Below are 115,343 nucleotides of genomic sequence, written 5' to 3' on the forward strand. Positions count from 1 at the left end.
TTAATTAATTATTTGTTTTTACTGGGTTTTTAATAAGACAAAGTGTTTTTGTCGTAAAATAGATACAAACCTATCTGCTGCTGTCTCTAAAAGGAGACATGTTACTCTATGATTTATAAAGATAATTAGATTACTAATATTTGCTGTCTCTGAATTGAGACAATTAAGGCTTATTAAATCGTTAAGGTGAGAACGTTTGCGGTGTAGATAAAATCGATAGTTTAAGAAAAAGAAGTCATGTTGGCGAAAATCCAGTAAATCAGGAAGGTATGAGGTGTCGTAATAATAATTATGCGTTTTTAAAAAAGTTGGCACGCATCCTGCAATATTTATTCTGTAGATGCTCATCCCACTTCTTATGACAGCAATGCTTCATAAACCCAGGGATGACGCAAGCCGATTATCGGTGCCTATTGTCCAATTTAGATGAATAAGAGGTCATTCTCTTCTCATCAACCCATGGACGAAACGTTGAGTGAGGCACCATCCGTCTGTAGACCTGATTGTATATTTACACCTGTCAAAATTGACAGGTGTTTTTTTTTGCAAAAATTATATTTTGGCTATTTTTTCGACGTTGTAGCAAATAAATCAAATATGAAGTTTTGCCGGTAAACCATTTTCGGCAAAACTCCGTTGCGAACAATGAAAAATATCTTTTATCTTAATCTACAAATCGATTCTTATTCGATATTCATATTTTAAGCTAATATACATATCCATTGTTAGCTATTTTTACTTAGTCTATGACTGAAATATACATGTTCAAAATATCAGCAGAATACTAAATCTTTTTCTTGCAGAACCATTTACTGAACCAACGAGTTATGTAGGTATAGCAAAGAATAAAGAATGTAATGATGAAAATATCTTTATTTAGATCTTCCGTATTGAAACCAATGAAAGTGATAAAAATAAAAGGGGACACAGCTAAAAGTAGGAGATCAAAAAATACCTGTAATCGATTCGGTGTAGAAATGATCCAGCGCCAGATAGTTTTGATGACATTCATAGAGATATCCTGAATTTTGTTAAGCCATAGTTATATTATTCTTTATACACTATGTGAATGTCTTATTACATAGCAAGGGCGACTTTGTTTGACTTTATACATAAACTGTTTGTTTTATCTTTACTATCCCATAATTTAAAAATAAGCACATAGGAATAGATTCTCTAGATAAATAATAGCGACAATCATTTTCTGACTAATCTAATAAAATCGAGGTTTTTTATTTATATTGTTAAGAGCTTCTTAGTGTAAGAAAAAAGTTGATGAATAATAATTCTAAATTAGTGGATGTTACTCCCAAAAAAAAGCTCCACCGTTAGGTAGAGCTTTCAATATTCATTTTTGTTTGAAAGTAACTATTTTACCGTACGCCCATCATTCCATCAAAGTAGCAGTGAGAAATTCACATTACGAGCGAGCTTTATTCAGTGAGTGTAATAATGCTTCTTGACGGATTTTTGCAGCTTCTTCTGCTTTATGTAATTTATCTAACGCATCAGCTAGCCAAGCTGCATCATGAGCATCAAAGCGTTGAGCCAGAGCAGCTTTGAAATATGATTCAGCTTGCTCCCATTGTGCATGTCGTAGCGCAATTTGCCCCATAGTGCTGTTGAGTAACGGTGTTGCACCTGATTGTTTAAAGAGTTGCTTCAATACTTTTTCAAGTAGCTCGGGCTTATCACTTTGCAGCCTTGGAGCCAGTAATAGTAAGCGTTCGTCATACTGGTGTTTCAAGCCATCGATGATGATTTTTTCTGCGTTAGCCATATCGTCACATTCAATTAAGTGCTCTGCTAAGAAAGACTGTAATGCTGTTTCTTGGCGGATTTTACGTGGTTGCGCTTTCCACCATTTGATTAGGCCTTCACTGCCATCTTCAGCCATGCATTGGTTCATTAGTCCTTTATAGGCTTTCAATTTCAATGCTTCTAGTTCATCTTCACTGTGTAATTGTACCTTGGCCATAATCGGCAGTAATTCAATCAGAGCCTGATAAGCGCCAGAACGCATATAAGCTTGCTCAGCAAGACGTAAAATTTCTGGGTGTCTTGGCGCTTGGTCAATGAGTTTATCAACGCCATTGCGTGCGGCATAAACTTCGTCTGCTGCTAATTGAATACGTACACGAGTGATATCTACAGGGAGTTGATCGTTGCCAGCTACTTCGGCAGCTTTGTTGAGATATTGATTAGTACGATACTCATCTCCGCGTTGTTGTGCAGCTTCGGCAGCAAGTAAGTAGTTGATGACAGGCTGTTGAGAGAAGTCAGCATGTTTACTCATCAATTTCTCAACTTGATCAAAATCGCCTTCAGCCAGTTTAAGTAACGCTTTTTGTGTTTGAGAATGTGCTTTGTGATATTTACGCCCACTGACCCAACCTTTAGTGCGTGAGGTAGTACTGATAAAGCGGCGGTAACACCAACCAAAAAACAGTAAAATAAACTGTAGTAAAATAAAGCATAGAATTAAACTAGTGACACTGGTTGTAATATCATAATCATCAGTACGAATGAAGACATAACCTTGATGACCAGCTAAGAGCGGTCCCAAGATAACGCCAGCGATAAGAACAATAAAGAATATTAATATCTTAATCATAATTATACCTTCTGCTCGCTAGTCTTTGCCTCTGCAGGATGAACATCAGATTCAGCAGGTTTTGGTTGAGCTTCTGCCGGTTGCTTATCTTGCTCTTGCACTACAGGTGGAGCTTCAGATTCACCTGATTGTGAAAGAAGGTTGCGAACCCGTGTCTGCATGACTTTTTCAAGTTTAGGTTGACTTTCCAAGGTATCCGGCATTTCAGTGGCAATAGGCTGATTAATTAATTCATCAACTTCTGTAAGAAAAGCCTTAGTGGCTGGAGCATCGACATCAAAATAAGCACGAACCCAAGTCGATACTTGTTCTAGTGACTGTTTATAGGTTTCTTCTTGATAGCGTGGCACGGCTTGTGCGGCAATTAACAATTGTGAACGGATGTTTTCACGCAGATAGATATCTTGATTCGGTGCTAGTAACGGAGCTTCTGAGCCATCGCGTGCGCGTACTGTAATAAAGTCATTGGTGAAATTTTGCCAGCTGCGAGATAGATTTTGTTTCCAATCTGCAATATCACCAGAAAGTTCACTTTCATCATCAGCTTTTGCATCACCACTATTGAGATCCGCAATACGTAAGTTATCGACCTCGTTGCTCAATTGATTCAACCGTAGAATAATGCCATCGTAATCAATTTGGTTAATTGCTGATAGGTTCGCAATATCGTTATTTATCGATTTGCGGATGTCGAGTAGGCTTGGATCGTTCATTTCAGCGAGGCTTGAATCTGCACTTTTTAATAAAACAGCTGCGGTAACAGGATCATGGTCATTCCATAATTTTCTACCAGCCATTTTCACCATAAAATCTGCTTGCGCTAATAGCCAACTCTTTACATCTGTACTCGACAGAGAATTGACATGCGCTTGTAGTTCTTGCATACGGCGGTTTAGCTGCTCTTCATATTCGCTAGCGTGTGATTTGATCTCTGTATGTGAGGCAAGTAATGAATCTAGACGTTGTCTATCCGCTTTTTGTTGTTCGATTAATTCACTCATTTGTTGCTTAAGTTCGTTGTTTTCATTAACTAATTTAGCGTTGTTATGTTGAGTAAAATAATAGATACCACCACCAATAGCGATGATAATAGCGATAGCGATTGCACTACCGATGAGACCCGAACGTTTTTGCTCCGAAGACGACTTAGCTTGGTGGTTTTTTGGGGTATCAGCTACCGTTTCATTATTTATCGCTTCAGTAGGTTTATCTTGTTCCGTCATAAATTAGCATCCCATGTCGGTTGAAAATAATGCTTCTAATAAAGCATTGTTATCTGCGCTATTTGCTACACAGACCTTTTGCCATCCATCTTGGCGGGCTTGGTCTGCAATTCGTTCACTGACAACCAGCAGGCGACGATTAAACCACCACTCTTTTGTGTTTTCAGCAATTAATTCATTTAGTAAGGCTAGCATTTGACCACTACTAATAACAATGTCTGTAATGTCAGTATTAACCCATTTTTGATTAAACTCTGTTTTATCATAACTAATAGGGTGCCTTGCATAACACTCACAATACTCAACCTGCGCACCTCTAGACCTTAAAGTTGAAGCAAGAAGCTCTCTTCCACCATTGCCTCGTAATAAAAGGGCACGTTTATCTGTGAGAGCGTGAAGTTCAGGAAGAGAAAGGAGCGCTTCACTAGTTTCACCATGTTCAGCCCAGTGAATTGTGCGGCCAGTTAACATTGTAAAATACTGACTGGTTGACTGGCCAATACCATAATAGGATAGCTTATCTGACCAGTTGAGTCCTGCTTGTTTTAGGGCAGAGTCTGCATACCAGACTGCATTTTTAGATAAAAGAAATATTAGATCATTTTTATCTAGAAGGTTAATTCGTGCATCTAGAGACTCTAATTCAGCACCCGGCTCAATGCTAATAAGGGGCAAGGAATACGCTTCACCACCTCTTTGATTGATAGCAGCGATCAGCTCAGAGGCTGCTGGTTCTGGCCGAGTGACGAGAATTTTCATACTGGTGAATTTCCTGCGTAGACCTTTGCAAGAATTTCACGGGCGCCCTTATCAAGTAACTCTTCAGCTAGGGAAATACCCGCTTGGGTTGCTTGTTCTGGAGTGGATAGACATTCGCCTCGTATTACTTGACTGCCATCAGGGGCACCAACTAATGCACGTAACCAAATTTGACCTTCTTGCCAAATTGCATAGCTACCAATTGGCACTTGGCAGCCACCTTCAAGGCGCATATTCATGGCGCGTTCCGCGAGGACACATATAGAAGTGTCATTATCATTAAGTTTAGCAAGTAATTCACGGGTTCGTTCATCGTCTAAACGACACTCAATGCCAACAGCACCTTGGCCTACCGCGGGTAAAGATTGTTCAGGTGCTAGAGCAGCTCGAACTCTGTCTTCCAGACCTAAACGTTTTAGCCCAGCGACAGCTAAAATAATCGCATCGTATTCGCCATTATCAAGTTTTGAAAGACGAGTGCCAACATTTCCACGGAGGTCTCGTATCACGAGGTCTGGGCGTAGCTCTTTTAATTGGCATTGGCGGCGTAAGCTCGATGTACCAACAATACTACCTTTAGGTAATGCATCAATATTATCAAAATGATTCGAGACAAATGCATCTCGGGGATCTTCGCGTTCGCAGATAGTAACTAATCCGAGGCCTTCAGGAAAATCGACAGGAACGTCTTTCATTGAATGAACTGCAATGTCGGCTCGTTTTTCAAGTAAAGCTAACTCAAGCTCTTTTACAAATAAACCTTTACCACCGACTTTTGCCAACGGGGTATCTAAAATAATATCCCCTTTGGTCACCATTGGTACTAGCTCAACCAGTAAATCAGGGTGAAGCTGCTCCAGTTTTTCTTTTACGAAGTGTGCTTGCCACATGGCTAAAGGGCTTTTACGTGTGGCAATACGGATGATATTTGTTGATGTCATTTTGCTGTTTTCTCAGGCATAAATCGCCATAGACTCACTGTACAATTACCCCTAGTTTTAACATTTTAGCGATGTATTTTCCAGCTAGAGCGACTAAACCCTGATATTTAGTGTTGATATTATTGCCAGATGCATCCTCGTTATGACGAAATGAGCAGCAATAAAAGGGTAAAAAATAAAAATAAATAGGAAATATTTTTAGCTAATTGTGCTATGAAATGGGCAGGAATTTTTAATTTAAGCAAATTTTGTGGTGAAGCGTTCAAGCATAGGCCCAATGCGAATTTGATTTGAGATGCCTTTGAAAAGTTATTTTTTTTAGCGACTAATGAATTTGTTATTATTCCATTGATAAACAAAGGATATTCTGAGGCCATAAAAAATAAAAAGTCTTTTTATACAATATGTTGAAAATTAATTTGTATCAAAAACAAACAGAGAAAATTATGTGATCTACTTTACCCTTTTGCTCCAAGGTGTTAGATTGATCACGTTTCCAGCAATTCATTTGAAAAAAAAACTAAATATATACACAGAATCATTTGAATTGTATCAAGTTGTGTCAAGTTGACGGTAACTGATAACTTAAAGGTACCTCGAAGAACCTGTTTCAATTGTGGTTTAAGTTGCGTAAGTGCCATCAACATAGATTCAATTTGAAGTATGAAGAATATCTCTCTATCTATTGGGTACTGGGTTAATCCCAGATTTGTCGTTATGTTCATTCATTCAGGCGTATCCCTTGTATCTCTATATTGAAACTTTAAAGCAAAGGCTTGATGCGATAAACCAACTTAGGTTGGATCGCGCAACAGAGTCAATGAATGAAACCTTTTGTAAGGTTTATAGTTTATTGCCCGTATTGTTTCATTATCATCACCCAATGATGCCTGGTTATATTGAAGGGAATGTCCCTCATGGTGTTTGCTTCTTTGCTCCAGATAATGACCAACAAGCTTGGTTAGTTCAGTTCGAAAAGTACCTTCCTTCTAAAATTAAAGCCAATGGTGAGTTACCGATTACAGGTATTTACTCAATGGGAAGTACATCTTCGATTGGTCAAAGCCAGTGTTCTGATATTGATATTTGGGTCTGTCATCCTTCTTGGCTTGATAGCGATGAAAAACGCCTGCTACAAAAAAAATGCACGTTAATAGAACAATGGGCAGTATCTCTCGGAATTGATGTCACCGTATTTCTTATTGATGAAAATCGTTTTCGTCACCATGCTAGTGGGCATATTGGCGGGGAAGATTGCGGTTCAACACAACATATTTTACTGTTAGATGAATTCTATCGCACTGCCGTACGTATGGCGGGTAAAAGATTATTATGGACCATGGTGCCGGTTGAAGAAGAACCTCATTATGATGAATATGTTATGGGGCTTTATTCACAAGGAGTGTTAACCCCGAATGAGTGGCTGGATCTTGGTGGTTTAGGTGAATTGTCAGCTGCTGAATACTTTGGTGCTAGTTTGTGGCAACTCTATAAAAGCGTTGATTCGCCCTATAAAGCAGTATTAAAAAGTATTTTACTTGAATCCTACTCATGGGACTATCCAAACGGTAAATTATTAGCATTAGAATTTAAACGTCACCTCCATGCTGGGGAGATTGTTTGTTTTGGTCTCGATTCATATTGTTTAATGCTAGAACGCGTTACGCGTTATCTAATTGAAATTAATGACATCACCCGCCTCGATTTAATCCGTCGCTGTTTCTATCTTAAAGTCTGTGAAAAACTATCGGAAGGTGAAGAAAACCAATGCTCAGGTTGGCGCCGAGACGTGCTTTCTCAACTAGTTGAATCATGGGGCTGGGGAGCAGAACGTTTAGCTATGCTAGATTCGCGTAATCAGTGGAAAATTGAACGTGTGCGCGAAGCACATAATGAATTACTCGATACAATGATGCAAAGCTATCGCAATTTAATTCGTTTTGCTCGTCGTAATAATTTAAGTGTCAGTGCTAGCCCACAAGATATTGGGGTGCTGACGCGTAAATTATATGCTGCATTTGAAGCCTTACCGGGTAAAGTCACCTTAGTGAATCCGCAAATTTCACCAGATCTTAGTGAACAGCATCTAACATTTATTTATGTTCCTCCAGGACGTGCTAATCGCAGTGGTTGGTACCTTTATAATCAAGCCCCGAGCATTGATACCATCATTGGTCATCAGCCGCTAGAATTTAACCGCTATTTGAATAAATTAGTCGCTTGGGCTTATTTTAATGGGCTACTAACTGAGAATACGCATATTTATATGCACAATGGTCAATCTCAGTGCGATGAAAAAAAATTACTTGAGCTAATGCAAGATATTTCGGGGCATTTCCCGACTAGATTGCCAGCACCGACACCAAAAGCGTTATATAGCCCTTGTGAAATCCGTCATTTAGCTATTATTGTCAATTTAGAAAAAGATCCAACACAGGTTTATTCTGACCAAGTTGTGCATTTTGATTTCAGAAAACTAGATGTATTTAGTTTTGGTGAGGATCAGCGTTGCCTTATCGGTAGTATCGATTTGCTGTATCGCAACTCATGGAATGAAGTGAGAACGCTGCACTTCAGTGGTGAGCAATGTATGCTAGAAGCACTAAAAACTATTTTAGGCAAAATGCATCAAGATGCCGCACCACCTGATGCAGTTGATGTTTTCTGTTATAGCGAACATTTACGTGGCTTAATCCGGACGCGAGTACAGCAATTGGTTTCAGAATGTATTGAACTGCGTTTATCCAGTAACCGCCATGACCCAGGTCGTTTCAAAGCATTACGTATTGCTGGGCAAACATGGGGGCTTTTCTTTGAACGTTTAAACGTCTCAGTACAGAAGCTTGAAAATGCAGTTGAATTTTATGGTGCTATTTCACATAACAAGCTACACGGTTGGCCAGTTAAATTGAATGCGAAAGGGGATAACCATTTACCTGCTGCCGTTGATGGCTATGCCAGCGAAGGTATTGTGCAATTTTTCTTTGAAAATATGCCTGATAATATCGGTTTTAATATTTATGTATTAGATGAAGCAAATCGAGTCGAAATCTACTCACACTGTGAAGGGTCTAAAGAGGATCTGGTACGTGATGTTAGCCGTTTTTACTCATCATCCCACGACCGCTTTACTTATGGTGCTAATTTTATCAACTTTAACTTACCGCAGTTTTATCAAATTGTGAGTCAGCAAGGTAAAAGCCAAGTTATACCTTTTTCAGGGGGAACATGGCCTTTTAATATAGACGACGATGAAGATGAAGACGACGATGAGCTCACGGGGAAAGGTCATTTCAAGCAATCGAATCAACCTCAGGCTCAATACTATTAAGGCATCTTTATCAAGCTGTAATGGGTTAGAAAGTAAAAGCTCCGCCACTTTGGAAGGCGATTGCTTCTGCGAGCATATCCGTAAATAATTGGCCTGAGCGGACACATACCCAATTATCATTTTTATAATCGTAGTGGTAGCCGCCTCGTTTAGTGGCTAACCAAATTTGATGGAAAGGCTCTTGTCGATTGATAATGATTTTGCTTCCATCTTCAAAGCTAAGTGTCATCACGTTACCATTCGATTCACAATCAATATCAGTATCACCATCATAGTTATCTAGATACTCTTCGATAGATGACATCATTTTATCGGCAATTTGGTGAAATTCACTATCATTCATAGTTAAATTCCTATCTATTCAAATTATGTTCTATAAGAAATTATAGGTGTGAATATGGATAGGGGTCAATCTAGTAAGCTGCATGAATGTTACATGGGCTCAAATACTCTATGAATTGTTGACCTGTTGATCTTTGAAGGTTAATAAAGCAGTGAAAATAAGCAGTGAAAAGCAGATGTCTCTAGTCACATAATTTTGTGAGTTGATTAGATTTTGTTTATCAAAAGGATTTTTTAGTACTTGTGAGTCGCTCAAATTCGTTGGAGTATTAGGTCGCAAAATGTTACTCATGTTAAAACACTTCTTGGTGAGCCCTCTTTAAAGCATTATGCTATTGCGGGTAGGGAATAAAATCACGGCACAATTGATGAACAGTAGTGATTTGCGAAGATAGCCCTGTTATTCTGTTAACCATATTTATACCCGTCATATTATAAATTACATGGGTGTTATTTATGCTCAGCAACTTGGGGCGTATAGTTTTATGTCCACTGAACTATCTCCACTTGTGCCAACATGCAACTCGAATTATTTTGGGTATAGAACTAACAGGCTGTTGGTATTTGCTGGTTGTTTTTGGACCTGCTAATGATATGAAAAATATTCAATGTAATTATGTAATGGACGAATTTAAGTTAGTGATCATGATTTCAAATGAAAATTGACCACCCAAGATCAACAGCCCCTAGTATTACAGGCGAAATATAATGAAAAAAAGTTTAGTTGGATTCTCTGCGCTTATTATTTTGTTTTCCCTTTCTGGTTGTGGTTTAAAAGGCCCTCTTTATTTTCCACCAGAAGATCAGGCTACATCACCCAAGTCATCGGATGTAACCTCTAAAGCGCAAAGCAGCACGGTGAGTGATACCCGTACTCCAGCCTCAAACGAACGGTAAGCGACTTCGATGGAGCGGAATATGCAATTTTCTAAAATGCATGGCTTAGGCAATGATTTCATGGTGGTGGATGGCGTCACTCAGAATGTCTATTTTTCCCCTGAATTGATTAGCCGTCTTGCTGACCGACATACAGGCGTTGGGTTTGACCAGCTATTGCTTGTTGAAGCACCTTATGACCCCGACTTAGATTTTCATTATCGTATTTTTAATGCTGATGGTAGTGAAGTATCACAGTGTGGTAATGGCGCTCGCTGTTTTGCTCGCTTTGTCCGTTTAAAAGGTCTGACAAATAAACAAAAAATTAAAGTCAGTACTCAAGCTGGACGTATGGTATTAACCGTTAATGAAAATGATGATGTATGTGTGAATATGGGAGAACCTGAATTTGAACCTCAGAAAGTACCATTTCGTGCCATCAAAGCGGAAAAAACCTATATTATTCGCGCACTAGAACGCACAGTGTTGTGCGGTGTTGTCTCAATGGGCAATCCTCATTGCGTTATTCAAGTTGAAAGCGTACACACAGCAGAAGTAGAAATTTTAGGCCCAGTACTTGAAAGCCATGAACGATTTCCTGAACGCGCAAATATCGGTTTTATGGAAGTCGTGAGCGCTGATCACATCCGTTTACGGGTATTTGAACGCGGCGCAGGTGAAACACAAGCTTGTGGTAGTGGGGCCTGTGCAGCAGTTGCCATTGGTATCCAGCAAGGGTTATTAGCTCGCCGAGTGAAAGTTGAGTTACCTGGCGGTTCACTCGACATTAGTTGGGATGGACCAGGTACTCCGCTATATATGACAGGGCCAACCAGTCATGTTTATGATGGAGTACTCCAGCTCTAATCTTTGTTCAGTTCTCAAGAGGTAAGAATGGATAAACCGGAAATAGCACCAGATAGTATTTATCAACTTGATGAGCATCAAGTGGTGCGGTATTTACAGGGGCAGCCTGATTTCTTTATCCGCAATGCATCACTAGTTGAGCAAATATCAGTCCCCCACGCGATACAGGGAGCTATCTCACTCCCGGAAGTGGTTATGAATCGTCAACGTTTGAAAATAAGGCAACTTGAACAAGATATCCGCTTTATGGTTGAACAAGCGCGCGAAAATGGCCAGCTATTTGATGAGTTACTGTATTTAGTGATAGAGATGTCAGCGGCTGAAAGCTTACAAGATATGCTGCTTTGCCTTAATCGTTGGGCAAAAAAAATAGGTTTATCCAATGCATCAATTCGTTTGTTTAGTGATTGCTGGCGGCTGTCTGCTCCTCTTGATGCTCAAGAGCTTATCATTTCACGTAGTCGTTTCGAACCGGTTCGAATTCAGCGATTTGGTGATAATCCAAACTATTTAGGACGTCTTAATGGCCCAGAGTTACAACTTCTGATCCCCACAGCAATGAACGTTGGTTCGGTTGCAATTTCATTGTTTGGTCATCATGGTGAGTCCGGTATGGTTATTTTTACCAGCCGTGACCGAGACCATTACCAACAAGGGATGGGGACTGTCATGCTAGATAAGATAGCTCACATTCTGCCGAGGTTATTATGCCGATGGATAGAACGCTTATAACGGATCAGCCACAAGGGCTGATGATCCAAGTCGAGGCATTTCTACGTTATTTACAGGTTGAACGTAGACTCAGTCCTGTCACTATTACAAATTATCGTCGCCAACTTACAACCGTCACTGACATGCTCAATGAGATGAAAGTCAGTGAATGGCAACAGCTCGATATCGTTAAAGCACGTAATGTGGCAGCGAAAAGTCGCCGTACAGGCTTGCAGGCGGCCAGTATGGCTTTGCGTTTATCGTCATTAAGAAGTTTCTGTGATTGGATGGTTCAACAAGGTGAGCTGCCAGCAAACCCAGTCAAATCAGTACATGCACCTAAAGCTAAGAAGCGACTCCCCAAAAATATGGATGTCGATGAGGTGACTCAGCTACTCAACATCGAAAGTGGTGACCCACTGGTAGTACGTGATAGAACCATGTTGGAAGTGATGTATGGTGCTGGCTTACGTCTATCTGAATTAGTTGGCTTGGATGTTCGTCATCTAGACCTTGCTATGGGTGAGGTTCGGGTGATGGGGAAAGGCAGCAAAGAGCGTAAAATTCCGCTAGGTAAAACCGCAGTGAGTTGTCTGAATCGCTGGCTTGAAATGCGTGAATTATATGAACCCGAAGACGGCGCTGTATTTATTTCAACCCAAACTGGCAAGCGAATTTCGAACCGTAATGTGCAAAAGCGGTTTGAGCAGTGGGGAATTAAGCAGGGAATCAACAGCCACATTAATCCCCATAAATTGCGTCACTCATTTGCAACGCATATTCTTGAATCAAGTGGTAATTTACGGGGTGTACAAGAACTTCTTGGTCATGCGAATTTATCGACAACGCAGATCTATACACACCTTGATTTCCAACATCTAGCAAGTGTCTATGATGTGGCTCATCCACGAGCTAAAAGGGAGAAACCTTAATGCATTTTTACCGTCCGTTATCACCTATTCAAGCTATTACGTTTGATTTAGATGATACGCTATATGACAATCATCCCGTGATTGATAAAACGGAAGAAGAAGTATTACGTTTTGTCCGTGAATATGATCTGCAATTTAATCATTTTACTAATAGCGACTTATACACGTTCCGTAAGATTGTGGCGGAACAAGAACCCGATATATGCCATGACATTACTCGCTGGCGCTGGTTATCCTCAAAAATGATGTTCTGCCATTATGGATACAACCGCGAAAATGCACAAAAAGGGGCTGATGAAGTTATGGCCCATTTTACTTATTGGCGAAATCAAATCGATATCCCAGAGTCGACTCACGAAATACTGACTGCACTTGCACAAAAAATGCCACTAGTGGCGATCACTAATGGTAATGCTGAGCCTGAAGCCTGCGGCCTGGGGCAATATTTTCAGTTTGTACTGAAAGCGGGGCCTGATGGGCGTTCCAAACCTTATTGTGATATGTACCGATTGGCAGCTAAAAAGCTCGATCTTGAACCTCAAGCCATTTTACACGTGGGTGATAACTTAATCACTGATGTGGCTGGAGCAATCCGTAGCGGCATGCAAGCTTGCTGGATTAATGTTGGTAATAAAACGTTGATGGAAGAAAAAGATGTCCGTTTATTGCCACATGTTGAAATTTCGCAGTTGGCTTCTTTATTGTCACTGGTATAATCATTTTTCTGTATAAAAATACAGTGGTCATCGCTATAGCAGCGACCACTGCTCTGCTTTGATGGTAATTATGGACGTCTCTTATCTGCTCGAAGGCCTTAATGATAAACAGCGCGAAGCGGTTGCCGCGCCACGCACCAACCTATTAGTATTAGCGGGTGCGGGAAGTGGAAAGACCCGCGTGCTGGTGCATAGAATTGCTTGGCTGATGTCAGTGGAGCACGCTTCGCCGTTTTCAATTATGGCGGTGACCTTTACCAACAAAGCAGCGGCAGAAATGCGCCATCGTATCAACCAACTGATTGGTTCCAGCGAAGGCGGTATGTGGATTGGCACCTTCCATGGTTTAGCACATCGTTTATTGCGCCAGCATTATATGGATGCAGGCTTGCCCCAAGATTTTCAAATCCTTGATAGCGATGATCAATATCGGTTAATACGTCGCTTACTGAAAGCGATGAATCTTGATGAAAAACAGTGGCCACCACGTCAAGGTATGTGGTACATCAACGGTAAAAAAGATGAGGGTTTGCGTCCTCAACATATAGAGTGCTATGGCAATCCTGTTGAAAGTACATGGTTGAAAGTGTATCAGGCCTATCAAGAGGCGTGTGATCGAGCAGGGTTAGTGGATTTTGCCGAGCTATTATTACGAGCCCATGAGTTGTGGTTGAATAAGCCTCATGTATTGCAACATTACCGCGAACGTTTTACCAATATTTTAGTCGATGAATTTCAAGATACCAACAGCATTCAGTATGCGTGGATACGAGTATTGGCAGGTGAAACAGGTAAAGTAATGATTGTCGGCGATGATGACCAATCAATCTATGGCTGGCGTGGTGCCCAAGTTGAAAATATTCAGCGTTTCTTGAATGACTTTCCCGGTGCTGAAACTGTTCGCCTCGAGCAAAATTACCGCTCAACTAATAACATATTAAAAGCTGCCAACGCATTAATTGCCCATAACAGCGATAGACTAGGTAAAAATTTATGGACGGAAGATGGTGATGGTGAGCCGATTTCGCTTTATTGTGCTTTTAATGAATTAGATGAAGCACGTTATATTGTTAATCGCATCAGGCAGTGGCAAGAGAACGGCGGCGCATTACAAGATTGTGCCATGTTATACCGCAGTAATGCCCAATCACGTGTTCTCGAAGAAGCTTTGATTCAAAGTGCGATGCCATACCGTATTTATGGTGGTCAGCGCTTCTTTGAACGCCAAGAAATTAAAGATGCTCTCTCTTATTTAAGATTGATTGCGAATCGTAATGATGATGCCTCCTTTGAGCGAGTGGTGAATACACCAACGCGGGGTATTGGCGATCGCACACTCGATACTGTTCGTCAAACCGCCCGTGATCAACAGCTAACGTTATGGGAAAGCTGTGAGTACTTACTTCGTGAACAAGCGCTTGGCGGGCGGGCAGGGGCAGCAATTGAACGTTTCTTAGAGCTCATTGATGCGCTAGCTAAAGAAACTCGAGAAATGCCACTGCATGTGCAGGCTGACCGAGTTATTAATGACTCTGGCCTACGCGCCATGTATGAACAGGAAAAAGGCGAGAAAGCACAGGCTCGTATTGAAAACTTAGAAGAGCTGGTCAACGCGACTCGCGACTTTAGTTATCAAGATGAAGACCAAGATTTAATGCCATTACAGGCATTTTTATCCCATGCAGCCTTAGAGTCTGGCGATGGTCAAGCTGATGTCAACCAAGATGCTGTTCAATTGATGACGTTGCACTCAGCGAAAGGACTTGAATTTCCTATTGTCTTTATCGTCGGTATGGAAGAGGGTATGTTCCCAAGCCAAATGTCGATGGATGAGAGTGGCCGTTTGGAAGAAGAGCGGCGTCTGGCTTATGTAGGGATCACTCGCGCTATGGTAAAACTGACAATTACTTATGCGGAAAGCCGCCGGTTATATGGCAAAGAGGTTTATCATCGTCCATCGCGCTTTATTGCTGAGCTACCAAATGAATGTGTTGAAGAGGTTCGTTTACGTGCGTCAGTTTCACGGCCTGTTAACCATCAACGTCTTGGTACACCAATAAGCCAAAATGATTCGGGATATGCGTTGGGTCAACGTGTTCGTCATCCTAAATTTGGTGAAGGTACGATTATTAATTTAGAAGGAAGTGGCGAGCACAGCCGTTTACAAATTGCTTTCCAAGGGCAAGGCATTAAATGGCTGGTGGCCTCCTATGCACGATTAGAGGATCTTTAATATTCGCCTAAAGAGTGAGCATGTAACTTGCCATACTGACCATTGATGAATCAAGGGAGCTTAGCTCCCTTTTTTGATCTTCGCATTTGAAAATAAATAGGAATAATAGGTAATTATTTTCTAATAAAATCAATCAGGTGAAATAGTGTCTTTTGGTTTTTTTTATTGATATGAGACATTAATCATAAAAATTTAAGTTTTTAGTTTTCTCTTTTCTGAATTTCAGCGTATAAAATTATACCGAACAACCTTTCTAGTATTTATCATGTCATTGAATAATCTAATTGATTCACTTTCTACACAAGGTTGGTATGTGTGGGATGATTTTCTGAACTTGTCACAAATACAAGCGATTAAAACTTGTATTCCTGATACGTTGCACGATGCGCAAATTGGTAACCGTGATTCGTTACAAGGCAATAAAGCGATTCGTGGTGATCAGACTATTTGGTTAGAACCTGAAATGGGAACTCCCGTTGCTGATTACATGGCAAAAATGGAATCTATACGCCAAGAGCTAAATTGTCAGTGTTATATGGGATTGCGTGATTTTGAAACGCATTTCTGCCGTTACCCAAATGGTGCTTTTTATAAAAAGCATATTGATAATTTTCAAGGGCAAGGGCGGCGCAAAGTGACTACAGTGCTGTATATGAATGAGGCATGGCAGCCTGGTGATGGTGGTGAGTTAGTGGTGTATAATCCGCAAGATGAGCCATTATTTCAACTTGACCCGTTAGCTGGGCGGATGATTGTGTTTATGTCTGAAGAGTTTCCTCATGAAGTTCTCCCTACGCAACAAAAGCGTGAAAGTATTGCTGGTTGGTTTCTAACCGAAAAAATACTTTGACCCTTATCCTGTAAGCCGCCCCTGAAAGGGGGTGGGCTGAACCTGAATGATCCTCGCAATAGCAATATGTAAATCCCTTAACCTTATCTGAATTAAAACTTAATTCTTAAGCAGATCAACCGAATAAATGAAGGCATAACCAGTTACACCTTCATTGCATGCACATTCACTATCTGAATAAAAGTTAGCTATTAATACCTTTATTGATATAGCTTTTACTAAGGGTAATGAAACTAGCTAATCCGCTTAAATTCCTTTCCTGAAAAAACAATCGCCGCATTGCCTCGTTCAATCTGATAATGCGAAGTGTGCCGTTGTTTATCTAATACAGAAACTTGCTGTGCTTGATGCTCACTTAAACGCCAAAATATAAGCTGCTTGGCTAATTTTTTATTAGCATGTTGGCTACGCTCCGATTGGACTTTGACACTGATGCCAGTCGCAATGTGCTTTGCCCTAACCGCAGAGCAGGTTTTATTAACATGTTGCCCACCAGGGCCTTGGGATTTAATGAACTCGAATTCGATTTCACTATCTTCAATTATTTGAAGAGGAGAAAAACGAATAACACTTAAAAACCAATTTTTACGTTTATGTCGTGGTCTCAATGGACTTTGACACTGCCATTGCACGGTGCCAGACCACGCCTGTGAAAGTGCTTCAGCCTGTTTCCCGTCAAGAGATATTAATACGGATTTTAAACCGTGTTTAGAGGAGACTGATTCAAGTATATCGGTCGCCACATTCTGCTGTTTGGCATCCACTAAAAAACAAGCAAGAGCTTTTTCGACAGCTATACAGCACTCTTCAGGACCTTGTGCAGAAGAAAATTGTAATAACATTATGCACATGCCCCACTGGTTTTGTAGGTAAGTACCGGCTTTAAACGAGCAATAACATTAATGAGTCCGGCCTCCACCATGCTATCAATGACAGTATCAATTGATTTGTAAGATTGTGGAGCCTCTTCATAGATCAATTGTTTGTTAGCGCAGATAACACGGCTACCCAAGTCAGTACGCGATAACTGCAAGGGGGTGTAACGATGAGATAGGCGGCCTTTACATTCCGTACGCATCCACTTACGGCCTGCGCCATGTGCAAGTGAATTTAAGCTTACTTCACTTGCCTGAGGAACGACTAAATAGCTGTAATCACCGCGTGAGCCGGGGATCACTACCATGCCACGATCAGATGGTGTCGCGCCTTTACGGTGTAGCCAGCCATCAATTCCATTGAATGTATAAGGCTCGACAAGGTTATGATTGATATCAATAGCCATATCACCTGTTGCTTTTACTTGCTGCAACATACGACGACCAATTAACTGGCGGTTTAGCTCAGCAAAGCGTAATGCCTCTTGATGTGCTTGCAAATAAGCTTCTGCTTCTTTTGAAGCGGCTTCAAGACCATCATGGTTATGCACTTCAATATGTTTACGTAATATAGATTGCCCTAAGCCACGAGAACCACTATGAACGAGCAGCAGTAACTGTTTTTTATTTAAGCCACTTTGCTCGAAACGCTCGTTATCTAACACTTTGTCGACGGCCTGAAATTCAGCAAAGTGGTTACCACCACCAATCGAGCTCAATGAAGCCACAAAGTTATGTGTTTTCATGCTATTAGGAACATGTTCATCAAGCCATTCCTGAGAAGCAACATCTGAAAGAGTTAATAGTTGCTTTTCAAATTTGTCTAAATTGAGTTTGGCGATTTTGATATTGCTTTGAAACAAACTCATACCGCAACCAATATCATTTCCTACGAGAGCAGGATAAAAACGTTGTGCAGAGAAAAATGCTGCGCCAATTGGATAGCCTCTGCCGGGATGGAGATCGGGCATACCGACCACCGAAACCATGTTAGGTAAATTTGCTGTTATTTGTAATTGTTGGATTGCTTTACTTTCAATCCATGTATTTTCTGTTGCGATATAACTAACGTGTTCGCTAACAGAATGAATAGCATTGCCCATAAGTCATTAACTCATTTTTAAGGAAAAAATAAGGTGATTTAGCGGGCAGTAACGAGATAGATAGAGTGACTATTTCTGGATGAGCCCGCAAAGAGTTTGATTTGTTATTGTCATGATGAACCTCCTTGCAGTGTATGAATGAATAGAAAACGGGCGGATGATAGCGACGTAGATTTATATTTGCAAGCGATTTCTCGATAAGGGCCATATTTAGCAGACGTAAGATATAAAAAAAGCGGCTAAAAGCCGCTTTTGAAATGAAGTTAGTATTCTATTAATGAGTAATATGTACCGTTTTACCACCGATAATCGTACGTAGTACTTTCACGTTTTCGATGTCGTCAGCTGGAATTTCAAACACATTGCGATCGAGTACGATCATGTCAGCAAATTTACCCGCTTCCAGTGAGCCAATAACATCTTCCCGATGTTGAGCGAAAGCTGAATCAATTGTGGCAGAGCGCAGGACTTCAATTACGGTTAGGTCACGGTCGTTATCTAAACGTGGTGCAGGCTTACCGTCGATATCACGACCACGGCGAGTTGCAGCCACTTTTAAATCATACCATTCGTCAAAATCATCGATTGGCCAGTCACTACCAAAGGCAACGACAGCACCTGCGTCGATAAATTTCGCGATCGGTTCTAATTGTTCAAAACGCTCTTCACCCAACATGTTACGCTCGAAAGCAGCCAATTCAGGCGTTGGTGCAGCCCATTGGAATGATAAACATGCGATGGTTTTTAAGCGTGCAAAGCGTGCATAGTCTTTTGGATGGACTAACTCGTTGTGCGCCAGACCCGGACGAATATCTTTTTCTGGGTGTGCTGCACGCATTTTTTCAATTGCATCTAATACGATAGAAACAGCACCTTCACCGACGGTATGCAAATGCGGGTCATAACCTGCCGCTGCGATTTTTTCCATCAACTCATCAAGAATTTCTGCGGTAAAGTACAGGTCGCCATAGTTATCCGTCTCGACCCAATTTGGCGCGTCATCAGTACCTTTATTAATACGATAAGGCTGTAATAGTGAAGCCGTCATTGTTGGGTATTGCATCACGCCATCAACAAACATTTTAATGTTACGCAGCCCGATGCCCGGTGCTGGCGTCCAATCTGCTTGGTGCCATTTTTTCGCGAATGCAACGGCATTATCGACAGCAGTGGCAACGGCAGCGACATTTGGCGTTAGGTCAGGCGTAATTTCACGCGCGGCTTGGAAGCGGATGGTTAATTCATCGCGCTGTTGTAACTCAGCAAAAGCTTCTAACTGCTGCTCTGATACACGAGCATCCATCACGGTGGTGACACCTTGTTGGTTTAATACTTTTTGTACCAGTTCTGCAACTTCAATGGCTTGGTCATCACGGATAGAGGCAATGCTATCTGCGGCACGCATGGCTGGTGCATCTTCTAAGATGCCGTTCAACTCACCATTGTCATACTTACCGATTTTACCATCAGGTGGCTCAGGCGTATCTTTAGTGATACCAAAGAGTTCTAATGCGCGGCTATTAGCTAATAAAGTATGACAATCATTAGAAAACAGAACGACAGGGCGATCCGTTTTCAGTTTGTCCATATCTTCACGGTACATATCAATGCCAGCAGGCAGCATACCTTGACGTAACCATGCCGTCACTTTCAACCAATCATTTTCACCCGTGCGTGGATCTTTATCTAAATGATCTTGGACACGTTGGAGAATTTGCTCAATAGTGAGGGATTCGTAATTAAGATGGCAACCAAATAACTGAATGCCACCCCAGAATGGATGCATGTGGCCATCAATGATGCCGGGCATCATCATTCTGCCTTCTAAGTCGATACTTTCGGTTTCTGGCCCAACATATTGGTGCAACTCACCTGAAGTACCACTTGCGATAATGTAACCATCTTGTACGGCAATGGCATCTACAACGCTATTTTGTTTGTCTGCGGTATAGATATAACCGTTGAAATAAATGACATCAGCAACTTTATTATTCATTTCTAATCAGTCTTTATCAGGGGCTCTGCACATACTCGCCATACTTCATTTCGCCAGTCGACTACGTTTAATTATCTCGGTGGCATCGTTCACAATACTCTCCGAGATAGCGTCACTTTTTACCAACATGGCCTTCGAATTATTTTGGGTACAGATGGAGCCAGAATAAAAAAATAACAGGGGAAGCTCAGCTCCCCCATGTATATCCGTTACGCCTCAAGCGTTATCCTTATTGACTTCACTTGTCAGCCAGATATCGCTCGAGTTACTTAGGGTATATTTAATTAATAATCATATTGGTTTCATCGTCTGAAATTGCCGGTGGGCGACGAGTAAAACCATGGGTCAGTAAGGTGAGATAAATTGCACCTGCTGCCAGCCAGCATAGGCCAACGGTAAAGGCTTCTCTATCTAAACTTGTCCATAACCATAATGTCAGGATCACACCAATGGACGGCATAATCAGACAAGTGATGAGCTTTTTACCATCCAACGCTTCTTTGCGATCAATATAAAAATGTTTAATCACGGATAAATTAACAAAAGTGAACGCAATTAAGGCACCAAAGCTGATCATAGATGCCACCATGCTTAATGACAGCACTAATGATAGCAGTGAGGCAACTGCAACGAAAATGATTGAGTACACGGGGGTATTCAGTTTTGGATGCAGATAAGCAAATAGAGAGCGCGGTAATACACCATCACGACCCATTGCATAGAAAATGCGGACGATACTCGCCTGTGAAGTCATTGCGGAAGCAAACACACCAATGACATAGGCAGTAATAAAGCTCGAAGCCATCATAGCACCGCCCACTTGTTTCATTACCGCTAGGCTCGCTGTATCCGTATTTGGAATAAAGTCTTGCCACATTGGATAAATCAAATGTGCGCTATAAGAGATGACAACAAACAGTGTTCCCGCAATAAATACGGTGTAGATAATCGCTTTAGGCAGTGCACTACGGGCGTCTTTAGTCTCTTCAGCCATGGTAGATATCGCATCGAAACCTAAGAAAGCCAAACATAATACAGCGGCACCCGCAAACAGTCCGGGTACTTGGTCGGCGGCGAGTGTCAGTGGTGCCAATAAGGCCTCTGTATCTAACACAAAATTGGTTTTGAAGCTTAGATACAAGAACACGGCGATAAACACAATCTGCATGGAAATGATCAGCATATTCATTGAGGATACGAGTTTGATACCCAGAATATTCATGATACTGACAATGGCGATTGTGCTACAGATAATCACAGGTATCGGAATATTAGGGAAAGCTTCATGGACGAAGATCCCAATCGCGATATAGTTAATAATCGGTAGGAATAGGTAGTCGAGTAATTGTGCCCAACCCACTAAGAAACCAAGTGTGCCACCAAAGGTTTTTTGCACATAAGAGTAGGCAGAACCCGCGAGAGGGAGTGCGCTTGTCATGCGGCAATAGCTAAAGGCGGTAAATAGAACAGCAGCCAGTGTAATGAGGTAAGCAATAGGCAAATGGCCTTCACTTAATACAGTCACTTGACCATAGGTGGTGAAAATTCCGAGTGGTACCATATAAGCCAGCCCGAAAAATACTAACGCAGGTGTGGTCAGTACACGTTTCATTTGAACGGTATTCTGTTGCATTTTGAAGCCCTTCCCAAAAGCCCTTAACAACCATCAACTCTTTCTGAATATACAGGCGGAGTGAACCTAAAATGCAGCCATATAGCGCTACACTTTTTTATGCCCGAAATGCCTCAAGTTGCGTCATCAATAACGATTAGCCGTTTTCCAAATTAAATACAATTGTATACTTATTGGAATAGCCTTATTGGTCGCCTAAATGCAACTAAAATTATTTTGGGTATATTTCATTACAGTTTTAAAATCCACTTGCATTCAATTTCAGAAAACCTCGCACCAGGACATTTAATAACATGTCATCGTGCGCACTTTAATGAAACGTCAGTGATGAATCGGACCATCACCATCCGCTGGGGTGAGTACAAGCGGCGTACAATATAGTTATGATGCTTCATTTACGCAATCATTTATTTGTATATCCATCATATATCCGTCATATTTCGCACTGTAGCGTTGTTGGTTGCACTTAGTCACCCAAGTCACATACTTATGTATGCTCCTTGGGATGTCTTCGTTTACCGCCTAGCTACAGCACGAACTATTTAGAATATACCCGTTATCTTATTGATATATTTCACATTTCGCACTGTGTTGTTGTTGGTTGCACTTAGTCACCCAAGTCACATACTTATGTATGCTCCTTGGGATGTCTTCGTTTACCGCCTAGCTACAGCACGAACTATTTAGAATATGCTCATTATCTTATTGATATCCATCATATATCCGTCATATTTCGCACTGTAGCGTTGTTGGTTGCACTTAGCCACCCAAGTCACATACTTATGTATGCTCCTTGGAATGTCTTCGTTTACCGCCTAGCTACAGCACGAACTATTTAGGATATGCTCATTATGTTATTAATATTATTAACATTTCGCGTATATTCTTTTAATTCAATGAGTTGATTATTACTTGGATTTTAATTAGAAGAAAATTGAAGATTAAATTAATCATAACCGATTTTTTGATTAAATCAACTTTCCTTAATGTGAGGTAATCCTTTGATTTAATTAATTAATTATTTATCTCATTGTTATTCGATAGTGCTAAAGTCGATGTTTAATAGCGGAAAATTATTTATAACTAGCGGGAGCTAAAAAGTATTAATAATAAAAATTTTTTTAATAAATTTTATTTAAATATATATTTAAATAAATGAAATTAATCTATCGATATTCTTAATATGGTTAAAATAAATTAACAATTAAAGTTCCATTAAATGAAACACTGACCTATCCCCGTCATACTTCAAGTTGCAATTCAAAATATTAAGGGTGTAGATCATGCCATTATGATTTAAGGTCAGTGTTTTTATCTTATAATTAACCGAGATTAATTAGTTTACCTTCTCAACCTTCGTTGTGTGTACAAGGCATCCAAAGTAAATAAAATTAATGCAACCCAAATAAAGCCAAAAGTCACTAACAACTCAGATGTCATTTGTTCCCCGTAGATAAATACTGCGAGCAGGAACATAATCGTTGGGCCTAGATATTGAAAAAAGCCCAATGTCGATAAACGAAGATGGTTAGCAGCTTCAGTAAATAGTAATAAGGGTATGGTAGTGATAATACCAGCAAGAATTAATAGCACATTGAGGTGCCAATCATTCATTACCATATTGCTAGTCGGACTATCTGCAAAAAATAATAGGAAAATCACGCCAACAGGCAGTAACCATAATGTTTCGAATGTCATCCCAATCTGGGCATCAACGCCAAGTTTTTTACGCAGTAAACCATAGGTTGCGAAGGTAATAGCAAGGCTTAAGCCGATAACAGGCACTGAGCCAAATTGCCATAGCTGAATAAGTACCCCGGTTAAGGCTAGAGCAACAGCAATCCACTGCATGCGACGAAAACGTTCTTGTAAAAATAACATGCCAAACAAAACGTTGACTAACGGGTTAATAAAATACCCGAGACTCGCCTGTAGCATATGCCCATTATTGACAGACCAAATATAAATAAGCCAGTTGGACGCAATAGTTACCGCAGTCACACCTAAAACTAATATTTTCTTAGGTTGCTTTAACACTTGGCGCATATAGCCCCAGTGCCTTGTTGCAGTTAATAAAATCAACATAAAGAAAAATGACCAAATAATACGGTGAGTCAGTATTTCTTCTGGAGGTACTTCTTGGATAGTTTTAAAATAAATGGGTGCCACACCCCAAATTAAATAGGCTCCCAAGGCGCATAATACACCTTTGGTTGTGTTTTGCTGGCTCATTATTGGCTCTAAATTTAAATATACCCAAAATAACTCGAGTTACATGTCTGTGGTCAGCGATGCTATTTTATGAAGAACCCTAAGAGTATAGATAATACTGTGATCCGGGTAGCTTAGCGCAGCACTATATATCAAAACATGTCATGTAACTTGAAATATAACGAATATAAAAGGCTAAAAGTAAGTCGATTGAGATATCGAGCGTAATAAAACCGACCCGATTGATGACTTTATTAATGTGACATTGCTCGTGTTTTTTTACAAGTGATATTCAAGTCAGCTGACCTGTTAAGCTTATTTTTTCAGCGGCTTGTTAACATTAATGAACAGTATGATGAAACTATCGTTTATAGCTGTTGATCTTTGATCGCCAATAGCTCCTAACTCACCTAAGTATTATTTTTTGCTTTTTAACGTCATCCAATTAAATAAGTCGCTATTGCTGTCGCAATATGTTGATTTCGTTCATTGTGTAATTCACATCGGGTAACCGCAATTTTGTTACCATCACGTAATAGGCTAGCACTTGCAGTAAATGTCTCACCTCTACCGGGACGAAGGTAATCAACTCGCAGGTCGATAGTACCCATTTTTGACATTTTGTCGGCGATATCTTGGTGTATAAGTGGTGTGATCCGTTGAAGGATCCGATTAATACATACCATTCCACCAGCAACATCTAAAATTGAAGCGATTACACCTCCATGAAGTATATTTTGTGTAAAGTTGCCAATGAGTTCAGGGCGGTTATCAATCGTTAGCTGAACAAAGTCATCATTCATATGAGCCAGTTTGATACCTAAAAGGTGATTAAAAGGCATTTTATAGATGAACGCATCGCTCATCAGTTTACTTGCTTCTTCTAATGTATAAGTACGGTCATTCATGATAATCATCCTTAAAAAGCATGTGAGCAATATAAGTTATTGCTATATATGGTTGTGTTTTAATCAGGTGAATTATTAATAATGAATAATCTTTCAGCAACCAGCATGTTTTGCGTGTAAAATAAAATATAGTTATTCGAATACAATTCATAATGGGAATGATTGGATGCGCGCTCTTTACAAATTACTCGGTGCTGTGTTTTGTTTTTGGTCTGTGCCATTGTTGGCTGTAGAAAATGTAGACTCAGTGGCACAAATTGATTCAGTAGGTAAAGCACCAATAAAAGGTAGTATTATTGATGGGTTATTACAAAACTATGACAACCCTTTTGTACTTTATCCCTATGAATCTAACTATATTATTTATACCTATACCTCATCAATAAACAAAAATGCGATAAAAAGCTATGATTGGGGTAAAGATGCATTAAATGATGAAGTGAAGTTTCAGCTTAGTTTAGCTTTTCCATTATGGCGAGGTGTTGCTGGGGAAAATTCAGTATTAGCCGCATCTTATACTCAGCGTTCATGGTGGCAATTAAGTAACAAAAAAGAGTCTTCACCATTTCGTGAAACAAATTATGAGCCTCAGATATTTATTGGTTGGGCGACCGATTATCAACTCGGTGGCTGGACATTGCGTGAAATTGAAACAGGTTTTAACCATGAATCAAATGGTCGCTCTGACCCAACGTCACGTAGTTGGAACCGTGTTTATGCACGTGCCATGGCTCAAAATGGTAACTGGCAAGTGGATTTAAAACCGTGGTATCGCCTTCCTGAAAGTGAAGGTAGTGATGATAATAAAGATATCACTAAATACATGGGTTACTACCGCTTGAAAGTAGGTTATGCCTTAGGTGATAGTGTGGTCACTGCGACAGGGCGTTACAACTGGAACAGTGGTTTTGGTGCAGCAGAGTTAGGTTGGAGTTATCCAGTCAGTAAACATGTTAGGATTTATACTCAATTGTTTAGTGGATATGGTGAGTCCATGATTGACTATGATTTTCGTCAAACCCGTTTTGGTATTGGTGTGATGTTGAACGATATGCTTTAGTCGTTGGCACTTATTTGTTAGCATACAGTCACCCGAGTTCAAGTCAGATCTTGAATGGGCATCAAGCATTAACCTGCTATTTTTTAGCTGCTCCGATGAGCAGCTATCTGTTCGTAATTTGAGGATTCGCGTGTCTACCGCTGAAGTGATCTCCCAACTGTCACTCGCTGAAAGCATACTTAACAGTACTTTCGGTTATCAGTCTTTCCGCCCGGGGCAGGAAGCTGTCATTCGCGCTATTCTTGATAATCGCGACAGCTTAGTGTTAATGCCAACAGGAGGCGGTAAGTCTCTGTGCTATCAGGTTCCCGCGCTAGTAAAAGACGGTGTGACACTCGTGGTTTCGCCACTAATCTCATTGATGAAAGATCAAGTCGATCAACTGAGACTTCACGGGATTAATGCTGCCTGCCTGAATTCGTCCCAGACACCTCAAGAGCAACGTGAGGTAATGGATTCATGTGCTCAAGGAAATCTCAAGCTACTATATGTAGCACCTGAGAGACTACTGACAGACTATTTTCTCAGTCAACTTGCAAATTGGAATATTGCGTTACTGGCGGTAGATGAAGCACACTGTATTTCACAATGGGGCCATGATTTTCGTCCTGAATACCGTGCACTTGGTCAACTAAGGCAGCATTTTCCTGATGTACCCGTGATGGCATTGACAGCAACTGCTGATGAAACCACGCGTGCGGATATCATTCGTTTACTTGCATTAGATAACCCACTAGTACAAGTCAGCAGTTTTGATAGGCCTAATATTCGCTATACATTAGTTGAGAAATATAAGCCACTTGAACAATTGTGGTTTTTTATCAAGGCGCAAAAAGGTAAAGCGGGTATTGTCTACTGTAACAGTCGTAATAAAGTTGAAGAGACTGCTGAACGCTTGCAAAAACGTGGACTTAGTGTGGCTGCCTATCATGCAGGGCTTGATAGCCAACAGCGTGAGTGGGTACAGGATGCATTTCTAAAAGATAATCTACAAATTGTTGTGGCAACTGTTGCATTTGGTATGGGTATCAATAAATCGAATGTGCGTTTTGTTGCACATTTCGATATCCCTCGTAATATCGAGGCTTACTATCAGGAAACTGGGCGAGCAGGACGTGATGGTGTTGAAGCCGAAGCGATTTTATTTTATGACCCAGCGGATATGGCTTGGTTACGCCGTTGTCTCGAAGAGAAGCCTGCGGGGGTGCAGCAGGATATTGAGCGTCATAAGCTTAATGCAATAGCTGCATTTGCAGAGGCGCAAACTTGTCGCCGCCTCGTCTTACTTAATTATTTCGGTGAAAATCGACAGACTCCTTGTGGTAACTGCGATATCTGTTTAGATCCACCCAAACAGTATGATGGGCTGGTGGATGCACAAAAAGCACTTTCGTGCATTTATCGTGTTGGTCAGCGTTTTGGTATCGGCTATATTGTTGGAGTATTGCGTGGAGCTAATAATCAGCGCATACGTGATTTAGGCCATGATAAATTGCCAGTTTATGGCCTCGGCAAAGAGCAAACCAATGAACATTGGGTGAGTGTACTCCGCCAATTGATTCATTTAGGCATGATTACACAAAATATTAGCCATTTTTCGGCATTGCAGCTGACAGAAGCCGCGAGGCCGATATTGCGTGGGGAGTCCTCACTGCGACTTGCAGTACCGCGCGTGTTAGTCACGAAAAGCCGTAATCAGCAAAACAAAGTTTATCGTGGCAATTATGATAAGAAGCTATTTGCTAAATTGCGTAAATTGCGTAAATCAATCGCAGATGAAGATAATATTCCCCCATTTGTGGTCTTTAATGATGCAACACTGATTGAAATGGCAGAGCACTGCCCAACATCTCCTGCTGAACTACTGCTGATCAATGGCGTTGGAGAACGAAAACTTGAACGCTTTGGTGATGCTTTTATGGCATTGATCCGAGACCATCTTGAAGGTTACGAATGACGAGAGGATAGAGCTGATGACCCCTAAAAAGCTAAAAGAGAGTTGGTTAATTCGTGAAACGCAATTCTCAGCGTTTACCAACGGGCCACTTTTAGACTTCTGGCAACTGCGAGAAGAAGGCGAATTTTTAGGGGTTGATGATGTTCCGATTCGTTATGTTCGTTTTATTCAATCTAAACATAATAAAGCGATTATTATCTCTCCTGGGCGTAGTGAAAGCTATGTTAAATACCCTGAAATTGCTTATGACTTTTTCCATCTTGGTTTTGATGTTTTCATTATTGATCATCGAGGACAAGGGCGATCAGGTCGAATGTTGACAGATCCTCAGAAAGGGCATGTTGAGAAATTTACTGATTATATTGATGATTTTGCAAAGTTTGTTGAACTTGAAGTGCAATGTCGGCATTATCTCAAATGTTATGCATTAGCCCACTCAATGGGGTGCGCTATCCTTGGCGGTTACTTATTACGAGATAAAGTAACCTTTGATGCAGCGGCAATGTGTGCGCCTATGATAGGCATTAATTTACCGATGCCTCGCTGGTTAGCCAGTTTTATTGTCGAAAGGGCAGAATCACGCCAAAGTGTGCGCAATGACTATGCCGCTTCGACAGGAAAATGGCAGCCCTTACCTTATCTTATTAATGTGCTTACACACAGTCAGGAACGTTATCGGCGCTATTTACGCTATTACGCAGACTATCCTGAGTTACGTCTTGGTGGGCCAACTTATCATTGGCTACGAGAAAGCTTCGCAATGGGTGATGAGCTAATTGCAAAAGCGGGAGAAATTGATGTACCACTGATGCTGTTAGAAGCCAGCGAAGAAAAGGTGGTCAGCAATCGAGAGCTACTAGCTTTTTGTCAAAGTCGGCAAAAAGCGCAAATAGGACGAGAAGAAAAATTACCCCTCGTGATTGAAGGGGCACACCACGAAATCCTGTTTGAAGTCGATGCACTAAGGGCGATGGCTCTGAATGCAATCTGTGATTTTTTTGAGCAGTATTAGTTAGGAATCTTTTATGAAATATCCGGTTGTCGCTTCTGATTTGGACGGTACACTTTTATCTCCCAATCATGATTTAACATCTTTTACGAAAGAAACTTTGAAGAAATTGGTGCAAACACAGGATATCCATTTTGTATTTGCAACAGGTCGCCACCATGTTGATGTTGCACAGATTAGAGATGGTTTAGGTATTGACGCCTATATGATTACATCAAATGGTGCTCGCGTGCATAATATGAAAGGTGAATTGATTTTTAAGCATAATGTTGACTCTGATATTGCACATGAACTGTGTTTGATGGAATTTGACCATCCAGATCTTGTAACTAATTATTATGGTGGTGATGATTGGTTTATTAATCGGGAAAGTCCGGAGCAAAAAGAATTTTTTAAAGAATCAGTTTTTCATTATACCGTTTATGATCGCCATAATTTTGACACATCTGACGTATGTAAAGTCTATTTTACCAGTGAAGATCACGATATGTTGGTCGATTTACAAAACCGTATACGCCAGCGCTGGCAAGATCGTGTCAATGTCACTTTCTCCTTACGTAACTGCCTTGAGGTGATGGCGGGCGTTGTGTCGAAAGGGGAAGCATTGCAACAAGTTGCGGCACTTCAAGGTTATCAAGCTCATGATTGTATCGCTTTTGGTGATGGTATGAATGATAAAGAGATGCTAGCTATATCAGGTAAAGGCTGCATTATGGAAAATGCACATCAGATGTTGAAAGATGAGTTACCTCAACTTGAAGTGATTGGATCTAACGCTGATGACGCAGTGGCTCATTACTTGAGAAAATATTATTTAAATAAATAATTATTCTTAACTTTGCGTAACTATGCGTTGTTACAGTGTAGAATAGAAGGCTGGTAAAGGACTCTTTCCAGCCTTTATTTTTGGCTATAGGTATAGCTAAAAATGCGTTAAAGGGAAAAAGCTGTTACTTATCCTATATCCTATTTTTTAAAATGCAAAGTGGAATTAAACTATTTCGATTATCTTTCAAATTATTATTTTATTTATACTCATTGGTTTTTTCATATAAATATCTGCATTTTTCTAAGGGTATCAATATAAATTCTTTTAGGCATACAAAAAATCAAGGATAATCTTAGGATAGTTTTTTACAAAAAATGAGTTAAAAATAAGGGAATACATTGTTTTCTCAGTCGGTATTTTGTTCTGTTGAGGGTTTTTTAGGATGAAAAAAATTGCGTTAGCATTATTATTTAGTTCGGTTTGCTACAGTTCCCTATTATTTGCAATACCAGAAACTTCTGCTCCATCACAACAGACACTAGAACAAATCACACTGTCTGCGCAAAATGGCGATCCTAAAGCACAATTTCTTCTTGGCGAAAGCTATTTTACAGGAAAAGGCGTTTCACAAGATTTTAAGGTCGCAGCGCAATGGTTTATTAAAGCAGGCAACCAAGGCAATGCAGATGCACAATTCAGATTAGGTACCATGTATGTGAATGGCTTTGCAGTAAGCCGAGATTATGACAAAGCTATTCTTTGGTATGAAGCAGCAGCGAAACAAAATGATACTCGCGCAGAAACTAATATGGCGACGATGTACGCTCAAGGACTAGGCGTTACACAAGATATCGAAAAAGCAGCTTATTGGTTTAAAAAGGCAGCACAAGGTGGGAATGTCATCGCGCAATTTAACCTCGCTCAAATGTATTCCGTTGGCAATGGTGTCGATTTAGATAATACAAAAGCAGTATTTTGGTATCGTAAGGCTGCTCAACAGCGTGATGCAAAATCACAGGATCGTTTAGGTGTGATGTATTCAGAAGGTAAAGGTGTGAAAAAAAACCTTCAACAAGCATATGCATGGTTATCTACAGCGGTTTACAGTGGTAATAAAGAAAGTCATAAGTTGCAGGAGAAAATTGCAAATCAACTCAGTGATAGCGAATTGAAACAAGCACAAAAATTAGCCGATAATTACATTCAATCTTATGGATTTAAAGCCAGCTAAAACAGTGAATTGGAAATATGATGCAAATCGGTTTTTTTGTATGTAAATTTATTTTTGCTGTACCAATTAATTGAGCAAAATGATAACTTTCTTTTGTTCGATTAATTAATCACCATTGAACACCCGACATCCTTCTGAATGATTTAATACCTTGTCGGTTTATAAAGATACAATTTGGTATCCCAGCATGATTATCACGGATAATACGAGATAAGCCCAACTCAAGCGATAAAAGCGGTTATAACCCCATCCTCGACGGATATTTATCTGTAACTCTTTACTTGATAGTCTACGTACTAACATACGGTAAACGACGATATATAACAGGCTTAAAGCTTGCCAAAGATACAGTATCTTCACTGCGAAAGATTTACCAACAACAAGCAGAATTACCAGTGGGATCAGAAAAAATAGAATTGAACCGATTTTCTCAAATTGAGTGATCCGCAACATAATCAATTCATCTTGTGGTTTCAATAACGCCTTCATTTCACGGTCCTAAAGGTAATTTTTTTGTATTCGTAAAATGACCAAAGGGAACTCCCCTTGATCATCCACTGATGGCTAAAGCTCACCAGATGTACGAGGTGGGTTGCGATTTGCAAGGTTATTAGTTGCACTTTGTAGTGCATTTTCTCGTATATCGACTCGTGCTTGGAATGGTGGGAATGGCAGAGTAATACCTTGTTCCGCAAAGGCTGCCAATATGTTTTGGTGGATCTCATGGCGTGCAGGCAAACGATGCCCCATCTCTGCCGCAAATACACGTAATTCAAAAATCTGAATACCTTGTTGTAAATCGACCAAATAAACTTCTGGGCTTGGGTTTTCCAAAATCATGGTTGAACGCTCAGCTGCCGTTAATATGATCGAAGTCACTAGCTTGCTACTTGCATCCACTGGTGCAGGGATCGTCATAACAATACGTGTCACGGTATCTGATAACGACCAGTTAATGAATTGCTCAGTGATAAAGGCTTTATTTGGTACAATGATCTCTTTTCTATCCCAATCAGTCAGAGTGGTCGCACGGGTATTAATTTTAGTGATGCTACCAGTGAGATTGCGGATTGTGACGGTATCACCAATACGGATTGGTTTTTCGAATAAAATCATCAAACCCGAGATAATGTTGGCAAAAATTTCTTGTAAACCAAAACCTAACCCAACCCCCATCGCGGCAATAAGCCATTGTAATTTAGACCAATCAATCCCAAGCATAGAGAAGCCAACAATGGTTCCTATAATGGTAATTGAATACTTGGTGAGTGTACTAATTGCATAACCAGTACCAGGGGTTAAATCTAAATGTTGAAGTACGGCTAACTCAAGTAAAGCCGGTAGGTTCCGAACGAGTTGCGTAGTAACAACAATGACTAATATCGCGATAAAAATTGACCCCATGGTGATCGGTTGAACCGTATCAACGCCATTGATCGTCGAGGTCACATCCCATAAGCGAACATTTTCAAGGAATGAAAATGCAGTATGCAGTTCAGACCACAGCCAAATCAGTGAAACCAGTGCAATCATAGTGAGAATGGAGCGGACTAATCCGACAGACTGTGCGCTGATCGCATCGAGGTCGATCACTTGTTCTTCAATATCAATCGAACCTTCACCGCTGGCACTAGATGACAGTGTATCGTCTTCCCCTTTTGCCCTCTGGGCTAAAATATCCGCACGGCGCTGCTTCGCTCGCTCAAAGGCAAGTTTACGGCGTTGCATAGACATCCAACGCCTGATGGTATGGTAAACAATTAATAATACAAACCATATCGCAACAGATGTCTCTAATCGTGCTAGAAGAGCCTGTGAAGTCGAGAAATAACCTAATAAAGAGAAAAATGCCGCAACAATAGGTGCGACAAGTAACATCCACCATAAGGCTTTGTTGATCAGGTTATCTCCTGAGCCATGCCTGTCGAGATAGAGTGGGACTTGAGTCCGCCGTAAGTTGTTGGTCATTAAACTTAGTGCGAAACACAGTAGTAAAAAGCAGAAGCGGCCTATTGTTGGTGCGAACTCTCTATCACGATAATATTCGAAAGTAATCAGCGACATCATCAAAGGTACTATGACGAAAATTGCGAGTCGATAGTGGCGCATCGCACGTTTAACAGAGTCTTTATTCCAGCCAAAATGAGCAATAAACAATCCTGTTGGGCGAGAGAAGGTTTCACTGATCATAAATAACCATAGCACAGGCGTAGTCGCACTAACTCCATGGCCAATGGCGACTGCCATCGGGTATTGCCAAGCACTTTTTAAACCATAGCCAATGGCAGACCACATCATAGGTAAGGGTAGTGCGACAATAATGGACCAGAAAATGGTACGAACTGTAAGATAAAAGTGATCTTGAGTGACCTTACCAATGCGTAAACTCGCGCGGTCAAGGAAGTCCTGATAATGTTTACGCGTACTAATACTAAAAATAACTAAAATTATCGACCCGAATAGATAAAGAAAAGTATCTTGAGTCGTTAGCATCACTTTTAGTGCTAGAGTTAATTGAGATAAGGTATCTAACGACAGTAACTGAGTAATATCTGTGACCAAGAGAACTGGGTAATTAAGGCTCACCGGAGGTGCATCAGCAACCCAAAATAGATAACGACGAGAGGCATCTTTGACCTCTTTTAAAGCATCTGCTAGCTGGCTTGTTGCAACGTTTAATTTAGTTAATTCTAATGTTTCGGTATCAAAACCAGAAATAAGGGCTGATAGCAGCTCTTTTCGGGTTTTGATTAGTGATGCGTAAACCTGAGCTTGTGCGGGGCTTAAATCGTTCTCACTATCTTCTGTAACCGTATCCATGCTTGATAGCTTATCAAACATTTTTTCATAGTTGAGCCGCTGAACGCGAATATCAGCCATATCACGGCTAACTTGTTGGTTTTTTGGAATCTCGGGTAAGCTTGATAATTGGGTACGTAGCGCTTCGCCCAAGGTACTTGAGCCATCTAACCATTGGGCTTGTTCTCTAATAGTTGTTAATGCTTGACGAGCATTTTGTATACTTGAAGAGGTTTTAGTTTGGCTCGAACTGATCACACTCATTCGTGCCGCTTGGTCTGTCAGTTCTTGGGATAGCTTGCGGTTAATATCGATTTGTTCTGTAAGAAAAGGGGTCAGCTCACCTTGCTCAGCAAGCATTTCGGTATGCTCTAACGCTAGCACCGCTTTTTGTTGTCGTAAGGTGTTCTGCACTTCACGTAATTTTTGTAATTCGAGTTCAAGGCGGTTGTAGCGTTTTTTCGAAAGTTCCAAAGAAACTCGCGAAATTTCTTGGCGGTTATTAGCAGATAACTGTGCAATTTCTAACGCATTAACTTCTGATTTACGGGCGTTTATTTCTGACTGGGCAAGCATAGCTTGCGCTTCGGCTAAAGGTGTAGCGGGTGTATTTAACGATTGATAGCGAAAAGTGGCTTCCGAAAGGAGACGGCGTGATTCTGATAACCGTTGTGGTAAGGAACTTAACGATTCACTTATCTCACGACCTTTATCTTGTTCTTGTTGTGTCTTTCGGCCTTCTTCGAGAAGTTGACTGCTAACTTGAACAATTCGTTGTTCAAGTTCAGATAAGCCTATATTTTTGGAGATCGCTAGTGGTTCATCACTCTCATTAAGTAATTCTTTTCTTAATCCATTAATAATTTTAGGAAAATTATCAATGCTGTCTTGGTAGGATTTGGCTTTAGCGTCAGACGCTTTTGTATCACTAATCCAGTTTAGTGTTCCTTGTAATGCTTGAGCAATCTCAGCATCTTTTGGATTTTTACTGGGATCAAGTTGAGAAAGCTCCTGCTTAATCTGTGCTTCATTTAGCGTGACATTAGGTGCCGCCACAGCAGAGAAGGCGATTAACAGGCTGAAAAAAAAACTGATAATCAAACGCACAGTAAGGAGCTCCTTCAAGCAATTAATAGAGGATAACTACATTCCAGTTTATACATGTGATACTTCAAGCCACATGAAATGAGGTATAGGTAGATATTTTAATTAGCTATCCGATGATAATGCTAATCGGATAGCTTAGCATGCAGTCTTATGCGTCTACATGCAACTCAGGTTCAGCATTTGAGTTAGCTGACGTTTTATGTGCTACTGCTTCAGCAAGCAATTCACCCATACGTGTAGCGTAACCTGGGATCAGTGAAGAGTTAAACTGAATTGCATTTGGCTCAAACAGATTGATGACGGTTGACCCTAACTTAAAGCGGCCCATCTCTTCACCTTTTTTGAGGAAGACTGCATTTTCAGTGAGCTGCTCTGGATAAGTCCAACGCTTGATAATGCCTTCACGTTGATTATTAACACAGCCACTCCATACCGTTTCAATACTACCGACAATGGTGGCGCCCACTAAAATTTGAACCATCAGTCCCATATCGGTTTTAAACACACAAATTAAACGTTCATTACGTGCAAAGAGATTAGGAACATTGGCTGCTGTCAGTGGATTCACTGAAAATAGATCACCTGGAACATAAATCATTTCCGTCAATAATCCATCACATGGCATATGCACACGATGATAATCACGAGGTGACAAATACGTTGTTATAAACTCGCCCCCACGGAACTTATTCGCAAGCTGATAATTACCAGCAAGTAAAGCTTCGACGGTATAATTATGGCCTTTAGCTTGGAAAATTTGGTCATCTTGAATGGGGCCTAATTGGCTGATAGCTCCATCAGCAGGTTGAGCTAATTGATGGCTTTCAGCGACCAGCGGACGAACATCTTCTTTTAATGGGCGAACAAAAAAATCATTAAACGTTGCATAAGCAGTGAATTCACTTTTTTGTGCTTCATTCATATCCACTTTATATGCTTTAGCGAACAGCTTTATAGCCCATTGGGTGATAAAGCCTGCATTCTTATTGGCAAACCAGCCAGCAAGTTGAGTAAGCCCTTGTTTAGGAAGCATATATTGTAAACGTATTTTAATCTTATCCAGCACGTTAACCTCAAATTTGTAAAGGCCAGTTAGCAAAAAGGAGTCATTGTACCTTTGCTTTTTTAAATAGGCTATTTTGTTTCGATGAGCTTAGAAATCTTTACTTTTAATTCGTTGAGTAGAATACATAATGTGAGTACTTCCTTACTTATAAGGAATTAATAAGTAAGGAAGTACTCTGAAAGTCAGCGAAGCTATTTCCATGATAAACACCGAGGGTATAGATAACACCGTGATTTGGGTTATAAGATTCACCTGCATGTACTTTCAACAAGTAATTAGGATTAAGACTTGTATATCGCGAGATCTAACCAGCTTTTACTTATCTTTTCCTGTGAAATTACCTCGAGGCTTAACTTGTTCCATACTTTCTAGAATACGGTGATAATTTTCAAAGCGTGATTCAGCTATTTTCCCTTTATCTGTCGCTTCACGTAGAAGGCAGCCGGGATCATCGATATGTTTACAATCACGAAACTTACAACCTCCTAAGTACTCTCTAAATTCGACAAATCCTTGTGTCACTTGTTCCGTAGAAAGATGCCATAAACCGAATTCACGCACACCAGGGGAGTCGATAACATCACCTCCCTGTGGGAAATGATACAGTCTTGATGTTGTCGTTGTGTGTTGACCCAATCCTGAGTTATCTGAAACGTTATTGACTAAAATCGCGTGCTCTTTATTGGGTAGAAGTCCGTTCAATAAGCTGGATTTACCAACCCCAGATTGACCGACAAAGACTGAAATTTTACCGACTAGAGCGTTAGTAAGTGCTTCCATTCCTTCATTAGTATGACCAGATACCTCAAGCACCTGATAGCCGATATCGCTATAAATCGTCATTAATTCACTGACCCATTCACGATTTTCTTCATCTAATAGGTCAATTTTATTTAGCACAATGATCGGTTTAACACCTAAGGTTTCACAAGCGACTAAATAGCGGTCGATAATATTGAGTGAAAGTTCAGGCAAAATAGCAGAAACAACGACGATTTGGTCGATATTCGCGGCAATAGGTTTGAGCCCATCATAATAATCAGGCCGAGTTAGTACTGAATGACGTTCGTGAACGGCTTCAACAATACCATTAATCTTGATATCGGCTTGTGTGTTCAGGGCTGGGCGCCAAACAACTCGATCTCCCGTGACAAGAGATGAAATTGTCCTGCGTAAATTACAACGCTGCACTGCTCCATCAAGAGCTTCTATATCAGCATGTTGGCCGAATCGGCTGATCACTAAACCTTCTTGCGCTTCACCTAACTGGCTGTCATCAATTTCAGTAACATTTTGCTTTTTCAGTCGTTTTTGATGATTTGCCTGCACGCGGCGCTGCTGGCCTTTTGACAGTTTCTGCTTAGCCACCTGACCTCTCTTCACTTTGTTGGCTGGATTTTATTTTTGATTGCTTGAGTGGATCGCGTAGATACCTCAAACGCGTTATCATACACGAACTCCACTGGATCAAGTTAGGGTATATGATGCAAAAGAATGAGAATAATTTAATCTGGATCGATTTAGAAATGACCGGCCTCGATCCTGAGCGTGATCGTATTATTGAAATCGCAACAATAGTGACAGACAGTCAACTTAATATTTTAGCTCAAGGGCCTGTGATTGCTGTTAACCAAACACCAGAGCAGCTTGCTCTGATGGATGAATGGAATGTAAATACACATACGGGAAGCGGCCTTGTTGAGCGTGTAAAAAATAGTACTTTTGCGGAACGTGAGGCTGAACAGGCAACCATTGAGTTTTTAGAGCAATGGGTACCAAAAGGTGTATCTCCGATTTGTGGTAACAGTGTAGGTCAAGACCGTCGTTTCTTATTCCGCTATATGTCTGAGCTTGAAAGCTATTTTCACTATCGTTATCTTGATGTGAGTACCTTAAAAGAGCTTGCCCGCCGTTGGAAACCGGAGATATTGGCTGGATTTACAAAGAAAGGTACACATCAAGCATTAGATGATATTCGAGAGTCTATCGCTGAATTAGCTTATTATCGTGAAACGTTTATTAAATAACACTCGAAAATTAATTATTAATTTAATCAATTGATTAATTATATTGGCTGCCTAAGGGTGGCCTATTATTTTTTTGAAACTGAAGATTCCGATAAATGGTTTGATATGAGATCAACTACGAATTGAATTAAGTGTTAGTTGTTTATTATTTATGTTCAAAAGTAACAGATGTTAACCGATTGAAATCAAAAGTTTACTCTCGGTGTCGATAAAACCATCATAATGCTGTTTTTATCAGCAAACAAACAAAAAAATGAAAAATTTTAGCCTGAGGTCTTGTCTGTCGTGTAATTTCTCGTATAATGCGCTCCCCGTACCGGTGAAGTTTTTTCATCTGTGCGACAAAGCAAAAAGATGTAGTTTTGCGGGAATAGCTCAGTTGGTAGAGCACGACCTTGCCAAGGTCGGGGTCGCGAGTTCGAGTCTCGTTTCCCGCTCCAAACTCTCTTAATGTTTTAGCTAGAACACTATTTTCGGTATGCGGGAATAGCTCAGTTGGTAGAGCACGACCTTGCCAAGGTCGGGGTCGCGAGTTCGAGTCTCGTTTCCCGCTCCAATCTTACTTAGTGTTTTAGTTGTAGTAACCTATCCAAATGCGGGAATAGCTCAGTTGGTAGAGCACGACCTTGCCAAGGTCGGGGTCGCGAGTTCGAGTCTCGTTTCCCGCTCCAAAATTTTAACCTTCAAACCTTCAAACCTTCAAACCTTCAAACCTTCAAACCTTCAAACCTTCAAACCTTCAAACCTTCAAACCTTCAAACCTTCAAACCTTCAAACCTTCAAACCTTCAAACCTTCAAACCTTCAAACCTTCAAACCTTTTATAATCATATTGTCGACATTAAATAAAATAAGCACCTTTACTTAATCCTTGTTGGATGATTTATAAGAATATTTTATTTGGATCGTCATATTGGTAATGCGAGTTATTTTAAGATGAAAATACATTAATAAGCGATCATCGCACTCTTTATGATCTTTTTGTGATCTTGTGGATATTTCTACTTGCATTCGCTGAGTGACCGCCATAGAATAGCCACCCTTCGCCAATAGGGACTATCAATAAGTACCCTGATTGTTGTAATTTTGGTTATAATGATATGTAAAAGTATATTTTTTTACGTGTTCAGTTAATATCTTGTTTCAACCATAAATTTTTATAACTTTACTTTTACTCTTAGTGATAAAAAACGGCAATTTACTTAGTTTCCTACTGTTATCAAGTTATCCACAATATAAAACGATAATCATGGCGCCTGTTAGCGTCTGTAATACTTTATTGCACAGAGTTATCCACAGGTTGCATGTGCACGTATTTATTCTTAGTTTAAAAAAACACTGTATTAAGAAAATATTTATATAGCTGAATTATATATAAAATTTTTTTTATTTAAAATGTGGGTGACATGGCTTGTAAATTCTTTACTCATTGTCAATTAAGCAAATTTTATTTTATTCACACTGGATTTACTTTTATTATTTAAAGATATAAGAGTGTATTATTTTTAAGCATCTCTAGGTAAACCTTTAGATATGGCGCGTACAAGTCGTTTCTGCTGTGAAGTTTGAATAGTAACTTGATTTTCTTCCCTGCGATTTAATTGCTGCTGTACTGCCCATTGAATATGTTCATCCAACATTTCTCCCATTCCTGAGCGAGCTCGCAAAGCACTGATAATAGTGTCTTGGTAGGGGGCATTGCCAAGTGCAACACTTATATTCCTAAGCCATTTTAAATAACCAATACGGCGAATTGCCGATCCTTCAGTAATTCGAAGAAACGTTTCTTCACTCCAACTAAACAATTCAAGTAATTCTGGCGTATGCAAAGCACGCCTTGGGCTAAAATCTTCCTCGTCAGTAAGTTGAGAAAAACGATTCCATGGGCAAATAAGCTGGCAATCATCACAACCATAGATTCTATTTCCCATTAGAGGGCGGAATTCTTCAGGGATAGGGCCATTAAGCTCAATAGTGAGATAAGAGATACAACGACGAGCATCAACCACATAAGGTTCAACTATGGCTCCTGTTGGACAAGTTGTCATACAAGCTACACAGCGGCCACATTGCTCTTCTACTGGTTGGTCGACAGGGAGGGGCAAGTTGACGAGTAACTCGCCTAAGAAAAACCAAGATCCCGCTTCGCGATTGAGGATCAATGAGTGTTTCCCTGTCCAGCCTAATCCTGCTTTTACAGCGAGGGGACGTTCTAAAATCGGTGCAGAGTCAACAAATGGACGAAAATTGAGATCATCTGAGCAAGCATGTTCATGACAATACTCTAAAATACGGTCACTTAAAGTTTTCAGACGTTTCTTCAAAAGTTTATGATAATCTCGGCCTAGGGCATAACGGCTAACATAGCCAAGTTCAGGGTTACTTAGCGTACTGGCAAATGCGGCTTTTGCTGGTAGATAGTTCATACGGACGCTAATGACTCTAAGTGTTCCTGGATGTAATTCATGGGGTCTTGCTCGCATCATGCCGTGACGATTCATCCACTCCATATCTCCATGATATTGCTTATCTAGCCAAGCTTGTAGCTTGGGCTCTTCGAGTGAAAGGTCAGTGTCACAAATACCAACTTGCTGGAAGCCAATTTCAATGCCCCATTGTTTGATATTTTTTGCGAGAAGGTTGAAGTCGAGAAGTGTTGCCATCAGATTTTATACGGAAGTTCAGCTCAGCAATATTGCTGCCGCACTTTATCATGCTCGTTGGATTTCACAAAATAGACAATGGATACCCGTTATACTTTAAGCCTTAGCGTGTGCTGTTAACTGAGCGAATTGAGGATCATACAGGCTAACTTATCGGAAGGGCTTGACGAGTCGGCGTAGGTATTGCCCCAACAAGAATTAATCGTTTATCCGATATCTCTGATCTGAATATTTCTGTAATGTAAATTAAGAAAAATGGAGCAGCTTAGGTTACTATAGAAGCTAATATCGATACTGACCTATAAAGTTGATTGAATAATCCATGAAAGAACGCATTTTACAACTTGCGAATGAAGAGCAAACCGTGGCTTTGGGACGAGTAATCGCGAAAGCATGCAAACAAGGTGCTGTGATTAATCTGTATGGTGATTTAGGTGCGGGTAAGACAACATTTAGTCGTGGCTTTTTGCAAGCTTTAGGGCATCAAGGTCATGTAAAAAGCCCGACGTATACATTAGTCGAGCCTTATGATCTCCCTAATAGACAAGTTTTTCACTTTGATCTTTACCGTCTAGCAGATCCAGAAGAACTCGAATTTATGGGGATCCGTGATTATTTTGCCCCAGGAACGATCTGTTTAGTGGAATGGCCTCAGCAAGGTAAAGGCTTTCTACCAGAACCAGATCTTGAACTCCATCTAACTTATCAGGATGAAGGGCGTCAGGCTCACTTTATTGCTTTTTCTGCAAATGGGGAGTTATTGTTAGAAGCATTACAAGCACTCTAAGGGATATATTGCTCATGATGAATGCATTGCCAAAAAAAATAACAAAAAGGAGTATTTTCTCCTTCTTACTGCTATTGATGATTTTTGCGCTAGGGGTAATTGTACAACAAGTACAAGCCGCCACTTTATCGAACATTCAGGTTGATAATAGCCCATTGCATGCGCAAGTGGCATTAACCTTTGCGGATGGCAGCCCTGACTACAAATATTTTCCTTTGCATTCGCCAGAGCGATTGGTTATTGATATTAAACAAAATGGCGAAATTGTTGGACTACCAATGAAATTGCCGGCAGGTGATCTGGTTAAAATTGTTCGTATAAGTCAACCCGCTGACAAAAATCATAAACGTATCGTTCTTGAATTATCAAAAGCAGCAAAAGTGCAAGCATCTGTGAAACAAGTCTCTGGGCAATATCAGGTAGTACTTAGCCTTACGACAGGGAAAGGACGTGCGCCTACCTCATTCAATAATACTGCTCAACCAGTACAACCCCCCAAAAATAGTGCGCAGCCAGTGCAAGATAAGCCATTAAAAATGAGTACACCAGCAGTGGTGCCAGTACCCATTAAAAATAAAACTATGCCTAAGGGCACTAAGCAGGTTGTTATTGCGATTGATGCGGGGCACGGTGGGAAAGATCCCGGTGCGATTGGTAAAAATGGCTATCGTGAAAAAGATGTTACATTGAGTGTGTCGCGTAAATTATATGAAAAATTGGCGGCAGACCCTATGTTTAAGCCAGTAATGACTCGTGATGGAGACTATTTTATTTCAGTCAGCGGGCGCTCTGACGTAGCCCGTAAGAAAAGTGCCAATATGCTAGTGTCTATCCATGCTGATTCCGCTCCAAATAGCAGTGCACGGGGAGCTTCTGTCTGGGTTCTCTCGAATCGTCGTGCTAATAGTGAATTGGGTAGCTGGCTTGAGCAACGAGAAAAACAATCAGAGCTGTTAGGTGGTGCTGGTGATGCATTGAGCGGAGCTGACCCTTACTTGAGCCAAGCTGTACTCGATTTACAATTTGGTCATTCACAACGCGTTGGTTATGACGTGGCGGTGAAAGTGATCCAGCAATTAAGAAAAGTAGGCAACATTCATAAACGTAGCCCAGAGCATGCTAGCCTTGGAGTATTACGTTCACCAGATATACCTTCTATTCTTGTAGAAACTGGGTTTATTAGTAATGCAGCAGAAGAGCAATTACTTAAATCCAACGATTATCAAGAAAAAGTTGCTGAGGCTATCCATCAAGGGCTAAGGCAATATTTTATTGCAAACCCTTTGCAAGCAGCGCCTAAATAAGAGGTTAAGGTTATGGGAATACAGATCCTTTCTCCTCAACTTGCCAACCAAATAGCGGCAGGTGAAGTTGTTGAGCGCCCTGCTTCGGTAGTTAAAGAACTGGTTGAAAATAGTCTTGATGCTGGAGCAACGCGTATTGATATTGATATCGAACGCGGAGGGGAGAAGCTGATCCGCATTCGCGATAATGGTAGTGGGATAGGTAAAGATGAGTTAATACTCGCCTTAGCACGTCACGCAACAAGTAAAATAGCCACATTAGATGACCTTGAAGCTATCATGAGCATGGGGTTTCGTGGTGAGGCACTTGCAAGTATTAGCTCAGTTTCTCGTCTGACATTAACTTCAAAACCCGCCGAGCAAAGCGAGGCATGGCAATCTTACGCAGAAGGTCGTGATATGGCTGTGACGGTAAAACCTGCCGCTCACCCAAATGGAACGACAGTTGAAGTTTTAGATCTGTTCTATAATACGCCTGCACGACGTAAATTTATGCGAACAGAAAAAACAGAATTTGGTCATATTGACGAAATTGTCCGGCGTATTGCACTCTCCCGTCCCGATGTTGCTATTAATTTGAATCATAATGGTAAGCTCGTTAAGCAATATCGTGCTGCACACGATGAAGCTCAGCAGGAGCGTCGACTAGCGACGATTTGTGGAACTGGCTTTATGCAAGGCGCGTTGGCAATCTCTTGGCAACATGGCGACTTAGGTATTAAGGGCTGGGTGGTTTCACCTTCGAATGGGCCCGTTAGTGACATTCAGTACTGTTATGTCAATGGACGGATGATGCGCGATAGGTTAATTAACCATGCTATTCGTCAAGCTTATGAAGGCCACCTTGATGATAATCAACAGCCTGCTTATGTGCTCTATTTAACCATTGACCCTCAACAGGTTGATGTTAACGTCCATCCAGCTAAGCATGAAGTTCGTTTTCATCAAGCTAGGTTAGTGCATGATTTTATCTATCAAGGAGTACGTACTGCGTTACTCAATGCATATGAATCTGATGAACTCCTGGGAATAGAGCCAGTGACGCGTGAATTGGCAAACCGGACTTCGGCTGGAGATAACTATTTTGCACCTACGGCGGTGCCAAATCAAAGTGAAACAGCGCGCACAACCTGTACAAAAGAGCCACAGAAAGATTATCGTTCTGAAGTTGAAAAAACACGTTCAGTTTCATCAAGACCTTCTAGCTCATCGACAGCATTGGCAAGTTTTAGTCGAGAAAAAATCGGGTTTGAGCCATCAGCACCAGCTTATGACCGAAAATCTGGGCAACTTTACCAAGCTCTAATGTCTGTACCTGTTACTCAAGAAGATAAACAACCCTTATTTCCCACTCGACAGCCTTTAGCCGTTTCGACTGCTTCCTCTGAATCAATTAAAGAAAATACCAATAATTATACTTTTGGTAAGGTATTGACAATTTACGCAAAAAACTTTGCATTAATTGAGTCTTCATTAGGTCTAATGCTGTTATCCTTACCTGAAGCGAATTATTTATTGAAGTTAGCGCAACTATTACCTGATGGTGAAGCATTGAAACCTCAGCCATTGTTGATCCCGCTAAAATTATCACTTAGTCCTAGTGAAATTACGGTTTTTCAGCAGAACAAGGAACAATTAACATTATTTGGCATTGATGCCACGATATCTCATGGAAAAGTAACTATTCATGCGGTATCTTTACCGTTAAGAACACTAAATTTATCTCAGCTTTTTTCCAATTTATTGGTTTTTTTGTCGGAAAAAGAGAGCGTAACTCATCAAGATGTTGCACAATGGCTTGCAAATACAGTTTCACGAGAAAAAGTACAAGAAAGCTGGAGCTTAGCACAGGCAGTTCAATTACTCGCAGATGTTGAGCGGCTTTGTCCGCAGTATGTCAAAAAGCCGTCACCAACATTATTACAATTAATTAATTTAGAATCCGTGGTAGCTACACTAACAAATGAGTGATCTAGTAACTCAGAAAAAGCCAAGTGCAATGTTTTTGATGGGGCCAACGGCCTCAGGTAAGACTGCGTTGGCAATTGCCCTACGTCAACATTTACCTGTAGAGATAGTCAGTGTCGATTCGGCATTAGTCTACCGCGGTATGGATATTGGCACAGCAAAGCCAAATGCTGAAGAGCTTAGCTTAGCTCCTCATCGCATGATCGATATCCTCGATCCTTCTTTACCTTATTCTGCTGCCGATTTCCGGCGAGACGCATTAAATGTGATGGATGAAATTACTTCTCAAGGTAAGATTCCATTACTTGTAGGTGGCACAATGCTATATTTTAAAGCATTGTTAGAAGGACTTTCACCTTTACCTTCTGCTGACCCTGTAGTTCGTGCAGAAATTGAATCCATTGCAGAAAAACAAGGTTGGTCTGAAATTCATCGTCGTTTAGCTGAAGTTGATTCAATTGCTGCAGCTAGGATTCATCCTAATGATCCACAAAGATTATCCCGGGCTTTAGAGGTATATCTCATTTCAGGGCGAACTTTGACTGAAATGACACAAACAGCGGGCGAAGAATTACCTTATAATGTGTATCAGTTTGCTATTGCGCCTCAAGATCGTAAAATTTTACATCAGCGCATTGAACAACGTTTTCATCAGATGCTAGAAGCTGGTTTTGAAGAAGAAGTTAAGACTCTTCATGAACGTGGTGATCTTCATGTCGACTTGCCCTCGATTCGTTGTGTAGGGTATCGACAAATGTGGTCATATCTAGAAAATGAAATAGATTATGATGAAATGGTTTATCGGGGAATTTGTGCAACACGCCAATTGGCAAAGCGCCAGATTACCTGGTTAAGAAGCTGGGAGAATGTTCATTGGTTAGATAGTGAACAACCGCAGCAAGCGCTTAAGGCTGTTATGCAGGTTATTCGTGCATAGGGCTATTGTTTGTGTACAATTAGAACGTTAAGCGCAATTTTTGAGTAGTTACTTTTTGGAATCGTAAGGTTCTCATTTAAAAACAACAAAATAAGGAAAACATAAAATGGCTAAGGGGCAATCTTTGCAAGATCCGTTCCTGAACGCATTACGTCGTGAAAGGGTTCCGGTCTCAATTTATTTAGTTAACGGCATCAAATTGCAGGGGCAGATTGAATCTTTTGACCAATTTGTCATTTTACTAAAAAACACGGTTAGCCAGATGGTTTATAAACACGCTATCTCTACCGTTGTCCCTGCGCGTCCTGTTTCTCATCACAGCGGTAGTGCTGCTGGTGGCCCAGGCAATAATTACCACGGTGGAACGCCTGCACAGCAGGATGGCGAAGCTGCTGAGTAATTCAGGTTGCACGTTAATATTCAAGGAGAACATAGGTAGGGAGACTTTACCTGTGTTTTTCCTTTGTATTTATAGTTAAACCTAAGAGGTTATAGCCCTTGTTTGATAGGTATGAAGGCGGTGAGCTGGCTGTATTGGTACATGTCTTTTTCTCCCAAGAAAAGGACACTGAAAATCTGGCAGAATTTGAGTCACTAGTGACATCTGCGGGTGTTAAACCCGTACAGATAGTAACAGGCAGTCGTAAATCCCCCCATCCCAAGTATTATGTCGGAGAAGGGAAAGCGGAGGAAATCGCTGAGGCAGTGCAGGCAAGTGGTGCAGACGTGGTGTTGTTCAACCATACTCTTACCCCAGCACAAGAACGTAATCTCGAAAGGTTATGCGAATGTAAGGTCGTTGACCGTACGGGCGTAATTTTAGATATATTTGCTCAAAGGGCGCGTACACATGAAGGTAAACTTCAAGTTGAGCTAGCGCAATTACGTCATATGTCCACCCGTTTAGTTAGGGGATGGACTCACCTTGAGCGACAAAAAGGCGGGATCGGTTTACGTGGTCCCGGCGAAACTCAGCTAGAGACAGACCGTCGGTTACTTAGAGTGAAAATCAGTCAGATTTTATCTCGTCTCAGCAGAGTTGAAAAGCAGCGTGAGCAAGGGCGGCAAGCTCGAAATAAAGCGGATATTCCAACTATTTCACTTGTTGGTTATACCAACGCCGGTAAATCAAGCTTATTTAACCGGATGACTGCTTCTGACGTTTATGCTGCTGACCAACTGTTTGCAACACTTGACCCAACGCTAAGACGTATTGATGTTGATGATGTTGGAACAGTTGTACTTGCGGATACTGTTGGGTTTATTCGCAATTTGCCCCACGATTTAGTTGCTGCGTTTAAAGCAACGCTGCAAGAAACTCGTGAGGCAACATTATTGTTGCATGTAATTGATGCAGCAGATAGCCGTTTGGATGAAAATATTCGAGCGGTTGAAAGTGTATTGGAAGAAATTGAAGCTGATGAAATTCCAACACTTTTAGTCATGAACAAAGTTGATATGCTGGAGGAGTTTGTCCCGCGTATCGATAGAAATGAGGATAATAAACCTGTTCGTGTCTGGCTTTCAGCGCAAACAGGTGATGGTATCCCTTTGTTGTTACAAGCATTAACGGAACGTCTTTCAGGTGAAATCGCACATGTTGAAATACGTTTACCGCCAAATGAAGGTCGCCTGCGCAGCCGTTTTTATCAACTCAATGCTATTGAACGTGAATGGCTAGAAGAGGACGGTTCAATCGGCCTCGAAGTGCGCATGCCGATGGTTGATTGGTGTCGTTTGTGTAAACAGGAACAACAATTACCTAGTTATGTTATTTAACATGTCGCTAGGAAATGGAATTGATATTAAGAGCGACCTTGTTGCTCTTAGCCCGAAAAATCAATCATAAAGATATGGAGCTAAAACATGGCGTGGAATCAGCCCGGTAATGACGGACAAGACCGCGATCCGTGGGGAAGCGGCAATAAAGGCGGCAACTCTGGCGGGAATAAAGATGGTCGAAAACGCGGGGCTTCTGATCTCGACGATCTCTTTCGTAAGCTGAGCAGTAAGCTTAGCGGTAAAAAAGGCGGTGGTGGCGGTGGTGATGGTGGTGATAAACAACCATTACAAATCAGTGGCCGTATTGGTATCTTAGCCCTTGCAGCTGTTGTTGTTGTATGGGCAGGATCAGGTTTCTATACCATTAAGGAAAGTGACCGAGGTGTTGTATTACGCTTTGGTGAATATAGTGGTGTTGTTGGGCCTGGTTTGAACTGGAAACCAACCTTTATTGATAGGGTTATTCCAGTCAATGTCGAAACCGTTCGTGAGCAAGCAACCAATGGCATGATGTTAACGTCAGATGAAAACGTGATCCGCGTTGAAATGAACGTACAGTATCGTGTTACTGATCCTGCTGAATACCTATTCAGTGTCACGAACCCAGATAACAGCTTACGTCAAGCGCTTGATAGTGCAGTGCGTGGTGTTATTGGTCAGTCTGCTATGGAGCAGGTACTGACGACGAATCGTGCATTTATTCGTGATGTTACGCAAAGGGATCTTGAAGCTACCATTGCACCTTATAAGATGGGTATTACGTTACTTGACGTCAACTTCCAGGCTGCTCGTCCGCCAGAAGATGTTAAGGCCGCGTTTGATGACGTAATTTCTGCAAGGGAAGAAGAGCAAAAAACAATTCGTGAAGCACACGCTTACCGTAACGAAGTTTTGCCGCTGGCAAAAGGTAATGCTCAAAAAATGATCGAAGAATCCGAAGCTTATAAGGCCAGTGTGGTGTTTAAAGCAGAGGGTGAGGTCGCTAGTTTCGCTAAGATGTTGCCAGAATACCGTGCAGCGCCTGAAATTACACGTGAACGTCTCTACATTGACACTATGGAGCGCGTTTTAAGCAGCACACGTAAAATTATTGCAAATGATAAGAGCAACAGTATGTTAGTTCTACCATTAGACCAATTGATACGTGGTAGTGGCGACAACGCAGCACCAAAAACAGGCCTACCGTCAAAAGTGATGAATTCAAACACAAGTAATTCATCTAGTACTGCACCAGTGCAACAAAGTGGTGCTGTTCGTGGTGGTGATGCCGTTAGAGTAGGGAGACAATAATCATGCGTAAATCGCTAATCGTTATCGTTATTGCCATTTTGGCAGTTACTTACGCATCTATCTTTATTGTTCCTCAAACCGATCGCGGTATTGTGCTGCGTTTTGGTAAGGTATTGCGTGATTCTGAAAATATACCGATCATTTATGAGCCAGGTCTACACTTTAAAGTGCCATTCCTTGAAACGGTTAAAATGCTTGATGCTCGTATTCAGACGCTTGAAATCCAAGCTGACCGTTACCTGACGAGTGAAAATAAAGACTTGATGGTAGATTCATACTTAAAATGGCGCGTCACTGACTTTAGCCGCTACTATGTGGCAACTGGTGGTGGTAACCCGATTCAGGCAGAAACACTGTTAAAGCGTAAGTTTAGTGACCGTTTACGTTCTGAGTTTGGTCGTCTGAGCGTAAAAGATATCATCACAGATTCTCGTGGTCGTTTAACGGTTGACGTCCGTGATGCACTAAACAAAGGAACAGCAACAGATGAAGAAACGCGAGAAGCTGATGCTGCTATCGCTTCAGCTGCTGCTCGCGTTGAACAAGAAACGAACCTAAAGCCACTTGTTGCTAATGCAAACAGTATGGCGGCGTTAGGTATTGAAGTGGTTGACGTTCGTATCAAACGTATCGAATTACCAAACGAAGTTTCTGAAGCCATCTATGCACGTATGCGTGCAGAGCGTGAAGCTGTTGCTCGTCAGCATCGTTCACAAGGTCAAGAAGAAGCAACGAAAATTCGTGCGGTCGCCGATAAGACAGTAACAGAAACGCTGGCGGAAGCTGAGCGTACTGCACTGACTAATCGCGGTGAAGGTGATGCGATGGCAACAAAACTATTTGCTGATGCCTTTAATCAGGATCCAGAGTTTTATGCCTTTATTCGTAGCATGCGTGCTTATGAGCAAAGCTTCAAGAGTGGTGATGACGTAATGGTATTGAGTCCAGATACTGATTTCCTCCGCTTCATGAAGGCACCGACGAAAATACGTCCAGCAGATTAAGTTGCGTGCAACGGATTAAAATAACTGTTAACCTAGTAAAGAAAAGCCTGCTTCGCAGGCTTTTTTTTCGCCTGTCATTCTAAGTATCGAATTTTTAAGACAAAATTCATGATTCTCTCGCTGGTAACTGCCAGTTGGGCTTATGGCAGAAATAAAAAATACCATTTTTACTTGCTTTCCAGAAAAAAAATTTTTGCGGTGCCAAAAATAACTGGAACAGTTTATTTTAGATGGTAGAATTCATTTTTAAGCAACCGGGTGTATTTCGAAATGGGTAAGAACGTTGTCGTGCTGGGCACCCAATGGGGTGACGAAGGGAAGGGCAAGATTGTTGACTTGCTGACAGAGCGTGCTAAATATGTAGTTCGCTATCAGGGCGGCCATAATGCTGGCCATACTCTAGTTGTAAACGGTGAAAAAACCGTTCTCCACTTAATTCCATCTGGTATTCTTCGTGAAAATGTCATCAGCATTATTGCAAATGGTGTTGTACTTGCACCTGACGCACTGATGAAAGAGATGAAACAATTAGAAGATCGTGGTGTTCCTGTTCGCGAGCGCTTATATATTTCAGAAGCATGCCCACTGATCCTTCCTTATCACGTTGCATTAGATAATGCCCGTGAAAAAGCACGTGGCGCGAAAGCTATCGGAACTACAGGCCGTGGTATTGGTCCTGCTTATGAAGACAAAGTTGCTCGCCGCGGTTTACGTGTCGGTGATCTTTTTGATAAAGCTACCTTCGCAGAAAAACTCAAAGAAATCGTCGAATACCATAATTTCCAACTGGTGAATTATTATAAAGAGCCAGCGGTTGACTACCAGAAAACGCTTGATGACATCATGGCAGTTGCAGATATTCTGACTGGCATGGTAGTTGATGTTTCTGATCTGCTCTATAAAGCACATCAGAAGAATGAATTAGTCATGTTCGAAGGTGCACAAGGCACTTTATTGGATATTGACCATGGTACTTATCCGTACGTAACATCTTCAAATACCACTGCTGGTGGTGTTGCTACAGGCTCAGGTCTAGGCCCACGTTATGTGAGCTATGTGCTAGGCATTATTAAAGCTTATTCAACTCGTGTTGGTGCAGGTCCATTCCCAACTGAGCTTTTTGACGAAACAGGTGAGTTCCTGCGTGAAAAAGGCCAAGAATTTGGTGCAACAACAGGTCGTAAGCGCCGTACTGGTTGGTTAGACATCGTTGCAATTAATCGTGCTGTTCAGATCAACTCACTATCTGGCTTCTGTATGACCAAATTAGATGTTTTAGATGGTCTGAAAGAAGTTAAAATCTGTGTAGGCTATCGCCGTCCAGATGGTAAAGTGCTTGAAACTACGCCTTTAGCTGCGGATGAGTGGGAAGGTTTAGAGCCTGTCTACGAAGTACTACCAGGTTGGAGTGAAACCACATTTGGTGTTAAAGATAGAGCGTTGTTGCCACAAACCGCTTTAGATTATATCAAACGTGTTGAAGACCTGACGGGTATTCCAGTTGATATTATCTCAACAGGTCCTGATCGTTCAGAAACGATGGTTCTGCGTGACCCGTTTGACGCATAGTCATTCTGGTAACAGCTCTCTTTAGCGAGCTGTTAATGACCAAGTCAACGCAGACAACTGAAAACACCGATTAATTCGGTGTTTTTTGCTATCGGATTACCTAAGCTTTAAATTGGCTAAATCATTCCCTGATGGGTGTTGGTAAATTTTCAGCTTAAAATATTTTGCTGAAGCGTTAACGTATTCGAAAATTTCGGCTTGAGCTTCTTCATAGTCCACCCACGTTGTTGAACGAGTGAAGCAATAGATTTCCACGGGTAAACCATTTGGTGTAGGTGGCATGGTTCTGACCACCAAATACATATCCGTCCTGACATCACCCCGCATTTTTATCCAATTTAAAATGTATTTTCGAAACAGCTGAAGATTCGTGACTCCATTGTTAACCATCCACTCATTAACATCATCAATATCGTTGCGTGTACCTAGCATTGTTTCCCAGTTTTGGCGAAGATGATCGATATTTTTTAGTTCAGTGAAAAGTTCTTTTGTTGCAAATGAAATCGAAGATTGGTCGATATAAAAACTGCGTTTGATTCGGCGTCCACCTGAAGAAAACATTGGCTGCCAGTTAGTATATTTTTCTGTTAAAAAATCTTTGGTCGGAATGCGGGAGATTGTGTTATCCCAATTACGAACAGTAATAGTATGCAAGGCGATATCGATAACTTCGCCACTGATATTACTACTTGGTAGTTCTATCCAATCATAGAGTTTTAAAACTTTTCCATTTGAAACTAATACGTTAGCAACAAATGAAAGCAACGTATGTTGAAAAATAAACATCAATACCGCAGCAATCGCACCGAAACTAGAAATGATAATAACCGGTGATTGTTCCGTCATGAGTGCGATTATTAAGATGAACGAAATAATCCACACAATAATTTTGGCTATTTCAATGTAGCCTTTTATCGAGTTATTCTTATGTAGCGTCTTTCTTGTTTGCCTGAGAATAAATACATCAAGGCCGTCGTTAACCAATGAAGCAATATTGATAATAATGAGGGACCAACAAACTGTCTTAAATACCATATTCATCTCTTCGGAAAATGAAGGCAGTATTTGGTTGAGGTACAACACCAATGTTACGGCAACGATAGAGGCAATTTTTCTGGCGACGCCATCAATCAATTCATCATCGGTTAAGTTAGTGAATAGTGGCAATAATCGTCTAGCAAACCTCAGGAAAATGACTTTTCCTACAAACCAAGTTAGTAGCAGAATAACCACTAAAAGTGCTGTCATTAATGACGGGCTTTCTGAGATGAAATCATATATTTCAATAAGTTGATTCATATTATTCTATCGTATATATGCAGTATGTCGACTGACTATTGTAAAACAAACAATATAAAAAAACTTGTTGTTAAAAGTGATGGTTAGAAATTAGTCTGTTTTAGTAGTATAGATTGGATATTAAAATAGATTATGTTCCCGATGAGCGAACTTTAACAGCAGAAGTAGCTTTAAGAATTTATGTTATGATATGTGCGGCTATCTTTTCATGTAATTTGTCGCTGATATATAATCAAAAATAGCTGCGGATAAAATGCTACCTTTGTCGCATTAAAACAATAGCTCAGTTGCTGATGCCTTTTTGTGAACTATTCTAAAAGCGTAAAACGCTCGCATAATAATATGTAATAATGAGGGGCTATTTGTCTTCGGGCAGAGATTTCACCTTTATGATAAGCTAAACCAGAATATACCCATCATATTTCAAGTTGTATCTCGTGTATTGTTGGTAGGTTATAGTGCTTAGTGACTCGAACTACACAGTAAATTACGCTTATTGGCTTTATGTCATCAAATAGTTTCACGAGCATCTAGATGCAACTCGAATTATTTAGGGTGTATATGGTTCAAGTAGTGATATAACAATGGTTAAGCCAAAAATTTTGAGGTGATTGTGCAGCTAACGAGTTTTACAGACTATGGATTACGGGCTCTGATTTATTTGGCATCACTTCCTGAAGGGAAAATGACCAGTATCACAGAAGTTACTGATGTTTATGGTGTTTCCCGCAATCATATGGTTAAGATTATTAATCAGCTCAGTCATCTTGGCTATGTTAAAGCTACGCGCGGTAAAAATGGCGGGATCACACTTGGTCAACCCGCAGAGTCTATCCGTATTGGGGATGTAGTCAGAGCACTTGAACCCCTAACGCTTGTTAATTGCAGTAGCGAATTTTGCCATATTACACCTGCCTGTCGTTTGAAAAGTGTTCTTCAACAGGCAGTACAACAATTTTTACAAGAACTCGATAAACATACGCTGGCTGATATGGTCAAAGACAACAGCCCGCTTTATCAATTACTGCTCAACTGAATAATGCAGTAATAACAAATTCTGATGACAACGGAGGTAACGATGTCACAAGATCCTTTTCAGGAAAGAGAAGCAGAAAAATACGAATCCCCGATTCCAAGTAGAGAATTTATTCTTGAACTTCTCACTAAGCGGGCAACACCTGCAAAACGCGAAGAAATCGCACAATTATTAAACCTCTCTTCAGAAGAAGAGCTTGAAGCATTACGCCGTCGCCTTCGTGCGATGGAAAGAGATGGGCAACTCGTATTTACCCGCCGTCAGTGTTATGCATTACCAGAGCGTTTAGACTTACTTAAAGGTAAAGTTATTGGTCATCGCGATGGTTATGGTTTCCTGCGTGTTGATGGTAAAAAAGAAGATTATTATTTATCTCAAGATGAGATGAAACGTGCGTTGCACGGTGATGTGATTTTGGCGCAAGCCCATGGGCAAGATCGTAAAGGGCGTACTGAGGTGCGTGTGGTACGCGTTCTTGAGCCACGTAATAACCAAATCGTCGGGCGCTATTTTATTGAATCGGATATGGGCTTTGTCGTCCCTGATGATAGTCGCTTAAGCTTTGATATTTTAATTCCAAAAGACCATATTAATGGTGCTCGCATGGGAAATGTAGTGGTTGTGGAATTAATCTCAAGACCACAACGTCGTTCTCAAGCAGTGGGTAATATTATTGAAGTACTCGGCGAAAGCATGGGTACAGGTATGGCAGTTGAAATTGCGTTACGTACTCATGAAATTCCGCATTCATGGCCTGCTAAGGTTGAAAAGGAAGTTGCAGACCTTAGTGAACAAGTACCTGAATCAGCGAAAAAAGGTCGAGTTGATTTACGTGATTTACCACTTGTCACCATTGATGGTGAAGATGCTCGTGACTTTGATGATGCGGTACATTGCGCGCCGAAAAAAGGCGGTGGCTGGCGTTTATGGGTTGCTATCGCTGATGTTAGCTATTATGTCCGCCAGCAAACGGGTCTTGATGATGAAGCACGTAGTCGTGGTAACTCAGTCTATTTCCCATCACAAGTTGTGCCGATGCTACCGGAAGTATTATCAAATGGTCTATGCTCACTAAATCCAGGCGTTGATCGCTTGTGTATGGTGTGTGAGATGACAGTATCAGCGTCTGGTCGTTTATCTTCATATAAATTTTATGAAGCAGTGATGAACTCTCACGCTAGACTGACTTACACCAAAGTATGGAAGATCCTACAAGGTGACGAAGAGCTGCGTGAGCACTACAAAGCATTAGTGCCACATATTGAACAGCTGCACGAGCTTTATAAAGCATTAGATTCCGCTCGCATAGAGCGAGGTGCAATATCTTTTGAATCTGAAGAAGCTAAATTTATCTTTAATGCAGAACGTCGCATTGAGCGTATTGAGCCTGTTACTCGCAACGATGCGCATAAACTGATTGAAGAATGTATGATTTTAGCCAACATTGCGGCAGCTCGCTTTGTTGAGAAAAATGAAGAGCCAGCATTGTATCGTGTGCATGATAGCCCGAAAGAAGAGAGCGTTATGAATCTGCGGTCTGTCTTCAGCGAGCTTGGCTTAACATTGCCGGGTGGTATGAAACCTGAGCCAAAAGATTATGCGCGTGTAATGAATGAAGTCGCTGAACGTCCTGATCATGAATTATTGCAAACTATGATCTTACGTTCAATGAAGCAGGCAATTTATGATCCTGAAAATCGAGGGCATTTCGGCCTTGCATTGAAATCTTATGCACACTTTACTTCACCAATTCGTCGTTACCCAGATTTAACCTTGCACAGAGGCATCAAGTACCTACTTGCCAAAGAGCAGGGGCATGCTGAACAACGTTGGACACCAACAGGTGGTTGGCACTCGGATATGGAGAGCATGCTACAATTAGGTGAACACTGCTCATTGACTGAACGTCGTGCTGATGAGGCGACTCGTGATGTGGCAGATTGGCTGAAGTGTGACTTCATGCAAGACCAAGTAGGTCAAGTATTTACAGGGTTGATTACGAGTGTGACAGGCTTTGGTTTCTTCGTACGTCTGAATGACCTATTCATTGATGGCTTAGTACATGTGTCTACACTCGATAACGATTATTATCGTTATGATGCTGTTGGGCAACGCTTGATTGGTGAATCATCAGGAACAACGTATCGACTTGGTGATGAAGTTGAAATACGTGTTGAAGCTGTCCATATGGATGAACGAACTATTGATTTTGCATTGATTTCAACGACACGCAAAGCGAAGAATCCGGGCAAAACAGCACGTGACCGAATGAAAAAAGATGTCAAGAATGATACAAGATCAGCGCGTAATAAACGCAAAGTAAGCAAAGAGAAAAACTTCGAGCCTGACTCAGCGTTTCGTCGCTCAGATAAGAAAGATAAGAAAGCAGACAAAAAAGTAGATAAAAAAGTAGACAAGAAAGTAGATAAGAAAGTTGATAAACAAGCTGACCAGAATGTGGATGCGAAGGCTAAAGCTAAAAAAGTCTCTGACAAAACGAAGAAAATCAGCGCAAAATTAAAAGCCAAACGAGCAGCGAAAAAATCCCAAAATAAAGAGGGGTAATTGAGTCTGCTGAATAAATAAGGTGGCGTGATGCCACCTTGAATTTCATCAACACAAAAGAAATTTATGAGCGAAATTATTTACGGCATTCATGCAGTGAAAGCCCTGCTTGAGCGTGACATGTCACGATTGAAAGAAGTGTATATTTTGAAAGGACGTGAAGATCGTCGACTGATGCCGATTATTCATGAGATTGAAGCGCTTGGTATTGCGGTTCAAATGGCAAACCGTCAGTGGATGGATGCACAAGTTGAAGGTGGTGTACACCAAGGTATTATTGCAAAAGTGTTGCCGGGTAAACAGTATCAAGAAAATGATTTACCTGATTTTCTTGAAAAAACGGAATCACCGTTTTTATTGATTCTCGATGGTGTCACTGATCCACATAACTTAGGTGCTTGCCTACGAAGTGCCGATGCTGCGGGTGTTCATGCGGTGATTGTACCAAAAGATAAATCAGCACAACTTAGTGCAATAGCTAAAAAAGTAGCCTGTGGTGCAGCTGAAACTGTGCCGCTGATCCGCGTGACTAACTTGGCCAGAACGTTACGTTTATTAAAAGAGCACGATGTATGGATTGTCGGTACAGCGGGTGAAGCCGATCATACTCTCTATCAAAGCAAGATGACGGGACCCATGGCACTAGTCATGGGTGCAGAAGGTGAAGGTATGCGTCGCTTAACGCGCGAACACTGTGATGAACTTATCAGCATCCCGATGGCGGGGACAGTTTCTTCACTGAACGTCTCTGTTGCGACAGGGGTTTGTCTGTTTGAAGCTGTTCGCCAACGAGCAGTAAAATAAGCCGCACAATAAATATTCATTTATATTTATCGCCATCCCTTGAGTTTTTTCTCAGGGATGGGTATAGTTACGCGTCAATTTTTTAGCCGCACTCAACAAGTTCCTTGCCTCCGCGGGCCGCGGTTAACCCAGACAGGAGGCTAATAATCCGTAAGGAGCAACTACTAATGCGTCATTACGAAATCGTTTTTATGGTCCATCCTGACCAAAGCGAACAGGTTCCGGGCATGATCGAGCGTTACAGTGCTACAATCACTAACGCACAAGGTCAGATTCACCGTCTGGAAGACTGGGGCCGTCGTCAACTGGCTTACCCAATCAACAAACTGCACAAAGCTCACTATGTTCTGTTGAACGTAGAAGCTCCACAGGAAGCGATTGATGAGCTGGAAACTAACTTCCGCTTCAACGATGCCGTTATCCGCAGCATGGTTATGCGCGTTAAACACGCGGTGACAGAAGCTTCTCCAATGGTTAAAGCTAAAGACGAACGTCGCGGCCGTGACCAATCTGATGATTATCAGGATGAAGAAGCTGAAGAAACTGGGGATTCTGAAGAGTAATTGAATAGGTGATCACTAATCGTTTGGTGTTGACAGGCACTGTCTGCAAAGCATTGATTCGAAAAGTGAGTCCGTCGGGTATTCCTCACTGCCAGTTTGTTCTTGAACATCGTTCACAACAACAGGAAGCAGGATTAACTCGGCAAGCATGGTGCCGAATGCCCATAATTGCTAGCGGACAAACCTTACAAGCTCTTACTCACAGTATAACGGTCGGCAGTCGAATTACAGTTACTGGTTTTGTTAGCACTCATCAAGGGCGTAATGGATTAAGTAAACTGGTTCTTCATGCCGAGCAGATTGATTTGATAGATTCTGGAGACTAGCCATATGGCACGTTATTTCCGTCGTCGCAAGTTCTGCCGTTTCACAGCGGAAGGCGTTCAAGAGATCGACTATAAAGATATCGCAACGCTGAAAAACTATATCACTGAAAGTGGTAAAATTGTACCAAGCCGTATCACCGGTACTCGTGCAAAATATCAGCGTCAGCTCGCTCGTGCTATCAAGCGCGCTCGCTACCTGTCTCTGTTACCATATACTGATCGTCATCAGTAATTGGTTCAGTCCATTAACGACTTTAAGAGGATAAGGTAATGCAAGTTATTCTGCTTGATAAAGTAGCTAACCTAGGTAGCCTGGGTGATCAGGTTAACGTTAAATCGGGCTACGCTCGTAACTTCTTAGTACCACAGGGTAAAGCTGTTCCTGCAACTAAGAAAAACATCGAATTCTTCGAAGCTCGCCGTGCTGAACTGGAAGCTAAATTAGCTGACGTTCTGACAGCAGCACAGGATCGTGCAGCAAAAGTTACTGCACTTGGTTCTGTTACTCTAGCTTCTAAAGCTGGTGACGAAGGTAAATTGTTTGGTTCTATCGGTACTCGTGATATCGCTGATGCTGTTACAGCAGCTGGCGTTCCAATCGCGAAAAGCGAAGTTCGCCTGTCAAATGGCGTTCTGCGTACTACTGGTACCCATGCAGTTAACTTCCAGTTACACAGTGATGTTTTTGCTGAGCTGAACGTTATCATCGTTGCTGAGTAATCAACAATGATGGTAGTACTGTCGAATTCGTTCGATAGTGCAAAAAAAACACCGGCATGTCCGGTGTTTTTTATTATCTAAATTTAGCTATCTTGCCGTAAACCATGACCCTATGAGGGCAGTGAAAAAGCTAAGGTGTTCGGTAGTAACTGCCATCACTTAAACGCGCAAAACTGAAGGTATTACCTTCTGGCGTTGTCAATTCCAACAATTGTACCTCTCCTTTAGCATTTGCCTTCAAACGAATTTTTTGGCCTTGATATAAGTTACTCAGTGGTTTTTCTGTCCCTTCAACACGCGCCATCACAAAGGCGTCATTGGCTTGTAAATTATTATCACGAAAGAGTTGAGCCAATGTTTTCCCTTTTTTTATCTGATAATTTTGCCATTCATTTGCTGATGCATGAGTGCTTGGTGGTGTCTGTTTTGGGGGGGAAGTCGTTGCGGGTGCTTCGGTTTCTACCGGGTTTTTTGATGGTTCAAGTTCAATAGCGGGTTCCTGAATAATTTCAGGTTCTGCTGGAATACCTGCCGGTGGTTTTTCGATAGTACCATTCGATATTGATTCTTCTATCGTGGCTGGGGGAACTATTTCAGGCATAGTTGGAGGTGGAACCACAATAGGTTGTGCTGGGCGATTATCCGTCGATTTATCCCCAGTTGGCCAAAATAGTACGACGATAATGATAATCGCTAAAATCGCGATACCATAACGATGAAATGCCGATAGCTTAAACATAACTCCTCCATGATTGAGGAAAGCCTTAACAGTAGTGCAAATAGATATGTATTTATAGAAATATTAGCATTCTTTTTTAGCAATTTGATAACTTGTTGTTATTTTTCAGAGAACACTGAGCAGATCCGTGTACAAAGGCATGCTTTTATCATTTTGGGGTATCGTTTAGGTTTACCCATAGGTAATGGGCTGTTATTCTTGTTTTTTTATCAAAACCATACAGGTATTTTCATGGCAAACCAAAATTTTGATTCAGTAGAAGCTCAAGCAAGCTACGGTATTGGCCTACAAGTCGGTCAGCAATTATTAGAGTCTGGTCTAGATGGTCTGAAACCTGAAGCTATCCTTGCGGGTTTAACTGATGCATTAGAAGGCAATATGCCTTCAGTTCCAGTAGAAGCGTTACATAACGCATTACGTGAAATTCATGAACGTGCGGATGCAGTTCGTGCTTCCCGTCAAGAAGCATTGGCAGCAGAAGGCCAAGCATTCCTTGAAGAAAACCAAAAACGTGAAGGTGTTTCAACCACTGAATCTGGTTTGCAATTCTCTGTAATCAACCAAGGTGAAGGTGCTATCCCAGCACGTAGTGATCGTGTTCGCGTCCACTATACTGGTCGTCTGGTTGATGGAACTGTTTTCGATAGTTCAGTACAACGCGGTCAGCCAGCTGAATTCCCTGTAAGCGGTGTTATCCCTGGTTGGATTGAAGCGCTGACTCTGATGCCTGTTGGTTCTAAGTGGGAGCTGTATATCCCATCCGAGCTTGCTTATGGCGAACGTGGTGCTGGTGCATCGATCCCACCATTTAGCACACTAGTTTTTGAAGTTGAATTATTGGATATCCTGTAATTCAATAAACTTCGTGTTTTTTGAAAATAGCTGGCCTTATGGTCGGCTATTTTTTTACCTCAAAAAAGGTGCACTAGCTGCGTTCGACTGCTAACCTAGTTTTAACAGTCAGCGAGAAAGAGGTGAATTATGTTGAAACAAATTTGCGAACTGGCTATCGATGCAGGTTCTGCCATCATGGCTATCTACACTGCCCAAGAGCCATTACAGGTTGAGCATAAAAGTGATGACTCACCAGTAACCGCAGCGGATATTGCTGCTCATAATATCATTGCAGCAGGTTTAACACGTATTACGCCGAATATCCCACAATTATCTGAGGAAGCACCACCCTCTTGGGATGAGCGTAAAAGCTGGCAGCGTTATTGGCTAATCGATCCACTTGACGGCACCAAAGAGTTTATTCAGCGTAATGGCGATTTTACGGTAAATATCGCGTTAATTGAGAACGGTACCCCTGTAATGGGCGTTGTTTATGCACCAGCTAAAGGTTTGCTCTATTACGCAGAGGGTGGTCAAGCTTGGAAGAAAGAAGGTGGCAATATCCAGCAAATCCATGTGAATGACGTAACACCACCTGTGATCGTAATTAGCCGTTCCCATCAAGATCATGAATTATTGGATTACTTAGCACAGATGGGCACCCATGAAACGGTCGTTATTGGTTCATCATTGAAGTTTTGCTGGGTAGCGGAAGGAAAAGCGCAGCTTTATCCTCGTTTCGGACCGACCAACACATGGGATACTGCAGCGGGGCATGCGATTGCGATAGCTGCTGGTGCTAAGGTGCTTGATTGGAATGGTAAAACGCTTGATTACACTCCGAAAGAATCTTTCTTAAATCCAGGTTTTCGCGTCACACTATTTTAATTGAAAGTGAAAGGAATGAGAGTTCAGGCGGGTAGATATTTCGATTTCCCCATCTGAACTCGTCTTACTTCAAATGCATGGTTGTTGACTGGGCTAACCTAGTCGAGTCACATAGCTACCTATGCTCCCTCGACTATTTTCCTTTGTCGCCTGTATGCAAATTGAATTAGTTATCCAGTTTTAATACTTTAGCCGTTGCTGCTCGAATATCGCTACATGCTTTTGCATCTTGCTTTAAATCGATTCCATAAGTTGGAATGATCTCTTTTAAGCGAGTTTCCCAGCCATCAGACTTTAATTGATCATCAAAGCAGGTTTTCAAAATATTCAGTGAAATAAAGGCCGCAGTTGAAGCGCCAGGGGATGCGCCCATTAAAACAGTGAATGATTTATCTGCACTCGTAATGAGCTCTGTGCCAAACTCAAGTACACCTTTCTTATCATGATCAGGCTTAATGATTTGTACACGTTGACCTGCTACTACTTCTTTCCAATCTTCTCGTTGCGCTTCAGGATAGAACTGCTGGAGCATAGCAAATTGGTGAGTCGATGTTTGTAGGACTTGACCGACTAAATATTCAGCCAGTGGCCAGTTATCTTTTGCCACAGCTAGCATAGGCTCGATGTTATTCAATTTAACAGATTCAAATAAATCTAAATAAGAGCCATGTTTGAGGAATTTGCTCGAAAAGCCAGCGTATGGGCCAAACAGAAGTGAGCGTTTACCACCAATAATGCGCGTATCTAAATGAGGTACTGACATTGGTGGTGAGCCTTTATCGGCTTTACCATAGACTTTAGCGTGATGACGATTGGCAATGTCTTCATTATCACAGCGCAACCAGATACCACTAACAGGGAAGCCACCATAGCCTTTTCCTTCAGGGATCCCTGATTTTTGCAGTAGTTCAATAGCTCGCCCACCAGCACCTACAAAAACAAACTTAGCGGAAGTGATGGTTTTTTCGTGAGTAAGTAAGTTTTTAACCTCAATATTCCAGCGACCATCAGCGGTTTGTTTGATGTCGATAACTTCTTGTTTGTAATGGACAGCAAAGCCTTGTTGCCTTTCAAGTTGTGCCATTAACAAATGAGTGAGTGCACCGTAATCTACGTCAGCACCTGTGATAACACGGGTTACTGCAATAGCTTCTGCCGGGTCACGGCCTTCCATGATCAGAGGCGCCCATTCATTAATTTGTTTAGGATCATCACTGTATTCCATATTTTTATAGCAGTGATGAGCTGACATTTGGCGGTAACGCTGTTGTAAGAATTTTACGTTATCTTCACCCCAAACAAAGCTCATGTGTGGGCAGGGGTGAATAAAATCACGTGGTTCGCTGATTTTACCTTTTGTGACGAGATAAGACCAAAGCTGGCGCGATAAATCGAATTCAGTATTCACTTCAAGTGCTTTGTTAATATCAACCGTACCATCAGGGTTTGGTGGGGTATAGTTCATTTCGCAGTTTGCTGCATGACCTGTTCCCGCATTATTCCAAGGGTGAGAGCTTTCTTGTGCGCAATCATTGAGTTTTTCAAATATCGCGATGTTGAGAGAAGGTTCTAATTCTTTTAAAAAGGTACCAAGCGTGGTACTCATAATGCCAGCACCGATTAGCGCGATATCGACTTGTTCTGAAATAGGCTTACTCATGTAAAACTCCTATGACTTAGTAGGTTTGAAACATAGTTCCGCACCTTCTTGATAGACAACATAAGCGCGGCGCCAAGGTTCATCGCCAATTAAACGCCATTTATGTCCAGTACCTGTGTTGTCTTGAGCAAGCAGGATATCACCTGGCTTAATAATAAAGGTTGAGCCATCTTTGGTTTCAAACTCTAACGTACCGGAAAGTGTAATAACATAACGCGGAACAGGATCTTTGTGCCAATCCCAAGAACCACCCGAGGTAGTTTCACGAAAAGAGAGTTCACTGACTGCAATGGCAGGAGTTTCGCTATCGCCTCTAGCTCCACCGCTTAGTTCAATAGTGCCTTCTTCAAAAAGAGAATTACCATCTTCACCAGTCCACATACGAACACAACGTATCATATTATTTAACCTCTCAATTAAGTTTATACTAGCTATAGTTCAAACAGCCCCTAGTTATTGAGGTAAGCAATATTTGCAAACTGAACCACAGTGTTATCTATTTTCATTGCGTTTCCTTTTGTAGCAAAGGTATTGCTTACTACTTACCAGTATGTCGAATTATTTAGATCATACATACGGATTAGGTGGAATCACTTAGTTGATGCTTCGATGTATCTTTAATCGTTTTGTATATATGAAGTTATATTTTGAAAGAGAAACCTTATTTAATTATTGTAGCGTATTTTGAATTAAAATAAATACTGTAGGAATTTGCAGGTTGTTTTTTGATTATATTAAAATAACTTAAATAAAAATACGTGAGGCTTAATTTGATTAATTGATAATTATTCTTTTCATTACTTGATTATAAAGTTTATTTCAGATTTATAACTATTAACGATTCATCATTAAAAGACACAACTAATGTTAAACATAGTAAAAAACAATTAACATTATATATTTATCCCTCTGATTTTTAGTCTAAAAATGAGTGGTAAATCTATATTTATTACGTATATATTTACCATTTTTTAAGGCATAGTTGGTTGAGTATGTGGATAAAAAGTGTAACCTGAACGTTTTAATAATTTATGCTTTCGGGCTATCTTCGTATATTACTTGCAGAAATGTTGAATAATTTTTAGAACATTTTTAAGATGATTAAAAACTAAGCCGATTTTAAAATATCATTCAGTGCAAGGTGTTGTATTAACATTATCGTTTTACCATCAACAATTTCACCTTTTTTTATTGCCTCTAAGGCTTTTGGGAAAGGCCATTCTAGTACTTCAATATCTTCCCCTTCATCAGCAAGACCGCCACCTGCATTTACGCGCTCATGATCATGATATTCAGCAATGTAAAAATAAATTTTTTCAGTAACAGCACCCGGACTCATATAAGCTTCAAATACTTTGTCGACTTTCTTGATTTTAAAACCTGTTTCTTCTTCAGTTTCGGCAATAATACGTTCTTCAGGCGTGGCGTTATCAAGCAAACCAGCAGCAGCTTCAATCAAAAAATTATTATAGCCATCTATATACATGGGAAGGCGAAATTGGCGGATCAGGATAATGCTATTTTTGACTATATTGTAGAGCAAAATAGTAGCACCATGACCCTTATCATAGCATTCACGAGTTTGTTCCTGCCAACTTCCATCACGACGTTGAAGTTCATAAGTATATTTTTTTAGGGTATACCAATTATCAGATAGCAACGTTTCACGAACATTACGGATTTGAGGATGTTTAGCAGACATGATGTTACCTTCATAATAGAGATAACTTATAATCTAGCATTAATGAAATCATCATGAAATACCTTCAATTACTACTGAGGAAGGTACATGATATTGAGGATATGCAATAAATTTATATTCAAAATAACAATAAGTAACAAAGCAGCCATTATCAATGGCTGCCGTTGCACTATCGATTACGGAATTCAAATCTTATTTAATGATTTGAATTTGCTTAACCTCAACTTCACGAGAATTCCAATCTTTATCAATTTTACCGCGAATTTCGACTTTGTCTTTCGGTGTTACATTTACACCATTCCAGCGTTTGTGGCTAATTTCTAGATTAATCGTGCCTGTACCATCAGTAAATTCATAATGTTTTTCATCAAGTTGTTTAACGATGTTCCCGCGAAGAATAACCCAGCTATCATCTGATAATTCAATTGCCTGGGCAACATTAGTTTCACCACTATTAGGACCAATGAATCCACCAGCTTGTGTATTTTGGGTCGTGGTATTTTGTGTCGCTCCAGGGCCATCAAAGCCACCATTTGCAGCAAGTACAGGCGCAGAAGCTAATGCAGCAATCAGAGCAATCAAAGGTAATTTTTTCATCGTGGTATTCTCCATTAGTGACCAACTTTTGTTTACGGAAGCTATTAAAACAAGAAATTCTTAACAGGATCTTAAGAACTCACATTAAAAAAATATATTTTAAATTTGATTGATTGCAGCTGGTCATCAGCACACTAATCAGATAAATATAATAATGTTCTAGTAAGGGGGAGTGGTCATGCGTATTTTGCTAATAGAAGATGACAGACTAATTGGTGATGGCTTAAAAGTGGGTTTGAGCCAACTTGGTTTTACGATTGATTGGTTTACTGATGGCAAGCAAGGGCAAATCGCATTATTTGATGCGCCTTATGATGCCGTAATATTGGATCTCTCTTTACCTGGCTTAGATGGTATGGATATTTTAAAGTATTGGCGCACAGAAGGACGTGACGAACCAGTACTGATTTTAACGGCGAGGGATGCCCTTGACCAACGAGTGCAAGGATTACAGCAAGGTGCAGATGATTATCTTTGTAAACCATTTGCATTAGCAGAAGTTGCTGCTCGTTTACAAGCATTGATACGTAGACGTAGTGGGCAGCTATCGCCAATATTAAAACATGCAGATGTTGAAATGGATCCAATTGCGATGAGCGTGACATGTCACGGCGAACTAATACAGCTAAAAAGCAAAGAGCTCTCACTTCTTTCGCTATTTTTGCATAATCCTAATAAAGTATTATCTCGGGCGTTAATAGAAGAAAAATTGTACAACTGGGGTGAGGAAGTTTCAAGCAACGCAGTTGAGGTTCACATTCATCATTTGCGGCGTAAGTTAGGCTCAAATTTTATTCGTACTATCCATGGGGTTGGTTATCGGTTAGGTGAAGATTCATGAAAACGTTCAGCTTACGCTTAAAACTAACGTTGATGTTGCTGTTATTAGCCTTGGTAACGTGGGGCGCAGCAAGTTTACTCGCATGGTACCAAACCTACAAAACGATTAATGAGCTATTTGATACGCAGCAAATGGTATTTGCAAAACGTTTGTCAGTTCTACCTTCGGATATTGATTTTAATAATTCTTCACTTCCCAAAACGAAACAAATGTTGCGAAAAAATCGAGGTAATCAAGATGATGAAGCACTTGCTTTTGCCATTTTTACTCCTCAGGGCGAAATGGTGCTCAATGATGGTGATAATGGACGAAAAATACCATTTGAATTTAGTCGAGAAGGTTTTAGTGAAGGTAGAATCAAAGGCAGTGATGATGAATGGCGTTTTGTTTGGTTAAAATCAGCAGAGGGCCAATATATCATTGTGGTGGGGCAAGAATGGGAATATCGCCAAGAAATGGCGATGCACATTATGGTAGCCCAATTTTTACCTTGGTTAATTGCTTTACCGATCATGCTTTTCTTATTTTTATGGCTATTAACGCGAGCATTACGTACTTTGCGTCAGGTTGCAATCCAGCTATATCAACGACAACCCGATGAATTCAGTGCAGTACAGGTTGAACTATTACCAACCGAAGTAAAACCTATGTTAGATGCACTAAATAGCTTATTTGATCGAACTCAAGTCATGTTTGCTCGGGAACGGCAATTCACTTCAGATGCGGCACATGAATTACGTAGTCCATTAGCGGCCCTTAAAGTGCAAGCGGAAGTGGTACAAATAGCGGGATATGATCCAGCAATTCGTGAACATGCAATCGCTAACTTATTGGAGGGTATTGATAGAGCTGCTCGTCTTGTTGATCAGCTATTAACACTTTCTCGATTGGAATCGTTATCTCAGCTCGATGATATTGAGCAACTATCATGGCTATCTCTCATTGATGCATCGGTAAAAGATATTGCATCAGAAGCAGCAGCTGTAGAAACGATTATTGAAATTACGGTTATTGATGAACCATCTTCGGTTACAGGACAGCGATTACTTTTAGCTATTTTGTTGAGAAATTTGCTACACAATGCTATTCGCTACGGTAAAGCGGGAGGTAAAGTCGAAGTTGAATTGAACCGCGATTACCTTGCAATTACGGATGATGGGCAGGGAGTCTCTGCTGATGTACTTAATAGGCTAGGTGAGCGTTTTTATCGTCCGCCAGGGCAGGAGAAAACAGGCAGTGGTTTAGGGCTATCTATTGCTAAAAGAATTGCGCAGTTACATCATTTGAGATTGATATTTGCGAACGTTGAGCAGGGTGGGTTTTGTGTAAAAATCTATTGGTGATAATTATTTAGGTGGCGTGTTAATTTCAACGGTGGTGTTATATTGATTAGTTATTAGCTAATTCAAAATAATTATTCATTTTATTTTTTTAGAAAAAGAAGGCCTTTTCAGAATAACTCACTATTTATAAGGTAATTTTTTTGCCTGTTAACTCAAATCGCTAAGTGCAAGACGGCGATATTCACGTGCACTTAGAAGTTATATCTTATATCTACCTGCTACCACCATTACTGAGCGAGTTCTGATTTGATAAGTTCAATCGCTTTAGTTATCTCTGGTGGTGTTAGAACCCCATCTTTGAAGTAAATAACTTTCCCTTGATTATTCAATATGATAATTGCAGAGCTTTCAGGTGCAAGATCCCAAGCTTTTTTCACAATACCATCACTATCAACAATGAATTGCGAATAAGGAAACTCTTTTTTACTGTCTTCGACGCTATTGCTGACAAAAATACCAGTACCAAAAATAGCATCATCGACATTAATAATAGAGGTGGTTTGATAGGTATTGTGTGGAAAATTTGCTTTTTTGATAGCTTCAATAAACGATGCATTCAGTTCTTTCGCTGAAGAGCGGCCTGCAATGTGTTGAATTGCACGTACTTTTCAGGGTAATTGCTGGCTCTGCCAATTTTGATATGAAAATTTTCCTTCTTTATTTAATAACATTTCTCCTTTGCTTGAAACAGAAACGGTAGGAACAGGTTGATTGAGTTGAATAGGATTTGCAAGGGCTGTAGATGATAGAGTCAACAGGCAAGCTATTAAAAAATGTTTTTTAATCATTGTGTTACCTTTTTGTTGTGTTTTCGTGTTTGGGAATAACGATGAATTATTACGTAGATGCACTTGTATTACATAGTTATAGCATAGCTCATCCGATGAGTTGTGATGCGAAAATTAACATATTTGTAAAAAACAGCATAAATACACGGTTTTTGAGGTAATTGACGGATGGTTTGTATTGTCATTTTCTGTCAGAGAATTGAATAAAACTGCAATAATAGAACCAAAGTGAATATTACTGGTCTATTATTAGTGTTCGGTATGAGTGATTGAGTATTGTAAGACAAAAGGAAAGGAAAAGTTCTAATGAAAATATTTAACCGTTATAACCCATCCAAAATTGCACTCTACGTTAAAACTCTATTTAGTGGCCGTCTTTATATCAAAGACTTCGGTGCCTTTGAATTCAACTATGGCAAAATATTGCCGCCAAAAGTGAGTGATAAACGACACTACAATGTGATGAGTGAAGTGAATAAACAAGTCCTTGTTCTACAGGCAGAGTTAGGGTAGTTATTTATTTCAATAGAAGAGGTTTGATTAATATATACGATTGATTTTTTAAGTTGCGGCTAGATGTTGCCAATATAGCAACCCAAATCACATTCGGTTGCATGCTCATTGGGTTACATTGATCAATTGCGAGTTGGTAACTTAAATTATTAAGGTATAAAAACGCAGTCACGCAGAGGTGGCGCGTTAAAAGAAACGGCTTCGCGATTAAAAATTACTCTTTTTTATCTTCTACGGGTTGAGCTGCGTTAGCCGTTTCCATGTTCTTTTTACCCGGTTGAACGATCACTGGCGGTGGCGGCGTAATGATGCGAGTCACAAGTAGCTGGTCTATTTTATAATTATCGATATCCACTACTTCAAATTTATAGCCCGCATATTTTACGTAATCAGTACGTTTCGGCATTTTTCTCAGGCGATACATCATGAAGCCAGCGATGGTTTCATAGTTACTAAAATCAGGAAAATCGTCGATGTTTAAGATACGTTGCACATCTTCAATTGGCGTTCCGCCTTCAACTAGCCATGAATTCTCATCTCGGGTTACAATTTGCTCTTCTTGACCGGGACCAATGAGATCCCCCATCAACGTTATCATCACATCATTGATAGTGATAAGACCCATGACTAAACCATATTCATTAAGGATAATAGCAAAATCAACACCACTGGCTTTAAAGGCTTCTAGTGTGTCAGAAAGCGAAAGTGTATCTGGGATCATCAAAGCCGTTTCAATTTTCACTCCATCTTGCAAGTTCAGACTTTGACCACTCAATACCCGATTTAACAATACTTTTGAATCAACATAGCCAATGACATGGTCAATATCACCATTACAGACTAAAAATTTTGAATGTGGCTCCGTTGAGATCTTGTGCTTAATACTTTCTTCGGATTCATGTTTATCGAAGTAAATAATACTTTCACGTGGCGTCATCGCCGAAGGGACTGTACGAGATTCAAGTTCGAATACATTCTCGATTAACTCGTGTTCTTGCTTACGTAACACACCAGCAACTGCACCTGCTTCAACAACAGCAAAAATATCATCAGAGGTGATATCTTCGTTACGCGCTGTTGGTAGTTTGAATATTTTGAAAATGAGATTAGCAAGACCATTAAAAAACCAGACTAATGGACTTAGAACGGCTAAACAAAAGCGCATTGGGTTAACAATACGAACGGCAATAGCTTCGGGTTGCACCATACCGATACGCTTAGGTGTTAAGTCTGCGAGTAAAATAAATAAGCTGGTTACGATAGTAAACGAGAGAATTGAAGCGAGTTGTTGTGCCCAAGTTGGTGATAGAAATTGAATGAAAACTTCTTGTAATGCAGGTGAAAAGGCGGACTCTCCAACAATACCAGCTAAGATTGCGACGGCATTGAGGCCAATTTGAACGACAGTAAAAAACATACCCGGCATTTCTTGTAATTTAAGAACGCGTGCAGCATTAATATTACCTTCATCGGCCATTAATTTAAGTTTAATACGGCGAGAAGCTGCCAGTGATATTTCTGACAATGAAAAAAATGCGCTTATTGCACATAACAAGAGAACGAAAAGTAAACTATTAAGCATAAATTATCCAGATAACACCCTCAGAGATGCTGAGATCTTATTTAGGATCTCTGAAGGTAACTGTTTCTACGACACAGATAAAAATAGCGCGGGGGTGCGCGAAAATTCGATTAGTGGCGTTATTATAGCATTAGGTTAAATTATCTGCCTAGTTTATGTTCTGTGGTGGTAAACAAACGCCAATCCCACCTAATCCACAATAGCCTTCAGGATTTTTATGCAGATATTGCTGATGATAGTCTTCAGCAAAGTAAAATACGTCTAATGGTTTGATTTCTGTGGTGATCGGGCGTAAATCGTTCTGAGCATCCATTGCTTGCTGATAAGCTGATAACGTTTTTTCTGCCTGTTGTTGCTGACTATCTGATAAAGTATAGATAGCAGAGCGGTACTGTGTACCAATATCACCACCTTGGCGCATACCTTGTGAAGGGTCGTGATTTTCCCAAAATAGTGTCAATAAATCAGCATAGCTGATCACTTGTGGATCAAATACCACACGGACGATTTCACTATGCCCAGTTAATCCAGAGCAGACTTCTTCATAGGTTGGGTTTGCTGTAATTCCACCACTGTAACCGGATGATGTTGAGTAAACGCCCGGTTGTTGCCAAAATAGTCGCTCAACGCCCCAAAAACAGCCCATACCAAAATAAGCAACATCGGCATTCTTCGGGATATTATCAATCGAATGCTGGTTAACTGCATGATAAGGTGAGTGAGGCATCTCACTGTCTCTACCGGGTAGTGCTTGCGAAGTGCTCACTAAGTGTAATTTATTAGAAGACATAATAGATTCCTATGTATGATGGTGTGCAGTTTCGGTAAAAAATTGGATAATAACTTGTATCTATAGATTATTTTACTCAAAATAAATTGATATGAAGTGCTTAGTCAAACTATCAATGATCTTAGGAGTGGGTGTGTCAAAATTCCCTATCATCTGTTTTCTCTGCTTAACGGCGGCTATGCCCGTGGCATACGGTGCAAATCTTCGCCTTAATATTGAAGGGCTTGAAGGACAACTCAATCAGAACGTCCGCGTTCAACTTTCCAACATTTCTCAAGATGAAGTGGTGGCTAATGGTCGCTTTCGTGCGCGAGTTACTAAAGCCATCGAGGAAGGTTTGAAGCCGCTCGGCTATTATCAACCTAAGATTGAATTTAGTTATCAAGAAAATATACCACCTGCACGTTCTATATTGACAGCGAAAGTGATACCGGGTGATAAAATCTTAATACAAGGGGTGAATGTTGTATTAGAAGGGGGAGCCAAAAATGATCCTGACTATGCAAAAATGATTAAAAATAATACCCCGAAGATCGGTAGCATCCAGAATGATAGCGAGTATGAAAGTTTTAAGGGAAAATTTAGTAGCCTTGCTATTCGAAAAGGCTATTTTGATGCCGTGATGGAAAAAAGTCAGCTGGGGATTTCGTTAGATCACCATGCAGCCTACTGGGATTTCGATTTCAATAGCGGTGAACGCTTTCGTTTTGGCTCGATTTCCTACCAAGGATCCCAAATCCGCTCGGATTACCTCAATAATCTTGCTCCCTTTAAAGACGGAGAATATTACACGTCAGAGCAACTTGCTGAATTTAACCGTCGATTAGTTGAAACGGGTTGGTTTACCTCTGCCATTGTGACACCAAATATTGAAAAAGCACGAGAAGAACATACTGATTTATTGCCAATGGAAGGGGTGATGATCCCTCGCGCACAAAACTTTATTGAACTTGGTGGTGGTTATGCAACCGATGTTGGTCCTCGTGTTAAAACAACATGGAATAAGCCATGGGTAAATTCACGAGGGCAAAGTTTCACCTCCAGTATTAGCCTTTCTCAACCAGAACAAATTATTGACGCTAGTTACAAAATCCCTCTCAAAGCTAACCCACTTGAACAATATTATGCTGTTCAAGGCGGATATAAACGTACTGATTTAAATGATACTGAATCCGATACCACAACATTGAATGTGTCACGTAATTGGGATTACTCGAGTGGTTGGCAGTATGGTGTCAATATGCGTTGGATGCTCAGCCACTTTACACAGGCAGATGTGACCAATACAACGATGTTACTGTATCCAGGAGCAAATGTTAGCCGAATTCGCCAGCGTGGTGGTGTGATGCCTACATGGGGCGATAGTCAACGCTACTCTGTTGATTATTCAAATAAAATTTGGGGTTCGGATATTGATTTTCTGGTTCTACAAACTAAGCACGTTTGGATCAGAACACCGTGGGAAGGCCACCGCTTTATTTTACGTGGTAACCTCGGTTGGATAGACACGAATCGGTTTGATAAAGTGCCGCCAGACTTACGTTTTTTCGCTGGGGGAGATGGTAGTGTACGTGGTTATGGCTATCAAAAAATTTCACCAGAAGACAGTAGAGGAAAGCTAACGGGGGCATCAAAACTCGCCGTTGGTTCTATTGAATATAATTATAACTTCACTGGTAACTGGTGGGGAGCTACGTTTATTGATAGCGGCGAAGCTGTTAATGATATCAAAAACAGTGATTTTAAAACGGGAGCTGGTGTTGGTATTCGCTGGGTTTCACCTGTAGGGCCAATCAAATTTGATCTCGCCACCCCTATAGGGGACGCTAGCAACAATAAGATTCAATTTTATATCGGTTTGGGGACTGAGTTATGAGATGGATGAAGTGGTTTAAATGGATAAGTCTCGCCGTTTTATTAATTTTGGTCTTAATATTTGCTGCATTAGGTTGGGTACTTGGCACACAATCAGGTCTACATTTTGCACTTAATAGTGCGACCCGTTTTGTGCCTGGATTAGAGATCCGATCGATTGATGGTGGCATGGATAATCTAACTTTATCCGGTGTGAAATATCAAATGCCGGGTGTTGATGTAGATGCTCAAAAACTTCACCTTGCTTTGCGTTTGAAATGTCTGACGGACCGTGAATTGTGTATCGATGACCTCTCAACCGAGAACGTTGTAGTGATCATTGATACTTCTAAGTTGCCACCTTCAGAAGAAACACCGCCTTCTGAACCATTAACTGAACTTAATGCACCATTAAAAATTAGCTTAAATCAGTTGCTGCTGACATCAACCAAGGTGAATGTTGATGGTACAGCTATTGATTTAGCCAAATTTAAGACGGGTGTTCATTGGCAGAAAAAAGCATTAACTATTTCTCCAACCGATATTACCGACTTAGCCATTAATCTTCCCGCGACAACAGAAAAGCAGCCAGAAGAACCCGCCGCCGAAGTTACTGTCGGTGAAGAAAAATCGATTGGCGAAACATTAAAAGAGTTGTTTGCTAAACCGTTGCTGGCAGAATTGCCTGAAATCATTTTACCTGTGGATTTAAATATTGAAGGGATAAATGGTTCAAACATACAGCTAACAGGCAGCACAGAAGCGGTTATCAATAGTTTGAATCTGAGCCTATCGAATGATGGACAGCAAATTCTACTTAAGCAGTTTAAAGTTGATGCGCCGCAAGGGAATATTGCTTTATCGGGTACTGCAACATTAAAAGATAAGTGGCCAGTATCCCTATCAGTTACTGGTGAAAGCCACCTTGAAGATCTTGATGGCCAAAAGATTGATTTGTCACTTAAAGGTGGCTTACTTGACGAGTTGAAATTAGCACTTAACTTGAGTGGCCCTATTAATGCGACACTCGATGCACAAACTGACCTTGGCCAAGCAGATTTACCAATACAACTAACACTTGAGAGTCAAAAACTGACTTGGCCACTAGTCGGTGAGGCTCAGTATCAACTTGACGGTACTCGTTTACGCCTAAATGGGCGTCCCTCCGCTTATGATTTGTCACTTCGTTCAGCGATTACAGGTCAAGAAGTACCACCATCAACCTTGATGCTAGATGCAAAAGGTAATGAAGAACAAATCAATATCACTCGCTTGCGTTTAGCGGCGTTGCAAGGAAATGCAGATATTACCGGTGTGGCTGATTGGAGCAAAGCCATTAGCTGGAATGCGGTATTGACATTGTCAGGGATTAACACAGTGAAACAATGGCCGGAATGGCCAGCCAAAGTCGAAGGTAAAATTGCCACGAGAGGCAGTTTGTATGGCGGTAGTTGGCAGATACAGATCCCAGAAATCACCCTCGACGGTAATGTCAAAAATAATATTTTGAAAGCACGCGGCCAAGCATCAGGAAATGCTGCGGGTCAGTGGGATATTCCAGAGCTAAAACTTTCACTGGGTAAAAACAACCTTGATGTTAAAGGTAATCTTGCTGATAAATGGAATTTAGATGCCAAAATAAATGCACCTGGTCTTAATGGTGTTCTACCCGGTTTAGGTGGTGTGATCATTGGTGATATCAAACTACGTGGTGATTTAGAAGCACCAGAAGTAACGGCTGATTTAACAGCACGTGGTGTGAAATGGCAGCAAGACTTGTCTATCGACAATGTTGTTATCAAAGGTAATATCGCTTCTGGTGAGCAAATTAAAGGTGACTTATCTGTTGTGATAAGCCAACTAAAACAAGCCGATTTAGTAATAAGCAACCTAACATTAGATGCAAAGGGCAGCGAAAAACAACATACCTTAAAATTGAATGTAAAAGGTGAACCAGTTTCAGGTCATTTAACATTAGCTGGTGGTTTTGATAGAGAAACAGAAGCGTGGAAAGGAAGTCTGAGTAATACCTTGTTTGAAACACCTGTTGGTGAATGGCAACTCAGCAAGGCAATATCACTTGATTATGCTAATCAAACGCAAGAAGTCACTATCGGAACACATTGCTGGGTAAACACGAATGCGCGTCTTTGTGTCCCTAAATCGATTAAAGCGGGTAAAAGTGGTAGTGCGGATATTGTGTTAGAACGTTTTGACCTCGCTATGTTGAAGCCATTCTTAACCGACGAAACACGTGTTAACGGTATCTTTAGTGGTAGTGCTAACGTGGTCTGGAAAGATGATGGTAGCTTGCCTCAAGCTAAGCTTGATCTAAAAGGTAACGGCGTTAAAGCAGTTCAACTTGTTGATGGAACGCGATTGCCTCTGGAATTTGAAACATTAACCCTCAATGCTGCATTAAAAAATGGTAAAGCTAATCTGAATTGGTTATTTAAAATTGCCAATAATGGTCAGCTGAAAGGAAATATTGAAATTGCTGACCTTGAGAAGAGACGTCAGCTTTCTGGTAATGTTGAAATTGATGCCATCACATTAGCATTAATTAAACCGTTATTAGGCGATAAAGAGGTCGCTAATGGAAATTTAAATGCTAACTTGAAATTAGGTGGAACGGCAAACAACCCATTATTAAATGGTAATTTAGGGATCTCTGGGCTAGAGATTAAATCTTCATTGATCCCATTTGACATTAAAAGTGGTCAATTAGGGATTGTCTTTAATGGCACAAGCTCAGTCATGAGTGGGCAAATTAATACTCCTGAAGGCTATCTGAATATTAATGGTGATGCGGATTGGCGTAACATTGATGCTTGGCGCGCAAAAGTGATGGCTGTGGGTAACAACCTACGAGTTTCATTGCCACCAATGATTAAAATTGATGTTCAACCTGATATTGTATTTGAAGCCTCTCCTACTCTGTTAACATTAAATGGCAGTGTCACGATCCCTTGGGCTAGAATTACTGTTCATGAGCTTCCTGAATCGGCTGTTGGTAGTTCTTCTGATGTTGTAATGTTAGATAGTGATCTTAAGCCTATTGATAAAAAGAGTACACCAATTCCAATTCAAACAAATCTTGATATTAAAATTGGTGATGATGTGACATTAGACGCATTTGGTCTGAAAGCACGTTTGACGGGTATGCTAAAAGTGTTACAAAGTAAACATGGCTTGAGTCTGAATGGGCAAATTGATATTCCGTCAGGGCGCTTCCGTGCTTATGGGCAAGACCTAATTGTTCGCAAAGGGCAAATTCAGTTCTCTGGTCCTGCAGATCAGCCATTCTTAAACTTAGAGGCAATTCGTAATCCTGATAACACAGCAAATAATGTAATTGCTGGTGTTAAAGTAACGGGACTTGCAGATAGGCCGAAAGTCGAGATATTCTCAGAGCCAGCCAAAACACAGCAAGAAGCATTATCCTACCTATTACGTGGTGAAGGATTAGAGAGCGGAGATGCTAATGGCTCACAAATGACATCAATGCTAATTGGACTCGGGGTTGCTCAAAGTGGGCAGTTGGTCGGTAAGATAGGCGAAACATTTGGAGTCTCTGATTTGGCACTCGATACGCAAGGGGTCGGTGATAAATCCCAAGTCGTGGTGAGTGGAAAAATTACCAATGATCTACAAGTTAAGTATGGCGTTGGTATCTTTGATTCATTGGCAACGTTGACATTACGTTATCGATTAATGCCTAAATTATATTTGGAAGCAGTGTCTGGTGTGAACCAGGCTCTAGATCTCCTTTACCAATTTGAGTTTTAAAATATGCGTGTAATTGTTTATGGCAGTTTAAGGCGCAAGCAAGGGAATCATCATTGGATGACTTATGCTCAATTATTAGGTGAGTATAAATTAGAAGGTTATGATATTTACGACCTCGGGTATTATCCCGCGGTCGTCAAAGGAGACGGAGTGGTTGAGTGTGAAGTTTATCGCATCAACCCGTCCATTTTGACTGAACTGGACGAGCTAAAGAAAAACTCACAGGATTATGTTCGGGAATTAATCCCTACGCCATATGGTAACGCCTGGATTTATCTTTATCGGCATTCCGTTGAAGGTTTGCGTCAGATCACAAGTGGTGACTGGCTGAAGCGCCACGAAGAATAGATACCCGCCATACTTCACGCCGCAGCGTTGTGTTTTCGCCTAGCTGTAACGCGAATTATTTAGGGTATCCACTTTGCTATAGTTATAGCTCAGACTATCACTGATGTTTAGCAAACAGTATCAATAAAAAAGGGTTCTGGTATTGCTACCAGAACCCTTAATTTTAATTATCCCATTATGGATAAATTATTTTTTTGCAGCGCGTTCGAAAGAAGAGACGATTTCAGCTTTAGCCGCTTCAACACCTTCCCAACCATCAACTTTAACCCACTTACCTTTTTCTAAATCTTTGTAATGTTCAAAGAAATGGGTAATTTGTGCACGCAGTAATTCTGGCAGATCGTTCACATCTTTAATGTGGTCGTACTCTTTGCTCAGTTTAGTGTGTGGTACAGCAACTAATTTTGCATCTTCACCTGATTCATCACTCATTTTCAGTACGCCAACTGGACGACAGCGGATAACTGAACCTGGCTGTAATGGGTAAGGTGTTGGTACTAATACATCAACTGGGTCACCATCTAAAGATAGTGTATTATTGATGTAACCATAGTTACATGGATAGAACATAGCAGTAGACATAAAACGGTCTACAAATAAAGCACCAGAGTCTTTATCGACTTCGTATTTGATAGGGTCTGCATTAGCAGGAATTTCAATAATAACGTAGATATCTTCAGGCAGATCTTTACCTGCCGGTACATTGTTCAGGCCCATGAAAAAGTATCCTTTATGTTAAAAACCAATATGCCCATGATATATCAAGCCGCATGGAAGCAACTCAAATTATTTTTGGTACATAACGTGGTGGGTATTATAGCCGTAAAGAGGGATAAAACTCACTAGTTGGCAGGGGATTCGTAAAAAAAAGCTGTCGATAGGTAACAAAAAAGGCGGGAATAGCCCGCCTTGACTCAGCGAATAAGGTTATTCAGTGTCTGGATATTCACGCATGAATGATTCTGCTTTTTCAACCATTGACTTCGTACCAACAAAAAATGGTGCGCGTTGGTGAAGTTCACTTGGAATGATATCTAAAATACGGTTAGTGCCATCACTCGCTTTACCACCTGCTTGCTCAGCAAGGAAGGCGATAGGATTACATTCGTACAGTAGACGCAATTTACCATTTGAGTGGCTTGCTGTACTTGGATAGATATAAATCCCACCTTTAAGCAAGTTACGATGGAAATCTGCGACCAGTGAGCCGATATAGCGTGTCGTATATGGGCGACCTGTAGCCTCATCTTGTTCTTGGCAATATTTAATGTATTTCTTAACACCCATTGGGAATTTGATGTAGTTACCTTCGTTAATCGAATACATTTTGCCTTCTGCTGGGTACATCACTTTTTCGTGAGACAGACAAAATACGCCAAGTGATGGGTCATAGGTAAATGCATGGACGCCACAACCCGTGGTATAAACCAACATGGTTGATGAACCATAAACTACATAACCTGCGGCAACTTGGCGATGACCTGGCTGTAAGAAATCAGCTTCAGTCACAGGTTGACCAATTGGTGTAATACGGCGGTAAATTGAGAAGATAGTCCCAACGGAAACGTTTACATCGATATTTGAAGAACCATCCAATGGATCCATTAAAACGACATATTTTGCATTTTCAGCACGGTCGCCTTCGAAAATGACGATATCATCTTCTTCTTCAGAGGCAATTCCTGCAACTTCCCCACGTGCTTTTAAAGCCGCTTTCAGTTTTTCATTTGCATACAGGTCAAGCTTCATCTGGACTTCACCTTGTACATTCGAAACACCGCTAGTGCCAAGGATGTCTACAAGTCCAGCTTTGTTAATATCACGATGGATAATTTTAGCGCCCAGTTTGATAGCTGATAATAATGCAGTCAGCTCTCCTGTTGCATGAGGAAAATCTTGTTGCTTATCGACGATGAATTCGCCTAATGTTTTCATGACGAAGGTCCTGAATATAATTGACAGAGGTTTACAGGGGGGGATTGTACCCTTGCGCGTGCAGTTTATCTATAGGCTTTATAGTTCGTAATGCAGCGTTTATACTGAGTTACAGCGTTATTGGTTACGTTCTGTTATTCAAGTCACACACTTATGTATGCCCCTTAAAATCACGCTATTTTCTATCTGATTTTAGATTAAATTATGCGGATTCTTACCTTAGCATTTAGCGCTAAAAGCTAGTGTTAGAAGGTTGTTGATAGCATTTTGTTACATAAATCACATTCTTATGTAAACGCCTAGGAGTATGCTAATTTTGCCAATAATTCAATATAAATTACTTTGGTTATTCCCTTCAAGCTTCGCTCTTTATGGCTGTATTATTAGCGATCTTTTGTTATCTAAACTTTAGAGGTTGTTGACCTTTACTAATGATTATTACTGCATTAAATGTTCAAGATAACAGTAACACCATTATGTTATGTATTAATGTGATTAAAAAATAATCACCACAAACTTAAACAGTAAAGTAAACGCGCCTTTCAGGTTCGATTCAAAGTGATTTATTCCAGTGTTGAACCATTTTTATCTAATCTACTAGACAGTAAATCATTCGTTTTATTCAAAAAACTTTTTAATTCGAATAAAAATCATTCATCGAAGGTCAACAACCCCTAGAATTAAGTTTATTTTTCGGCATAACTCAATTTGCTATTGAATAGTCTGAATTATTTTTAATAAACCTCAATGCTTTGTATCGCAGATTGTTATCCATATTTTGTTATTCACGTTCTATACTTGTGTAGACGACTCGGTATCATCGTATTTTACCGAATCGCAGCAGCACGAAATTATTGGTCATATTCTTCATGCATTACAGCATTGTTTATTATGTTCAATTCTCTCAATCATGTATTTATTGGGATAATGAGAGTTGCAGCCTACAGGTAACTTCAATTATTTTGTGTATATAAACCTGCAGTTGATGGGTAGAATAGTGACAAACCTCATGCTATTGGATGAAAAATAATGCATATACATATTTTGGGTATTTGCGGTACGTTTATGGGAAGTCTCGCAATATTGGCTCGTTCACTGGGGCATAAAGTCACTGGTTCCGATGCAAATGTATACCCTCCGATGAGTACATTACTTGAGAAACAAGGCATTGAATTGATCCAGGGCTATGACCCTAGCCAACTAGAACCGGCTCCAGATATGGTCGTTATCGGTAATGCGATGACTCGTGGTAACCCTTGTGTAGAAGCAGTACTGGAAAAAGGTCTCACTTATACATCAGGTCCTCAATGGTTGCATGATCATGTTTTACCTGAGCGTTGGGTCCTTGCGGTTGCTGGGACACACGGAAAGACCACTACCGCAGGTATGCTGGCGTGGATTTTAGACGATTGTGGTTATAAACCGGGTTTTTTAATTGGTGGTGTACCGGGAAATTTTGACGTGTCAGCTCAATTGGGAGAAAGCCCATTCTTTGTTATCGAAGCAGATGAATATGATTGTGCATTTTTTGATAAGCGCTCAAAATTCGTGCATTACAGTCCTAATACTTTGATACTCAATAATCTCGAATTTGATCATGCTGATATTTTTGACGACCTTGGCGCTATTCAAAAACAATTCCATCATTTAGTTCGTATCGTCCCTGGTAGCGGTAAAATTATCATGCCTGATAATGATTCGAATCTTAAACAAGTTATTAGCATGGGATGCTGGAGCGAACAAGAATTTGTTGGAGGGCATGGCGAGTGGCAAGCTAACAAATTGAATCATGATGGCAGCCACTACGAGGTTATCTATCAACAACAAAAAGTAGGTGAAGTCAGTTGGTCTCAAGTTGGTAACCATAATATTCATAATGGACTGATGGCGATCGCAGCAGCTCATCATGTTGGAGTTCCTCCTAAAGAAGCGTGTCTTGCACTCGATAAATTTATTAATGCACGTCGCCGTTTAGAATTACGTGGTGTTGAATACGGGGTAAGTGTTTATGATGACTTTGCTCATCACCCTACGGCTATTTTAGCGACGTTAGAAGCACTACGTAGTAAAGTTGGGGGTACTTCACGTATTATTGCTGTATTAGAACCACGATCAAACACCATGAAAATGGGGATCAGTAAGAATGATATAGCTCCTGCATTGGGGCGTGCTGATGAAGTGTTCCTTTTCCAACCTGCCAATATTCCTTGGATGGTGACAGATATTGCAGAAAAATGTGTTCAGCCAGCACGATGGAGTGCTGATATCGAAGCTTTGACCAATATGGTTATTGAAACAGCTCAACCGGGTGATCACATTCTCGTTATGAGCAATGGCGGCTTTGGTAATGTACACAATAAGTTACTTGAAGGGCTTAAAAAGAAAGCGGAAGTACATAGCGAAGAGTAATTATTATATTAGATTATTATTACGAAGATGAGGCAGCGAAAAGCTGCCTTTTTCTTTTTTATCATCATGATAAAAAGCTATCAAGGAAGAGGATGCTAAGAAGAAGTAAAAGGCAGAGAAATAACTTATTTCGTCAACTTAATGTATTACAATTCTTGATCAAATAGTACCAGAATGGCTTCATAGAGCTCTTCTGTTGTGAAGTTATTCGCTGGGGTGGAGAATATAGTATCGTCACCTGCTATGCTGCCTAAAATACCTTCAGCTTTACCCAGTGAATCTAACAAGCGAGCGATCAATTGTGCAGCGCCGGGGCTAGTTCTAATAACTACAACAGAATGGTTGTAATCAATATCTAGCACGAGATTCTTTAATGGGCTGGTGGCAGTTGGCACACCCGGTTCGGTTGGTAAGCAGTAAACCATTTCCATTTTTGCATTACGTGTGCGAACAGCACCAAATTTGGTAAGCATTCTGGAGATTTTTGATTGATTGATATTTTCAAAGCCTTGCTCTTGAAGTGCAATGACAATCTCAGCCTGAGAGCTAAATTTTTCTTCTTTAAGTAGGGCTTTAAAAGCCTTAACCAAGTCTTCTTGTTTAGACGGTGTGCGCATAATTAACCCATTCTTTAGCCGTAAATTTGGTGGTATTATCCGTAAATGTGAATTTTTATGCAACAAAATTGGGCGCTAATGGTATTGCTTATGATTAAAATTAATCGATTTAATTTAATCTCAAATAAGTTGGATATGCTATTTTTGCTAAATAGATGTGAAAGCTTTGCTGAATAAAAACAGGTGTCATTTTAATATCCTACCTATTTTAAATGCGTTAATTCAGCGTACCGCATAGAAATCTAATGCAATTTATTAGTGATGATAACTATTTTTTAAAAAAGTGTCCCTTATCTCATTAACAGATAAGGATTTTGTTTAGAATGGGCAAAGTCAATGCGTAGATTATTTTGCGTTAAAACAGTTTAACATCTGTTAATGAATTGTTTTTTATCAGTAATATGTTTAATCCATAATAAGATGAATTCATATACTTTTTAAGTACAAATAAAGGAGTTTCAGAATGAAAGTTGCAGTTCTAGGCGCAGCAGGTGGTATCGGTCAGGCTCTTGCCCTTCTTCTCAAAAATCAGCTCCCAGCAGGTTCAGAACTCTCTCTATATGATATTGCACCAGTGACTCCGGGTGTTGCCGCAGACCTTAGCCATATCCCTACTGATGTGAAAGTTGTTGGCTTTTCTGGTGAAGATGCAACGCCAGCACTCAAAGGTGCTGATGTTGTCCTGATCTCAGCGGGTGTTGCACGTAAGCCAGGTATGGATCGTTCAGACTTGTTCAATGTCAACGCAGGTATCGTGCGTAACCTGACTCAACAAATAGCGGTAACTTGCCCTAAAGCGCTGATCGGTATCATCACTAACCCAGTTAATACAACGGTGGCAATTGCTGCAGAAGTATTGAAAAAAGCAGGCGTTTATGACAAAAACCGTTTATTTGGTGTAACGACTCTGGATATTATTCGTTCTAATACTTTCGTTGCAGAACTGAAAGGCAAGAAAACTCACGAAATCGAAGTACCTGTTATCGGTGGTCACTCTGGTGTGACGATTCTGCCATTACTGTCTCAAATTCCAGGCGTTAGTTTCACCGATGAAGAAATCGCGGCTCTGACTAAACGTATCCAAAATGCGGGTACTGAAGTTGTGGAAGCAAAAGCGGGTGGCGGATCTGCAACATTGTCTATGGGGCAAGCCGCAGCACGTCTTGGTTTATCACTAATTCGTGGTTTGCAAGGTGAAGAAAATGTTATCGAATGCGTTTACACAGAAGGTGATGGCGAGCACGCACGCTTCTTTGCTCAGCCAGTTCGTTTAGGTAAAAATGGTATTGAAGAACATATTTCTTACGGCAAGCTGAGTGACTTCGAACAAAAAGCACTTAAAGAAATGTTAGAAGTACTGAAAAAAGATATCGAATTGGGTGAAAAATTCATTAATGGCTAATTGCCATCTATTATTTCATCACGATATTCTTTATATCAAAAAAACGTTGATTTAAATTATACTGCACCCTAAAAGTTGGATACCAACTAATTAAGGTGCAGTTTTTTTATCTGCATTCAGCTTATGGTTTGTGTTTTTTCTCTAACTTTCCTCTCCAATAATTCACCTGTAATTGGATTAAAATAGCGACTTGGCCATATTTCCGATGGATGGATCCCCAGAAAATTAGCAATGATCCATTCACCTTTTGGCCAAGGACGAGATAGTGCATTAGCCAATGTTGATGAGCTTAAGCCTGCATTTCGTGATATTGCTGCTAATGTTGTGCCTCGTTTACGTAAAGCCGCAATAATGTCTGCAGGATGCCAATCCGATTTCCGTAAAATCATTTTTTAATCCTTTTTTTACTCAGAATCATGTAGAGTTAATGGTACATGTAACAGGAGATTGTGATACATTCACTACAATAGTCCCGTTATTGGAAATAAAATAACAGAAATTTTCCAAAAATATTTCTAATTTTTTCTAAAAATTCAATTTTATGAAATGAGTATTATTTTTGTGAAATATAAGAAAAAGTTGGCATATATATTTGTGAGATACCATAAGATGTTGAAAATAAAAACTAACTAATTATAGTTATGATTAAAAATTACATATTAACGACGAAGCTTATAGATACCAGTAATATATAACGGTTATAAAATAAAAAAGAGAATTCATCACTAATAAATTACTCAATCTATTGTTATTAATAGAAATTAAAATAAAGATTACATGTGTGATTTATATACTAAGCAATAATAAACATTAATTACACAAGGTTAATGATTTTTTGGAAAATAAACGGAATTTTCAGCAACTATAATTAAATTTATAACCGTGGTTAAAAGGGGGCAGGGATGCACAAAGAATGGCTCACAGCAAAAGAGTTAGCCGGTTTACAAGGACTTCCAATGACAACTCAAGGTATAAATGCGATGGCCCGGCGTGAAAATTGGGTTTGCCGTAAACGGCGAGGTATTCAAGGAAAAGCACTGGAATATCATATTAATAGTTTACCTGAAGGTTTATTTGAATCTTTTTCTGTTTACGAAATATCAGCACCATATCAAGCAAAACAGAATGATAACTCACTTATTTGGCAAGAAATTTACAATCAACTTTCAAGTGAAGAGCGTGACCTCATATTGGCATTTATTATGCGTGAAGGTGTAATAGCACTAGTTAGTTTAATAAATAATAAGCAATTAACCTAATAAATAGATTTAAGGTTATTAATGAACAATATGAATAACTACGTTAAGTTTATTTTTTGTTTATAACGGCTGAATATAGCCTCAACAGCAGATTTCATAATATAAGTTCGAAAGAGATAATATGGAAAAAATGTGGTTTACTGCAAAAGAATTAGCGGGTTTAGAAGGCTTACCGACTTCTCCACAGGGCATAAATCTGATGGCAAGAAGAGAAGGATGGCAAAATCGTCGTAAGCGAGGTGTTCAAGGCAAAGCAGTAGAATACTCGCTAGATAGCTTACCTATAGAAATACAAAGCCAATTAAATCTTTGTGAGCCTTCAGCTGCCTATCAAAGCCAAAGAACGGATACTCTACAAATTTGGGTCGAAGCTTACTACCAGCTAACTGAGAATGAACGTAGTGATATAGTGAAATATATTTTACGTTATGGTTTGTCATCGTTGTTAGCTCGAATAAAAGAAGAGGAGAAAGGGGAAGAGTAGTCACATTCCCTTATTGATATGGTTGATCCGTCCTGAATAATATATGGCATATTTTAATGATAAATTCGATATATTCTATATGTTGAGTATACGCAGCGTGATGACTTTCTGAACAATGACGTTTATCGCAGTTTGTACAGTTTGAGGATTAGCATAAAACTCTGAAAGAGTTGAAGCCTGAAAATAAATTAAATATATAAGTGACCTATTATTGCTATAGTTGGTTTTTTCATTTGTGAAGATTTAATATTAATCAAGTGACTAAGCTAATATCATAAAAAATAGCATATTATCAAAAAGCCATTTAGTGTGATAGAGCTCAAATATCTATGAATTGATAATAGAGTTATGCAAATGTGGCAATGTTATCAATAATAAAAATATTAGCTGCATACATTTTTGCATGAGCTTATAGTTTATTCATAACTATATTTGAATTTTCTGAATGATGAACAATATCAAAGGATATGCGAGTAAAAGAAGTTATCACAGGTTGGTGCGTACGTTAAATACTGGAGTAAATACATAAATGGCGGTAAATCCTTTGCATGAATAGAACTTCATTGTATTGGCGAAATTATCACTATTTAGCTTTCAGATTCAACATCTTCAGATTTTTTATAGAAACAAAAAAATACGATATATTGACCAATCCCCTAATTTTCATACCTTATCGTAAATACACTGTACAACGTAATTGTTACTGATAGTCAAAGAAATTGACTTCTAATTATTAGAAGCGTAACTAAAATATATAACGCTCGATAAAGTTTACCGAGCGTTATAAGTCTGAAAAGAATTTGTTTAAATTAGTACTTGCCAGATTAACTATGAATGGCGCGAGATTGCTATCTGAGCAAGGCCAATTAAAGCTTCTTTGTATACAGACTCATCAAGAGTGCCCAAAGCATTAATTGCTTTTTGTGATTCTTCCTGAGCACGAGCATAGGTGTATTCAAGCGAACCACAACGTTTCATTGTTGCAAGAACGGTTTCTAGCAAATGGCGGCCATTGCCTTGTTCGATCGCTTGGCGGATTAACGCTGACTCCTCTTCTGTGCCATGATTCATCGCATGCAGAAGTGGTAATGTTGGTTTTCCTTCATCAAGGTCATCGCCTGTATTTTTACCTAACTGAGTATTGTCCGCATCATAATCTAGCAAGTCATCTATAAGTTGAAATGCAGTTCCCAGATAACGACCATAATCCTGTAAGGCTCGTTCTTGCTCAGGTGTTGCAGCGGCTAAAATTGCAGATGCATGTGCAGCTGCTTCAAATAAGCGAGCTGTTTTACTGTAGATCACTTGCATATAGCTTTTTTCAGTAATGCTAGGATCATTACAGTTCATTAACTGCAAAACTTCACCTTCAGCGATGACATTTGTCGCTTCAGACATAAGTTTTAGTACTCGCATTGAGTCAAGATCAGTCATCATTTGAAAGGATCGAGTATAAATGAAGTCACCGACGAGGACACTAGCAGCATTACCAAAAACAGCGTTTGCAGTTTGTTTTCCGCGTCTCATGTCTGATTCATCAACAACATCATCATGTAACAAAGTTGCGGTATGGATAAACTCAATCAGTGCTGCAACTTGGATATGTTTATGTCCAGAATAACCAAGAGATCGACCTGCAAGTATGGCGATCATCGGACGGATCCTTTTTCCGCCTCCGCTAACAATGTAATAGCCGAGCTGGTTAATTAGCGCAACGTCTGAATTCAATTGACTGAGGATCGCTTCGTTTACCGCTGACATATCCCCGCTGGTCAGTTCAACAATAGATTCTAAATTCATCGTAATTTATTCATATTATAAGATTTCAGCTATCACCTAATTATAAAATCTAATCATAAAAAAGGTGGTGGCAATAGAACAGTTATCTTGTAAGCATAACATTAATATTTCTAAGATAATCAGTTGTCATGCAAAAAATGTTTAAATAAGTAACAATTCGAGCTATTCAGGGGAAATCAACAATCGAAGTGAGTGCCTAATAAAAAAGTCGTATTTTTTGTAATCCGACTGCATTATTGGCTTGTGTTCTGGTGCTTTTTTGCGTAGAATTCGCGCCCTATTGTGAATATTTTATAGCGTGCTCTGGAATTGAATTATTTAGCGAGTACGCGGAAAGCGGAGTTAATATGTACGCGGTTTTCCAAAGTGGTGGTAAACAACACCGAGTTAGCGAAGGTCAAACTGTCCGCCTAGAAAAGCTGGACATCGCAACAGGTGAAACTGTTGAATTTGATCACGTTCTGATGGTTGCTAATGGCGATGATATCAAAATCGGCGCTCCTGTCGTTGAAGGCGTGAAAGTGAAAGCGGAAGTGGTTGCACACGGTCGTGGCGATAAAGTCAAAATCGTCAAATTCCGTCGTCGTAAACATAGCCGTAAACAACAGGGTCACCGTCAGTGGTTCACTGATGTTAAGATCACTGGCATCGCTTAAGATTTAGGAGAGCAGATTAATGGCACACAAAAAGGCTGGCGGCTCGACTCGTAACGGTCGTGATTCAGAAGCAAAACGTCTGGGTGTAAAACGTTTCGGTGGTGAAGCTGTATTAGCAGGTAGCATCATTGTTCGTCAACGTGGTACTAAGTTCCACGCAGGTAGCAACGTAGGTTGTGGCCGTGACCACACTCTGTACGCTTTAGCGGACGGTAAAGTTAAATTTGAAGTTAAAGGTCCTAGCAATCGTAAATTTATCAGCATCGAAGCTGAATAAGTTTTCTGACTTTTAATTCGAGTTAAAGCCCTGCAAAACTTTTTGCGGGGCTTTTTATATTCCAAATACGCCATCTCTGGGTAATACGGCCATCCAGCATTATAGTGGCTATCTTACGGAGAAAAAAAATGAAATTTGTAGATGAAGCCAAAATATTGGTTGTGGCGGGAGATGGTGGCAATGGTTGTGTCAGCTTCCGTCGTGAAAAGTATATTCCGAAAGGGGGACCTGACGGCGGCGACGGTGGTGATGGTGGTGATGTTTACCTCCAGGCAGACGAAAACCTCAACACACTGATCGATTATCGTTTTGAGAAATCCTTCCGCGCCGAGCGTGGACAAAATGGTCAAAGCCGTGAGTGTACGGGTAAACGTGGTCAAGATATCACGGTTAAAGTACCCGTAGGAACGCGTGTACGCGATCTTGGCACTGGAGAAGTACTTGGTGACATGACTCGTCATGAACAGCGCCATATGGTCGCTAAAGGCGGTTTTCACGGGTTAGGTAATACACGTTTTAAATCATCAGTTAATCGTGCTCCACGCCAGCGTACCATGGGTACACCGGGTGAAACTCGTGAGCTGATGCTTGAATTAATGCTACTTGCAGATGTAGGTATGTTGGGAATGCCTAATGCAGGTAAATCCACCTTTATCCGCTCTGTATCTGCTGCAAAACCAAAAGTAGCGGATTATCCATTTACAACATTAGTACCTAGCTTAGGTGTGGTACGAATGGATAACGAAAAAAGCTTTGTGGTTGCGGATATTCCCGGTTTGATCGAAGGCGCAGCGGAAGGTGCGGGCTTAGGGATCCGTTTCCTTAAGCACTTAGAACGTTGCCGTGTCCTGTTGCACCTGATCGACATTTGTCCTATCGATGAATCGGATCCCGTTGAGAATGCGAAGATCATTGTTGGTGAGCTTGAGAAGTACAGTGAAAAGCTGGCTGAAAAACCACGTTGGTTAGTCTTCAACAAAGTGGATATTTTAGGTCAAGAAGAATCTGCACTGCGTGCAGCTGAAATAGCAAAAGCTATGGGCTGGGAAGATAAATATTATATGATCTCTGCAGTTAACCATGAAGGTGTGAAGGCATTATGCTGGGACATCATGGAGTTCATGGAAACTCAGCCACGTAATATGACAGTTACCGAAGATGAAAAGCAACCTGAGAAAGTTGAATTTATGTGGGATGACTATCATAAAGAACAACTGGAAGCTGGTGAAGACTTTGATGATGACTGGGATGATGATTGGGATGAAGATGACGATGAAGGCGTTGAATTCATCTATCAAAAATAACCCAAGTATACATTAAGTGACTGATTTTGTTTGTCACTTTAAATTTCGAAAACGCCTGATGAATATCATCGGGCGTTTTGCTTTTTACCTGCAAGGCATGATGATATGCCGTAACTGATTTGTAGTGATTGTTTCAGTATTTACATCAGCTCAATATTGACAGACTAACCCAATAAAAACTCTTGTTCAAAATACTCTAAGCTGCTCGGCTAATAAATTTAATGATTACCATATTCTTTGCCATTGGTTATGCCATTCTAAATTTTGCAAATTTAGCTGACGGTCTTGGTAATTATCTGGAAAGAGGCAACTGCATCAATGAAAGTGATCCCCAATAGTTGAATAAACAATCTTTGGGGATCTTTTTATTTAGAGCGTCGTACAATGATCAATTTTTCTGATAAAGATCTTTGTATAATCGGCTCTCAAAACGGACTAGTGGAACGCGTCGACTGCGCTGTTGGCTTTGAGGAACTGCATAAGCTGAGATAAATTGTACAAAAGCTACGCGTTGACCACTAGCTGTGGTAATGAAACCTGCGAGGTTATACACACCTTGCAGCGCGCCAGTTTTTGCAGACACTTTACCATTAACGCCAGCTTCGTCTAAACCACCGCGGTAACGTAGTGTTCCATCATGTCCGGCAAGTGGTAGCATTGAAATAAAATCAAGCTGTTGATCATTTTTTGCGATGAATTGTAAAATTTCCATCATCGTGGCTGGAGTGATTAAGTTATGGCGTGATAAGCCAGACCCGTCCACCATGACGGTATTGCCCAAATCGATCCCAGCTTTTTGTTTTAAGACTTGTCTGACAGCATCGGAGCCCGAACGCCATGTCCCTGGCATACCATAGTAATCTCGCCCAATGGTACGAAATACGGTATCAGCAATCATGTTGTCTGATTTTTTCAGCATTACCTTGAGTAAGTTATGCAATGGCTGTGATTCTGTTTTAACGAGAATTTGTGATTGTGTAGTAGGAAGGGTTCTTTTCTTCACATGGCCAGTAATTTCAATACCTGCAATTTTGAGTTCATTTTTGACGATAGCACCGGAGTAACTTGCGCCATTCTGTACGGCAAATGCGAGTGGCAAAGGTTCACTTCTTTGTGCTAAGCAACCTGTTAATGTATAGCGATTTAGCTCTCCAGGAACCACATCCAGTTCACAATAACGGCCTTCAGCGGAGCCTTTGGAAATTGTTTTGACTTCACTAAACATATTGACTGGATAAAAACTAGCAGTTTTTATATAAGCCATGTCGCCCGCTTTTTCTGCTGGGTAGAGTGATACTGAAAAACAATTTCTATCAATAATTGCTGCCGCAGGTGGAGCACTAAAGCATTGTGTCATATCATTCCATACCCAACCCGGTGCTTTATCATGGCTTGTGAAGGCTGATATATCAACAATCAAGTCACCCTCTACTTTGTGGATACCTATTTGTTTTAGTGCGTTGACCATATTACGAATTTGTTGACGTGTCAGCGTTGGGTCACCACTAAAGCGAATCACAAGATCACCATCGAGGATATTATTATTCAATTTAGCGCTGGTTTCAAAATTAGTCACAAAACGGAAATCAGGACCGAGTTGTAATAGCGCAGCTAGTGCGGTGACGACTTTTTGTGTACTAGCTGGAAGTGCCATTTGTTGCGCATTAAAATCAATAATAGGAGTATTGCTACCAACTTTCTGCGCAACCAGAGCTAGGTTAGTACCATCGGGTAAATATTGCTTATAATCATCAACGGGAATTGCAAGAGCTTGTCCTGCAGTTAAAGCAATTCCTAAAGTGATGATCCATTTTCTGGTGAGTGTTAATAACGGCATAAATTTCACGCATTAGGGTAGACATACTGTATATACTAAAGTGTAATACCAGAAAAAGTAAACGGTGACTGGCTATTAACTCTACGTTAGCTGCGTTAGAATGGTTAACAATTGTGATATGATAAGTGTATGAATGGTTTTTAAAGATACATTCATAGCCTGTGTATTGTTCAAACGCCTGCAATTTTGCGAGGTGTTGAGTTTGCTGTTGATACAGAAATCAGGAAGATACTTATTTTTAGATAGGATTGAAACAGAGGTATTTATCAATGAAACAGATTCCAATGACGGTATTTGGTGCAGATAAACTACGAGAAGAACTCGATTATCTTAAATCTGTCCGCCGCCCGGAAATTATTGCATCAATAGCAGATGCTCGCGAACATGGTGACTTGAAAGAGAACGCAGAATACCATGCAGCTCGTGAGCAACAAGGTTTTTGTGAAGGCCGTATTCAAGAAATTGAATCTAAGCTTTCCCATGCTCAGGTCATTGACGTCACTAAAATGTCAAATAATGGGCGTGTTATATTTGGTGCTACAGTATCAGTTCTGAATGTTGATACAGATGAAGAACTGACTTATCGTATTGTTGGTGATGATGAAGCAGATATTAAAATTAATCTGATTTCGGTCAATTCACCCATCGCACGTGGTTTGATAGGCAAAGAGGTTGATGATGTTGTCACGATCAAAACGCCTGGCGGTGATGTAGAGTTTGAAATTCTTAAAGTTGAGTATATCTGATTCCTATTTATCTGAATTGGTTATATTATTTTACTGTTTTAGAAGGAAAAGGCCGCAGGCGGCCTTTTTTTTCACATAAAACATGCTTTCGATGGCATTTTTATATAAATGAAGCGATATTATTTAGGTAGAATAATTTTGCGCTCAGCCGAAGGACGGTAGAGAACAAGTATTTTTCCTATAATTTGTACATTAACAGCACTTGTTTCACGAACAATCGCGTCAGCGATCAAATTTTTAGTTTCGCGATCTTCGCCTGCGATCTTGATTTTGATAAGCTCATGATGCGCTAATGAAAGTTCGATCTCGGCTAAAACACCTTCAGTTAAACCATTGTTGCCAATCATGACAACAGGATTTAGGTGGTGAGCGAGACTTTTCAGGTGTTGAATTTGTTTTTTATTAAGATTCATCGATTTTTTGCTTAGTTAGTATTGAAAATGGCTCATTCTAACGCCATCTGATATCTATCACCATCAATTATATCTATTTGATGGTAAAGAAGCAGTAATATAGATGTATTTCTATTAGTATAGTTGGAAAGTGCAATGGCCAATAAAAAACGTTCGGCAAGCTCAAGTCGCTGGTTACAAGAACATTTTAGTGATAAATATGTTCTGCAAGCACAAAAAAAGGGGCTTCGCTCGCGTGCATGGTTTAAACTGGATGAAATCCAGCAAGGTGATAAAATATTTAAACCAGGTATGACTGTTGTTGATTTGGGAGCAGCACCCGGTGGTTGGTCACAGCATGTAGTCAGCCAAATAGGCAAAAATGGCCGGGTGATTGCTTGTGATATTTTACCTATGGACCCGATTGTTGGCGTAGATTTCCTACAAGGAGATTTTCGTGATGAAGCAGTGTTAGCAGCGCTGTTAGAACGGGTTGGTGATAAAAAAGTCCAGGTGGTCATGTCTGATATGGCCCCAAATATGAGTGGGACTCCCGCGGTTGATATACCTCGATCGATGTATTTGGTTGAGTTAGCATTGGATATGTGCCGTGCCGTGCTGGCCCCTGGGGGAAGTTTTATCGTTAAAGTATTTCAGGGAGAAGGCTTTGACGAGTACCTAAGGGATATCCGTTCCCTATTTACGAAGGTAAAAGTTCGTAAACCCGAATCTTCGCGGGCACGATCGCGTGAAGTATACATTGTAGCGACAGGACTAAAACTATAGTAACCTGACCGTTATTTGTTAACACAGTTGTAATATGAGGTTAATCCCTTGAGTGACATGGCGAAAAACCTAATTCTCTGGTTAGTCATCGCAGTTGTTCTGATGTCCTTGTTCCAGAGTTTTGGCCCAAGCGATTCGAATAGTCGCAGAGTTGATTATTCTACGTTTATCAATGAGTTAGCCCAGGATCAGGTACGTGAGGTTCGTATCACAGGTCGTGAATTAAACGTCAGAAAGGCTGATAATAGCCGCTACACAACTTATCTTCCTATGCAGGATGAGAAGTTGTTAGACACCATGCTAAACAAGCATGTAACTGTCGTTGGTGAACCACCAGAAGAACCTAGCTTACTGACATCTATCTTCATTTCTTGGTTCCCAATGCTTCTACTGATTGGTGTCTGGATTTTCTTTATGCGCCAAATGCAAGGTGGCGGTGGTAAGGGGGCAATGTCATTTGGTAAAAGCAAAGCCCGCATGCTGACAGAAGATCAGATTAAAACAACTTTCGCTGATGTAGCGGGTTGTGATGAAGCAAAAGAAGAAGTTGGTGAAATAGTTGAGTTCCTGCGTGAACCAGCTCGTTTCCAGAAACTGGGTGGCAAGATCCCGAAAGGTGTCCTGATGGTAGGGCCTCCGGGTACAGGTAAAACATTGCTTGCAAAAGCAATTGCTGGTGAAGCAAAAGTACCTTTCTTTACTATTTCAGGCTCAGACTTTGTTGAAATGTTTGTTGGTGTTGGTGCTTCTCGTGTTCGTGATATGTTCGAACAAGCGAAAAAAGCAGCACCTTGTATCATCTTTATCGATGAAATCGATGCAGTTGGTCGTCAACGTGGTGCAGGTTTAGGTGGTGGTCACGATGAGCGTGAGCAAACATTAAACCAGATGCTAGTTGAAATGGATGGCTTTGAAGGCAATGAAGGTATTATCGTTATTGCTGCGACTAACCGTGCTGATGTTCTTGACCCTGCGTTACTTCGTCCAGGCCGTTTTGACCGTCAGGTTGTTGTTGGTTTACCTGATGTTCGTGGTCGTGAACAAATATTGAAAGTGCATATGCGTCGTGTTCCTATTGATCCTAGCGTAGACACCTTTATTTTAGCTCGTGCAACACCTGGTTTCTCGGGGGCTGAATTAGCTAACTTAGTTAACGAAGCTGCATTGTTTGCTGCACGTTCAAATAAGCGTGTTGTTTCGATGGTTGAGTTTGAAAAAGCGCGCGACAAGATTTGGATGGGTGCAGAACGCCGCTCCCTGATGATGACGGAAGAGCAAAAAGAGTCGACCGCTTATCACGAAGCAGGGCACATGATTATTGGTCATTTAATGCCTGAGCATGACCCTGTACATAAAGTAACTATCGTTCCACGTGGACAAGCACTTGGTGTCGCATTCTTCTTACCTGAAGGTGATGAAGTTAGTCGTAGCCGCTTGAAACTCGAAGGTATGATTGCAACTGCTTATGCAGGTCGTATTGCTGAAGAGTTGATTTATGGTCGCGATAAAGTGACGACAGGTGCTTCATCTGATATTCAATTTGCTACCAATACTGCCCGTAATATGGTGACTCAATGGGGCTTCTCAGACCGTTTAGGCCCAATGCAATATTCTAAAGAAGAAGGTCCTGCATTCTTAGGTCGCTCTTCTGGTAATGGTGCAAGTATCTCTGATGAAACAGCACGTATCGTAGATGAAGAGATCAAAATTATTCTAGATCGCTGCTATCAGCTGGCTGTTAAAACTTTAACAGATAATATCGATATTCTGCATGCTAGCAAAGATGCTTTATTGAAATATGAAACCATTGACATGCCACAGATTGATGATCTGATGAATAGGCGTCCAGTGCGTGAACCAGCGGGTTGGGATGAAGACAAGAAAGTGAGTAATGTAACAGGTTCATTTGGTAAAGGTACAACGGCATCCAAACCTGAAACAAATACTGATAATCCACAATCTGAAGAGCCAAAAAGCAGTGATGATGAATCGAATTCATCAGATAACACAAACGATAACAAGCCACAGTAGGTTATCGTGACAATCAGTGTAATAAAAAAACCCCAGGTCTCTGGGGTTTTTTACGTTAAGGTTAATTGACCATGAAAATTAGGGCAAGAGGTAGTGAACTAGATTTATCAATTCCCAAAGTGATGGGGATTTTGAATGTCACTCCTGATTCATTTTCAGATGGTGGCACCCATAATCGTTATCATGATGCACTTGAACATGTTGCTAGAATGGTTAGTGAAGGTGCTGCTATTATTGATATTGGTGGAGAATCTACTCGCCCTGGTGCAGCTGAAGTCTCTATTAATGAAGAACTCGATAGAGTGATCCCTGTCGTTGAAGCGATAGCTAAACGTTTTGATGTTTGGATTTCAGTTGACACGTCTAAGGCCGAGGTAATGTCAGAGGCTGCTAAGTCGGGTATGCATTTAATCAATGACATACGTTCACTGCATGAAATTGGCACACTTGAAGTTGCAGCACAAACAGGTTTACCTGTTTGTATCATGCATATGCAAGGTCAACCAAGAACCATGCAAGATGCACCTGATTATAAAAATGTTGTGAGTGAAGTTAAAGATTACCTAAATGCTGAAATTAAGCGTTGTGTTGCCGCAGGGATTAAAAAACAACAAATAATACTTGATCCAGGTTTTGGCTTTGGGAAAAACTTGTCGCATAATTATCAATTGTTGGCAAACTTAAAACAATTTCATGATTTAGGACTACCGCTATTGGCTGGGATGTCACGTAAGTCTATGATTGGACAATTATTGAATGTTCCACCTCAAGAACGACTTGTAGGAAGTCTTGCATGTGCAACAATTGCTGCAATGCAAGGCGCTCAAATTATTCGTGTTCATGATGTCAAAGAAACCGTTCAAGCAATGAAGATCGTTCAGATGACTCTGTCAGAAAAGGAAAAGTTAGCGTATGAGTAACCGTAAATATTTTGGTACTGATGGTATTCGTGGCAAAGTAGGTGATAGCCCAATCACACCTGATTTTGTTTTAAAATTAGGTTGGGCGGCAGGTAAAGTGCTTGCACGACACGGTTCTCGTAAAATTATTATTGGTAAAGATACGCGAATTTCTGGCTATATGTTGGAGTCATCTCTAGAGGCAGGTCTTGCAGCCGCTGGGTTATCGGCTTCATTTACCGGTCCGATGCCGACACCGGCTGTTGCATATCTTACTCGTACCTTCCGCGCAGAAGCCGGTATCGTAATATCAGCTTCCCATAATCCTTACTATGATAATGGGATTAAATTCTTTTCCATTGATGGTACAAAATTACCAGATGAAGTCGAAGAAGCAATCGAAGCTGAAATGGAAAAACCAATTACTTGCGTTGAATCTGCTGAGCTAGGTCGTGCAAACCGTATCGTGGATGCTGCGGGTCGTTATATTGAATTTTGTAAGGGAACTTTCCCAAGTGAGCAAAGCCTTTCAAGTTTAAAAGTCGTTCTTGATTGTGCAAATGGTGCTACCTACCATATTGCTCCGAACGTATTCCGCGAGTTAGGTGCAGAAGTTATCGCTATTGGCTGTGAACCAAATGGAATCAACATCAATGAACAGTGTGGTGCCACCGATGTGCGTATGCTGCAAGAACGTGTAATTGCAGAAAAAGCACATGTAGGTCTCGCATTTGATGGTGATGGTGACCGTTTGATCATGGTTGATCATCAAGGTAATAAAGTTGATGGCGACCAAATATTGTATATCATCGCTCGCGAAGCCTTGCGTCAAGGTCAATTAAAAGGCGGTGTTATTGGTACGCTAATGAGCAATATGGGACTTGAAATTGCGCTAAAACAGCTTGGAATTCCTTTTGAGCGTGCAAAAGTTGGTGATCGCTATGTACTCGAAAAGCTTCAAGAAAAAGGCTGGCGTATGGGCGCTGAAAACTCAGGTCATATTATTTTATTAGATAAAACGACTACAGGTGATGGGATTGTTGCAGGTTTGCAAGTTCTCAGTGCTATGGTTCGCAACCAAATGAGTTTGCATGATTTATGCAGTGGAATGAAATTACTACCTCAAATATTGGTTAATGTTCGTTTCTCTGGTTCTCATGACCCATTACAAAGTGATGAAGTATTGGCAGCGCACGAACAAGTTGAAAAAGAACTTGCAGGTAAAGGTCGTGTACTTCTTAGAAAATCAGGTACAGAGCCTCTGATCCGCGTTATGGTTGAGGGCGAAAATGAAGCTGATGTATTGGCAATGGCAAATCGTATCGCTGATGCAGTGAAAGCCGCAGGTTAATAAAATTAACTTCATTATTGTTGTGTAAAAAGAACGCGCTAGCGAGGTTGGTAAAAATGTTGAAAGTTATTTCTCAAATTTGCTGTTTTTTTCTGCAAATGAACTCGTGAAATAAAATTTGACTTGCTTGTCGGCTCAGCTTTGGTTAGTATTCGCACCTGCTCAATCCCGTAAATATGTTTTTTGGCGGTGTTATGAGCGGGTGTGCAGTAATACAGGTCATAGTGATAGCGCTATGCACCGCAACTGAATAGGTAACTCAAATGTATGTAGCTCTCTTAGTTATTTTCTTGCTAGCATCTATCGGGCTTATTGGTCTGGTCATGTTACAGCAAGGTAAAGGTGCTGACATGGGTGCATCATTCGGTGCGGGTGCTTCTGCAACACTGTTTGGTTCATCGGGTTCTGGTAATTTCATGACTCGTATGACTGGAATCTTGGCTGCTGTGTTTTTCGTTATTAGTTTAATTCTTGGCAATATGACTGCCAATAAATATGGAACTGGTAGCAAATGGGAAAACATTAGTGAACCGGCAAAAGTCGAGCAACCAACAGACGTTCCGGTAGCACCAGCTACACCTACGAGTGATATTCCTCGTTAAGTGTTATAGATTCCGGATGAAGGCGCTACAGCCATCATCAAAATAAGTAAAGAATTAGAGGTTATCGTTTGTTAGAAATGAATAACCTCACCTCAGTGCCGAGGTGGTGAAATTGGTATACACGCTACCTTGAGGTGGTAGTGCCTACAAAACGGGCGTACGGGTTCAAGTCCCGTTCTCGGCACCATTATTTAAGATGACTTGTAATCTACGGGTTATCTGTGTAGTATATGTCACGTTTTCGAACGCGGGATGGAGCAGTCTGGTAGCTCGTCGGGCTCATAACCCGAAGGTCGTCGGTTCAAATCCGGCTCCCGCAACCATTTCTTAGTCATCATATTTTGTCAGATGCATTTATCGGAATTTCTCATCGATTTATCTACATTTTAAAGATATACTAAGAAAAAGGTGAACCCGTGGCACTACAGGGTCCAGTTTCATAAAGCCCCGAATTTCGGGGTTTTTTGTTATTTGACAATCAAATTAACTGGGCTTTTATAGCCCTTTTTTTATGTCTGGGGGTGGGCTTGTCCACATTAGAACAAAAATTAACAGAGATGATTTCAGCACCGGTGGAAGCACTTGGCTTTGAATTTGTAGGCCTAGAGTTTATTCGTGCGCGGACATCGACACTTCGTGTTTTCATTGATAGTGAAGAAGGCATCACCGTTGATGATTGTGCTGATGTCAGCCATCAGGTGAGTGCAGTATTGGATGTCGAAGATCCGATCGCAGTACTTTATAACCTAGAAATATCGTCACCAGGGCTCGAACGCCCGCTATTCACTGTTGCACACTATCAGAATTTTGTCGGTGAAGAGGTGGCACTGACTTTGCGCATTGCTATGCAGAATCGTCGTAGATGGCAAGGTATTATTAAAGCCGTCGAAGGTGAAATGATAACGGTTACTGTGGATGGTAAGGATGAAGTGTTCGCCCTTGGCAACATCCAGAAAGCTAACTTGGTACCCCACTTTTAATAAAGTTCAATGAGGCAACTAGGATGAACAAAGAAATTCTGGCTGTTGTCGAAGCGGTTTCTAACGAAAAATCCCTCCCTCGTGAAAAAATCTTCGAGGCTCTGGAAACCGCGCTGGCGACAGCAACCAAAAAGAAATATGAGCAAGAAATTGATGTTCGTGTTGAAATCGACCGCAAATCAGGTGATTTTGACACGTTCCGCCGTTGGGTGATTGTTAACGAAGTCACAATGCCAACACGTGAAATCACGTTAGAAGCGGCACAATATGAAAATCCTGAATTTCAACTAGGTGAATTTGTTGAAGATCAGATTGAATCAGTTGTTTTCGACCGTATTACAACTCAAACTGCAAAACAAGTTATCGTTCAAAAAGTTCGTGAAGCTGAACGTGCAATGGTTGTTGAGCAATTCCGTGAGCAACAAGGCGAGATCATTACTGCACAGGTTAAGAAAGTAAATCGTGAAAATATCACGTTAGATCTTGGCAATAATGCAGAAGCCGTTATTTTGCGTGAAGATATGTTACCACGTGAAAACTTCCGTCCAGGTGACCGCATCCGCGGAGTCCTGTATGATGTTCGTCCAGAAGCTCGCGGCGCACAACTTTTTGTCACCCGTTCTCGTCCTGAAATGCTGGTTGAATTATTCCGCATTGAAGTGCCAGAAATTGGTGAAGAAATTATTGAAATTAAAGCAGCAGCTCGTGATCCTGGCTCTCGCGCCAAAATCGCAGTGAAAACTAATGACAAGCGTATTGATCCGGTCGGCGCCTGTGTTGGTATGCGTGGTGCACGAGTTCAAGCCGTTTCTAGTGAATTAGGCGGCGAGCGAATTGATATTGTGTTATGGGATGATAATCCAGCTCAATTCGTTATTAATGCAATGGCTCCGGCTGATGTGGCATCGATTGTGGTTGATGAAGACAAATGCACGATGGATGTTGCCGTAGAAAGCAGTAACTTAGCTCAAGCGATCGGTCGTAATGGCCAAAACGTTCGTTTAGCTGCGCAGTTACTGAAAAAACATCGTGGTGATGACAAATGGGAATTAAACGTCATGACCTCAGAAGAGCTGAATGCAAAACATCAGGCAGAAGCACATGCTTCTATTGACACATTCACCAAGCATCTGGATATTGATGAAGAGTTTGCCACTACACTTGTTGAAGAAGGCTTCTCGACGTTAGAAGAACTGGCCTACGTGCCTATTAAAGAGCTTTTAGAAATTGACGGTCTTGATGAAGAAACCGTTGAACTTCTACGTGAAAGAGCGAAAGCGGCCCTCACCACGATTGAATTGGCTCAAAAAGAGAGCCTAGGTGATAATCAGCCAGCAGAAGATTTATTGAATCTGGAAGGTATGGATAATACTCTAGCCTATAATTTGGCTACTCATGGTATCTGTACACTGGAAGATCTTGCTGAGCAGGGCATCGACGACCTGATTGATATTGAAGGTCTGGATGGTGAGAAAGCAGGTGTACTCATCATGGCTGCACGTAATATTTGCTGGTTCGGTAACGATGCGTAAACACTGTAGCAGGAAGGAACGGCATGACAGAAACTGTAAAATCACTGGCAGCAGAAATTCAAACCACAGTTGAACGCCTGGTACAGCAATTTGCTGATGCAGGGATCAAGAAAACTGAGAATGACTCTGTTAACCAGTCAGAAAAAGAAACATTGCTGGGACACTTGAATCGCGAACAAGGCGGTTCGGTGGGTCAGCCAAGCAAATTAACACTACAACGTAAAACGCGTAGTACGTTGAGTGTTCCGATCACCGGTGGTAAGAGCAAATCGGTAAACGTAGAAGTCCGCAAAAAACGCACTTATGTGAACCGTGACGCTGAACAAGCGAATACGGAAGAGCAGGTGAAGCGTGAAGCGGAAGAGCAGGCACAGCGTGAAGCTGAAGAACTGGCTCAACGTCAAGCACAAGAGAAGCGCCTAGCAGAAGAAAATGCAAAGCGTGAAGCTCAAGCAAAACGTGAAGCTGAAGATAAAGCAAAACGTGAAGCAGCAGATAAAGCTACGCGCGAAGTAGCGGAAAGAGAAAAAGTGAAACCAAGCGAAAATCATCAAAAGTCTGGCAAAGCCAGTGAAAGCAATTCTGAAAAACAGCGCCTAGAAGCTGAAGCCGCCGCTCTAAAACGTAAAGCTGAAGAAGAAACTCAACGTAAAGTTGAAGCTGAAGCTAAACGCGTTGTCGAAGAAGCCCGTAAAATGGCTGAAGAGAAAGGCGAAAAATGGATTAGTGAGACTAAAACTGAAGAAGACAGTGATTATCACACTACGACTTCTCAGCACGCTCGTGCTGCGGAAGATGAGAATGACGCTAAAGAAGAAGGTCGTCGTACTCGTAACCGTGCAGCTAAACCACCTCGTCAGAAGAAAGGCAATAAACTCTCTGAAAAAGCAGATCGCGAAGAAGAGCGCGCTGCTGGACGTTCAGGTCGTACCAAAGGTAAACAACGCAAAGGTAGCTCTCTACAGCAAAGCTTTAACAAGCCAGCGGCAGCAGTAAACCGTGATGTTATTATCGGCGAAACGATCACCGTCGGTGAACTTGCGAACAAAATGGCTGTTAAAGGCTCACAAGTTATTAAAACAATGATGAAGATGGGCGCTATGGCGACTATCAACCAAGTCATTGACCAAGAAACTGCACAATTAGTCGCAGAAGAAATGGGACATAAAGTTATTCTTCGCCGTGAAAACGAACTCGAAGAAGCGGTAATGAATGACCGTGACACTGGTTCAGCAGTTAAAGAACCACGTGCACCAGTTGTTACTATTATGGGTCACGTTGACCATGGTAAAACTTCATTACTCGACTACATTCGTTCAACGAAAGTTGCATCTGGCGAAGCAGGTGGTATTACTCAGCACATTGGTGCTTACCACGTGCAAACTGATAAAGGTATGATTACCTTTTTAGACACCCCAGGTCACGCAGCGTTTACCTCTATGCGTGCTCGTGGTGCTCAAGCAACAGATATCGTTGTTTTAGTTGTTGCTGCAGATGATGGCGTAATGCCACAAACAGTTGAAGCTATCCAACATGCTAAAGCGGCAGGTGTACCAATTGTTGTTGCTGTAAACAAAATGGATAAACCAGAAGCTGATCCAGATCGTGTAAGAAATGAGCTGTCTCAGTACGGTGTTATTTCTGAAGAATGGGGTGGTGATACTCAGTTTATCGGCGTTTCAGCGAAGAAAGGAACGGGTATTGATGAGCTACTTGATGCACTCTTGCTACAAGCTGAAGTTTTAGAACTGAAAGCGGTTTATGCAGGTATGGCAAGCGGCGTTGTTGTTGAATCTTACCTCGATAAAGGTCGTGGTCCTGTGGCTACTATCCTTGTTCAAGAAGGTACGTTAAACAAAGGCGACATCGTTCTGTGCGGATTTGAATATGGTCGTATTCGTGCAATGCGTAATGAGCTAGGTAAAGAAGTTCAATCTGCTGGCCCATCAATCCCAGTTGAAATTTTGGGACTTTCAAGCGTTCCTTCTGCTGGTGATGAAGCGACTGTTGTTCGTGACGAGAAAAAAGCGCGTGAAGTTGCCCTGTACCGTCAAGGTAAATTCCGTGATGTGAAACTGGCTCGTCAACAGAAATCTAAACTAGAAAACATGTTTGCTAACATGGAAGAAGGTAAAGTTTCTGAGCTGAACATTGTTCTGAAAACAGATGTTCAAGGTACTTGCGAAGCTATCACTGAATCACTCATGAAATTGTCAACTGATGAAGTTAAAATTAAAATCATTGGTTCTGGCGTGGGTGGTATCACTGAAACGGATGCAACACTGGCTGCTGCGTCAAACGCAATCATTCTGGGCTTTAACGTTCGTGCTGATGCATCTGCTCGTCGCGTTGTTGAGAGTGAAAGTGTCGATTTACGTTATTACTCAGTAATCTATAGCTTGATTGATGAAATTAAACAAGCTATGAGTGGTATGTTGGCGCCGGAATACAAACAGCAAATTATGGGTCTTGCAGAAGTCCGTGATGTGTTTAAATCACCGAAATTCGGTGCAATTGCTGGTTGTATGGTCACTGAAGGTACTATCAAACGTAATAACCCAATTCGCGTACTACGTGATAACGTGGTTATTTACGAAGGTGAACTGGAATCACTGCGTCGCTTTAAAGATGATGTTAGTGAAGTTCGTAACGGTATGGAATGTGGTATCGGTGTTAAAAACTACAATGATGTCCGTACTGGCGATATGATCGAAGTCTTTGAAGTTATTGAAATTAAACGTTCTATCGATGGTTAATTTCTTTCATATTCTGAATGATTTGGGCACATGTTAGCGCTAAGTAAAGTGAGCTATTATGTAGTTTGAATAATGACGGATATGCAGATTCATCTTTAATTGGGGGGCTTTTGCCCCCCAAACTGTCAGGAGATATAACGATGGCAAGAGAATTCAGTCGTTCTCAGCGCGTAGCACAAGAAATGCAAAAAGAAATTGCAATTATCTTGCAGCGTGAAATTAAAGATCCTCGTATTGGTATGGCAACTGTTTCCGGTGTTGAGCTTTCAAGGGATTTGGCTTATGGTAAGATTTTCGTCACTTTCCTTAACATTTCTCATGAAGAGCATGAATCCCAGATGGTTGAAGATGGCATTAAAGCACTGAACGAAGCATCTGGCTATATTCGTTCCTTGCTTGGTAAAGCTATGCGTTTACGTATCATTCCAGAGCTAACTTTCTCATACGATAGCTCATTGGTTGATGGTATGCGTATGTCTAACTTAGTTTCTAATGTCATTCGCAATGATGAGATCCGCCGCGTGAATGCGGACGAAAAAGAGGAAAAGTAATGGGGCGTCGTCGTAGCGGCCGTGATATAGACGGTGTTTTGCTGCTGGATAAACCCACTGATATTTCTTCAAATGATGCGCTGCAAAAAGTGCGGCGCTTCTTCAATGCAAATAAAGCGGGCCACACGGGTGCGTTAGATCCACTTGCAACAGGAATGCTTCCTGTTTGTCTCGGTGAAGCAACCAAATTCTCTCAATTTTTGCTCGATTCTGATAAGCGCTACCGTGTTATTGCACGCCTAGGGCAACGCACGGATACTTCAGATTCCCACGGTGAAATCATTAGTGAGCGTAAAGTAAATTTTACACAGTCACAACTTGATGATGCGTTAAATTATTTTCGTGGTGATACACTTCAAGTTCCTTCCATGTACTCGGCATTAAAACATCAAGGTCGTCCCTTGTATGAATATGCACGTAAAGGGATTACTGTTGAGCGAGACGCTCGCCCTATCACAGTATATGAATTGCAGTTTATTGGCTTAGAAAATGATGAGCTTGAGCTTGAAATCCACTGCTCTAAAGGCACTTATATTCGAACAATTATTGATGATTTAGGTGAAATGCTAGGTTGTGGAGCACATGTGATTTATTTGCGCCGAATTCAGGTTGCAAATTATCCATATGAACGCATGATAACACTAGAGCAGCTAGCGGCTTTAAGGATTCAGGTTGATCAAGGCGAGGGTTCTTTTGAATCATTGCTCGACTCTCTATTATTGCCGATGGATACCGCAGTCGTTCATTTTCCAGCAGTTAATTTAACTGAGGAAACTGCGGCATATTTTAAGCAAGGTCAGCCCGTTAGAGCAGATATCGGAAATTTAGCCGAAGGCGAAATGATTAGGGTCACCTGTGGTGATGCTCAGCGCTTTATTGGTATTGCTTTAATTAGTGAAGATATGCGGGTAGCACCACGACGTTTAGTCGTTGAAAATGAAGAATCAGCATAGCGGCGCTTATTGCTTTGCGTTTATAAGCAGCGTAGAATGGCGGCGCTTAATCTGTGAGATGCTAAATTAGAGATTGGCTCTCATTACATACATTTATACATTTTTTTGGAGTTTATTATGTCTCTAAGTACTGAAGCGAAAGCAAAAATCGTTGCTGAATTTGGCCGCGGTGAAAATGACACTGGTTCAAGTGAAGTGCAAATCGCTCTTTTGACTGCACAAATTAACCATCTGCAAAGCCATTTCTCTGAGCACAAAAAAGATCACCACAGCCGTCGTGGACTGCTGCGTATGGTTGCTCAGCGTCGTAGATTGCAAGCTTACCTGAAAAACAAAGATATCGTGGGTTACACCGCTCTTATCGAACGTCTGGGTCTGCGTCGCTAATCTAGTCAGTTTCAGTGGAAAGGGGCCAAATGGCCCCTTTTCTTCTAAAAGTTGCATTTAAAGTTGAAGTAATACTCGAATTATACTTAACTTGAATGCTAAGCTATGATTTATAATTAGTTGTTTAATTAAAGCCTCTTTAGCTACAACCGATTCGCGCGGCTAATGAGAGAATTGATAATTTGAATATCAGTCTTCTCATTAGTCGCGAGGCTGTAGTAGGAAGAGAAAGCCAATGCCACTAGAGATGCTCAGGTGGCCTAAAATGAAGGGTAATATTTTGTTAAATCCTATCGTTCGCAAATTTCAATACGGCCAACATACCGTATCGATTGAAACAGGCATGATGGCCCGTCAAGCGACGGCGGCTGTTATGGTGAATATGGATGATACTGCGGTTTTCGTTACTGCGGTAGCTAAGAAAAAGGTTAAAGAAGGTCAGGATTTCTTCCCTCTGACTGTTAACTATCAAGAACGTACTTATGCAGCAGGTCGTATCCCAGGAAGTTTCTTCCGTCGCGAAGGTCGTCCTAGCGAAGGTGAAACTCTGGTCGCGCGTCTTATTGACCGCCCATTACGTCCACTGTTCCCAGAAAGCTTCTTGAACGAAATCCAAATCATTGCAACCGTGGTTTCTGTTAACCCACAAGTTAACCCAGATATCGTTGCTATGATTGGTGCTTCAGCAGCTTTAGCACTATCAGGTGTTCCATTCAATGGCCCGATTGGTGCTGCACGTGTTGGCTTCATTGATGACCAATATGTTTTGAACCCAACAGCAGATGAACTTAAATCAAGCCGTCTTGATTTAGTTGTAGCAGGAACAGAAAGTGCAGTGCTGATGGTTGAATCAGAAGCAGAGCTTCTGAGCGAAGAGCAGATGCTCGGCGCAGTTGTATTTGGTCATGACCAACAACAAGTTGTGATTAAAGAAATCAACGAATTAGTAAAAGAAGCTGGTAAAGAGAAGTGGGATTGGCAGCCAGAGCCAGTTAACCAAGCTCTGAGCGATAAAGTTGCTGAACTTGCACAAAGCCGTATGGGTGATGCTTACCGTATCACTGATAAGCAAGAGCGTTATGCACAAGTTGACTTGATTAAAGATGAAGTCACTGCTGCAATCGTTGCTGAAGATGAAAACGTTGATACCTCTGAAATTTCAGATCTTCTTGCCAGCCTAGAAAAACAAGTTGTTCGTACACGTGTTATCCGTGGTGAGCCACGTATTGATGGTCGTGAGAAAGACATGGTTCGTGCACTTGATGTACGTACTGGTGTTCTACCACGCACACACGGTTCTGCACTATTTACACGTGGTGAAACTCAGGCGCTGGTAACAGCAACACTGGGTACTGAACGTGATGCACAGGTGATTGACCAGTTAATGGGTGAATACACTGATCGCTTCTTGTTCCACTATAACTTCCCTCCATACTCTGTTGGTGAAACTGGCATGGTCGGGTCACCTAAGCGTCGTGAAATTGGTCATGGTCGTTTAGCAAAACGTGGTGTTCTGGCTGTTATGCCAAATCACGCTGATTTCCCATACACTGTTCGTGTTGTTTCAGAAATTACTGAATCAAACGGTTCATCATCAATGGCATCTGTATGTGGTGCTTCTTTGGCTCTGATGGATGCTGGTGTGCCAATTAAAGCTGCTGTTGCGGGTATCGCAATGGGCTTGGTTAAAGAAGGCAATGATTTCGTTGTTCTTTCTGACATCCTCGGAGATGAAGACCACTTAGGCGATATGGACTTTAAAGTTGCTGGTAGCCGTGAAGGTATCAGTGCACTGCAAATGGACATTAAGATTGAAGGTATCACTAGCGAAATCATGCAAGTTGCATTGAACCAAGCGAAAGGCGCTCGCCTTCATATCTTAGGAACAATGGAACAAGCAATCAATGGTCCTCGTGAAGAGATTTCTGAATTTGCTCCACGCATCTACACTATCCGTATCAATCCAGACAAAATCAAAGATGTTATCGGTAAAGGTGGTTCAGTTATTCGTGCACTGACCGAAGAAACTGGTACAACTATTGAAATTGAAGATGATGGTACTGTTAAGATTGCTGCAACTGATGGCCTGAAAGCGAAAGAGGCTATTCGCCGTATCGAAGAAATCACCGCAGAAGTTGAAGTTGGTCGTGTTTACCCAGGTAAAGTGACTCGTATCGTTGACTTTGGTGCATTCGTTGCAATCGGTGGCGGTAAAGAAGGTCTAGTTCATATTTCTCAAATCGCAGACAAGCGTGTTGAGAAAGTGACTGACTATCTGCAAATGGGTCAAGAAGTTCCTGTTAAGGTATTGGAAATCGATCGTCAAGGTCGTATCCGCCTAAGCATGAAAGAAGCTGTTGCGGCTGAAGAAACACCAGCACAGCAGCAGGATTCAGCACAATAGGCTGAATCTGAACAGCGCCCTATGGATGTAGGGCGTAATTAGCCATAATGTGCTGAATTAGTGGTAATGTAAGGACGGAGTATGCTGAACAGTATCTGTCTTCGGTTTCGAGGCTTAAACGGGGTAACTCGTGGGCTCTCTGCGCTTATCTTTTTTGTACTTCTTGGGTGCAGCAATAAAGATTGGCGTAAAAACGAGGTATTTGCCGTTCCTCTGCAACCCTCCTTACAACAAGAAGTAATATTGGCTCGTATGGAACAAATCCTTGCGAGTCGATCTTTGACCGATGATGAGTACGCTCAGCTTTTATATGAGCGCGGAGTGTTGTATGATAGTCTCGGTCTAAGGGCGTTGGCGCGTAATGATTTTTCAACCGCATTATCCATTCGTCCTGACATTCCTGAAATTTTTAATTTTCTAGGAATTTATTTTGCGCAGGCGGGCAATTATGATGCCGCTTATGAAGCGTTTGATTCTGTATTAGAGCTTGATCCAACTTACAATTTCGCGCGTATGAATCGTGGCATCGCATTATATTACGGTGGCCGTTTCAAATTAGCGCAGGATGATCTGCTGGCGTATTATCAGATAGATCCAAATGATCCTTTTCGTACACTATGGCTTTATTTAGTTGAGAAAGACATAGACCCGCGTATAGCGCAAGGTAACCTTGCAGCTCGTTATAACAGCGCGGAGAAAGGGCAATGGGGCTGGAATATCGTAGAGTTTTACCTTGGCAATATCAGTGAAAAGACACTGATGGAACGCTTAAAAGAAACTTCTGCGGATAACACTTCGCTCGCTGAGCATCTCAGTGAAACTAACTTCTATTTAGGTAAGCATTACCTAAGTCTGGGGGATAAGGATAGCGCTTCAACGTTATTCAAACTGACGGTGGCTAACAACGCTCACAGCTTTGTTGAACACCGCTATGCATTGTTGGAATTGGCGCTGTTAGGCCAAGAACAAGACGACCTTCTAGAATCGGGCCAGCAATAGCTGACGAACATTTCATGATTATTTTTCTAAGTCATCATCCCTAGGGATGACGGACTATTTGTTCGTTTAATAAAACAATTTGAGCCAGTTCACATTTTAAATGAAAATGACCGAAATGAATTTCGTACGGTTATGTAAACTGGCCGCCATAGAGTATGAGGCACATTTACATGACTACCGAGACTGATATCTCTTTCGCTGATCTAGGTTTATCAGCGTCTATTTTGACTGCACTTAACGACCTGGGATACGAAAAACCTTCACCAATCCAAAAGCAATGTATTCCATTGTTGCTGGATGGCAATGATGTATTGGGTATGGCACAAACTGGTAGTGGTAAAACCGCTGCATTTGGTTTGCCATTACTACACAACATTGACCCTGATTTAAAAGCTCCGCAAATCTTAGTCTTAGCACCAACTCGAGAGTTGGCTGTTCAGGTTGCTGAAGCGATGAGCGATTTTTCTAAACACATGAGCCGCGTTAACGTTGTTGCTCTGTATGGCGGGCAACGTTATGACGTACAGCTACGTGCTTTACGTCAAGGACCACAAGTCGTTGTTGGTACACCTGGTCGTCTTCTTGACCACTTAAAACGCGGTACTTTAGACCTGTCTAAACTGAAAGGCTTAGTACTGGATGAAGCTGATGAAATGTTGAGAATGGGCTTTATTGAAGATGTTGAAAACATCATGAGCCAAATTCCTGCTCAGCACCAGACAGCTCTGTTCTCGGCAACTATGCCAGAACCTATTCGTCGTATTACGCGCCGTTTCATGAAAGATCCGAAAGAAATTCGCATTCAAGCTAGCATTACAACACGTCCAGACATTACTCAAAGCTATTGGACTGTTAGTGGTATGCGTAAAAATGAAGCATTGGTTCGTTTCTTAGAAGCGGAAGATTTTGATGCTGCAATCATTTTCGTACGGACTAAAAACGCTACGCTAGAAGTTGCTGAAGCTCTTGAGCGTAACGGTTATAACAGCGCGGCACTGAATGGTGATATGAACCAAGCATTGCGTGAGCAAACTCTGGAACGTTTAAAAGATGGCCGTTTGGATATTCTAATCGCTACTGACGTTGCAGCTCGAGGCCTTGACGTTGAGCGTATCAGCTTAGTTGTTAACTATGATATCCCAATGGATGCAGAGTCTTATGTACACCGTATCGGCCGTACAGGTCGTGCAGGTCGTGCAGGTCGCGCATTACTGTTCGTTGAGAACCGTGAACGTCGTCTTCTGCGTAACGTTGAACGTACAATGAAACTGACTATTCCTGAAGTTGAATTGCCCGATTCTCAAGTGCTAAGCGAGCGTCGCCAAGCTAAATTTGCAGCGAAGATTCAACAGCAATTTGAAAGTAGCGATTTAGATCAGTACCGTGCATTGTTAGCTAAACTGTCTCCATCAGAAGATGTTGATATGGAAATGTTAGCAGCAGCATTGCTAAAAATGGCTCAAGGTGAGCGCGCGCTTATCCTGCCACCAGATGCACCACGCCGTCCACGTCGTGAATTTAGCGACCGTAATGACCGTGGAGATGACCGTCGTCGTGATCGCAATAGCAGCACTAACAGCAATGGTAATGGCTTTGATCGTGCTGAGCGTGGTGATCGTAGTCCTCGTCGCGAGCGTCGTGACGTTGGCGATATGGAGATGTATCGTATCGAAGTGGGTCGTGATGATGGCGTGGAAGTTCGTCACATCGTTGGCGCGATTGCTAACGAAGCAGACATCAGCAGCCGTTATATTGGTAATATCAAACTTTATGGTACTCACTCAACGATTGAGCTGCCAAAAGGGATGCCAACGGATGTATTAACTCACTTAAGCCGTGCTCGTGTTCTTAACAAACCAATGCAAATGCAATTGGTTGGTGATGCACAACCATTCGAACGTCGTGAGCGTCGTGGTGGTAGCGAAGGTGGTTTCGGTGCAGGCCGTCGTAACGACCGTGAAGGTAGTAGCCGTCGTGGTGCTGGTGACCGTGAAGGTGGCAACCGTCGTGGTGGTGCAGGTGCCGGCGCTGGTAACCGTGACCGTGGTAACACAAGTAGTGCCCCACGAGCACGTACTGAAGAAAGCAACACTGCAGCTCCACGCCGTCGTAGCTCTAGTCATAACGCATAATTAATTTTGCTACGAGCTTCTGAGAAAGAAGCTCGCAAGTAAAAAGTAAAACCCGCTATCTAAAATAGATATGAAGTGACCCCATAAAGTTGGACACTTTTAATTAAGCGGCTTGTAAGGCCTGATTTCGATATTCAACCGGAGTCAGGCCTTTTAATTTGGCTTTGATCCGTTTGGTATTGTAATACTCTATATCTTCGTCAATTTTATCAATCAGTTCATCGGCATCTCGAAAACGATAACCATGATACATTTCTGATTTTAATAGACCGAAAAAGTTCTCTGCAACGGTATTATCTAAGCAGTTACCCTTTCTTGACATGCTTTGTTTAACACCATTATTAGCAAGCTGTTTCTGATATTGATGATTTCGATAGTGCCAACCTTGATCACTGTGTAATAACGGTTTTTGAGTTTTGGTTAATCTAGACAATCCTCTTTTTAGCATCTCCATGACCAACGTTAAGCGTGTATTTTTAGCCACCTCATAGGCAACATTTTGGATCTACAACGCTATGATCTATTTCTGGAGAATTACAGTGCTTGCTTGATAAAAAATTTAATAAAGGTGGGTTACAATTCTCCCAATATTATTTTTTACTCAGTAGCTCTTCAGCTTGTTTTTGTGGCATCGGCAAGTGGTCATGGCTAACGACCACTTTTTTTACTTTATGATTAAAGGCACTGACAGTAATTTCTTCTAAAAGCCGAACTTCAACCGGGCTTAGGCCACCCTCATTTTTTTCTAGAGCTTGAACAATAATACGGTGATGTGTTGTCAAAGGCAGTCTAACGTTGAGTTTCATGGCATCAATAAGTTGCACCAAAAGGCTTTGAGCAACAATAAAATCACCAATGATCAGCCGTGATGACGAAAATTTTCCTGTTGCAGTGTGCTCTTCGTGGGTCTCTAAATTTTTTAATGTCATTGAATCGGTACGAAACTGCAAGTAGAAGTCAGCCATCAGTGATCTCCTTATATATTTATCATTTTTCAAGTTGTTTTGATTTCTTTACGAATTATCATTCCTTGAAATTTTTCAACTAGAATAGTTTCGAGGGTAAGTGTTATGCAGCTTGAACTATTTTATAAACATATTAATAAGTTAAATTAATCCAAGTGCCTCTTTTAACGGTTTTAAATAGCGGCGGCTTACTGGGATATGTTCGCCTGAACATAAGACTAGCTCTGCTTGTCCATTATCGCCAAACAAAATCTCACTTAGTTTCGTCATGTTGACCAAATATTGACGATGGCAACGAACTAGAGGGGTGCGTAATTCTAACGTCCTGAGAGTCAATTCAGTAAAGCCTTCTTGGCCTTGAGTACTCATTACATAGACACCACTCATTCTAGAGGTGATATATTGCACTTCATCTAATTTCATCAACCAAATACGGCTATGGCCTGTGCAGGGAATAAATTTTAAAGGTTCGTGTTCGCTAAGAATTTCAAGATTCTGTTTTTGCCTTCCCTGACGTAAACGTGTCAGGGTTTTATTGAGCCTTTCATTTTCTAGAGGTTTTAATAAATAATCAAAAGCATGCTCTTCAAAAGCTTGGATTGCGAATTCATTAAATGCCGTTAAAAAAACAATATAAGGCCTATCTTCTGGGTCGAGCATACGTACCATTTCAAGACCTGTAATGCGTGGCATCTGAATATCAAGAAAAACCACATCCGGTTTCTTTTTATGGATGACACTTATCGCTTCAATGGCATTAGCGCATTCGCCAATAATATCAATTTCATCATGTTCTTCGAGCAAACAACGTAAGTTTTCCCGTGCTAGTGGTTCATCATCCACAATTAATACATTCATATATACTCTTTATACTTCAAGTTACATGTAACTTAAATTATTTTGATTACAAGCCTAATCATTTTATTGTTTTAGCGAGTAGGGTAGCCGCAGCTGTACTCGTGTGAATTTTTCAGTTTCATATTCGACACTAACACCATATTGCTCGCCATATTTTAGGCGTAAACGTTTATCAACCAAGCTCATTCCTAATCCGTCACTCTGTGGCTTGGGTTGATAAAGACCTGCATTATCTTCGATTTCAATATAAACCTGTTCGCCACGAATATAGCCTCTTATTGTAATATATCCGGTATCTAATAATTGTGAAGTTCCATGTTTAATTGCATTTTCAACAATAGGTTGTAGTGAAAATGCGGGTAAATTTACCTGTTTTAGCGTGTCAGAGATATCCAGTTCTATCTGTAATTTTTCACGGAAGCGTGCTTTTTCAATTTGTAAGTAAGCATTCACATGCTCTATCTCTTCACCGAGAGTGGCATGCTGTTCAGGACGTTTGAGATTATTTCGAAAGAAAGTCGAAATATACTGTACTAACTGGCTGGCTTGTTGACTATCTCGACGGATAATCGCTTGCAGTGTGTTGAGTGCATTAAATAAAAAGTGAGGATTTACTTGCGCATGAAGTAGCTTCACTTCTGACTGTAACAAAGATTGTTTATTACGTTCATATTGCCCAGCAAGGATCTGTGCAGAAAACAAGCTAGCAATCCCTTCGCCAAGTGTTCGGTTGATAGAACTGAACAATTTATTTTTAGCTTCATACAGCTTAATAGTTCCAATTACCTGATTATTTTCCCCTCTTAATGGGATAACCAAGGCAGAACCTAACTTACAAGTAGCGCATAATGAACATTTATAAGGAGTTTCATTGCCATCGGCATAGACAACCTCATTGTTGTCGATAGCTTGTTTGGATTGTTTTGAGGCGATTGGCGTACCGGGTTGATGGTGATCAGCCCCTATGCCAATAAACGCTAAAATTTTATCTCTATCGGTAATCGCAACGGCACCTATTTCGAGTTCTTGATAGATGATTTTTGCAACTTTCATACTGTTATCAGCATTGAAACCTTTGCGCAAAATGCCGTCTGTACAAAGTGCGATTTTGAGAGCTTGTGCTGAAAATGCAGTGGTATATTTTTCAACAATGGCGCGGCGATCGAGTAAAATACGAATAAACATTGCAGCACCGATAGTATTTGCGATAACCATTGGGGCTGCTATATTTCTAACTAGTTCTAATGCTTCATCAAAAGGTCGAGCAAGTAGAAGAATGATCAGCATCTGAATGATTTCAGCGAAAAAAGTGACACAACTGGCGGTGATAGGATTGAATATTTTGTGTATTTGGCCGCGCTTCATGTAATAGCGATGGACTAAGCCACCAATTAAACCTTCAACAATAGTGGATACCATACAGCTAAATGCCGTCATTCCGCCGAGCGAATAGCGGTGTAATCCCCCAGTAAAACCAACAGCGAATCCTACAGCTGGACCACCAAGAAGACCGCCCAGCACAGAGCCGATAGCTCGTGTGTTAGCAATGGAGTCATTGATATGCAAACCAAAATAGGTTCCCATAATACAAAAGACAGAGAAAATGACGTAGCACATTACTTTATGTGGCAGACGGATAGTCACGTTCAATAAAGGGATTACAAGGGGCGTTTTACTTAGAGCCCAAGCAATAACTAAATAGACGCACATCTGCTGCAATAAAAGCAGAATGAGATCAAATTCGTACATAAGGTTTCCAGTTTCGGTATTTCAACGTGATTATTGTAACGTAACCCTTAAATTTGGTCATAGCGATTTACAGAAAGTAAACTATCTTTATTTGACATAAGAGTTGAGGCGATTCAATATTAGGGGTTATCCCTAGATGTGTGACTTTGCGCACAAATTTCTTAACGCTGTATAACTAAATACTGCGATAATCTTATAGAGATAGTTTCGCCCGTGATTATTTAAGGTTTATATTAATAATGAAAAAAAGAACAATAGCACTAATTTTGTTGATGCTGATTTTGATAGCGGTGGCTGCACTTTTTCATTCTCATAATCAATTTTTATTGTTGCAAGGTGAAGTTGATGCACCTGAAGTCATGGTCACGTCTAAAGCGAAAGGTCGTGTTATTGAGCGCCATATTGAACGTGGGGATGATGTTAAAAAAGGTCAATTATTATTGACGTTAGAAAGCCCTGAATTGGCGGCACAATATGCTGCATCGAAAGCTGCAGCGGCCCAAGCTAGAGCTAAACTAGCTCTTTCAGTCAATGGTACCCGAGAAGAAACTATCCGTAACTTGCAAGCCTCACTAGCGCAAGCGAAGTCTCAGTATCAAAATGCTACTCGCGAATATAACCGTTTAAATAATTTATCTGCTAAAGGTTATGTTTCAGCTAATGAACTCGATAGCGCACGTAAAGCTAAAGATGTGGCTTTTCAACAAGTACAAGGCGCACAAGCACAACTTGAAGAAGCTAAAAATGGTGATCGTATTGAACAGCGTCAGCAATATGAAGCTGCACTTCATGAAGAAGAGCAAAAATTAGCAGAAATACAGGTACAACTTGATGATTTACAAGTCAGAGCGCCTGTTGATGGTGAGATAGGACCCATCCCTGCTGAAGTTGGGGAAATCTTTAATGCAGGTAGCCCACTGGTGACGATGATCCGTCTGCCGGAATCTTACTTTATCTATAATTTACGTGAAGATATTCTCGCTGATGTCAAAAAAGGCGATAAAGTTCAATTAGAGGTGCCGGCATTAGGCGACAAAAAAGTTGAAGCGGTGATCCGTTATATTGCACCGAAGGGCGATTACGCGACCAAGAGGGCAACGCGTGCAACGGGTGATTTCGATTTAAAAACTTTTGAGGTCCGTATGTACCCTCTAGAGCCAATTGATGGCTTAAGACCTGGAATGAGCGTGTTATGGCGCTGGGATAAATAAAAGGCGCGGGTATGAACTTAAAATTTGCTTGGCATGGTTTTGAACATGC

Annotated in this window: 99 protein-coding genes, 5 tRNA genes and 1 pseudogene (1 of these 105 cut by a window edge); 68 read left to right on the top strand and 37 right to left on the bottom strand. The window is 40.9% G+C overall.

Translation table 11 applies throughout. The annotated features are described in order from the left end of the window. Positions 1 to 784: 784 nt before the first annotated feature. The 5 genes from OOA_RS10885 to hemC all read right to left on the bottom strand — a co-directional run bounded on the left by OOA_RS10885 (position 785) and on the right by hemC (position 5,537). A complete protein-coding gene (locus OOA_RS10885) occupies positions 785 to 1,012 on the bottom strand; it encodes a hypothetical protein (RefSeq protein WP_008912200.1) in 228 nt (75 codons plus the stop codon). 408 nt (positions 1,013 to 1,420) lie between these two features. Continuing rightward, complete coding sequence (gene hemY, locus OOA_RS10890; protein WP_008912201.1) at positions 1,421 to 2,614, bottom strand: protoheme IX biogenesis protein HemY; 1,194 nt, start codon at positions 2,612 to 2,614, stop codon at positions 1,421 to 1,423. Between the two features lie 2 nt (positions 2,615 to 2,616). Then, complete coding sequence (hemX, locus tag OOA_RS10895; protein ID WP_008912202.1) at positions 2,617 to 3,837, bottom strand: uroporphyrinogen-III C-methyltransferase; 1,221 nt, start codon at positions 3,835 to 3,837, stop codon at positions 2,617 to 2,619. Positions 3,838 to 3,840: 3 nt separating this feature from the next. Beyond that, positions 3,841 to 4,596, bottom strand: a complete 756-nt coding sequence (locus tag OOA_RS10900; protein WP_008912203.1) for a uroporphyrinogen-III synthase — start codon at positions 4,594 to 4,596, stop codon at positions 3,841 to 3,843. Beyond that, a complete protein-coding gene (gene hemC / locus OOA_RS10905; RefSeq protein ID WP_008912204.1) occupies positions 4,593 to 5,537 on the bottom strand; it encodes a hydroxymethylbilane synthase in 945 nt (314 codons plus the stop codon). Before hemC ends, OOA_RS10900 begins: the two co-directional genes overlap by 4 nt. A 742-nt stretch (positions 5,538 to 6,279) precedes the next feature. Here hemC and OOA_RS10915 point away from each other — a divergent pair. Continuing rightward, positions 6,280 to 8,868, top strand: a complete 2,589-nt coding sequence (locus tag OOA_RS10915) for a class I adenylate cyclase (RefSeq protein ID WP_008912206.1) — start codon at positions 6,280 to 6,282, stop codon at positions 8,866 to 8,868. A gap of 25 nt (positions 8,869 to 8,893) precedes the next feature. Here OOA_RS10915 and cyaY read toward each other — a convergent pair whose 3' ends face one another. Next, positions 8,894 to 9,211: an iron donor protein CyaY gene (cyaY, locus tag OOA_RS10920; protein WP_008912207.1), complete on the bottom strand. Its 318-nt coding sequence runs from the start codon at positions 9,209 to 9,211 to the stop codon at positions 8,894 to 8,896. 707 nt (positions 9,212 to 9,918) lie between these two features. Between cyaY and lptM the strand changes: the two genes are divergently transcribed. The 7 genes from lptM to OOA_RS10960 all read left to right on the top strand — a co-directional run bounded on the left by lptM (position 9,919) and on the right by OOA_RS10960 (position 16,395). After that, positions 9,919 to 10,107 (top strand): LPS translocon maturation chaperone LptM, encoded by a 189-nt coding sequence (gene lptM, locus OOA_RS10930; RefSeq protein ID WP_008912209.1) that lies wholly within the window; start codon positions 9,919 to 9,921, stop codon positions 10,105 to 10,107. Positions 10,108 to 10,128: 21 nt separating this feature from the next. Further along, positions 10,129 to 10,953, top strand: coding sequence for a diaminopimelate epimerase (dapF, locus tag OOA_RS10935; RefSeq protein ID WP_008912210.1), 825 nt, complete (start codon positions 10,129 to 10,131; stop codon positions 10,951 to 10,953). A gap of 27 nt (positions 10,954 to 10,980) precedes the next feature. Next, on the top strand, positions 10,981 to 11,685 hold the full coding sequence (locus OOA_RS10940; RefSeq protein WP_008912211.1) for a DUF484 domain-containing protein: 705 nt from the start codon (positions 10,981 to 10,983) through the stop codon (positions 11,683 to 11,685). Beyond that, a complete protein-coding gene (gene xerC, locus OOA_RS10945; protein WP_008912212.1) occupies positions 11,667 to 12,596 on the top strand; it encodes a tyrosine recombinase XerC in 930 nt (309 codons plus the stop codon). Before OOA_RS10940 ends, xerC begins: the two co-directional genes overlap by 19 nt. Beyond that, positions 12,596 to 13,312 (top strand): 5-amino-6-(5-phospho-D-ribitylamino)uracil phosphatase YigB, encoded by a 717-nt coding sequence (gene yigB, locus OOA_RS10950; protein WP_008912213.1) that lies wholly within the window; start codon positions 12,596 to 12,598, stop codon positions 13,310 to 13,312. Before xerC ends, yigB begins: the two co-directional genes overlap by 1 nt. Before the next feature lie 70 nt (positions 13,313 to 13,382). Then, entirely contained in the window at positions 13,383 to 15,545 is a 2,163-nt protein-coding gene (uvrD, locus tag OOA_RS10955) for a DNA helicase II (protein WP_008912214.1), read from the top strand. 265 nt (positions 15,546 to 15,810) lie between these two features. Then, positions 15,811 to 16,395, top strand: a complete 585-nt coding sequence (locus tag OOA_RS10960) for a 2OG-Fe(II) oxygenase (protein WP_008912215.1) — start codon at positions 15,811 to 15,813, stop codon at positions 16,393 to 16,395. A 233-nt stretch (positions 16,396 to 16,628) separates the two neighbouring features. On the opposite strand, the gene prfH is transcribed toward OOA_RS10960, so the two are convergent. The 6 genes from prfH to OOA_RS10990 form a co-directional block, all read right to left on the bottom strand. Further along, complete coding sequence (prfH, locus tag OOA_RS10965) at positions 16,629 to 17,240, bottom strand: peptide chain release factor H (protein ID WP_201764596.1); 612 nt, start codon at positions 17,238 to 17,240, stop codon at positions 16,629 to 16,631. Then, the gene (locus OOA_RS10970) at positions 17,237 to 18,373 is read right to left on the bottom strand and encodes an RNA ligase RtcB family protein (protein ID WP_008912217.1); all 1,137 of its coding nucleotides are present in this window, start codon (positions 18,371 to 18,373) and stop codon (positions 17,237 to 17,239) included. Before OOA_RS10970 ends, prfH begins: the two co-directional genes overlap by 4 nt. A 274-nt stretch (positions 18,374 to 18,647) precedes the next feature. Next, positions 18,648 to 20,369 carry an amidohydrolase gene (locus OOA_RS10975; RefSeq protein ID WP_008912218.1) on the bottom strand — a complete coding sequence of 574 codons (1,722 nt, stop codon included), beginning with the start codon at positions 20,367 to 20,369 and terminating at the stop codon, positions 18,648 to 18,650. A 280-nt stretch (positions 20,370 to 20,649) separates the two neighbouring features. Further along, a complete protein-coding gene (locus OOA_RS10980; RefSeq protein ID WP_008912219.1) occupies positions 20,650 to 22,002 on the bottom strand; it encodes an APC family permease in 1,353 nt (450 codons plus the stop codon). A 1,341-nt stretch (positions 22,003 to 23,343) separates the two neighbouring features. After that, on the bottom strand, positions 23,344 to 24,234 hold the full coding sequence (gene rarD, locus OOA_RS10985) for an EamA family transporter RarD (RefSeq protein ID WP_008912220.1): 891 nt from the start codon (positions 24,232 to 24,234) through the stop codon (positions 23,344 to 23,346). Positions 24,235 to 24,650: 416 nt separating this feature from the next. Then, entirely contained in the window at positions 24,651 to 25,121 is a 471-nt protein-coding gene (locus OOA_RS10990; RefSeq protein WP_008912221.1) for a thioesterase family protein, read from the bottom strand. A 166-nt stretch (positions 25,122 to 25,287) separates the two neighbouring features. On the opposite strand from OOA_RS10990, the gene pldA reads away from it, so the two are divergent. The 5 genes from pldA (at position 25,288) to OOA_RS11015 (ending at position 31,147) form a co-directional block, all read left to right on the top strand. Beyond that, positions 25,288 to 26,181 carry a phospholipase A gene (gene pldA, locus OOA_RS10995; RefSeq protein ID WP_008912222.1) on the top strand — a complete coding sequence of 298 codons (894 nt, stop codon included), beginning with the start codon at positions 25,288 to 25,290 and terminating at the stop codon, positions 26,179 to 26,181. A 130-nt stretch (positions 26,182 to 26,311) separates the two neighbouring features. Further along, on the top strand, positions 26,312 to 28,138 hold the full coding sequence (recQ, locus tag OOA_RS11000) for an ATP-dependent DNA helicase RecQ (protein ID WP_008912223.1): 1,827 nt from the start codon (positions 26,312 to 26,314) through the stop codon (positions 28,136 to 28,138). 16 nt (positions 28,139 to 28,154) lie between these two features. After that, positions 28,155 to 29,150, top strand: coding sequence for a lysophospholipase L2 (gene pldB, locus OOA_RS11005; protein ID WP_008912224.1), 996 nt, complete (start codon positions 28,155 to 28,157; stop codon positions 29,148 to 29,150). Positions 29,151 to 29,163: 13 nt separating this feature from the next. After that, complete coding sequence (gene yigL, locus OOA_RS11010) at positions 29,164 to 29,973, top strand: sugar/pyridoxal phosphate phosphatase YigL (protein WP_008912225.1); 810 nt, start codon at positions 29,164 to 29,166, stop codon at positions 29,971 to 29,973. Between the two features lie 385 nt (positions 29,974 to 30,358). Continuing rightward, a complete protein-coding gene (locus tag OOA_RS11015; protein WP_008912226.1) occupies positions 30,359 to 31,147 on the top strand; it encodes a tetratricopeptide repeat protein in 789 nt (262 codons plus the stop codon). 159 nt (positions 31,148 to 31,306) lie between these two features. Here OOA_RS11015 and OOA_RS11020 read toward each other — a convergent pair whose 3' ends face one another. The 4 genes from OOA_RS11020 to rsgA form a co-directional block, all read right to left on the bottom strand. Next, positions 31,307 to 31,636 carry a hypothetical protein gene (locus OOA_RS11020; RefSeq protein WP_008912227.1) on the bottom strand — a complete coding sequence of 110 codons (330 nt, stop codon included), beginning with the start codon at positions 31,634 to 31,636 and terminating at the stop codon, positions 31,307 to 31,309. A gap of 75 nt (positions 31,637 to 31,711) precedes the next feature. Continuing rightward, positions 31,712 to 35,053: a miniconductance mechanosensitive channel MscM gene (gene mscM / locus OOA_RS11025; RefSeq protein ID WP_008912228.1), complete on the bottom strand. Its 3,342-nt coding sequence runs from the start codon at positions 35,051 to 35,053 to the stop codon at positions 31,712 to 31,714. 148 nt (positions 35,054 to 35,201) lie between these two features. Further along, entirely contained in the window at positions 35,202 to 36,119 is a 918-nt protein-coding gene (gene asd, locus OOA_RS11030; RefSeq protein ID WP_008912229.1) for an archaetidylserine decarboxylase, read from the bottom strand. Positions 36,120 to 36,434: 315 nt separating this feature from the next. Beyond that, a complete protein-coding gene (rsgA, locus tag OOA_RS11035) occupies positions 36,435 to 37,487 on the bottom strand; it encodes a small ribosomal subunit biogenesis GTPase RsgA (RefSeq protein ID WP_008912230.1) in 1,053 nt (350 codons plus the stop codon). A gap of 116 nt (positions 37,488 to 37,603) precedes the next feature. Between rsgA and orn the strand changes: the two genes are divergently transcribed. The 4 genes from orn (at position 37,604) to OOA_RS11055 (ending at position 38,817) form a co-directional block, all read left to right on the top strand. Next, complete coding sequence (gene orn / locus OOA_RS11040; RefSeq protein WP_008912231.1) at positions 37,604 to 38,146, top strand: oligoribonuclease; 543 nt, start codon at positions 37,604 to 37,606, stop codon at positions 38,144 to 38,146. Between the two features lie 364 nt (positions 38,147 to 38,510). Continuing rightward, positions 38,511 to 38,586: transfer RNA gene (locus OOA_RS11045), tRNA-Gly, on the top strand. 40 nt (positions 38,587 to 38,626) lie between these two features. Further along, a tRNA-Gly gene (locus OOA_RS11050) sits at positions 38,627 to 38,702 on the top strand. A gap of 39 nt (positions 38,703 to 38,741) precedes the next feature. Further along, positions 38,742 to 38,817 (top strand) — tRNA-Gly (locus OOA_RS11055). An 833-nt stretch (positions 38,818 to 39,650) separates the two neighbouring features. On the opposite strand, the gene queG is transcribed toward OOA_RS11055, so the two are convergent. Next, a complete protein-coding gene (gene queG, locus OOA_RS11060) occupies positions 39,651 to 40,808 on the bottom strand; it encodes a tRNA epoxyqueuosine(34) reductase QueG (RefSeq protein WP_008912232.1) in 1,158 nt (385 codons plus the stop codon). A gap of 322 nt (positions 40,809 to 41,130) precedes the next feature. On the opposite strand from queG, the gene tsaE reads away from it, so the two are divergent. The 9 genes from tsaE to OOA_RS11105 all read left to right on the top strand — a co-directional run bounded on the left by tsaE (position 41,131) and on the right by OOA_RS11105 (position 51,449). Beyond that, complete coding sequence (gene tsaE / locus OOA_RS11065) at positions 41,131 to 41,595, top strand: tRNA (adenosine(37)-N6)-threonylcarbamoyltransferase complex ATPase subunit type 1 TsaE (RefSeq protein WP_008912233.1); 465 nt, start codon at positions 41,131 to 41,133, stop codon at positions 41,593 to 41,595. A 14-nt stretch (positions 41,596 to 41,609) separates the two neighbouring features. After that, positions 41,610 to 42,899 carry an N-acetylmuramoyl-L-alanine amidase AmiB gene (amiB, locus tag OOA_RS11070; RefSeq protein WP_008912234.1) on the top strand — a complete coding sequence of 430 codons (1,290 nt, stop codon included), beginning with the start codon at positions 41,610 to 41,612 and terminating at the stop codon, positions 42,897 to 42,899. 12 nt (positions 42,900 to 42,911) lie between these two features. Further along, positions 42,912 to 44,870 carry a DNA mismatch repair endonuclease MutL gene (gene mutL / locus OOA_RS11075; RefSeq protein WP_008912235.1) on the top strand — a complete coding sequence of 653 codons (1,959 nt, stop codon included), beginning with the start codon at positions 42,912 to 42,914 and terminating at the stop codon, positions 44,868 to 44,870. After that, positions 44,863 to 45,804, top strand: coding sequence for a tRNA (adenosine(37)-N6)-dimethylallyltransferase MiaA (gene miaA / locus OOA_RS11080; protein WP_008912236.1), 942 nt, complete (start codon positions 44,863 to 44,865; stop codon positions 45,802 to 45,804). The genes mutL and miaA overlap by 8 nt, the downstream gene beginning before the upstream one ends. Before the next feature lie 106 nt (positions 45,805 to 45,910). Further along, positions 45,911 to 46,204, top strand: a complete 294-nt coding sequence (gene hfq / locus OOA_RS11085; protein WP_008912237.1) for an RNA chaperone Hfq — start codon at positions 45,911 to 45,913, stop codon at positions 46,202 to 46,204. 98 nt (positions 46,205 to 46,302) lie between these two features. After that, on the top strand, positions 46,303 to 47,583 hold the full coding sequence (hflX, locus tag OOA_RS11090; RefSeq protein ID WP_008912238.1) for a ribosome rescue GTPase HflX: 1,281 nt from the start codon (positions 46,303 to 46,305) through the stop codon (positions 47,581 to 47,583). 87 nt (positions 47,584 to 47,670) lie between these two features. Then, entirely contained in the window at positions 47,671 to 48,876 is a 1,206-nt protein-coding gene (gene hflK, locus OOA_RS11095) for an FtsH protease activity modulator HflK (RefSeq protein WP_008912239.1), read from the top strand. Positions 48,877 to 48,878: 2 nt separating this feature from the next. Beyond that, the gene (gene hflC, locus OOA_RS11100) at positions 48,879 to 49,880 is read left to right on the top strand and encodes a protease modulator HflC (RefSeq protein WP_008912240.1); all 1,002 of its coding nucleotides are present in this window, start codon (positions 48,879 to 48,881) and stop codon (positions 49,878 to 49,880) included. Positions 49,881 to 50,150: 270 nt separating this feature from the next. Continuing rightward, the gene (locus OOA_RS11105; RefSeq protein ID WP_008912241.1) at positions 50,151 to 51,449 is read left to right on the top strand and encodes an adenylosuccinate synthase; all 1,299 of its coding nucleotides are present in this window, start codon (positions 50,151 to 50,153) and stop codon (positions 51,447 to 51,449) included. Positions 51,450 to 51,545: 96 nt separating this feature from the next. Here the strand turns inward: OOA_RS11105 and OOA_RS11110 are convergent, their stop codons facing one another. Next, positions 51,546 to 52,748, bottom strand: a complete 1,203-nt coding sequence (locus OOA_RS11110; RefSeq protein WP_008912242.1) for a mechanosensitive ion channel family protein — start codon at positions 52,746 to 52,748, stop codon at positions 51,546 to 51,548. Positions 52,749 to 53,361: 613 nt separating this feature from the next. Here OOA_RS11110 and nsrR point away from each other — a divergent pair. The 7 genes from nsrR (at position 53,362) to rplI (ending at position 58,762) form a co-directional block, all read left to right on the top strand. Further along, positions 53,362 to 53,784, top strand: a complete 423-nt coding sequence (gene nsrR, locus OOA_RS11115; protein WP_008912243.1) for a nitric oxide-sensing transcriptional repressor NsrR — start codon at positions 53,362 to 53,364, stop codon at positions 53,782 to 53,784. A gap of 42 nt (positions 53,785 to 53,826) precedes the next feature. After that, complete coding sequence (gene rnr, locus OOA_RS11120) at positions 53,827 to 56,349, top strand: ribonuclease R (RefSeq protein ID WP_008912244.1); 2,523 nt, start codon at positions 53,827 to 53,829, stop codon at positions 56,347 to 56,349. Positions 56,350 to 56,415: 66 nt separating this feature from the next. Next, positions 56,416 to 57,153 carry a 23S rRNA (guanosine(2251)-2'-O)-methyltransferase RlmB gene (gene rlmB, locus OOA_RS11125; protein WP_008912245.1) on the top strand — a complete coding sequence of 246 codons (738 nt, stop codon included), beginning with the start codon at positions 56,416 to 56,418 and terminating at the stop codon, positions 57,151 to 57,153. A 167-nt stretch (positions 57,154 to 57,320) separates the two neighbouring features. Further along, positions 57,321 to 57,716, top strand: coding sequence for a 30S ribosomal protein S6 (rpsF, locus tag OOA_RS11130; protein ID WP_008912246.1), 396 nt, complete (start codon positions 57,321 to 57,323; stop codon positions 57,714 to 57,716). Between the two features lie 8 nt (positions 57,717 to 57,724). Beyond that, a complete protein-coding gene (gene priB, locus OOA_RS11135) occupies positions 57,725 to 58,042 on the top strand; it encodes a primosomal replication protein N (protein ID WP_040691386.1) in 318 nt (105 codons plus the stop codon). Positions 58,043 to 58,046: 4 nt separating this feature from the next. After that, positions 58,047 to 58,274 carry a 30S ribosomal protein S18 gene (gene rpsR, locus OOA_RS11140; RefSeq protein WP_000135199.1) on the top strand — a complete coding sequence of 76 codons (228 nt, stop codon included), beginning with the start codon at positions 58,047 to 58,049 and terminating at the stop codon, positions 58,272 to 58,274. Positions 58,275 to 58,312: 38 nt separating this feature from the next. After that, positions 58,313 to 58,762 (top strand): 50S ribosomal protein L9, encoded by a 450-nt coding sequence (gene rplI, locus OOA_RS11145; RefSeq protein ID WP_008912248.1) that lies wholly within the window; start codon positions 58,313 to 58,315, stop codon positions 58,760 to 58,762. 130 nt (positions 58,763 to 58,892) lie between these two features. Here the strand turns inward: rplI and OOA_RS11150 are convergent, their stop codons facing one another. Beyond that, complete coding sequence (locus tag OOA_RS11150; protein WP_008912249.1) at positions 58,893 to 59,501, bottom strand: LysM-like peptidoglycan-binding domain-containing protein; 609 nt, start codon at positions 59,499 to 59,501, stop codon at positions 58,893 to 58,895. 231 nt (positions 59,502 to 59,732) lie between these two features. On the opposite strand from OOA_RS11150, the gene OOA_RS11155 reads away from it, so the two are divergent. Further along, the gene (locus tag OOA_RS11155; RefSeq protein ID WP_008912250.1) at positions 59,733 to 60,353 is read left to right on the top strand and encodes a BamJ family beta-barrel-assembly machinery protein; all 621 of its coding nucleotides are present in this window, start codon (positions 59,733 to 59,735) and stop codon (positions 60,351 to 60,353) included. A gap of 129 nt (positions 60,354 to 60,482) precedes the next feature. Further along, positions 60,483 to 61,223, top strand: coding sequence for a 3'(2'),5'-bisphosphate nucleotidase CysQ (cysQ, locus tag OOA_RS11160; protein WP_008912251.1), 741 nt, complete (start codon positions 60,483 to 60,485; stop codon positions 61,221 to 61,223). A 166-nt stretch (positions 61,224 to 61,389) separates the two neighbouring features. Here cysQ and mqo read toward each other — a convergent pair whose 3' ends face one another. The 4 genes from mqo to OOA_RS11180 form a co-directional block, all read right to left on the bottom strand. Next, the gene (mqo, locus tag OOA_RS11165; protein ID WP_008912252.1) at positions 61,390 to 62,883 is read right to left on the bottom strand and encodes a malate dehydrogenase (quinone); all 1,494 of its coding nucleotides are present in this window, start codon (positions 62,881 to 62,883) and stop codon (positions 61,390 to 61,392) included. 9 nt (positions 62,884 to 62,892) lie between these two features. Continuing rightward, positions 62,893 to 63,282 carry a cupin domain-containing protein gene (locus OOA_RS11170; protein WP_008912253.1) on the bottom strand — a complete coding sequence of 130 codons (390 nt, stop codon included), beginning with the start codon at positions 63,280 to 63,282 and terminating at the stop codon, positions 62,893 to 62,895. 709 nt (positions 63,283 to 63,991) lie between these two features. Further along, a complete protein-coding gene (locus OOA_RS11175; RefSeq protein ID WP_008912254.1) occupies positions 63,992 to 64,585 on the bottom strand; it encodes an NUDIX hydrolase in 594 nt (197 codons plus the stop codon). Between the two features lie 192 nt (positions 64,586 to 64,777). Continuing rightward, positions 64,778 to 65,182: a YgiW/YdeI family stress tolerance OB fold protein gene (locus tag OOA_RS11180; protein ID WP_008912255.1), complete on the bottom strand. Its 405-nt coding sequence runs from the start codon at positions 65,180 to 65,182 to the stop codon at positions 64,778 to 64,780. Positions 65,183 to 65,360: 178 nt separating this feature from the next. Between OOA_RS11180 and qseB the strand changes: the two genes are divergently transcribed. Then, a complete protein-coding gene (qseB, locus tag OOA_RS11185; protein WP_008912256.1) occupies positions 65,361 to 66,023 on the top strand; it encodes a quorum sensing response regulator transcription factor QseB in 663 nt (220 codons plus the stop codon). Further along, on the top strand, positions 66,020 to 67,366 hold the full coding sequence (gene qseC, locus OOA_RS11190; RefSeq protein WP_008912257.1) for a quorum sensing histidine kinase QseC: 1,347 nt from the start codon (positions 66,020 to 66,022) through the stop codon (positions 67,364 to 67,366). The genes qseB and qseC overlap by 4 nt, the downstream gene beginning before the upstream one ends. A 227-nt stretch (positions 67,367 to 67,593) precedes the next feature. On the opposite strand, the pseudogene OOA_RS11195 reads toward qseC, so the two are convergent. After that, positions 67,594 to 68,154, bottom strand: a pseudogene (locus tag OOA_RS11195) (YtfJ family protein). Positions 68,155 to 68,460: 306 nt separating this feature from the next. Between OOA_RS11195 and OOA_RS11200 the strand changes: the two are divergent. Then, on the top strand, positions 68,461 to 68,667 hold the full coding sequence (locus OOA_RS11200) for a DUF1107 domain-containing protein (RefSeq protein ID WP_008912260.1): 207 nt from the start codon (positions 68,461 to 68,463) through the stop codon (positions 68,665 to 68,667). Between the two features lie 214 nt (positions 68,668 to 68,881). On the opposite strand, the gene paeA is transcribed toward OOA_RS11200, so the two are convergent. Continuing rightward, entirely contained in the window at positions 68,882 to 70,249 is a 1,368-nt protein-coding gene (gene paeA / locus OOA_RS11205) for a polyamine export protein PaeA (protein WP_008912261.1), read from the bottom strand. Between the two features lie 148 nt (positions 70,250 to 70,397). Beyond that, positions 70,398 to 71,039 (bottom strand): peptide-methionine (S)-S-oxide reductase MsrA, encoded by a 642-nt coding sequence (gene msrA, locus OOA_RS11210; protein ID WP_008912262.1) that lies wholly within the window; start codon positions 71,037 to 71,039, stop codon positions 70,398 to 70,400. A 133-nt stretch (positions 71,040 to 71,172) separates the two neighbouring features. On the opposite strand from msrA, the gene tamA reads away from it, so the two are divergent. From tamA to OOA_RS11225, 3 genes are read left to right on the top strand one after another with little or no spacing between them, the layout of a single operon-like run. Then, positions 71,173 to 72,915, top strand: a complete 1,743-nt coding sequence (gene tamA, locus OOA_RS11215; protein WP_008912263.1) for an autotransporter assembly complex protein TamA — start codon at positions 71,173 to 71,175, stop codon at positions 72,913 to 72,915. After that, positions 72,912 to 76,682, top strand: a complete 3,771-nt coding sequence (gene tamB, locus OOA_RS11220) for an autotransporter assembly complex protein TamB (RefSeq protein WP_008912264.1) — start codon at positions 72,912 to 72,914, stop codon at positions 76,680 to 76,682. Before tamA ends, tamB begins: the two co-directional genes overlap by 4 nt. 3 nt (positions 76,683 to 76,685) lie before the next feature. Then, positions 76,686 to 77,030, top strand: coding sequence for a gamma-glutamylcyclotransferase family protein (locus OOA_RS11225; RefSeq protein ID WP_008912265.1), 345 nt, complete (start codon positions 76,686 to 76,688; stop codon positions 77,028 to 77,030). Between the two features lie 186 nt (positions 77,031 to 77,216). On the opposite strand, the gene ppa is transcribed toward OOA_RS11225, so the two are convergent. Together ppa and fbp are read right to left on the bottom strand one after the other, a co-directional pair. Next, positions 77,217 to 77,747: an inorganic diphosphatase gene (gene ppa, locus OOA_RS11230; protein ID WP_008912266.1), complete on the bottom strand. Its 531-nt coding sequence runs from the start codon at positions 77,745 to 77,747 to the stop codon at positions 77,217 to 77,219. A gap of 210 nt (positions 77,748 to 77,957) precedes the next feature. Further along, a complete protein-coding gene (fbp, locus tag OOA_RS11235) occupies positions 77,958 to 78,965 on the bottom strand; it encodes a class 1 fructose-bisphosphatase (RefSeq protein WP_008912267.1) in 1,008 nt (335 codons plus the stop codon). 1,029 nt (positions 78,966 to 79,994) lie between these two features. Here fbp and mpl point away from each other — a divergent pair. After that, on the top strand, positions 79,995 to 81,374 hold the full coding sequence (gene mpl / locus OOA_RS11240) for a UDP-N-acetylmuramate:L-alanyl-gamma-D-glutamyl-meso-diaminopimelate ligase (RefSeq protein ID WP_008912268.1): 1,380 nt from the start codon (positions 79,995 to 79,997) through the stop codon (positions 81,372 to 81,374). A gap of 146 nt (positions 81,375 to 81,520) precedes the next feature. Here mpl and argR read toward each other — a convergent pair whose 3' ends face one another. After that, positions 81,521 to 81,991, bottom strand: a complete 471-nt coding sequence (gene argR / locus OOA_RS11245) for a transcriptional regulator ArgR (RefSeq protein ID WP_008912269.1) — start codon at positions 81,989 to 81,991, stop codon at positions 81,521 to 81,523. 463 nt (positions 81,992 to 82,454) lie between these two features. Between argR and mdh the strand changes: the two genes are divergently transcribed. Next, entirely contained in the window at positions 82,455 to 83,393 is a 939-nt protein-coding gene (gene mdh, locus OOA_RS11250; RefSeq protein ID WP_008912270.1) for a malate dehydrogenase, read from the top strand. A gap of 116 nt (positions 83,394 to 83,509) precedes the next feature. On the opposite strand, the gene OOA_RS11255 is transcribed toward mdh, so the two are convergent. Continuing rightward, entirely contained in the window at positions 83,510 to 83,782 is a 273-nt protein-coding gene (locus OOA_RS11255; protein ID WP_008912271.1) for a helix-turn-helix domain-containing protein, read from the bottom strand. 513 nt (positions 83,783 to 84,295) lie between these two features. On the opposite strand from OOA_RS11255, the gene OOA_RS11260 reads away from it, so the two are divergent. Both OOA_RS11260 and OOA_RS11265 read left to right on the top strand, forming a co-directional pair. Then, positions 84,296 to 84,652, top strand: a complete 357-nt coding sequence (locus tag OOA_RS11260; RefSeq protein WP_008912272.1) for a DNA-binding protein — start codon at positions 84,296 to 84,298, stop codon at positions 84,650 to 84,652. A 121-nt stretch (positions 84,653 to 84,773) separates the two neighbouring features. Continuing rightward, positions 84,774 to 85,136, top strand: coding sequence for a DNA-binding protein (locus OOA_RS11265; RefSeq protein WP_008912273.1), 363 nt, complete (start codon positions 84,774 to 84,776; stop codon positions 85,134 to 85,136). 828 nt (positions 85,137 to 85,964) lie between these two features. Here the strand turns inward: OOA_RS11265 and ispB are convergent. Then, on the bottom strand, positions 85,965 to 86,936 hold the full coding sequence (ispB, locus tag OOA_RS11270; protein ID WP_008912274.1) for an octaprenyl diphosphate synthase: 972 nt from the start codon (positions 86,934 to 86,936) through the stop codon (positions 85,965 to 85,967). 347 nt (positions 86,937 to 87,283) lie between these two features. On the opposite strand from ispB, the gene rplU reads away from it, so the two are divergent. The 3 genes from rplU (at position 87,284) to cgtA (ending at position 89,173) form a co-directional block, all read left to right on the top strand. Beyond that, on the top strand, positions 87,284 to 87,592 hold the full coding sequence (gene rplU / locus OOA_RS11275; RefSeq protein ID WP_004915752.1) for a 50S ribosomal protein L21: 309 nt from the start codon (positions 87,284 to 87,286) through the stop codon (positions 87,590 to 87,592). Between the two features lie 19 nt (positions 87,593 to 87,611). After that, complete coding sequence (gene rpmA, locus OOA_RS11280) at positions 87,612 to 87,869, top strand: 50S ribosomal protein L27 (RefSeq protein WP_008912275.1); 258 nt, start codon at positions 87,612 to 87,614, stop codon at positions 87,867 to 87,869. 128 nt (positions 87,870 to 87,997) lie between these two features. Continuing rightward, positions 87,998 to 89,173, top strand: coding sequence for an Obg family GTPase CgtA (gene cgtA, locus OOA_RS11285; RefSeq protein ID WP_008912276.1), 1,176 nt, complete (start codon positions 87,998 to 88,000; stop codon positions 89,171 to 89,173). A gap of 388 nt (positions 89,174 to 89,561) precedes the next feature. On the opposite strand, the gene dacB is transcribed toward cgtA, so the two are convergent. Then, positions 89,562 to 91,010: a serine-type D-Ala-D-Ala carboxypeptidase gene (dacB, locus tag OOA_RS11290; RefSeq protein ID WP_008912277.1), complete on the bottom strand. Its 1,449-nt coding sequence runs from the start codon at positions 91,008 to 91,010 to the stop codon at positions 89,562 to 89,564. 269 nt (positions 91,011 to 91,279) lie between these two features. Between dacB and greA the strand changes: the two genes are divergently transcribed. Next, positions 91,280 to 91,756 carry a transcription elongation factor GreA gene (greA, locus tag OOA_RS11295; protein WP_008912278.1) on the top strand — a complete coding sequence of 159 codons (477 nt, stop codon included), beginning with the start codon at positions 91,280 to 91,282 and terminating at the stop codon, positions 91,754 to 91,756. Between the two features lie 119 nt (positions 91,757 to 91,875). Here the strand turns inward: greA and yhbY are convergent, their stop codons facing one another. After that, positions 91,876 to 92,169: a ribosome assembly RNA-binding protein YhbY gene (gene yhbY / locus OOA_RS11300; RefSeq protein WP_008912279.1), complete on the bottom strand. Its 294-nt coding sequence runs from the start codon at positions 92,167 to 92,169 to the stop codon at positions 91,876 to 91,878. Between the two features lie 135 nt (positions 92,170 to 92,304). On the opposite strand from yhbY, the gene rlmE reads away from it, so the two are divergent. The 17 genes from rlmE (at position 92,305) to OOA_RS11380 (ending at position 110,511) form a co-directional block, all read left to right on the top strand. Beyond that, positions 92,305 to 92,934 carry a 23S rRNA (uridine(2552)-2'-O)-methyltransferase RlmE gene (gene rlmE, locus OOA_RS11305; RefSeq protein ID WP_008912280.1) on the top strand — a complete coding sequence of 210 codons (630 nt, stop codon included), beginning with the start codon at positions 92,305 to 92,307 and terminating at the stop codon, positions 92,932 to 92,934. A gap of 57 nt (positions 92,935 to 92,991) precedes the next feature. After that, on the top strand, positions 92,992 to 94,965 hold the full coding sequence (gene ftsH, locus OOA_RS11310; protein ID WP_008912281.1) for an ATP-dependent zinc metalloprotease FtsH: 1,974 nt from the start codon (positions 92,992 to 92,994) through the stop codon (positions 94,963 to 94,965). A 71-nt stretch (positions 94,966 to 95,036) separates the two neighbouring features. Continuing rightward, positions 95,037 to 95,885 carry a dihydropteroate synthase gene (folP, locus tag OOA_RS11315; protein WP_008912282.1) on the top strand — a complete coding sequence of 283 codons (849 nt, stop codon included), beginning with the start codon at positions 95,037 to 95,039 and terminating at the stop codon, positions 95,883 to 95,885. Further along, positions 95,878 to 97,215: a phosphoglucosamine mutase gene (glmM, locus tag OOA_RS11320; RefSeq protein WP_008912283.1), complete on the top strand. Its 1,338-nt coding sequence runs from the start codon at positions 95,878 to 95,880 to the stop codon at positions 97,213 to 97,215. The genes folP and glmM overlap by 8 nt, the downstream gene beginning before the upstream one ends. Positions 97,216 to 97,478: 263 nt before the next feature. Next, entirely contained in the window at positions 97,479 to 97,817 is a 339-nt protein-coding gene (gene secG, locus OOA_RS11325; protein ID WP_008912284.1) for a preprotein translocase subunit SecG, read from the top strand. 97 nt (positions 97,818 to 97,914) lie between these two features. Next, positions 97,915 to 98,004: transfer RNA gene (locus OOA_RS11330), tRNA-Leu, on the top strand. A 59-nt stretch (positions 98,005 to 98,063) separates the two neighbouring features. Continuing rightward, a tRNA-Met gene (locus OOA_RS11335) sits at positions 98,064 to 98,140 on the top strand. Positions 98,141 to 98,344: 204 nt separating this feature from the next. Next, the gene (gene rimP / locus OOA_RS11340; protein WP_008912285.1) at positions 98,345 to 98,797 is read left to right on the top strand and encodes a ribosome maturation factor RimP; all 453 of its coding nucleotides are present in this window, start codon (positions 98,345 to 98,347) and stop codon (positions 98,795 to 98,797) included. Between the two features lie 23 nt (positions 98,798 to 98,820). Next, on the top strand, positions 98,821 to 100,329 hold the full coding sequence (gene nusA / locus OOA_RS11345; protein WP_008912286.1) for a transcription termination factor NusA: 1,509 nt from the start codon (positions 98,821 to 98,823) through the stop codon (positions 100,327 to 100,329). 23 nt (positions 100,330 to 100,352) lie between these two features. Further along, entirely contained in the window at positions 100,353 to 103,085 is a 2,733-nt protein-coding gene (gene infB / locus OOA_RS11350) for a translation initiation factor IF-2 (RefSeq protein WP_008912287.1), read from the top strand. A gap of 140 nt (positions 103,086 to 103,225) precedes the next feature. After that, on the top strand, positions 103,226 to 103,636 hold the full coding sequence (gene rbfA, locus OOA_RS11355; RefSeq protein ID WP_008912288.1) for a 30S ribosome-binding factor RbfA: 411 nt from the start codon (positions 103,226 to 103,228) through the stop codon (positions 103,634 to 103,636). Beyond that, a complete protein-coding gene (gene truB / locus OOA_RS11360) occupies positions 103,636 to 104,589 on the top strand; it encodes a tRNA pseudouridine(55) synthase TruB (protein ID WP_008912289.1) in 954 nt (317 codons plus the stop codon). Before rbfA ends, truB begins: the two co-directional genes overlap by 1 nt. A gap of 117 nt (positions 104,590 to 104,706) precedes the next feature. After that, positions 104,707 to 104,976, top strand: a complete 270-nt coding sequence (gene rpsO / locus OOA_RS11365) for a 30S ribosomal protein S15 (protein ID WP_008912290.1) — start codon at positions 104,707 to 104,709, stop codon at positions 104,974 to 104,976. Between the two features lie 280 nt (positions 104,977 to 105,256). Next, the gene (gene pnp / locus OOA_RS11370; RefSeq protein WP_008912291.1) at positions 105,257 to 107,380 is read left to right on the top strand and encodes a polyribonucleotide nucleotidyltransferase; all 2,124 of its coding nucleotides are present in this window, start codon (positions 105,257 to 105,259) and stop codon (positions 107,378 to 107,380) included. Positions 107,381 to 107,461: 81 nt separating this feature from the next. Continuing rightward, positions 107,462 to 108,379 carry a lipoprotein NlpI gene (nlpI, locus tag OOA_RS11375; protein ID WP_008912292.1) on the top strand — a complete coding sequence of 306 codons (918 nt, stop codon included), beginning with the start codon at positions 107,462 to 107,464 and terminating at the stop codon, positions 108,377 to 108,379. Positions 108,380 to 108,494: 115 nt separating this feature from the next. Then, complete coding sequence (locus tag OOA_RS21375) at positions 108,495 to 108,566, top strand: hypothetical protein (RefSeq protein ID WP_419177170.1); 72 nt, start codon at positions 108,495 to 108,497, stop codon at positions 108,564 to 108,566. Next, positions 108,550 to 110,511, top strand: coding sequence for a DEAD/DEAH family ATP-dependent RNA helicase (locus OOA_RS11380; RefSeq protein WP_008912293.1), 1,962 nt, complete (start codon positions 108,550 to 108,552; stop codon positions 110,509 to 110,511). The genes OOA_RS21375 and OOA_RS11380 overlap by 17 nt, the downstream gene beginning before the upstream one ends. 103 nt (positions 110,512 to 110,614) lie before the next feature. On the opposite strand, the gene OOA_RS11385 is transcribed toward OOA_RS11380, so the two are convergent. From OOA_RS11385 to OOA_RS11400, 4 genes are all read right to left on the bottom strand, one after another. Then, a complete protein-coding gene (locus OOA_RS11385; protein ID WP_008912294.1) occupies positions 110,615 to 110,995 on the bottom strand; it encodes an IS3 family transposase in 381 nt (126 codons plus the stop codon). Between the two features lie 106 nt (positions 110,996 to 111,101). Next, positions 111,102 to 111,476 carry a YjaA family stress response protein gene (locus OOA_RS11390; RefSeq protein WP_008912295.1) on the bottom strand — a complete coding sequence of 125 codons (375 nt, stop codon included), beginning with the start codon at positions 111,474 to 111,476 and terminating at the stop codon, positions 111,102 to 111,104. Between the two features lie 141 nt (positions 111,477 to 111,617). Continuing rightward, positions 111,618 to 112,334 carry a two-component system response regulator BtsR gene (btsR, locus tag OOA_RS11395; RefSeq protein ID WP_008912296.1) on the bottom strand — a complete coding sequence of 239 codons (717 nt, stop codon included), beginning with the start codon at positions 112,332 to 112,334 and terminating at the stop codon, positions 111,618 to 111,620. Between the two features lie 63 nt (positions 112,335 to 112,397). Further along, positions 112,398 to 114,083 (bottom strand): sensor histidine kinase, encoded by a 1,686-nt coding sequence (locus tag OOA_RS11400; RefSeq protein WP_008912297.1) that lies wholly within the window; start codon positions 114,081 to 114,083, stop codon positions 112,398 to 112,400. 239 nt (positions 114,084 to 114,322) lie between these two features. On the opposite strand from OOA_RS11400, the gene OOA_RS11405 reads away from it, so the two are divergent. Continuing rightward, positions 114,323 to 115,294 carry an HlyD family secretion protein gene (locus OOA_RS11405; protein ID WP_008912298.1) on the top strand — a complete coding sequence of 324 codons (972 nt, stop codon included), beginning with the start codon at positions 114,323 to 114,325 and terminating at the stop codon, positions 115,292 to 115,294. 11 nt (positions 115,295 to 115,305) lie between these two features. Next, positions 115,306 to 115,343, top strand: the beginning of a protein-coding gene (locus OOA_RS11410) for an ABC transporter permease (RefSeq protein WP_008912299.1). 1,108 nt of this gene lie beyond the right edge of the window; 38 of the gene's 1,146 nt are visible here — the first part of the coding sequence; the start codon lies at positions 115,306 to 115,308; the stop codon falls past the right edge of the window.

The sequence above is a fragment of the Providencia burhodogranariea DSM 19968 genome (genome assembly GCF_000314855.2).
In the GTDB taxonomy this organism is placed as follows: Bacteria; Pseudomonadota; Gammaproteobacteria; order Enterobacterales; family Enterobacteriaceae; genus Providencia; species Providencia burhodogranariea.

Bases quoted from the DNA above. Each gene is read 5' to 3' on its own strand.
- rplU (WP_004915752.1), top strand. From the start codon at position 87,284: ATGTACGCGGTTTTCCAAAGTGGTGGTAAACAACACCGAGTTAGCGAA.
- OOA_RS11020 (WP_008912227.1), bottom strand. From the start codon at position 31,636: ATGAAGGCGTTATTGAAACCACAAGATGAATTGATTATGTTGCGGATC.
- nlpI (WP_008912292.1), top strand. From the start codon at position 107,462: ATGCTGAACAGTATCTGTCTTCGGTTTCGAGGCTTAAACGGGGTAACT.
- mpl (WP_008912268.1), top strand. From the start codon at position 79,995: ATGCATATACATATTTTGGGTATTTGCGGTACGTTTATGGGAAGTCTC.
- OOA_RS11170 (WP_008912253.1), bottom strand. From the start codon at position 63,282: ATGATACGTTGTGTTCGTATGTGGACTGGTGAAGATGGTAATTCTCTT.
- folP (WP_008912282.1), top strand. From the start codon at position 95,037: ATGAAAATTAGGGCAAGAGGTAGTGAACTAGATTTATCAATTCCCAAA.
- OOA_RS10975 (WP_008912218.1), bottom strand. From the start codon at position 20,369: ATGAATAATAAAGTTGCTGATGTCATTTATTTCAACGGTTATATCTAT.
- infB (WP_008912287.1), top strand. From the start codon at position 100,353: ATGACAGAAACTGTAAAATCACTGGCAGCAGAAATTCAAACCACAGTT.
- cyaY (WP_008912207.1), bottom strand. From the start codon at position 9,211: ATGAATGATAGTGAATTTCACCAAATTGCCGATAAAATGATGTCATCT.
- ppa (WP_008912266.1), bottom strand. From the start codon at position 77,747: ATGGGCCTGAACAATGTACCGGCAGGTAAAGATCTGCCTGAAGATATC.
- OOA_RS10990 (WP_008912221.1), bottom strand. From the start codon at position 25,121: ATGAATGACCGTACTTATACATTAGAAGAAGCAAGTAAACTGATGAGC.
- rnr (WP_008912244.1), top strand. From the start codon at position 53,827: ATGTCACAAGATCCTTTTCAGGAAAGAGAAGCAGAAAAATACGAATCC.
- rlmE (WP_008912280.1), top strand. From the start codon at position 92,305: ATGGCCAATAAAAAACGTTCGGCAAGCTCAAGTCGCTGGTTACAAGAA.
- OOA_RS11105 (WP_008912241.1), top strand. From the start codon at position 50,151: ATGGGTAAGAACGTTGTCGTGCTGGGCACCCAATGGGGTGACGAAGGG.
- hemC (WP_008912204.1), bottom strand. From the start codon at position 5,537: ATGACATCAACAAATATCATCCGTATTGCCACACGTAAAAGCCCTTTA.
- mutL (WP_008912235.1), top strand. From the start codon at position 42,912: ATGGGAATACAGATCCTTTCTCCTCAACTTGCCAACCAAATAGCGGCA.
- rlmB (WP_008912245.1), top strand. From the start codon at position 56,416: ATGAGCGAAATTATTTACGGCATTCATGCAGTGAAAGCCCTGCTTGAG.
- qseB (WP_008912256.1), top strand. From the start codon at position 65,361: ATGCGTATTTTGCTAATAGAAGATGACAGACTAATTGGTGATGGCTTA.
- dapF (WP_008912210.1), top strand. From the start codon at position 10,129: ATGCAATTTTCTAAAATGCATGGCTTAGGCAATGATTTCATGGTGGTG.
- OOA_RS11180 (WP_008912255.1), bottom strand. From the start codon at position 65,182: ATGAAAAAATTACCTTTGATTGCTCTGATTGCTGCATTAGCTTCTGCG.
- mqo (WP_008912252.1), bottom strand. From the start codon at position 62,883: ATGAGTAAGCCTATTTCAGAACAAGTCGATATCGCGCTAATCGGTGCT.
- OOA_RS11200 (WP_008912260.1), top strand. From the start codon at position 68,461: ATGAAAATATTTAACCGTTATAACCCATCCAAAATTGCACTCTACGTT.
- OOA_RS11015 (WP_008912226.1), top strand. From the start codon at position 30,359: ATGAAAAAAATTGCGTTAGCATTATTATTTAGTTCGGTTTGCTACAGT.
- dacB (WP_008912277.1), bottom strand. From the start codon at position 91,010: ATGCCGTTATTAACACTCACCAGAAAATGGATCATCACTTTAGGAATT.
- pldB (WP_008912224.1), top strand. From the start codon at position 28,155: ATGACCCCTAAAAAGCTAAAAGAGAGTTGGTTAATTCGTGAAACGCAA.
- rpmA (WP_008912275.1), top strand. From the start codon at position 87,612: ATGGCACACAAAAAGGCTGGCGGCTCGACTCGTAACGGTCGTGATTCA.
- qseC (WP_008912257.1), top strand. From the start codon at position 66,020: ATGAAAACGTTCAGCTTACGCTTAAAACTAACGTTGATGTTGCTGTTA.
- OOA_RS11175 (WP_008912254.1), bottom strand. From the start codon at position 64,585: ATGTCTGCTAAACATCCTCAAATCCGTAATGTTCGTGAAACGTTGCTA.
- OOA_RS10940 (WP_008912211.1), top strand. From the start codon at position 10,981: ATGGATAAACCGGAAATAGCACCAGATAGTATTTATCAACTTGATGAG.
- uvrD (WP_008912214.1), top strand. From the start codon at position 13,383: ATGGACGTCTCTTATCTGCTCGAAGGCCTTAATGATAAACAGCGCGAA.
- OOA_RS11405 (WP_008912298.1), top strand. From the start codon at position 114,323: ATGAAAAAAAGAACAATAGCACTAATTTTGTTGATGCTGATTTTGATA.
- secG (WP_008912284.1), top strand. From the start codon at position 97,479: ATGTATGTAGCTCTCTTAGTTATTTTCTTGCTAGCATCTATCGGGCTT.
- yhbY (WP_008912279.1), bottom strand. From the start codon at position 92,169: ATGAATCTTAATAAAAAACAAATTCAACACCTGAAAAGTCTCGCTCAC.
- OOA_RS11400 (WP_008912297.1), bottom strand. From the start codon at position 114,083: ATGTACGAATTTGATCTCATTCTGCTTTTATTGCAGCAGATGTGCGTC.
- orn (WP_008912231.1), top strand. From the start codon at position 37,604: ATGCAAAAGAATGAGAATAATTTAATCTGGATCGATTTAGAAATGACC.
- OOA_RS11155 (WP_008912250.1), top strand. From the start codon at position 59,733: ATGGCAAACCAAAATTTTGATTCAGTAGAAGCTCAAGCAAGCTACGGT.
- OOA_RS11255 (WP_008912271.1), bottom strand. From the start codon at position 83,782: ATGATTTTACGGAAATCGGATTGGCATCCTGCAGACATTATTGCGGCT.
- hfq (WP_008912237.1), top strand. From the start codon at position 45,911: ATGGCTAAGGGGCAATCTTTGCAAGATCCGTTCCTGAACGCATTACGT.
- rpsO (WP_008912290.1), top strand. From the start codon at position 104,707: ATGTCTCTAAGTACTGAAGCGAAAGCAAAAATCGTTGCTGAATTTGGC.
- mdh (WP_008912270.1), top strand. From the start codon at position 82,455: ATGAAAGTTGCAGTTCTAGGCGCAGCAGGTGGTATCGGTCAGGCTCTT.
- OOA_RS11265 (WP_008912273.1), top strand. From the start codon at position 84,774: ATGGAAAAAATGTGGTTTACTGCAAAAGAATTAGCGGGTTTAGAAGGC.
- hemX (WP_008912202.1), bottom strand. From the start codon at position 3,837: ATGACGGAACAAGATAAACCTACTGAAGCGATAAATAATGAAACGGTA.
- rplI (WP_008912248.1), top strand. From the start codon at position 58,313: ATGCAAGTTATTCTGCTTGATAAAGTAGCTAACCTAGGTAGCCTGGGT.
- OOA_RS10900 (WP_008912203.1), bottom strand. From the start codon at position 4,596: ATGAAAATTCTCGTCACTCGGCCAGAACCAGCAGCCTCTGAGCTGATC.
- OOA_RS10960 (WP_008912215.1), top strand. From the start codon at position 15,811: ATGTCATTGAATAATCTAATTGATTCACTTTCTACACAAGGTTGGTAT.
- OOA_RS11380 (WP_008912293.1), top strand. From the start codon at position 108,550: ATGACTACCGAGACTGATATCTCTTTCGCTGATCTAGGTTTATCAGCG.
- OOA_RS10885 (WP_008912200.1), bottom strand. From the start codon at position 1,012: ATGAATGTCATCAAAACTATCTGGCGCTGGATCATTTCTACACCGAAT.
- OOA_RS11110 (WP_008912242.1), bottom strand. From the start codon at position 52,748: ATGAATCAACTTATTGAAATATATGATTTCATCTCAGAAAGCCCGTCA.
- ftsH (WP_008912281.1), top strand. From the start codon at position 92,992: ATGGCGAAAAACCTAATTCTCTGGTTAGTCATCGCAGTTGTTCTGATG.
- nusA (WP_008912286.1), top strand. From the start codon at position 98,821: ATGAACAAAGAAATTCTGGCTGTTGTCGAAGCGGTTTCTAACGAAAAA.
- rarD (WP_008912220.1), bottom strand. From the start codon at position 24,234: ATGAGCCAGCAAAACACAACCAAAGGTGTATTATGCGCCTTGGGAGCC.
- OOA_RS10980 (WP_008912219.1), bottom strand. From the start codon at position 22,002: ATGCAACAGAATACCGTTCAAATGAAACGTGTACTGACCACACCTGCG.
- miaA (WP_008912236.1), top strand. From the start codon at position 44,863: ATGAGTGATCTAGTAACTCAGAAAAAGCCAAGTGCAATGTTTTTGATG.
- OOA_RS11225 (WP_008912265.1), top strand. From the start codon at position 76,686: ATGCGTGTAATTGTTTATGGCAGTTTAAGGCGCAAGCAAGGGAATCAT.
- OOA_RS11260 (WP_008912272.1), top strand. From the start codon at position 84,296: ATGCACAAAGAATGGCTCACAGCAAAAGAGTTAGCCGGTTTACAAGGA.
- msrA (WP_008912262.1), bottom strand. From the start codon at position 71,039: ATGTCTTCTAATAAATTACACTTAGTGAGCACTTCGCAAGCACTACCC.
- queG (WP_008912232.1), bottom strand. From the start codon at position 40,808: ATGGCAACACTTCTCGACTTCAACCTTCTCGCAAAAAATATCAAACAA.
- greA (WP_008912278.1), top strand. From the start codon at position 91,280: ATGAAACAGATTCCAATGACGGTATTTGGTGCAGATAAACTACGAGAA.
- pldA (WP_008912222.1), top strand. From the start codon at position 25,288: ATGCGCGCTCTTTACAAATTACTCGGTGCTGTGTTTTGTTTTTGGTCT.
- fbp (WP_008912267.1), bottom strand. From the start codon at position 78,965: ATGAAAACATTAGGCGAATTCATCGTCGATAAGCAACAAGATTTTCCT.
- tsaE (WP_008912233.1), top strand. From the start codon at position 41,131: ATGAAAGAACGCATTTTACAACTTGCGAATGAAGAGCAAACCGTGGCT.
- btsR (WP_008912296.1), bottom strand. From the start codon at position 112,334: ATGAATGTATTAATTGTGGATGATGAACCACTAGCACGGGAAAACTTA.
- argR (WP_008912269.1), bottom strand. From the start codon at position 81,991: ATGCGCACACCGTCTAAACAAGAAGACTTGGTTAAGGCTTTTAAAGCC.
- truB (WP_008912289.1), top strand. From the start codon at position 103,636: ATGGGGCGTCGTCGTAGCGGCCGTGATATAGACGGTGTTTTGCTGCTG.
- cgtA (WP_008912276.1), top strand. From the start codon at position 87,998: ATGAAATTTGTAGATGAAGCCAAAATATTGGTTGTGGCGGGAGATGGT.
- xerC (WP_008912212.1), top strand. From the start codon at position 11,667: ATGGATAGAACGCTTATAACGGATCAGCCACAAGGGCTGATGATCCAA.
- hflK (WP_008912239.1), top strand. From the start codon at position 47,671: ATGGCGTGGAATCAGCCCGGTAATGACGGACAAGACCGCGATCCGTGG.
- amiB (WP_008912234.1), top strand. From the start codon at position 41,610: ATGATGAATGCATTGCCAAAAAAAATAACAAAAAGGAGTATTTTCTCC.
- OOA_RS10970 (WP_008912217.1), bottom strand. From the start codon at position 18,373: ATGGGCAATGCTATTCATTCTGTTAGCGAACACGTTAGTTATATCGCA.
- OOA_RS11390 (WP_008912295.1), bottom strand. From the start codon at position 111,476: ATGGCTGACTTCTACTTGCAGTTTCGTACCGATTCAATGACATTAAAA.
- rbfA (WP_008912288.1), top strand. From the start codon at position 103,226: ATGGCAAGAGAATTCAGTCGTTCTCAGCGCGTAGCACAAGAAATGCAA.
- yigB (WP_008912213.1), top strand. From the start codon at position 12,596: ATGCATTTTTACCGTCCGTTATCACCTATTCAAGCTATTACGTTTGAT.
- hemY (WP_008912201.1), bottom strand. From the start codon at position 2,614: ATGATTAAGATATTAATATTCTTTATTGTTCTTATCGCTGGCGTTATC.
- cysQ (WP_008912251.1), top strand. From the start codon at position 60,483: ATGTTGAAACAAATTTGCGAACTGGCTATCGATGCAGGTTCTGCCATC.
- rpsF (WP_008912246.1), top strand. From the start codon at position 57,321: ATGCGTCATTACGAAATCGTTTTTATGGTCCATCCTGACCAAAGCGAA.
- lptM (WP_008912209.1), top strand. From the start codon at position 9,919: ATGAAAAAAAGTTTAGTTGGATTCTCTGCGCTTATTATTTTGTTTTCC.
- yigL (WP_008912225.1), top strand. From the start codon at position 29,164: ATGAAATATCCGGTTGTCGCTTCTGATTTGGACGGTACACTTTTATCT.
- hflC (WP_008912240.1), top strand. From the start codon at position 48,879: ATGCGTAAATCGCTAATCGTTATCGTTATTGCCATTTTGGCAGTTACT.
- rpsR (WP_000135199.1), top strand. From the start codon at position 58,047: ATGGCACGTTATTTCCGTCGTCGCAAGTTCTGCCGTTTCACAGCGGAA.
- tamB (WP_008912264.1), top strand. From the start codon at position 72,912: ATGAGATGGATGAAGTGGTTTAAATGGATAAGTCTCGCCGTTTTATTA.
- OOA_RS11150 (WP_008912249.1), bottom strand. From the start codon at position 59,501: ATGTTTAAGCTATCGGCATTTCATCGTTATGGTATCGCGATTTTAGCG.
- glmM (WP_008912283.1), top strand. From the start codon at position 95,878: ATGAGTAACCGTAAATATTTTGGTACTGATGGTATTCGTGGCAAAGTA.
- paeA (WP_008912261.1), bottom strand. From the start codon at position 70,249: ATGCTTAATAGTTTACTTTTCGTTCTCTTGTTATGTGCAATAAGCGCA.
- ispB (WP_008912274.1), bottom strand. From the start codon at position 86,936: ATGAATTTAGAATCTATTGTTGAACTGACCAGCGGGGATATGTCAGCG.